Here is a 111,176-nt window from a genome sequence, read left to right as displayed (position 1 = left end):
CCCGTTCAAGCAGCGCATCCCGTTCCGGCATATGGTCCAGCACGCGCCAGGGGCCGGTGCCGAGCAGCGGACGGCCATCCGGCGTCAGGCGGCAGAGATAGAATTCCGTGAAGATGTCGAGGATATCGGCAAAGGGCGTCGGGTTCTCCACCGCCACCACGTCGCTGCCCTCGGCCGTGATTCTGGCCTGCGCGAGATAGCGCGAATAGGCCCATTTCATGCCGAACATGTCGAGCGAGTTGCAGATCTGGCCGATGAACTCGACAACATCCTCGGCAACGCAGGGCTTGCCATCATGGAAGCGCGCGCCGGGGCGGATGGTGAAGCGCCAGCGCCGCGCCGTGCCGTCATGCGCCCAGGTGCCGAACAGCCCCGGGCGCAGCACAACGTCATCCCAGCGGATCAGCGGCTCCAGCACCAAATTCTTCAGGGTGAGGACGCTGGTATCGTCCGTCACCTGGCGCGGCGGCGTGAAGCGGCACTTCTCCGCCGCGATGCGCAGCAAGGTCATTGCGGCTCGATCGTGCGCAGGATCGGGGCCCAGGTCGCTTCCTGCGCCCGCATGAAGGCCAGGTGGTCCGCCGCCGAACTCGGCGTGACATCGACGCCCAGGCGTTCGAAGGCCGCGCGGTTGGTGGCATCGGCGAAGACGGCGTCGAAGGCCTGGCGCAGCCGCGCCACGACGGGATCGGGCACGCCCTTCGGGGCGAAGAGACCCATCCAGCTCAGCACCAGGTAGTCGGGCAGGCCGGCTTCCGCGATGGTCGGCAATTCCGGCAGCGCCGCAGCCCGGGCACCCCCGGTGGTCGCGATGCCGCGCCAATGGCCGGCGCGGATGGGCTCGATGGAGGTGGCGATGGTGTTGAACATCAGCTGCACGGCGCCGTTCGTCAGGTCCGCCCGCGCCAGCGCGTCCCCACGGTAGGGGACGTGGACCATCTGCGTCCCCGTCATCTTCATGAACATCTCGCCGGACAGGTGGATGGAGCCGCCCGCGCCGGCGGAGGCGAAGTTGAGCCGGCCGGGATTGGCACGGGCATAGGCAATGAATTCCGGCACCGTGCGCACGGGCAGGGAGGGATGGACGACAAGGACATTGACGCTGGAGAACATCATGCCCAGCGGCTCAAGGTCGCGTTCCCACTGATAGGGCGTGTCGCGGATCAGGTAGCGCGTGTTGATGATGTTGGGGCCGCCGGTCAGCAGCGTGTAGCCATCCGCCGGCGCCTTGGCGACGGCATCGGTGCCGAGGTTGCCGCCCGCGCCGGGACGGTTGTCCACGATCACGCGCTGGCCGAGCTGCGCGGCCATCGCGTCGCCGAAGGCGCGGGTCTGGCTGTCCGATCCACCACCCGGCGGGAAGGGCACGACGATCCGCACGGGACGGTTCGGATAGGGCTGCGCCACGGCTGCCATGGGCAGCAGCAGCGCGGCCGCGAGGAGGGCACTGGTGAAGGCTCTGCGCATGGCGTTCTTGTCCCTGTTCTTGCCTGAGTGTTGTTACCAGAGTCCGGGCAGCCAGAGCGAGAGGGCCGGCAGCAGCGCCAGGACCGCGATCCGGATGCCATCGGAGATCACGAAGCCCATCACGCCGCGATAGGTCTCCCCCATCGGGACATCCTTCGCCATGGCGTTGATGACGAAGAGGTTCATGCCGAAGGGCGGCGATATCATGCCGACTTCCACGCTCATCAGCACCAGGATGCCGAACCAGACGAGGGTCTGCGTCCGGTCCAGGCCGAAATCGAGGCCGAGCATGAGGGGCACGAAGATGGGCAACGTCAGCAGCACCATCGCCATGCTTTCCATGAAGCAGCCGAGGATGAAGTAGACGATGAGGATCGCGAAGAGGATCACCGTCGGCGGGACCGGCAGGCCCGCGACGAAGGACGACAGCTCCGACGGCAGGTGCGACAGGGCGAGGCCCGCGCTGAACAGTTCCGCGCCGAGCAGCACGATGAAGATGAGGCCGGTGGTTTCCGCGGTGGATAGCAGGCTTTCCTTCAGCCCCTGCCAGCGCATGCCGCCGAGCAGGACGGCGAGGATGCAGGTAGCGGCGGCGCCGATGGCCGCCCCTTCCGTCGCGCTGAACCAGCCATCATAGATGCCGGTGACGACGATCAGGAAGACCAGCACCACCGGCCAGACCTCGCCGGTAGCGCGCAGGCGTTCGCCGAAGGGCAGGCGCGCCGCCGGGGGCGCTGCCTCCGGATGCATCCGCGTGTAGATGTTCACCACCAGCATGTAGCCCGCCGTGGCGATCAGCCCCGGGATGACCGCCGCGATGAAGAGCTGGCCGATGCTCATCTCCGTGTAGATCGCGTAGATCACGAGGATGACGCTGGGCGGGATGAGGATGCCGAGCGTGCCGCCCGCGGCCAGCGTGCCAGTGGCGAGCGCCGGCGAATAGCCATGGCGCCGCATCTCCGGCAGCGCGACCTGGGACATGGTGGCGGCGGTGGCGAGGGAGGAGCCGCAGATGGCGCCGAAAGCCGCGCAGCCTCCGATGCTGGCCACGGCGAGCCCGCCCCGCCAATGCCCCATCCAGGCGCGCGCGCAGCGGAACAGCGCGCGGTTCATGCCGCCCTTGGTGGCGAAATCCCCCATCAACAGGAACAGCGGGATAACGGAAAGCGTGTAGGAGGAGAAGCGGCTGAAGGTCATGGTGTTGAGCGTGGCGAACAGTCGATCCCAGCCGGATATGCCGGCATAGCCCAGACCGCCGACCAGCAGCATCGCGACGCCGACCGGCATGCGCAGGCCGATGAGGAGCAGCGCGCCGCCGAACATGAGCAGCCCGATGGTGAGGTTGCTCATGCCGGCCGCCGCATCCGCACGAAGCTCTCCAGCGCCACGAACGCGGCGCAGAGGCTCCATGCCGCCATGCCGATGGCCGCCGCGGCATAGCCCCACCAGAAGGGCAGCTGCAGAAACATGGATTCGCGTTCGCGGTCCCACTGGTTGTAGCCGCCGATCGCCAGCCTCCAGGCCAGGACGGCCACGACCAGCGCCGCCACCGCCCGCATCACGGCATCCAGCCCCGCGATGCCGCGCTTCGGCAGCCTCTGCGTGAAGAAATCCACCAGCACATGGGCGCCCTTCATCTCGCAGATCGGCATGCAGAAGACGACCGCGACGCCGAGGGCGAGTTCCACGATTTCACTGTCGCCGAGGATCGGGCGCCCGAAGGCACCGCGCAGGACGGACGCGCTGGTGACGCAGACCGCCAGCAGCAGAAGCCCACCGCCGGCGAGTGCGAGAAGGGTCGCGAGCCGCGTCAGCGCCTCGCGCGCCGAGGCCAGGGTCACGCGCGGCCGTGGCGCGCGGTGATGGCCAGGATGTCGTCGAACATGGCGCGGCCGTTGCGGCCACGCCGGTTCATCTCCGCGATCCAAGCGTCATAGGCGGGCGCGACGGCCGCCTGCCAGCGCGCCTTCTCCTGCGGCCCGATGGCGATGATCTCGTTCCCCGCCGCGATGGTGGCATCGACGGCGGGCTTGGTCTGGCTGTCCCAGATCGCGCCACGATCGGCGGCCAGCGCCGGGCCTGAATTGGCATCGATCACCGCCTTGAGGTCCGGCGGCAGCCGGTTGTAGCTGCGGCCGTTCATCAGCGTCAGGATCATGCCCTGGAACAGGCCGACGCCGGGCGGTTCGCTGTGGAACTTCGCGACCTCATAAAGGCGGAAGGGATGGGTGATCGCCCAGTTGATGAGGAAGCCATCCACCTGGCTGCGCGCCGTCGCCTCATAAACCCCGCCCAGCGGGATGCCGACCGGCGTGGCACCCAGGGCCGTGACGGCTTCCCCGATGAAGCGGCCGGCGACGCGGAGCTTGAGGCCGCGGAAATCCTCCAGCGTGCGGATCGGCTTGCGAGAAGTGTGGATCAGCGCACGGTCCGTGGAGTGGACGGCGATGATCTTGATGCCGCGGTATTCGGTATCCGCGAGGTGCTTGGCGATGAACTCCATCGCGGCCGGGCTTTCGGTGGCGCTGAGGCCCGTATTCAGGAAGGGCAGCTCAAGGCCCTCCGTCCCCATGAAGCGGCCCGGTGTGAATCCCGGCACGGTCCAGATGATATCGACGACGCCATCTTCCAGCTGCTGCACCAGGTCCCGCGGCTGACCGCCGAGTTGCATGGCCGGGAAGACATCGATCTTGATGCGGCCGTTGGATTCCCGCGCCACCTTCTCCGCCCAGGGGTCGAGATGCATGGTGTGGTCAAGCGCCGTCGGCGAGGAGAAGGAGTGCAGGCGGAAGGTGAACTGCGCCGCCTGCGCGCGCAGGGTTGCCGGAGCCGCCAGGCCGATCGCCAGGCCAGCGCCCATCAGATCACGTCGCTTCATCGGTGATGCTCCCAGCGGGCTGTCGATGTCGGTCCGACGCGGGCGAACCCTGCGCCCGGCCCCACGAGCGTGGCAAGAAGCAAGGGCGCATGGCAAGCGCCGATGCGACGCCCGCGCGATGCCGCGCAGCGCGATTGCGAGCTGCTTCGGCAGGCCCTGCGCGTATACGCCGCAATCGCGATCCGGCCGCGGCATATACGATTCCTCGCGCGACAAGGCGGCTGGCGCAGACTGGCGGTGGCGTGGAATCCTCCCACCTCTGGCCCGCCCGACATGGAGATACTGCCTTGCCCGCACCCCGCACGCTGGCCGAGTTGGAAGCGGATGTGCAGCGTGACCTCGACCTGATCGCGCATCCGCGCATGGCCTGGCTGCAGCCCAAGACCTGCAGCGGCGCGCCGGTGCTGGATGTGCTGGTGGTGGGCGGCGGACAATGCGGCGTGGTCACGGCCTTCGCATTGATGCGCGACAAGGTGCGCAACCTGCTGGTGATCGACCGCGCGGCGGAGGGGCGGGAGGGGCCGTGGCTTACCTATGGCCGCATGCACAACCTCCGTTCCTGGAAGGACCAGAGCGGCCCGGACCTCGGCGTACCCTCCCTCACCTACCAGGCCTGGCATGAGGCGCGGTATGGCCGGCGGTCCTGGGATGCGCTCCGCTATATCCCCAAGGAATACTGGAACGACTACCTGCTGTGGCTGCGGCGCGTGGTCGGCGTGCCGGTGCGCAACGGCGTGGAGGCCGGGCGCATCACGCCCGCGCGGACGGATGACGGCCTGCCCTGCCTGCGCGTCGAAACCACCGCAGGGCCGATGCTGGCGCGGAAGGTGGTGCTGGCCACGGGGCAGGAGGATGCGGGCTTCTGGTGGATGCCGGAATTCGTCGCCTCCCTGCCGAAGCGCCTCCGCGCCCATGCCGCGGACCCCATCGACTTCGCCGCGCTGCGCGGCAAGGTCGTCGCCGTGCTCGGCGCCGGCGCCTCCGCCTTCGACAATGCGGCGATGGCGCTGGAGGCCGGCGCGGCCGAAGTTCATCTGTTCTGCCGGCGGGCGGAGCCGATGGTGGTGCAGCCCTATCGCTGGCTCACCTTCGCCGGCTTCATGCGACACATGCACGAAATGCCGGATGAGTGGCGCTGGCGCTTCATGAGTCATGTGCTGGGACTGCGGGAGGGTTTCCCGCCCGATACCTACGACCGCGTGAACCGCTTCCCGCATTTCACGATGCATGTCGGCCGGCCCTGGACAGATGCGCGGGTGGGCCCCGATGGGCGCGCGGTGCTGGCGACGGCGCGCGGCGATGTCAGCGCGGATTTCCTCATCTGCGGGACGGGCGTGAAGATGGACCCGTCGCGCGTGCCCTGCCTCGCCGGCTTTGCCGATGCGATCGCGCGCTGGCAGGATCGCTACACGCCGCCGGCCGAGGAGGCGAATGCGCGGCTGGGTGAATTCCCCTACCTGGCGCCGGACTACAGCTTCATCGAGCGTGAACCTGGCCAGGCCCCGTGGATCCGCGACATCCACCTGTTCGGCATCGGCACGACCATGTCCTTCGGACCGGCCGGGGCCTCCATCAACGCGATGGGCATGGCGGTGCCGCGCCTGGCGGCCGGCGTGACGCGCGGGCTGTTCGAGGCGGACCTGCCCGCCTTCCACGCAGCCCTCCTCGCCTATGACGTGAAGCAGGTGGAGTTGGACCCCACGCGACTCGCGGCGGAATAGGGCTACGGGGTCAGGGCATCCACCAGCGATGCCGCGTCGCCGCCGGTGGGCAGGGCGTTGATCGCGGCCAGCGCGCGGGCGACGCCCGCTGCATCCAGCACATGGCCGGCGCAGTCACGGAACTTCGCGTCGTGGTCGGCCTCGCTCAACGGATTGCCGCGTGATCCGCGGCGCTCCGTGCGGGTTTCCGTCAGCGTGCGGCCATCGGCCAGGCGTATCGTCACGATGGTGGGGGGCGGTGGCGCGTCCACGGGTTCCGGCACGCCGCGCATGGTGATGCGGGGCATGAGCGCGCGGATCGCGTCGCGATGGATGGCATCGCCCTCGAAATCCGAAAGGGTCAGCGTTCCCTGGCTGGCGGCGGCGGCCAGGCAGTATTCCATGCTGAAGCGGGCCTCCATCCCCGTGGTCGGGCGCGGATGCATCAGGTTGCGGGACAGCACCATCGGCAGGTCCGTCTCGATCGCCGCGATGCGGTCGGGCGTGACGCCTTCCCGTTCCCGCAACGCGAGCAGCGCATCCAGCGAGAGATGCGTGGCTGCGCAGGTGGGATAGGCCTTGTAGGCGATGCCGATGCTCTCGATGGCGAGTGCCTCGTTCTCCCCGGGCGGCAGCATCGCGCCCTCCGGCGCCGGGCGGCCCGCATAGAGATCGACGAAGCGCCAGCGGCCTTCCAGCGCCTCCGCCGCGCCACCCGCACCGGCTTCGGCGAGGGTTGCGGCCAGGATGCCGTCCTTCGCGGCAAAGCCGGCATGGATGGATTTCGCCTCCGCGCCCAGTTGCATGCGCGTGCCTGCGGCCATGCTGACGCCGAGGCTGAGCGCATCGCGCGCCTGCGTCGCATCCAGGCGCATCAACCGCGCGCAGGCGGCCGCCGCACCGATGGCGCCGATGGTGGAGGTGGCGTGCCAGCCGAGCGCGTAATGCTGCGGGTTCACGCCGCGGCCGACGCAGGCCATGATCTCCAGCCCCACCACCAACGCGTCCAGCAATTCGGGGCCGTTGGCGCCGCGTTCTTCGCCCAGTGCGAGGATGGCGGGCACGAGCACCGCGGTGGCGTGGCCACTGAGAGGCGCGAAGGTGTCGTCGTAATCCAGCACATGCGCGGCCGCGCCATTCACCAGCGCGGCCCAGGGCGCGGCGAGTGCGCCATCGCGGCCGATGATGCGCGCGGGGCCGCTGCCCCAGCGGGAGACGGCGGCGAAGACCTTCCGCGGCACGGGTTCCGCCGCGCCGGCGAGGATCACGCCGATGGCGTCGCGCATGCCCTCGGTCGCCAATGGCGCCGCGCGGGCGATGCGCGCGCGCGGGACGGTCGCGATCCAGTCGGCGATGCGCTGGGTGGTACCGGGTTCGTCCATGGGTGCAGCCTCCGCAATGCGCCAGGGTGGCGCCTGCTTTGCGAAGACGGCAAGGGGTTGGTGGCTTCCCGCGGCGGGGCGATGCGTGCCAGCATCACGGCAGCAAGGAAGAGGACGACCTCCATGGCAGGGACGCGGGCGGGTGCGATCGCGCGGGCGGAACGCTGCTTTGATGAGGGGACATACCTGGAGCGGCTGCGCCGCCTGGTGGCGGTGCCGACGGAGAGCCAGCTGCCCGACAGCGAGCCGGCGCTGCGCCGCTATTGCGAGGAGACGCTGCCCGAGTTGATGCGGGAGATGGCGTTCGAGCAGGTGGTCCTCGACAATCCGAAGAAAGGTCGCGGGCCCGTCTTCATCGCCACGCGCATCGAGGACCCGTCGCTGCCGACCGTGCTCGTCTATGGCCATGGCGATGTGGTGCGCGGCCTGAAGGGCCAGTGGACGGACGGGCTCGATCCCTGGGACGTCACGGTGCGCGGCGACAAATGGTACGGGCGCGGCACGGTCGACAACAAGGGCCAGCACTTGATCGCGATTGAGGCGCTGCGCGCGGTGATGGCAGAGCGCGGCGGGAAGCTTGGCTTCAACGCCAAGGTGCTGGTGGAAACAGGCGAGGAACAAGGATCGCCGGGGCTGCGCGGGCTGTTGCAGGCCGAGAAGGATCGGCTGGCGGCGGATGTCTTCATCGGCCTGGACGGACCGCGGCAGACGACCTTCATGCCGGAGATGAAGCTCGGCGCACGCGGTGGCGTGGCCTTCGACCTGCTGGTGCGGCTGCGTGACCATGCCCACCATTCCGGCCATTGGGGCGGCGTGCTGACGGACCCCGGCTTCGTTCTGGCGCATGCGCTGGCCAGCATCACGGACCGGCACGGCCGCATCCAGGTGGAGGGCTGGACGCCGGCCGCGATCCCGCCCGCGGTGAAGCGCGCCATCGGCGAATTGGTGTTCGAGGACATCCCCGGCCTGCCGCAGGGCGATGCCAGCTGGGGCGAGCCCGGCCTGACAAAGGCGGAAAAGATCTTCGGCTGGACCAGTGTGATCGTCCTTGCCCAGGTCACGGGCCATCCCGATGCGCCGACCAATGCGGTCCAGGGCGAGGCACGGGCGCGGTTGCAGGTGCGGCATTGCGCGGATGTGCCGGGCGACAGCATCGTGCCCGCGCTGCGGCGACACCTGGATGCGAAGGGCTTCCCGGAAGTCGAGATCATCCCGGTGATGGAGCGCGACATGTTCGGCGCTTCCCGCACCGATCCGGATGATCCCTGGGTCGGCATGGTGGCGGGTTCCATGGCGCGCACGACGAACCGCGCGCCGAACATCGTGCCGAATTCCTCGGGCTCCAATCCCTCCGACATGTTCCTGGAGGAGCTGGGCACGCCGGTGATCTGGATCCCCAACAGCTATGCCGGCTGCAACCAGCATGGGCCCGACGAACACGCGCTGGCGCCGCTGCTGCGGGAAGGCCTCGGCCTGCTGGCGGGCGTGTGGTGGGACATCGGCGAGGGCCGGGTGCCGGGGAAGCGATGACCATGCAGCGTCGGGGATTGATGGCGGCCGGGCTGGCGATGCTCGCCGCGCCGGCGGTGGCCCAGGGCGGTTTCCCGGCGCGGCCCGTGCGCGTGATCATCCCCTTCGCGCCCGGCGGCGGCACGGATAATCTCGCGCGGCTGATCGAGCCGCATGTCAACCGCGCGCTCGGCCAGAACCTGGTGATCGAGACGCGGCCGGGCGCGGGCGGCGTCGTGGGGTCGGAGGCCGTGATGCGGGCCGAGCCCGATGGCCACACGGTGCTGATGACGGATGCGAGCTTCAGCATCATCCCGGGTCTCTATCCACGCCTGCCTTTCGACGTGCTGCGCGATTTCGCGCCGATCTCCCTGCTGGCGACTGGATCTTCCGTGCTGCTGGTGCATCCGTCGCTGCCCGTGCGCAGCGTGCAGGAGTTGATCGCGCTGGCGCGGGCGCGCCCCGGAGAGCTGAGCTACGCCTCCGGCGGCAATGGCACCGGACCGCATCTGGCGGCGGAACTCGTGAAGATACAGGCGGGGATCGACATGACGCATGTGCCCTATCGCGGCACGGGACCCGCGACGAATGACGTGGTGGCGGGGCATGTGAAGCTGATGTTCAACGGCATCAGCGCCGCCAAGCCGCATGTGGATGCAGGGCGGCTTGTCGCCATCGCGGTCACGGGTGATGTGCGCAACCGCGCGCTGCCTGATGTGCCGACCTTCGACGAGCAGGGCCTGCCGGGGATCGAGGCCGCGAGCAATTGGGGCGTGCTCGCCCCGGCCCGCACGCCGGATGCGGTGCTGCGGGTGCTGGAACGCGCCTTCGTCGCGGGGATCACGGAACCCTCCATCGCCGCGCGGCTGGAATATCTGGGGTTCACCCCTGCGGGCGCGGATGGCGCGGCCTATGGGCGGCGATTGGCGAGTGATGTCGAACGCTGGACGCGGGTGATCCGCGCCGCCGGCGTGAAAATGGATTGAGGGGGAGGCAAGCATGCCCGACGGAACGACGACGAGCCTGACCGACGCAGTCAGCGGCCCGGAGATGATGGCGAACCTCCGCGAGATCGCGCGCTGGGTCAAAAGCTCCGGCACCGCCGAGGAGCGGGAGGGACTGGCCTTCATCGACAAGCGGATGCGGGACTATGGCTTCCGGACCGAAGTGATCCTGCATGACGCCTTCATCAGCCTGCCGGGCAGGGCCTCTGTGCTGGTTGATGGCAGGGCGATCAAGGCCATCACGCAGAGCTTCTCCCAATCCTCCCCACCCGGCGGCGTCTCCGGCGTGCCCATCTATGTCGGGCATGGGACGGAGGCGGATTTCGCAGGCAAGGATCTGGCCGGGAAGATCCTGCTGATCGAGGGCATGGCCACGCCGGCGACGGCGCAGCGCGCCACCAATGCCGGCGCCATCGCGCATCTCCACATCAGCCATCACGAGCATATCCACGAGATGTGCATCTCCCCGGTCTGGGGCAGCCCAGGCAACAGCACGAAGGACGGCATGCCGCGCACCGTGGTGTGCAGCGTGGACAATGCCGACGGCGGCGCGATCCGCGACGCGCTGGCGGCAGGCAAGTCCCCGGTCGTGACGCTGCATGCGGAAGCCGATACCGGCTGGCGCAAGACGCCGATCCTGGTCGCCGAACTCGATGGTCCCGCGGGCGGCGGGGATGAGCCTTTCGTCCTGCTCTCCGGCCATCACGACACCTGGTATTACGGCGTGATGGATAATGGCTCCGCCAATGCGGGGATGATGGAGGTTGCGCGGCTGTGCGCCGAGCGGCGCGGGCAGTGGCAGCGGGGCCTGCGGGTCTGCTTCTGGTCCGGCCATTCGCATGGCCGCTATTCCAGCAGCGCCTGGTATGCCGATGCGCATTGGGATGAGCTGGATCGCCGCTGCGTCGCGCATGTGAATGTGGACAGCCTGGGCGGTGCGGGCGCGACCGTGCTGGCGAATACGGCGGCGATGTCGGAGCTGTGGCAGCTCGCGGCCTCCGCCGTGCAGGCGCATACCAACCAGACCTATGCGGGCAAGCGGAAGAACCGCAGCAGCGACGACAGCTTCGTCGGCGTCGGCATTCCCTCCATGTTCGGCACGCTCAGCGAACAGCCGGCGAAGCACGCCGCGGCGCGCAACGCGCTGGGCTGGTGGTGGCACACGCCGCACGACACGATCGACAAGGTGGATGAGGGCAATCTGGTGCGGGATACGCGGGTGCTCGGCCAGGTCGTTTGGAATCTGATGGCGACGCCGGTTGTGCCGCTGGACCATGCGGCGACCGCATCCTCCCTGCTGGCGGAACTGGCCCCGTTGCAGGCGAAGCTCGCGGGGCGCTTCCCGATCGAGGCGGTGGTGGAAAGCGCCACGGCATTGCGCGATGCGGCGGCGGCGCTGGCGGGTCGGCCCGCGCAGGACGCGACGCGGGCCAATGCGGCGCTGATGCGGGCATCCCGCGCGCTGGTGCCGGCCGACTACACGGCGGGCGACCGCTTCCTGCATCCGCATGCCCTGCCCATGCCGAACTGGCCGACCATCCAGCCGCTGCGCGACCTGGCAGCGACCACGCCGGGCACGGATGAGGAGAAGTATGCGGCGGTGGACGCGCTGCGTGCCCGCAACCGCATCGCCTTCGCGCTGCGCGAAGCCCGTGCGGCCATCGCGGATGCCGCGGCGGCGCTGGTCTGATGCAGATCCGGTTCGATGGCCAGGTGGTGGCCGTCAGCGGTGGCGCGATCGGCTTCGGCCGCGCCATCTGCCAGCGCTTCGCCGACCTCGGCGCGCGGGTGTTCACCTGTGACGTGGATGCGGCGGGGCTGGCGGAGACCGCCGCCGGCCGAAGCATCACGACGGCGGTGGTGGACCTGTCCGACCGCGCCGCGGCCGGCGCCTGGATCAAGGGCGTGGAGCAGGCGGCCGGCGAGGCGATCCGCGTGCTCGTCCACAATGCCGGCGGCACGCTGGGCGCGGCCTTCCACAAGGTGGAGGACGCGCCGGATGAGGATTGGGATTCGATCTTCGCCGTCAACGTCAACGCCGCCCTCGCCTTGGCGCGCGCGGCAGGCGCGGGGATGAAGGCAGCGGGGCGGGGGCGGATCGTCACCGTCTCCTCCACCGCGGGCCTCCAGGCATCCCGCACCGGGATCCAGGCCTATACGGCGGCGAAGCACGCGTTGGTCGGGCTGACGAAGCAGCTGGCGGTTGAATTCGGCCCCTATGGCATCACGGTCAACAGCGTGGCGCCGGGGCTGCAATACAGCACCCCTGACAAGATGAAGATCTGGGACGCGCGGCCGGAAGCCGAGAAACAGGCCGTGCTGCGGACCATCGCGCTGGGCCGCCTCGGTGAGCCCGATGACATCGCCGATGGCGTGCTGTTCTTCGCCTCGGAGCATGCGAAACTCATCACGGGACATGTCCTGCCGGTGAATGGCGGACGGATCTAGGGAATACGGCGATGCGCAACGACGAAGAGATCTGGCGCCTGGTGGATGGCCGCCGCCCGGAATACGCCGCGCTGAGCGACCGGGTCTGGGGCATGCCGGAGCTCTGCTACAACGAGCATCGCAGCGTCGCCGAGCACATCGCGATGCTGGAGGCCGAGGGCTTCGCCATCACCAAGGATGTCGCCGGCATCCCGACCGCCGTCATGGGTGAGTTCGGCGAGGGCGGGCCCGTCATCGCCATCCTCGGCGAATATGACGCACTCCCCGGCCTGTCCCAGGAAGCGGGCGTTGCGGAACACCGGCCGATCCCGGGCGATGGATACGGCCATGGCTGCGGGCACAATCTGCTGGGCTCGGCCAGCCTTCTCGCGGCCGCCGCGGTCAAGGACTATCTGAAGGCCAACAACCTGCCGGGGCGTGTGCGCTACTACGGCTGTCCCGCCGAGGAAGGCGGCGCGGCCAAGGGGTTCATGGTTCGGGCCGGCGCCTTCGATGATGTGGACATGGCGATCTCCTGGCACCCCGCCGCCTTCTCCGGCGTGAATGAACCGATCAGCCTGGCCAATACGCGCATCGATTTTTCGTTCGTTGGCCGCGCGGCGCATGCGGCGTCGTCGCCTCACCTTGGGCGCTCCGCGCTCGATGCGATCGAGCTGATGAATGTCGGCGTGAACTACATGCGCGAACACATGCCATCCGATGCGCGCATCCACTACGCCTATCTCGATGCCGGGGGCATCGCGCCGAATGTGGTGCAGAGCCGCACCAAGGTCCGCTACCTCATCCGTGCGCGGAACCTGGAGGAGCTGAACGCCCTGGTGAAGCGCGTGCGCAAGATCGCCGATGGCGCGGCGCTGATGACGGAAACGACTGTTTCCACCCAGGTCATCTCGGCAGTGTCGAACCTGCTCGGCAACTCGCCGCTCGAACAACTCATGCACGACAATTTCGAGCGCCTGGGCCCGCCCCCCTTCTCCGACGCCGACAAGGAATTCGCGGCCGAGATCCAGAAGACCCTGCGGGATGAGGACATCCTCTCCGCCTATCGCCGCCAGGGCGTGGTGCCGGAGACGGGCAAGCCGCTGTGTGACGCCATCGTGCCGTTGGGTGCGAAGGGCGCGGGCATGAACGGATCCACCGATGTCGGCGACGTGTCCTGGAAGGTGCCGACGGTCCAGGCCCGTGGCGCGACCTATGCCATCGGCACCCCCGGCCATTCCTGGCAGGTGGTGGCGCAGGGCAAGACCGATGCGGCGCATACGGGCATGGTGCATGTGGCCAAGGTGATGGCGGGCACCGCGGTGGATGCGCTGCGCAACCCCGACATCATCGCCAAGGCCAAGGCCGACCACCAGGCGCGCACCGGCGGCAAGCCCTATCAGAGCCCGCTGCCGGCCGATGCCAAGCCGGCGCTCGGCATGTCCCTGGCGGAGTAGACGCGGAACCGGCGGGCCAGGCCCGCCGTTCGCACCCCCGCGCCGATCACCGGCGCGGGGACCCGCTTGTGACGATCGATCAGGCCATCGCCTTCGCCATCCTCGGCTGCACCATCGCGGCCTTCATCCACGGGCGGCTGCCCTACGACCTGGTTGCGCTGCTGTCGCTGTTCGCCGCCGTCGTCAGCGGTGTGGTGCCGGCAGACAAGGCGTTCTCCGGCTTCAGCGACGATGTGGTGATCATCGTGGCCGGCGCGCTGCTGGTCAGCGGCGCCGTCGCCCGGTCCGGCGCGGTGGAGGCCGCGATGCGGCCGCTGCTGCCGCATCTCCGCCGCGGGCCGGCCGTGCAGGTGCCGATCCTGGCGGCGGTGGTGATGGTGCTGTCCGCGGTCACGAAGAATGTCGGCGCGCTCGCCATCCTGATGCCGGTCGCCTTCCAGCTGGCGCGGCGGACCGGGACCTCACCCTCCGCGCTGCTCATGCCCATGGCCTTCGCGGCGTTGCTGGGCGGGCTGGTCACGCTGGTCGGCACATCCCCCAACATCATCGTGTCCCGCCTGCGGGAGGAGATGCAGGGGGAGCCCTTCGGCCTGCTCGACTTCGCCCCGGTCGGCGGCTGCATCGCGCTGGCGGGCCTGGTGGTGCTGGCGCTGGGCTGGCGGCTGCTGCCAGGCGGCCAGCGCGGCGGCGGCGGCAAGGATGCCGCCTTCACCCTATCCCACTATACGACCGAGGCGCGCCTGCCGGCCGAGGGCAGCCCGGTCGGGCAGACCGTCGCCGAACTCGCTGCCCTGGGTGAGGGAGAGGTCCGCGTGACCGCGCTTATCCGGGATGGGGAGCGGACGACGCCGCGGGACGCCACCCTGCTCCAGGCCGCCGACCGGGTTCTGCTGGAAGGGGAAGCCGATGACCTGGACGCCTTCATCGCCCGCAGCGGGTTGACCCTGGTCGGGGAACGCCAGGCGCTCGCGGCGGATGAGGCGGAGGTGGTGGAAGGCGTCGTCACCGGCGAAAGCCCGCTGGTCGGCGCCACCGTCGCGGGATTCGACCTGCATGGACGGACGGGGCTCAACCTGATCGCCGTCAGCCGCCGCGGCCAGCGGATCAGCGAGAAGCTCAGCGAGCTTCGCTTCCGCTCCGGCGATGTCGTGATCCTGAAGGGGGAGGCCGAGGCCGTGCCGCGCGCCATGGGGTCGCTCCGCATCCTGCCGCTGTCGGAGCGCAACGTACCGCTGGGGCGCAACCGGCGCGGCTGGGTGCCGCCGCTGGTGCTGGCCCTCGCCATGGGCCTGGTGGCGCTGCATCTCGTGCCGATCTCGATCGCCTTCTTCGGCGCCGCCGTCGTGCTGCTGGCGCTGCGGGCGATGTCGATGCGGGAAGCCTATGAGACGGTGGAATGGCCCGTCATCGTGCTGCTCGCCGCCCTCATCCCGGTCAGCGAGGCGATCCGTACCACCGGAGGCACCGAACTCGTCGCGGGGTGGCTCGCCGTGGCGGCCGCCGCGGTGCCGCCGATCGCCGCCATGGCGCTGATGATGGTCATTGCCATGGCCGTCACCCCCTTCCTCAACAATGCCGCGACGGTGCTGGTGATGGCGCCGGTGGGGGCGAGCCTGGCGACGCAGCTCCAGCTCAGCCCCGATCCCTTCCTGATGGCGGTGGCGATCGGCGCGGCGAGCGACTTCCTCACCCCCATCGGGCACCAGTGCAACACGCTGGTGATGGGGCCGGGAGGCTATCGCTTCCAGGACTACTGGCGGCTCGGCCTGCCGCTATCCATCACCGTCATCCTCGTCGGCGTGCCGGCGGTGGCCTATTTCTGGCCGCTGGCGCCGGGCTGAATCACCGCCGCGCTTTCCGGCATAGCAGCCAGGGTTGTAGAAGGCGGCATGACCCGTCCCGCGCCCAAGGATTCGGACCGCGCCTTGGCGCTGCCGCTGGAACACAGCCTGGGTTTCCAGGTCCGGGACCTCAACCGCGCCATGCAGCGCGCGCTGCAGATCCGCATCCAGCCGAGCGGCGCCACGCTCGGCGCCTGGTACTTCCTCCGCGTGCTGTGGGAGGAGGACAGCCTGACCCAGCGCGAACTCGCCACCCGCATCGGCATGCAGGAACCGACGGCCGTGATCGCGCTGCGGGGCATGGAGGAAGCGGGCTGGATCACCCGCGACCGCAGCCAGGAGGACCGCCGCAAGGTCCATATCCGCCTGACAGAGGCCGGCCGCGCCCTGCGGGAGGAGTTGCTGCCCCGGGCGCGGGAGGTGATCGGCCTGGCGACGGACGGGATGACGGAAGCCGAGGTCGAGACGCTGATCGCCCTGCTGAAGCGGGCCAAGGCCAATCTGGAACCCGCGCCGCTCAGCCCGGCGCCACGCCGAGCCGCCGCGCCGCGGCCGCCACAGAGCGACTGAAGACCTCCAGCGAATCGAAGGGCAGGTCGGCGCCGCCCTCCGGCAGCAGGATCGGCAGCCCGCCGGTTTCGACCGCGCCGGGGATCATCAGATTGTCCGGCAGGCCGAAGCCGCCGACCGTGAGGCCCGGCATGGGGTCTGGCACCGCCGCCACCTGCGCCTGGCTGCGGGCGGCGAAGAGGGTCGCGCTGTTGGAATAGGCGAAGATCGGGCGGCCTCGGCCGAGGAACCAGCCGAGTTCCACAAGCGTGCCGGCATCGGCCGAGGCCCCTCGGAAGGGCGTCAGGTTGGCGATGACGATGTCCGCGCGTTCCATCATCGCGATGTCCTTGGCGAAGATGACGCGCCAGGCCTCCGCCTCCGGCATCGCGGCCAGGCTCGCCACATCCTCGTTCAGCGGCGGCAGGGCGGTGATGCCGTGGGCGGCGCAGATGGCCGATTTGCGCGCGGCATGGGCCGGCGCATCGGGCAGGAAGACATCGGGACCGGCGAGATAGGCGATGATCGGCATACCCCCACCTGACCATGCCGCGCGCAGCCTGGGCAAGAAGGCGGCACCCGGTGGCCTGCCGGGACAGGCGATGCGGAAAACGCCTCTGGCAGGGGCAGGGCCGCTTCTGGCAGGTTCGCGGCCATGAGGATGATCGCGTGAAGCCGGCGCCTTTCGAATGGTTGGGGCCGGAGACGGTTGAGGCCGCCCTGGCCCTGAAAGCCGAGCATGGGGAAGCCGCGCGCTTCCTGGCCGGGGGACAATCCCTGGTGCCGGCCATGAATTTCCGGGTGGCGCAACCCGGCATCCTGATCGACCTGAACCGTGTGGCGGGGCTCGATTCGCTGGCATGGCTGGCGGATGGGTCGCTGCGAATCGGCGCCACGGTGCGCTACCGCGTGATCGAGCGGGATGCGGAGGTCGCGCGGCGCCTGCCCTTGCTGGCGGAGGCGCTGGCGGAGGTCGCGCATCCGCAGATCCGCACGCGCGGCACGCTGGGGGGCAACCTCTCCCACGCCGATCCGGCCAGCGAGATGCCGGCGGTGATGCTGGCGCAGGGCGCGCGGATGGAACTGCGCCGCGCGGGCGGGATGCGGGAGGTCGCGGCGCGCGACTTCTTCCTGGGCCCGCTGACCACGGCGCTGGCGGAGGATGAGATGCTGGCCGCGATCGTGATCCCTCCCCTGCCCCCCGGTTCCGGCACGGCCTTCCTGGAGGTGGCGCGGCGGCGCGGCGACTACGCGATGATGGGCGTGGCCGCGGTGCTGCGACGGGATGGCGCGGGACGCTGCGCGGAAGCGCGGCTCGCCTTCTGCAGCGCGGGGCCGACGCCGATGGCCGCCCCCCTGGCCGCGGCGGGGCTGGTGGGCACGGCGCTGACGCCGGCGGATATCGCGGCGGCGGCGGAAGCGGCGAAGGCGGAGATCGAGCCGATGGGCAGCGTGCAGGCCTCCCCGGCCTATCAGCTTCACCTCGCGGGCGTGCTGGCCATGCGGGCGCTGGCACTGGCGGCGGAGCGCGCGGCATGAGGGTGCGCGTGACGGTGAATGGCGTGGCCCATGACCGCGATGTGGAGCCCCGCCTGCTGCTGAGCGACTTCATCCGCCATGAGATCGGCCTGACCGGCACGCATGTGGGCTGCGAGCACGGCGTCTGCGGCGCCTGCACGATCCTCTGGGATGGCGAGCCAGCGCGGTCATGCCTGGCCTTTGCCGTGCAGGCGGAGGGCCACGACATCCGGACCGTCGAAAACCTGGCGCCGGCGCCGGGCAAGCTGAACACGCTGCAACAGGCGTTCCAGGACAGCCACGCCTTGCAATGCGGCTACTGCACCCCCGGCATCCTGATGACGATGACGGCCTTCCTGGCGGAGAACCCGAAGCCGACGGAGGATGAGGTGCGCCATGCCCTGTCCGGCAACCTCTGCCGCTGCACGGGCTACCAGCACATCGTCGATGCTGTCCTTCTGGCCGCGGAGCGGGGCGCATGACCCATTCCTTCGGCAAGCCGCTGACACGGAATGAGGATCCCCGGCTGTTGCGGGGAGAGGCCCTGTTCGTCGATGACGTCGAACTGCCGGGGCTGCTGCATGTGGCCTTCCTTCGCAGCCCGCATGCGCATGCGCGACTGGTGTCGGTGGATCTGGGCGCGGCGCGCGCGCGGCCCGGCGTGATCGCTTGCTATGCGGCGGAAGACCTCGGCGACTACTGGAAGCCGGGGCCACTGCTGGTACCGCCGCCGCCGGTTCCGGGCATGGTCTTCAACCAGTGCTGCCAGGTGCCGCTGGTGAAGGACAAGGCACGGCATGTCGGCGAACCCGTCGCAATGGTGGTGGCGGAAAGCCGCTACATCGCGGAGGACGCGCTGGGCGATATCGTGGTCGAGTGGGACGTGCTCGATGCCGTCGGCGATCTGGAAGCCGCGCTGCAACCCGGCGCGCCGCTGGTGCATGACCATCTCGGCGTGAATGTCGCGGCCAAGGTGCATCAGCATCGCGGGGATTACGCGGCGGCGGCCAAGGCGGCGGCGCTCATCGTCAAGCGACGCTTCATCTATGACCGCGGCGCCTCCAACCCGATGGAAACGCGCGGCGTTGTCGCGCAATGGGACCCGCGCGCGGACCGGCTGACGGTGTGGGACACGACGCAGGCGCCCGTCGTCATCCGCAATGGGCTGGCGGCGTTGCTGGGCCTCAGCGAACGCCAGGTGCGCGTGGTGGCGCCGAATATCGGCGGCGGCTTCGGGCCGAAGATGATGATGTTCTATCCCGAGGAAGTGCTGGTGCCCTGGGCGGCCATGCGCCTCGGCCGGCCGGTGAAGTGGATCGAGGATCGGCTGGAGCATTTCTTCGCCACCACCCATGAACGCAGCCAGATCCATGATGCGGAGATCGCGCTGGATGCGTCGGGCCGCATCCTTGGCGTGAAGGATGTCTTCCTGCACGACAACGGCGCCTATGATCCCTATGGGCTGACCCTGCCGCTGAACAGCCAGTGCACGCTGCTCGGCTGTTATGTCGTGCCGGCCTATGACAGCGTCTTCACCGCGGTCTTCACCAACCGCACGCTGGTCACGCCCTATCGCGGCGCCGGGCGGCAGCACGGCGTCTTTGTCATGGAAAGGCTGCTGGACATCGCGGCGCGGAACCTTGGCATCGACCGCAACGAGATCAGGCGCCGCAACTTCATCCCCGCAGATGCATTCCCGTACGACCAGGGCGTGATCTACCAGGATTTTTCCCGTCTTTCCTATGACAGTGGCAACTACGCGCCGATCCTGGCCAAGGCGCTGGATGCGATCGGCTACGATCGGTTCCTGACGGAGACGCAGCCGAAGGCCCGCGCGGAGGGCCGCGCCATCGGCATCGGCGTCGTCTGCTATGTCGAGGGTACCGGCATCGGCCCTTATGAGGGCGCGAAGGTCCAGGTGCAGAGCAGCGGCAAGATCAGCCTCGCCACCGGTATCGGTTCCCAGGGCCAGGGCCATGCGACGGCCTTCGCGCAGGTGGTGGCCGAACAGCTCGGCGTCGATATCCGCGACATCGAGGTGACGACCGGCGACACCGACCAGTTTTACTGGGGTGTCGGCACCTTCGCGAGCCGCGGCGCCGTCGTCGCCGGCAGCGCCTCGCATGAAGCCGCCAAGGTCGTGCGGCAGAAGGTGCTGAAGACCGCCGCGCGCCACTTCGAATGCGCGGAGGAGGACCTGGTGCTGGCCGATGGCAAGGTGCATGTGGTGGGCGTGCCCGACCACGCCATCACCCTCGGCGCGCTGGCGGGCCTCGCGAACCCGATGCGCGGCGCGGTGACGCCCGGGACGGAGCCGGGGCTGGAGGCGACCTCCTATTTCGGCCCCGCCGGCGGCGCGACGGCGAGTGGCGCCCATGCCATGATCATCGAGGTCGATCCGCTGACCCTGCGGCCTACCATCCTCGACTACGTCGTGGTGCATGATTGCGGCACGGTGATCAATCCGCTGATCCTGGCGGGACAGATCCAGGGTGGCGTGGCGCAGGGCATCGGCAATGCCTTCTTCGAACAGCTGCATTGGGACGAACAGGGCCAGCTGATGAATGCCAGCCTGGCGGATTACCTGCTGCCGTCCGCGCTGGATGTGCCGCGCATCCGGATGGACCACACGGTGACGCCATCGCCGCTGAACCCGCTCGGCGTGAAGGGTGCCGGGGAGGCGGGCGCGATCCCCGTCGGCGCGCTGTTCGCGCAGGCACTGGAGGATGCGCTGGACCTGCCGGCGAAGGGGATCGAGATTCTCGAAATGCCACTCAGCCCCTCGCGCCTCTGGGAGATCAGCAACGGTGGCTGAACCGGCGATTGCCGCGCGCAACCTGTCGCTGGTGTTCCGCACCAATGACGGGCCGATCCATGCGCTGTCCGACGTGAACATCGACATCGCGCCGGGCGAATTCGTCTCGCTCATCGGCCCCTCGGGCTGCGGGAAGACCACGCTGCTGCGCGTGATCGCGGACCTTGAACGCCCGACCGGCGGCGAGATCCGCGTGAATGGCGTGACGCCGGAGGCCGCGCGGCTGGCGCGGGACTATGGCTATGTCTTCCAGGCGCCGGCGCTGTTTCCCTGGCGGACCATCGAGGGCAATGTGATGCTGCCCCTGCAGATCATGGGGCTTTCCAAAGCCGAGCGGCAGGAGCGCGTACGGAAGCAGATCGCCATGGTCAACCTGGCGGGGTTCGAGCGGAAGTTTCCATGGCAGCTTTCCGGTGGGATGCAGCAGCGCGCCTCCATCGCCCGCGCGCTGGCGTTCGAGCCGAAGCTGCTGCTGATGGACGAGCCCTTCGGCGCGCTCGATGAGATTGTGCGCGATCACCTCAACGAACAGCTGCTGAAGCTCTGGGCGGCGACGCGGAAGACGGTGGTCTTCGTGACGCATTCGATCCCGGAGGCCGTCTTCCTCTCCACCCGCATCGTGGTGATGTCGCCGCGGCCGGGGCGGATCACGGACATCGTGGATTGCGACCTTGGCCCCGACCGGCCGCTCGAAATCCGCGAGACTCCCGAATTCCTCCGCATCGCGCAACGCGTGCGGGAGGGTCTGCGCGCAGGCCATTCCTATGAGGGCTAGCATCCTCCCGGTGCTCACCGTCTCCGCGGGGATCGTGGTGCTGTGGTACCTCGGCGCCATCTGGCTGAACTGGCAGGTGGTGTGGGACATGCAGGCGCGGGCGGGCAACGCGCCGGACTTCGCGACGATGGTGTCGCTGACGCTGTCCCATGCCAGGCCCCTGCTGCCGGCACCGCACCAGGTGGTGGTGGAGACCTGGAACAGCCTCACAGGCCCGCCCATCACATCGCCCCGCAGCCTGGTGAACCACGCGATGGTCACGCTGTCCGCGGCGCTCGCGGGCTTCGGGCTGGGGTCGCTGGCCGGCGTGCTGCTGGCCGTCGCCATCATCCATGTGCGGGCGCTGGAACGCAGCCTGATGCCCTGGATCATCGCATCCCAGGCCGTGCCGGTTCTGGCGCTGGCGCCGATCGTTATCGTGGCGCTGGGCGCACTCGGCATGACGGGGCTGATGCCGAAGGCGATCATCAGCGCCTATCTCTGCTTCTTCCCCGTCGCCATCGGCATGGTGAAGGGGCTGGCGGCGCCGGACGCGCTGGCGCGGGACCTGCTGCGCACCTATTCCGCGACGCCGGCGCAGGTGTTCTGGACGCTGCGCGTGCCGACCTCACTCCCCTACCTCTTTGCCGGGTTGAAGGTGGCCGTGGCGGCCGCCGTCGTCGGCGCCATCGTCGCGGAACTGCCGACGGGCGCGCAGGCTGGCCTCGGCGCGCGGCTGCTGGCGGGGTCCTATTTCGGGCAGACCTTGCAGATCTGGTCGGCGCTGACGGTCGCGGCCATTGTCTCCGCCTCCCTGGTCGGGCTGCTCGGCCTGGCGGAGCGCCTGGTGGCGCGGCGCATGGGGGCACGGGCATGAAGACGGGGCTGCTGGCCACCGTGGTCCTGCTGGGCTTCGCGCTGGCCATCAAGGGCGTGCATGCCCCGGGCGCGCCAGGCGGCCTGGCGTGGTTCGGCATTACCGCCACGGCCATGCTGGCGGCCTGGCTGGTGAAGCGGCTCGGTGACCTGCCGGGTCAGGGCTGGCAGGCGATGGCGGCGCCGCTGGCCTTCGGGGCCACGATCCTCGCGCTGTGGGAAGTGCTGGTGGTGGGGTTCGAGGTGCCGATGGCGCTGATGCCCGCGCCCTCCGCCATCGCCGTGCGGATGGTGAGCGGTTCGCACCTGCTCTGGCAGGATTTCGTGCAGACCTTCCTCAAGGCCGTGCTGGCGGGCTACGCCATCGGCTGCGGGGCGGGCTTCCTGCTGGCGCTGCTGGCGGACCGCGTCCCCTTCCTGCGTCGCGGGCTGCTGCCCATCGGCAATCTGGTCGCGGCGCTGCCGGTGGTGGGGATCGCGCCCATCATGGTCATGTGGTTCGGCTTCGACTGGCAGTCCAAGGCCGCCGTCGTCGTCGCCATGACCTTCTTCCCCATGCTGGTGAACACGGTCGCCGGCCTGGCCGCCGCCGGCGCGCTGGAGCGCGACCTGATGCGCAGCTACGCCGCCGGCCATGGCCAGACGCTGCTGCTGCTGCGCCTCCCGGCCGCGCTGCCCTTCATCTTCACGGCGCTGAAGGTGAACGCGCCCCTGGCGCTGATCGGCGCCATCGTGGCGGAGTTCTTCGGATCCCCAACCACCGGCATGGGCTTCCGCATCACGACGGAAGCCGCGCGGCTCGCCCTCGACATGGTCTGGGCGGAAATCGTTGTCGCGGCGGTGGTGGGTTCGGCATTCTACGGCGCCATGGCGCTGATCGAACGGCGGGTGACCTTCTGGCACCCCTCCGTTCGCGGCTGACAATGAAGGAGAGACAGGGATGGTGATGGGATCGATGCGGCGCGCCGTGATCGGCGGGCTGATGGGCTTGGGGATGCTGGCGGGTGGTGCCGCGGCGCAGGCGCAGCCGGTCGAACGGGTGAACCTGCAGCTGAAATGGGTCACGCAGGCGCAGTTCGCGGGCTACTACGTCGCCCAGGCCCGCGGCTTCTACCGCGCCGCCAACCTCGATGTGCGGATCGCGCCGGGCGGGCCGGACATCGCGCCGCCGCAGGTCATCGCGGGCAACCGCGCCGACGTGATCGTGGAATGGATGCCGGCCGCGCTGGCCAGCCGCGAACGCGGCGTGCCGCTGGTGAACATCGCCCAGCCCTTCAAGCGATCCGGCATGATGCTGACCTGCCGGGCGGAGACGGGAATCCGCACCCCCGCGGACCTGCGCGGCAAGACGCTCGGCGTCTGGTTCTCTGGCAACGAATATCCCTTCCTCGCCTGGATGTCGCGCCTCGGCTACCCGACGAATGGCACGCCGCAGGGCGTGCGGGTGCTGCGCCAGGGCTTCAACGTGGACCCGCTGCTGCAGCGCCAGGCCGATTGCGTCTCCACCATGACCTACAATGAATACTGGCAGGTCATCGATGGCGGCTTCCGGCCGGAACAGCTTCAGGTCTTCCGGTATGAGGAACAGGGCGTGGCGACGCTGGAGGACGGTCTCTACGTCCTCGAAAGCCGCCTGACGGACGCAGCCTTCGTCGCGCGCATGGCCCGCTTCGTCCGCGCTTCCATGCAGGGCTGGGACTGGGCGCGGCAGAACCCCGATGCCGCGGCGCAGATCGTGCTGGATAACGATGCCTCCGGCGCGCAGACCATCGCGCACCAGCGCCGCATGATGGGCGAGATCGCCCGCCTGCTGGACGCCGAGGGCGGCGGCCGCTTGGCGCCGGCGGATTACGAGCGCACGGTGCAGACGCTGCTGTCTTCCGGCGGCGAATCACCGGTGATCAGCCGGGCACCCACCAATGCCTGGACGCATGCCGTGATGGACGCGATCCGCTGAAACCGATGGGGGCCGCCGCTCGCGGTGGCCCCTATTCCCTGGCGAAGACGCAGACGAGGCCACCACCCGGCGGCCCCTGATGCTCCGCCCCGCCACTGACGAAGACCTGGCCATCCCCTGTGACGGCGGCGACGATCGCGCCCAACGCGCCGCGCAGATGCCGCTGCGCATCGATATCCGTATCGCCCAGCATGGTGTGGCGCGCGCCGCGGATATGCCCGGCCTTGTCGGGCTCCCCCTTCGCGATCACGCCCAATACGCGCGCCGGGTCCGTGACGGAGGGCGCGGCATCCAGCCCCGCCGCACGGCAGGCAGCGATGACGCCGCCGAGGTCGAGCAGGTCCCGCATCGGCGCAACCCCCGCCCTGATGCCCGGCGTCCAGCCTGCGGCGCGGCCGAAGACCACCACCTCGTTGCACACCACCTCGATGCCGGAGGAGATGCTGACGCGGTTGGAATAATGCTGCACATCCCGCAGCAGCCCGGCTTCGGTGCCGGCCTCCGGCGCGATGTCGCCGATCGCGATGCCGGCGCCGAAAGCCGCAGCCGCGCGGGACAGCGCCATCAGCACGCGCGGATCGGTGCTGCGCGCCTCCGGCCCCGGTGCCAGCGCGCAGGGCGCCTTGACCTGGACGAGCGCGACATCCTCGGCCCGCGTGATGCCTGCATCGGCCATGGCGGCGCGGACGGCGGCGGCCACGGCCTCGATCTGCGCAACGCGGCCGATCTCGCCCGCCGGTGTCAGCGGGCTGAAGGCACTGCCCAGCGCCAGGCCCGATTCGCCGCCGCGGTCGCCCGCCACGGCGAAAACCATGTAGTGAGGGGAAAGCGCGCCCTCCGTCCCGCCGGACAGCACGCAGGGTATGCGCGAGGCCAACGCTTCCGGCGCCTCACCCGTCTGCCGCGCCAGCAGCAGCATCAGCGACTGCGTGAAGAAGCCTCTGGTAAAATCGTTGAGGCCGCCATTGCCCTCCGTCTTGCCGATCACGGCGCGGACATCGCCGGCGCGAATGGTGCCGGCGGCGATCAGCCCCGCCAGCGCGGAGAGGTCGCCCGGATGGGCCATGGGGAGACGGTGGATCGAGAGGCTCGGCATCGCTAAAGCATAGGTCATGTGGCGCGGGCTTTGCAGGGCCCACGCGGAACTGGCGGACACTTTCCATGCGCATCGGCATCATCGGCACTGGCGTCGCGGGCAGCCTGCTGGCGGAGGCGCTGCTCGACGCCCCGGGCATCGAGGTGGCGGCCTTCGAACGCGTGGCGCCCGGGGATCATGCGGAAGCGGGCACGGGCCTCAACATCGGCCCGAATGCGTTGAAGGCGCTGCGCCTGCACATGCCCGCGCGCCACGCCGCGCTGCGCGAAGCGTCCCTCCCCTGGCACCGCTGGTTCGTTGATCTGACGGACGGCACCCGCCTGTTCGACCTGGACATGCTGGATGTCGCGGAGGAGCCGGGCGTGCGCATCCGCTGGTCCGAACTCTACCGCCTGCTGCGCGTGCCCGCTTCAGGCTGCACACGGAACGCGCATGTGCTGGAAGCGCTGGAAGAAGACGCCGCCGGCCGCCTGGTGCCGGTCTTCCGCACGCCGGCTGGCCTGGTCCGCGACGGCGCTTTCGACCTGCTGGTGGGTGGCGATGGACGCTACAGCCGGCTGCGCGCGCTGACGGTAGGGGAGCCGGAGAGCACGCTGCTCGGCGTCTGCATCTGGCGCCTGCTGGTGACGGATGCCGCGGATTGCCCGTATGACGATTACGGGCAGTGGTTCAACGGCAATGCGCGGCTGCTGTCCTTCCGCGTGCCCGGCGGCGCCGTCTATATCGCTGGCACCTTCCCGCTGAACGGGTCGGAGACGATCCCCGAGGGCATGAAGACCGCGGAGGCACAGCGCGCGCTGTTCACGCCGGAGGGCGGCACGCCCTGCCCGGCCGTCGAGTGGATGCTGGGCAAGATCGAACGACATCTGCCGGAAATCCACTGGGCGCGCAGTGCAACCTCCCCCGTTAAGCGGTACGCCGCCGATGGCCGGGCGCTGTTCCTGGGCGATTCCGCACAAGCCATGGTGCCCACCCTTGGCCAGGGCGCGACGCAAGCGGTGGAATGCGGCGTCGTGGCCGGCGTGGTGCTGAAGCGTGGCGGGACGGTGGCGGAGATCGCGGCGCTCCGCGACCCCCGCGTGAAATTCGTCAGCGACTTCTCCTGGGAAGCCAGCGACACGCTGGTGCCGCCCTGCGACGTGGTGGCAGGCACCCGTGCCAAGATGCAGGCGCCCTTCATGGACAAGCTGCGGCAGCTCTATCGCGACGTCGCCTAGGCGCTACCTTCCGGCCCAGTGAACGAAGCGCTTCTCGATGACCAGGAACAGCAGGTTGAGCGCATAGCCCAGCGCGCCGGCCACGAAGATGGTGCCGTACATCAGCCCGCTCTCGAACAGCATCTGCGCGTTGATGACGCGGTGGCCGAGGCCGTCGGTGGAGCCGATGAACATCTCCGCCACCACCACGATCACCAGCGCGAGCGATACGCCGGCGCGCATGCCGACCAGGATCTGGGGCAGTGCCTCCCACACCAGCACATCCGCCATGATGCGCGGGCCGGAAGCGCCCATGATCCGCGCCGCCAGCACCCGGGTGCGCCGCGCATTCATGACGCCATAGGCCGCGTTGAACAGGATGACGAGCGCCGCGCCGAAGGCCGCGACCGCGATCTTGGTGGATTCGCCGGGCCCGAACAGCACGATGAACAGCGGAAACATGGCGGAGGCTGGCGTAGAGCGGAAGAAATCCACCACGAACTCGACGCTGCGATAGACACTCTCCTTCGCCCCCAGCGCCACGCCGAGCGGCACGCCGATGGCCGTCGCGATGAGGAAGGACAGCATGGTCCGCTGCACCGTGCGCCAGGTGTCCAGCGCCAGCGTGCCGCGCGCCAGCGCCGCCCAGGTGTCGCGGAAGGCCTCGGCCGGCGGCGGCAGCAGGATGGGGTCGGCGACGCGCAGCCAGACGGCGAGTTGCCAAAGCAGGATGAAGCCGATGGCGCCGGCGATCGGCGCGGTGAAGGTCTTCATGCCGCGACCGCTGCCTGGAAGACATCAAGGCATCGCGCCTTGATGGCGACGAAATCCGGCGAGGAAAGGGCCGCCGTGCCCCTTGGCCAGGGTAGCGTCACCGGCACGTCATCCGCCACCATCGTCGGCCGCCTGGTCAGCATCAGCAGGCGATCCGCCAGCACGATCGATTCCTCCAGGTCATGGGAGACGAGCAGCGTCGTGACGCCGATCTCCTTCAGCACTTCCTGCAACAGGTCGCGCAGCGACAGCGTCGTCTCGTAGTCGAGTGCGGAGAAGGGCTCATCGAGGAACAGCACCTCCGGCTCCACCGCCAGCGCACGCATGATGGAGACCAACTGCTGCTGCCCGCCGGACAATTCGTAGGGGTAGCGGTTCAGGTCGAAGCGGACGCGGAAACTGGCAGCCAGGCGATCCACGCGGCGATCGATTTCCGCCTTCGGCAGGCGCATAAGGCGCAGGGGATAGCGGATGTTGTCGGCGGCGCGGCGCCACGGAAACAATGCCTCCCGGTAGTTCTGGAAGACGTAGCCGACGCGCACATCGGCGACGTCGCGGCCGTCATACAGGATCGTGCCGCCATCCATCGGCAGCAGCCCCGCCGCCATGTTGATCAGTGTGGATTTCCCGCAGCCATTCGGCCCGAAGATCGCGAGGATGTCGCCGCGACGCACATCCAGGTCGAAGCCCGAATAGACGGGCTGCCCGCCGAAGGCCTTGCGGAGGCCGCGGACGGAGATCGCGGTCTCCCGCGGGGGGATGCTCACAGCGCGCGGAGGAAGGATCGCACCTCGATCCGGTCGCGTACCACGCCCTGCGCCACCGCCAGGTCCACGAATTTCTGGAAATCCGCGATCTCCTCCGCCGTCATATCCTTGACCATGCGGAAATTCACCAGCGGGATGGTCGGCGCCAGTTCGGCGGAGGTCTGCATGTGCTGCACCAGCAGCGGGCGCACGGCGGTGGGGTCGGCGGCGATCAGCGCGCAGGCGCGCGCCCAGGCGGCGGCGAAGCGCTGCGCGGCGGCGGGCTTTTCCGTGATGAACTTGCCAGTCAGCGCCGCGCCCGCCGCCCAGGCCTGCGCATCGCGCCGGCCGAGGAGATGCGTCGCGATCACACCCGTCTCCAGCCGCCTTGCGGCGCCGGCGCGTTCCGCGATGGTGGCGACGGGTTCCAGCGTGTAGGCGGCATCGAAGGTGCCGGCGGCGAGCGCGCCAACATGCACGCCCATCTGCTGTTCCTGGATCGTGTAGTCCCGCCCTTCCTGCAGCCCGTTGGCCGCCAGCACGGCACGGGCGGCGGAGATATTGGCCGGCCCAGGGGCGGAGAGGATGCGCGCACCCTTCAGGTCCCGGATCGACTGCGCGGTGCTCCCGCTGCGCACCACGAACTGCTCCATCTGGTACTGCGCGTTCTGGCCGTTCAGCGCGATGTAGATGGCGGTGTTGGCGCGTCGCGCATTGATGTTGGCGCCTTCCAGCGTCACCAGGTTGGATGCGGCCTCCACATCGCCCGAGATCATGGACTGCACGATCAGCGGCGCGGCCTGCAAGGGAACGGCGCTGGCCTCGATGCCGTTGGCCGCGAAGAACCCACGCTCCACCGCGACATAATAGGGCAGCGCGGAGGAGACGTTGAACACCGCGACGCGGACGCGATCCGGCGCCTGCGCATGGGCGATGGTCGGCGCGGCCAGTGCGGCCAGCAGGAGCGGACGGCGGCTGATCATGGGCGGATCCTCACGCGAGTTTCGGATAGGTGGCGGTGTCGTGGAAATTCGTGCCGGCGACGTAGCGGCGGTGGTCGGACATGTCCGGCATCGGCCCGGTTTCCGCCTTGCCCTCGAAGGTCAGTTCCAGTTGCACCCCGGAAGGATCATGCACGAACAACTGCCAGAGGCTCGTGCCCGGCACGAGGAACTCCCGCCAATCCAGCCCCGCCGCGCGGAAGCGCGCGATGAAGGCGTGGTAGCCGTGGCAGGTGAGGGAGACATGGTCGATGGCGCCGGTGCCGACGGGCGCGCGACCCTCCGCCCCCAGCGCGGGCCCGCCGGCGTACACATGCAGGATGGCCGCGCCGCCGGGCAGCGGCACGCCGAGCCAGGCGCCGGGATAGCCGAAATCCGGCCGCTTCACCTCGAGCAATCCGATGATGCGCGTGTAGAAGGCGACGGTCTGCGCCAGATCGTTCGTCTTCACCGCGATGTGGAACAGCCCCGCGGTGATGGCCGCGCCTTCAGGCCTCATGGTCATGCGTCCTCATGCCGGCAGGACGCAGCAACCCCCGTGCCACTGCCGCGGCGCAGTTAGCGCCAGGATCGGCACACCTGGCTGCGCGCTCTGGAGGCAAGGACGCCCATCAGGCAGGCAGATCGGTCCATCCTGCGCGGCGCATCGTGGCGACCAGCGCGGCCTCCTCCTCCCGCACCAGGCGTCCATCGCGAACCAGCACGGTGCCATCCACCATCACGTCGCGCACGCTGCGCGGCGAGGCCGAATAGAGAAGGTTCGCGCCGAGGTCATGCGCGGGCGCCATCTCCAGCCGGTTCAGGTTCCAGGTGACGAGGTCCGCGCGCTTGCCGACCTCCACGCTGCCGATGACGTGGTCCATGCCGAGCACGCGGGCACCTTCCACCGTCATCATCCGAAGCATGGTGGCCACGGGCAGCGAGGTGGGATCGCCCGCGGATTGCTTGCCGACCAGCGCGGCCAGGCGCGCTTCCCAGATCATGTCCATCGCATTGTCGCTGGCCGTCCAATCCGTGCCGAGTCCGACCGGCACGCGGCCGACATAGCGATGCAGGGGGATCGTCCGCGCCTCGATCTTCAGGTTGCTGGCGGGGCAATGCGCGATGGCGATGCCATCCTCGCACCAGCCATCGATCTCCGACTCATCCAGGTAGATCGCATGCGCGGCGACCGTGCGTGAGGTTGCCAGTCCCGCACGCCTGAGGCAGGCCAGCGCACCTGAATGCCCGCGCGCGTGCACGGCCGCCACTTCCGGCGCGGATTGCGCGACATGCAGCACCACGCGGGCGTCCTCACGCTCCGCACGCCGCGCCACCTGCGCCAGCAGCGCATCCGAACAACTGTCCAGCGCATGCGGCGCGATGGCGGTCGTGATGCGGGATCGGGCGGGATCGGCGCCGAAGCGCTCCATCAGTCGGTCGGTCTCCGCCCAGGCATCCGCTTCGCGCGCATCGGTAAGCGTGCTGCCGACCACGGCGCGCATTCCCGATGCCTCGATCACCGGCGCCAAGCGATCCATGCCGGCCAACCTGTCCGCGATGCAGGTGACGCCGTTCAGCAGGAACTCCGCACAGGCGGCGCGCAGCGACAAGGCGTAGTCGCCCTCCGTGAAGCGCTCCTGCCCGGGCACGCGGTAGGCGCCGGCCCAGAACTCCCGGGGCAGATCCTCCGCCAGGCCGCGGAACAGCGCCGTCGCGGCATGGGTGTGGACGTTGACCAGGCCGGGCGTGACCAGCGCGTGGCGGCACTCGATGACGGTGTCGCCCGCCACCACTGGCAATCCGGGCGCGATGGCGGCGATGCGCCCATCCTCGATCCTGATGTCCTGGCCATGCAGGACGCGGTGCTGCGCATCCATGGTGAGGATCGCGGCGTGGGTGAGGAGGAGGGCCATGCTGCATGCGGCCATGCGGGGACTGCCGGGGTCAAGCCCGAAGCCCCGTTCGAATAATTCGCACGGCTCGACCGAAAAAATCCTGCTTTGCGCACACCCGGCACCATGCTTGCATGACAATCCTGTGCACCGCGCAGCCGAGGGGGCCAGCAGCGGCATGCATCATGGAGATTGGGCATGACGTTGGATCGCAGGACGTTGCTCAAGGCCTCGGCCGCCGCCGCGGCGGGCACCGGGATGATGGTCGATGTGGCGGAAGCCCAAGGCCGCACGGTCATCAATCTCCAGCTTGGCTGGATCACCGGCGGCAACCAGATCGGCGAGGTCTGCGCCAAGCAGATGGGTTACTACGAGGCCGAGGGCCTCGACCTGCGCATCCAGCCAGGCGGGCCGAACATCGATGGCGTTGCGGTCGTCGCGGCCGGGCGGTTCGAGATCGGGCAGGTCTCCTCCTCCCCCTCGCTGATGCTCGCATCGTCGCAGGACATTCCCGTGCGCTGCTTCGCGGCCGGTGCGCAGGTGCATCCGTTCAGCTACATCTCCCGCGCCCGCAACCCTGTGCGCCAGCCGCGTGACCTCATCGGCAAGAAGATCGGCACGCAATCCACCGCCGTGATCCTGCTGCGTGCGCTGCTGGCCAAGAACAACATCGCGGAGCGCGACGTCACCATCATCCCGATCGGCTCCGACATGGGGCCGCTGATGACGGGCCAGGTCGATGTCATCACGGGCTGGCTGACGAACACCACCGCGCTGCGCGTGGTGCAGGATCCCGTGGTGATGCGACTGTGGGATACGGGCGTCAGGCTCTACGCCCTGCCCTACTATGCCACGGCGCAGACGCTGGAACGGCGTCCGGATATGCTGGCGCGGTTCCTGCGCGCCTCCGGCCGTGGCTGGGCCTATGCCCATGCCAACCGCGCGGCGGCGGTGGACCTGCTGCTCAAGGAATTCCCCAACCTCAACCGCGCCGATGAACTGGCGGCGCTTGAAGTGATGCTGGCCTATGCCTTCGGCCCCAAGACCGCGACCGAGGGCTGGGGCACCATGGACCCCGATGTGTGGCGTGAGCAGATCGACCTCTACGCGCAGCTCGGCCAGTTCTCCCGCCGCACGCCGCGGCTGGAGGAGGTGATGACCATGGAGATCCTGCGCCTTACCAACGGCAACCGACCGCTGATTGGCTGACCGGGTGTCCGCCGCCGTCGAATGCCGGGGCGTGACGGTGCGGTTCGTCACGGACCGCCGCACCGTCACCGCGCTGCGCGATGTGAGCATGGCGGTGGAGGCCGGCGGCTTCCTCTCCCTGCTCGGCCCATCCGGCTGCGGAAAATCCACGCTGCTGCGCGTGGTGGCGGACCTCGTGAAGCCGAGCGCGGGCGATGTCTCTGTCTTCGGCATGGCGCCGGCGGCGGCGCGGGCGGCGCGGACGCTGGGCTTCGTCTTCCAGGACGCCGCGCTGCTGCCCTGGCGGACGGCGCTGCAGAATGTGGAGTTACCACTGGAAGTCGGCGGCAGGCGGGACCTGCCGAAAGGCGCGCCGACGCCGCGGGAGTTGCTGAAGCTGGTCGGGCTGGAGGGGTGGGAGAACAGCTTCCCACACGAACTCTCCGGCGGCATGCGCCAGCGCGTCTCCATCGCGCGTGCGCTGCTGGGCGGGCCGCGGCTGCTGCTGATGGATGAGCCCTTCGGCGCCCTCGATGAGATCACGCGCGACCGGCTGAACGAGGAACTGCGCCGCGTGTGGCAGGAGACGGGGACGACAATCCTCTTTGTCACGCACTCCGTCTATGAGGCCGTCTATCTCGGCGAGCAGGTGCTGGTGCTGGCCGCCAATCCCGGCCGCAACGCCGCGTTGGTTTCCGTGGACCTGCCTCGGGATCGCGACCTGTCGATCCGCGAGACGCCGGCCTTCACCACGATCGTGTCCGGCCTGCGGGATTCACTGGGGAGGGGGCATTGAGCATCACCGCCGACACCCTGCTGGACGATCCCGGGCTGAAGGAAGCCGAGGCCGCGCATGAACGCGCGCGGCGCAAGCTGGCCTGGCGGCGCCGCCTTCTTCCTGTGGCGGGCATCGCCTTCATGCTGCTGCTGTGGTGGGGCCTGGTCTATATCCTGGAAGTGCCGCCCTTCGTGGCGCCTTCGCCCGTCGCGGTCGCGACCACGCTCGTCGCGAAATGGCCGATCCTGATGGCGAACCTGGTGCCGACGGCGATCGAGGCGCTGGTCGGCTTCATACTCGGCAATATCGTCGCCATCATCATCGCCACCGTCTTCGTGCATCGGAAGACGATGGAGGAAGCCTTCTTCCCGGTCGTCGTCCTCATCAACACCATTCCCGTCGTCGCCAAGGCGCCGATCCTTGTGCTACTGCTGGGCAACGGGATGGAACCGAAGATCGCCATCGCCGCGCTGATCTGCTTCTTCCCCACACTGGTGAACATGGTGCGCGGACTGGAATCGGTTAACCCGCAGGCGATGGAGCTGATGCGCGTGCTGTCGGCCAGCGAGCGCGAGATCTTCTTCAAGCTTCGGCTGCGCAATTCGCTGCCCTACCTGTTCTCCGCACTGAAGATCGCGGCCTCCACCGCCGTGATCGGCGCCATCGTCGGCGAATGGATCGGCTCCACTACCGGCATCGGCGCGCTGATCATCCAGTCCATGTACAATTTCGACAGCGCGATGCTCTACGCCACCGTCATCGTCGGCTCCGCCTTCTCCGTGGCCTTCTTCGGCGTGATCATCGCCGTGGAACGCCTGGTGGTGCGCTGGCAGCCGGCCAACCCCGTCTAGAGGAAACAGCCATGGACACGCAGCGCGTGCAGGAGACGCCGCGGGAGGCGACCATTGTCGCGCGGTCGGATGTCGTCGTCGTGGGCGGTGGGCCGGCCGGCTTCTCGGCCGCCGTCGCGGCGCGGCGGATGGGGTGCTCCGTCACCCTCCTGGAACGCTACCCTTACCTCGGCGGCCTGGCATCCGGCGGCATGGTCCTGGTGCTGGACGACATGCACAACGGCCAGGAAGTCACCACCACCGGCATCTGCATGGAGATGATCGACCGCATGGCGCGCGTCGGCGCCTGCGTCTATCCGCCGGAAGCGGAGCGTGTGACCGACTGGGCCATGTACCGGAAATGGGCTCGCTGGGGTGTCTTCGACTTCCGCTCTCATGTCCGCCCGCACCCCATCGTCATGGCCGCGACCTTCGACCCCGATGGCTGGAAGCGCATCTCGAACGAGATGGTGGCGGAGGCCGGCGTGCAGACGCGCACGCATTCCTGGTTCTCCTCCGCCATCGTGCGGGACGGCGCCATCAAGGGCGTAATCTGCGAAACCAAGGCCGGGCGCCAGGCCATCATGGGCGATGTCGTCATCGACGCCACCGGGGACCTGGATGTGGTGGCCGCCGCGGGCGGTGACTTCACCCATGGCGCCTACATGGTCACGACGGTGTTTCGCCTCGGCGGCGTCGATACGGACGAAGCCGAGCGTGTGCAGTTCGAGGAACCGGAACGCCATGCGGCCCTCGACAAGCAGGCCAAGAAGATCATGGGCGGGTCCTGGGACTTCTGGTGGCTGAAGACGCCGCTGCCCGGCGTCGTCTGGTGCAACTGCCCGCACCTCGTTGGCTATGACGGGCTGTCGGTGGAGGACATGTCCAAGGCGGATTTCGAGGGCCGCAAGCGCATCTACGCCCTGGTGCAATATGCGCGGGACCACATGCCCGGCTTCCAGAACTGCTTCGTCATCGATGTCGCGCCGCAGCTTGGCATCCGGCAGACGCGCCTGCTGCAAGGCGAATACGTTGTGACGAAGGAGGATGTGCAGGACCGCGTCCATTTCGCCGACACCGTCGCGCGCGGACGGGACTACTACACGCCCTATCGCGCGATGCTGCCGAAGGGGCTGGATGGCGCGATCGTTGCCGGCCGGCATTACTCCGCCACGGAATCCGCGCAAAAGCAGTCGCGGGAGATTCCGCCCTGCATGGCGATGGGGCAATCCGCCGGCGTGGCCGCGGCGCTGGCGGTGCAGGGCGGCATCGCGCCGCGCGCCGTCTCCCCGGCCGCCATCTGCGCCGCGGTGCGGGCGCAGGGCGGCGATCCCGGCGACCGTCCCTCCGCCAATGCGAAGATCATGGAGACGGCAGCATGAGCACGCCCCTGCCGCTGGACGGCATTCGCGTCATCGACTTCACGCAGGTGATGATGGGGCCGGTCGCGACGCAGACGCTGGCCGATTTCGGCGCCGACGTCATCAAGATCGAACGCCCGCAGGGTGACCTCTCCCGCACCTCCTTCCCCGATCCCGCGGGCCCGCTCGGCCCGGTCTTCTGTTCGCTGAACCGCAACAAGCGCAGTGCGGTGCTGGACCTTCGCAAGCCGGAGGAACGCCAGGTGGTGCTGGACCTGGTCCGCACCGCGGATGTGGTCGTGAACAACTTCCGCGCCGGCGTGATGGAACGGCTGGGCTTCGGGTGGGAGGATCTGTCGAAGGTCAATCCGCGCATCATCTACGCCGTCGGCACGGGATTCGGCCTGGAAGGCCCCTATGCCCACAAGGGCGGGCAGGATGTGCTCGCGCAGGCGATGTCGGGCGTGATGCATCGGCGGTCCAATGCGGACCAGCCGCTCTACGTCCACGCCACCACCTTCGCGGACTACTCCGCGGGGATGCATATGGTGCAGGGCATCCTGCTGGCCATCCTTCAGCGGCAGAAGACCGGCCGCGGCCAGCGCATTGCCGTCTCGCTGCTCGATTCGATGCTGGCGGCGCAGACGCAGGAAGGCGCTGCCCATCTGATGCGCGGCAAGGAGATCAACTGGGGCGCCATGCCGCTTTCCGGCGTCTTCGAGACGAGCGATGGCGCGCTGGTGATGGTGGGCGCCTTCAAGGCCGACCCGCTCGGCGACATCTCGACCGCGCTGGAGATCGAGCATCTCGGCCGCGATCCGCGCTTCGCGAGTTTCGATGACCAGGTCGCCAACAAGCCTGCGCTCCAGGCCATCTTCAGGGACCGCTTCAAGTCGAACACCACCGCCTATTGGCTCGCGCGCCTCGAAGCGCAGGACCTGCTCTGCGCGCCGGTGCGCAGCCTGGCGGAGGCGCTGGAGGATGAGCAGGCGCGGATCAACGACATGATCCTGGAAGGCCCGGGCGAGATCGAACCCATGCGCCTAGTCGGCTCCCCCATCCACATGTCGGACGCGAAGGTGACGCTGCGCATCCCGCCCGCCAGGCTCGGCAAGCATACGGATGAGGTGAAGGCCGAAGTAGCCCAGGGCGTCGCCGCGGAATGAGCGTGATCTTCGACGTCGCGGACCATATCGCCCGCGTCACGCTCAACCGACCGGAAGCGATGAACGCGGTGGATCGCGCGACGGAGGCCGAACTCCAGCGCATCTGGACCGAGATCGAGACCCGCCGCGACATCCGCGCCGTGGTGCTGACCGGTGCCGGCACGCGCGCCTTCTGCGCCGGAGCCGACGTGAAGGGCGGCGATGGTGTCACGGGCCTTGAATACTGGGCCGCGCCCAGGCCTGGCGGCTTCGGCGGCATCGCGCTGCGCACCACGCTCGATGTCCCCGTCATCGCCCGCGTCAACGGCCATGCGCTGGGCGGCGGGTTCGAGATGCTGCTGGGCTGCGACCTGATTGTCGCGGCCGAGAGTGCGACCATGGGCCTGCCGGAACCGCGCCTTGGCCGTCTGCCGCTGGATGGCGGCATGGCGCTGCTGCAACGCCAGATCCCGCACCGCATGGCGATGGGCATGATGCTGACGGGGCGCCGCATCACCGCCGCCGAAGCCCTCGCCTTCCACCTGGTGAATGAGGTCGTGCCCCAGGATGGGCTGGATGCCGCGGTGGATCGCTGGCTGGAAGGCATCCTGGCCTGCGCGCCGCTCTCAGTCCGTGCCATCAAGCAGAGCGTCCGCCGCACCGCGCATCTGACCGCGCAGGAAGCCCAGGCGGCACGCCTGCCTGCGCTGATCGAGGCGTTGCAATCGAAGGATCAGGATGAGGGCGTGAAGGCCTTCATGGAAAAGCGCAAGCCGGTCTGGTCAGGCGCCTGACCGCACCGTGCACGCCGCGGCACTCAACTACTTCCGGGAGACGGCGAAGCGCGGCTCGATACGTCGCGCCGCCGCCGCCCTCAACGTCTCCGCCAGCGCCCTCAACCGCCAGATCCTGAACCTGGAGGAGGAACTCGGCACCGCGCTGTTCGACCGCCTGCCCGGTGGCATGCGGCTGACGGCGGCGGGGGAATTGCTGCTGCAGCATGTCGTCGGCACGCTGGTGGAATTCGATCGCGTCCGATCGCGCATCGACGATCTGCGCGCCGCCCGCACCGGGCATGTCGGCATCACGGCGGTGGACAGCCTGCTGGTGGATTTCCTGCCCCGCGCGCTGGACCGCTTCCGCGCCGATTTCCCCGCCGTGACCTACGCGCTGGACGCCGCCAACCCCGCCGATGTCCCGCGCCTGGTGGCGGATGGCAGCTACGACCTCGGCTTCACCTTCGTCGGCCCCACGCCGCCGTCGCTGCGGTTCGAACATGAAGTGCCCGCCCCCATCGGCGTCGTCATGCCGTCCGACCACCCGCTGCGGCAGAAGCGGGAGGTGAGCTTCGAGGATGTGGCCCCCTATCCCTTCCTCGCCCAGGCCGGCCCCCTGCCCCGCTCCGCCGATGTCGATGCCGGCTTCGCGCGCTTCCGGTCCGGGCTGCGGCCGCGCCTGGTCTCCAATTCCATCCAGGCGCTCAAGACCGCCATCCGCCTCAACATGGGCATCGCCTTCTTCACGCGCCTCGGCTTCCTGGAGGAGATCGAGCGGGGCGAGGTCGCCTGGCGCCCCTTCGACAGCCCCGCCATCAACGCGCTGCGGATCGGCCTGCTGGCGCCCGCCAACCGCCCCGCCACCGCGCCCGCCCGGCAATTGGCGGCGCGGCTGGTGGAGGAGATGGGGCGTCTCGACTCGGCCTGAGCGACGACGCAGGCTGCGCCCCGCATGGCCGATCTCCGCAGCCTCGAGATCTTCTTCTGGGTTGCCCGCCTGCGTTCCTTCCGGGGCGCGGCGGATCGCCTGAACACGACCCAGCCCGCCGTGTCCCAGCGCATCGCGGCGCTCGAGGCCGAACTCGGCGTGCGGCTGCTGGAACGCGGCGGTCGCACCACACCTGCCGGCACGGGACGAGGCGTCGTGACCACCGCGCAGGGCCGCCGCCTGCTGGATTATGCGGAGCGCATGTTGCGCCTGCGGACGGAGATGCTGGAAGCGGTCGCCGGTCCCGGCGCGGTCGGCGGCGTGCTGCGACTCGGCGTGGCGGAGACCATCGTCCACACCTGGCTGGCCCGCTTCATCGAACGCGCGCACGCCCTCTATCCCGCCGTCACGCTCGACATCGAGGTGGATGTCACCCACGCCCTTCGCGGTGCCCTGGCCAGCCACGCCATCGACCTGGCCTTCCTGATGGGACCGCTGGTGGAAGCCGAGATGGCGAACCTGCCGTTGTGCCGCTATCCCCTCGCCTTCGCCGCCAGCCCGAAGCTGGGCCTGCCGGCGGAGCCGCTGGACCGGGATGCCGTGCTGGCGCTGCCGATCATCACCTATCCCCGCAGCACGGCGCCCACCATCGCGCTGTCCGCCGCGCTGCGCAGCGCGGATGGCCCGGCGCCGCGCGTCTTCGGCAATGCGTCGCTGGCCACCATCGTGCGGATGACGCTGGACGGCATCGGGCTCTCCGTCATTCCACCCGCGGTAGTGGCGCGGGAGTTGGCCGAGGGGACGCTTCGCCTGGTGGAGACGACCCTGGCGCCGCCTGAACTCGCCTTCACCGCCTCCTGGCCCTCTGGCCCCGATGACGCGCTGGCGCGCCGCCTGGCGGAACTGGCGGTGGAGGTCGCGACGGAGGCCGGGCACCGATAAGCGCAGGTGATCGGAAAACATTCGGATTCACGATTGGCGCCTATCGCAAGGACCGGCATGATTTGTCCGGACAGCTTCCCGAGGAGCCCCGATGCCGGACCAATCGCCGCCCATGATGCCGCTGGATGCCGTGGGCGTCCGACATGCGGCGCGCGCGGGGCGGCTGGCCGGGCATACCTCCTCCCTCGCGCCCGGCTTCGTGCAGGGGAACCTCGCCATCCTGCCGGCGGCGCTGGCCGGCGATTTCCTCCGATTCTGCCAGCGCAACCCGAAACCCTGCCCGGTGCTGGGCATGAGCGAACCGGGCAGCCCGCACATCCCGGAACTCGGGCGCGACCTCGACCTTCGGACCGACCTGCCGCGCTACCGCGTCTGGCGGCAGGGCGAATTGGTGGAGGAGCCCACTTCCATCGACCATGTCTGGCGGGACGATTTGGTCGCCTTCGTCCTCGGCTGCTCCTTCACCTTCGAACACGCGTTGATGGAGGACGGCATCCCGCTGCGGCATGTGGAGCAGGGCCGCAACGTCGCGATGTGGCGCACCAGCATCGCCTGCGCGCCGGCGGGCCCCTTCGCCGGGCCGATGGTCGTCTCCATGCGGCCCTTCGCGCCGGCCGATGCGATCCGCGCCATCCAGATCACCACCCGCTTCCCAGGCGTGCATGGCGCACCCGTGCATATCGGCCACCCCCGCCTCATCGGCATCAGGGATCTCTCGCGCCCCGACTATGGCGACGCCATCGAGGTCGATGACGACGAGATCCCGGTCTTCTGGGCCTGCGGCGTCACGCCCCAGGCCGTGATCGCCGCGGCGAGACCCGACTTCGCCATCACCCACGCGCCCGGCGCCATGCTGGTGACGGACCTCCGCAACAGCAGCCTCGCCGTGCTGTAGTGCCCACCATCGACAGGGAGAACAGGAATATCATGACCAGCATCGTCCAGATGGGCCGCGCCGCGCTTGGCGCCGCGCTCGCCATCGGCCTTTCGGCCGGCGCCGCGTTGGCGCAGGGGCCGCAAGTCAACATTCAGGCCGTGACTCAGCCCACGCCCGCCATCCCGCAATACACGCGCGTCGACATCCCGCTGCTGCGCGATGGCCTGGCCGCCGCCAGCAATGGCCGCATCCGCGTGAACCTGGCCGCCTGGCCGGAGCGCAACCTGAACGGGCCGGAGATCATCCGCCTCGTCCGTTCCGGCCAGGTCGAGATCGGCGCCGTGCCGCTCAACACCGTCGCCGGCGATGTGCCGCTGCTGGACATGGTCGACCTCGCCGGCCTCAACCCCACCATCGGCCAGGCACGCCAGGTGGCCGAAGCCCTGATGCCGGAGGTGAATCGCGGCCTGGAACGCTTCGGCGTCCGCATCATCGCCATGGCGCCCTATCCCGCGCAGGTGCTGTTCTGCCGTGAGCGTGCCAATTCGCTGGCCGATCTGCGCGGCCGCCGCATCCGCACCGGTGGCGGCAGCATCAACGACTTCGTCGCCGCCGTCGGTGGCCAGGCCGTCGGCATCGGCTTCCCGGAAGTCTATGCGGCGCTGGAACGCGGCGTGGCGGATTGCGCCATCACCGGCACCGGTTCGGGCAATGGTGCCCGCTGGTACGAAGTAACGACGCATATGTATGCGCTGCCCGTCGCCTGGTCGACCTATGGCTACTTCATCAACCTCGCCTGGTGGAACCGCCTGGACGCGCCGGCCCGCGACCTCATCACCAGCACCTTCGCGAAGATCCAGGACGAGCAGTGGAAGCTCGGCGACGCGGCATCCGAGGACGGCATCGCCTGCAATATCGGCGATCGCGCCAACTGCTCCATCGGCCGCCTGGTGGAGAATCGGCCGATGACCGTCTCCCGCCCCACGCCCGCGGATCTTGAGACGCTGCGCGGCATCCTGGCGAACAACGTGCTGCCCGCCTTCGTCCGCCGCTGCGGCGCCGGTTGCGGTGAGACCTACAACCGCATCGTCGCGCCGATTTCCGGCACGCGCTTCGAGGCGCGCTGAGCATGTCGCGGCCCGCACCTCTCATCCCGCGGGCCGCTGGCGGCCTGCTGCGGGCCGCGACCGGCCTGCGCCGCGCGGTCGGCTTCCTTGGCCATGGCATGGGGCTCGTCGCCGGCTGGGGCTTCGTGCTCTGCGCCTTCTTCATCACCTTCGATGTGCTGGCGCGGTCGATCTTCCGCGTCAGCACGCAATCCACGACCGAGATCACCGGCTACATGCTGGCCTTCGGTCTATCCTGGGGCCTGGCGCATACGCTGACGCAACGGTCCCATGTGCGGATCGACATGCTGGTGAACCGCCTGCCCCAGCGCATCCGCATCTGGCTGCACCTGCTGTCGCTGCTGCTGCTGGGCATCTTCATGGCCTTCATCGCCCAGGGCGCCTGGGATCTGGTGGATGAAAGCCTGCTGTTCAACGCCACCGACATCAGCCTGCTGCGGACGCCACTCGCCATCCCGCAGGGGCTGTGGGCGGCGGGCATGATCATGTTCCTGCTGCTGATCGTCTGCATGCTGGTGGAGAATCTCCTGCTGGCCATCCTGGGCGACGCGAAGCAGGTGGAGCGCAACCTCTCCTCCCGCGGCTATGACGAGGAGGCGCAGGAGGCGCTTGAGGCACTGGGCGTCACGACGCTGGGGACGAAGTCATGATCGCCATCGTCTTCATCCTGGTGATGCTCGCCGTTTTCCTCGGCCTGTCGCTGACCGGCAGCGGGGGCGGCGTCGATATCCCCATGGGCGCGGTGCTGCTGCTGCTCGGCGTCTTTGGCGGCTTCTTCGCGGCGGGCATCTATGTCGGCGCGGCGCTCGGCGTGCTCGGCCTGCTGGCGGGCTTCGCCTTCTCCGATCGTCCCTTCTGGAACTTCCTGGGCCAGACGGCCTGGGGCCCCTCCTCCTCCTTCGTCCTGGTGGCGGTGCCGCTGTTCCTGCTGATGGGGGAGATCCTGCTGCGGGCCGGCTTGTCCGAACGGCTGTACCGCGCGCTGAACCTCTGGCTGAACCGGATGCCGGGGGGCCTGCTCCATACCAACATCGTGGCGTCCGGCGTCTTCTCCGCCATCTCGGGCTCCTCGGTCGCCACGGCGGCGACGATGGGATCGGTCGCCATGCCCTTCTTCAGGGGTCGCGGCTACGACCCGAAGATGGTGATGGGCAGCCTGGCCGCCGGCGGCGCGCTCGGCAACCTGATCCCGCCCGGCATCACCTTCATCATCTACGCGCTGATCACGGAAACCTCCGTCGGCGCGCTGTACCTGGCGGCGGTCGGCCCCTCCATCCTGGTGATGGGGCTGTTCATCGCGGTGATCCTGCTGAAGAAGAACGCCGCGCCGCCGCCCGGCCCCGTGATCCCGTTGGGCGAGAAGATTCGCGGCCTGGTGGGCCTTATTCCCACCATCGCGCTCATCCTCATCGTCCTTGGCACCATCTATGCGGGGCTCGCCACGCCAACGGAATCCGCCGCGCTTGGCGTGGTGGCCGCCATCGGCATCGCGGTCGTCGAACGCCGCTTCTCCTTCCGCATGCTGCATGCCAGCGCGGAGGCGACGGCGCGCAACACGGCGATGATCGGCCTCATCCTGCTCGGCGCCTATGTGCTGAACTACGTCATCACCATGCTGGGCGTGCCGCAGATGATGGCGGGCCTCGTCTCCGCCCTGCCGCTGCCGCCCTGGGCGATCATGGCGCTCATCATCGGCTTCTACCTGGCGCTCGGGACCTTCATGGAGGGCTTCTCCATGATCATCACCACCATCCCCGTCATCTTCCCTGTGGTGACGGCGCTCGGCTACGATCCGATCTGGTTCGGCGTCGTCGTCACCATGCTGGTGGAAATCGCCCTTATCAGCCCGCCCGACGGCACGGTGCTCTACGTGCTGCAGGGCCTTCGCAAGGATGGCGGCGCCATCGGCGATGTCTTCGCCGGCGTGCTGCCCTTCGTCGCCGTCTACATCCTGGCCATCGTGCTGATGATGATCGTGCCCGACATCGCGCTGTGGCTGCCGCGCGCGGTCGGGCCTTGAGGAATGCGCATGCTCACCTTCGACTGCATCGCCACGGCCGGCATGGATCGTGTGGCGGTGGAGGTCACGAGCCTCGTCATCGCCGGCTGGGCCGGGCGTGATGAAGCCGCGGTGCGTCACCATATCGAGGAACTTGCCGCGATCGGTGTCCCGCCTCCCTCCTCCGTCCCCGTCTACTACCGCGCCGCCGCCGCCAACCTGACCCAGGCCCCGACGCTCGAGGTGCTGGGCCCGGACAGTTCCGGAGAGGTTGAGCCGATCCTGCTCTCCCTCGCGGATGGCCTCTGGCTCGGCATCGGGTCGGACCACACCGATCGCAAGGCGGAGGCCGCGGGGATCGCCCTGTCGAAGCAACTCTGCGGCAAGCCGGTCGGCACCACGCTCTGGCGGTTCGAGGAGGTGGAAGCCCATTGGGATGCGCTGGACATGCGCGCCACCGCCACCATCGATGGCGAGGAGACGCTCTACCAGCAGGGCCGCCTGGTCGCGCTCCGCCACCCGCGGGACCTGATGGCCCGCGGCCCGGCGCTGCCGCCTGGCAGCCTCATGTTCTGCGGGACGCTCGGTGCCATCGGCGGCATCCGCCCTTCCAGCCGCTTCGCGATGGAACTGCACGACCCCGTGCTCGGCCGCACGCTGCGCCACGAATACGGCATCCATGTCCTGCCCGTGGTGTCCTGATGACGCGGACGTTGTCCGGACAAAGCTGAAGGGCTAGCCTTCCGCTACAGGGGGAGGACACGGCAGCATGAGGGGCAGGCGCGCTGGCGAAGGCGTTTCGGGCATGGGGCCTTCGTTGCGTGGCTGACCGTGTCGCATTGCCGCTCTATGCCCGGATCGAAGCGCAACTGCGCGAAGCCATCGCCGGCGGCGAATACGCGGTCGGCACGCTGCTGCCGACCGAGGCCGAGCTCTGCGAAACGCTCCGTGTGTCGCGCCACACCATTCGCGAAGCGCTGCGCCGCCTGGTCGAATCCGGGCTGGTCGAGCGCCGTCAGGGCGCCGGCACCATGGTCGTGGCCCGCGAAGCGCCCAGCGGCACCGTGCAATCCATGCGCAGCATCGAGGCGCTGTTCCAATACGCAGCGGACACGCGCCTCGATATCCGCAGCCGCCGCATGGCGCCACTGACGCCGGAGGATGCCGCCGCCGTGCCGGCCCACGCCGGGGAGCAGTGGCTGACGCTGGAGGGGCTTCGCATCGGCCAGGACGGCGCGCCGATCGCGACCGCCGATGTGCTGATCCACCCCCGCTTCGCCACCATCGCGAACGCCCTGCCGGAACGCGGTGCCATCTACGCCATGATCGAAAGCCGCTTCGGGGTGGAGGTCGCGGAGGTGGTGCAGGAGATCACCGCCGCCCCCATGCCCGCCGCCGTCGCCGCCGCGCTCGGGCGCAAGCCGCGCGCCGTCGGCATGCGCTTCCTCCGCCGCTACCTCGGCACCGATGGCGCGACGCTCCTGCTCTCCCGCTCCTGGCATCCGGCGGAGCGCTTCACCTATGCGATGCGGCTGCGCCGGGGCGAAGGCTGAGGGGCTTTTGCCCGCCGCAAGCCGGGTCTAGGATTTGTCCGGACAACAGCAGGTAGCCCGGATGCCCACCTCTCCCTGGCCGCAGGATTCCCGCCTCGCCCTCTCGATCGTCGTGAATGTCGAGGAAGGCGCCGAGATGTCGGTGCGCGATGGCGACAAGGGGCCGGAACCCGTCGATGAACTGGGCGTGCATCTGAAGGTGCCGATCCGAAATTTTGCGAACGAATCCAACTACCTCTACGGCATCCGCGCGGGCTGGCCGCGCGTCGCGGCGCAGCTCGCAAAGCACAAGGTGAAAGCCACCTTCACCGCCGCCGCCATGGCGCTGGAACGGGCGCCGGAAATCGGCCGGGCCATCGCGGAAGGCGGGCATGAGGCCTGCAGCCATGGCTGGCGCTGGGTCCACCAATTCTCCTACGACGAGGCGCGGGAACGCGATTTCGTGCGCAAGGCCGTGAGTTCCATCCAGGCCACCGCAGGACACCGGCCGGTGGGCTGGCTGTCCCGATACCTGCATTCGCCTCGGCTGCGCACCACGCTGGCGGAGGAAGGCTTCCTCTACCACATGGACGATTTCTCCGACGACGAGCCGCGCTGGGATGTGGTGGAGACGAAGGACGGCCCGCGCGCCATCGTCATCATGCCCTACGCGCTCGACAGCAACGACATGAAGTTCTGGCTCGCGCCGGGCTACACGCCGCAGCAATGGCTGGACTACGCGGTGGAAACCTTCGACGTGCTCTACGACGAAGGCGCCAGCGCCACGCGGATGATGTCGCTCGGCGTGCATCTGCGCATCATCGGCCGCCCCGGGCGCATCGGCGCCTTCGGCAAGTTTCTCCAGCACGCCAACAGCAAGCCTGGCGTCTGGATGGCGACGCGCGCCGAGATCGCCCGCGCCTTCGCCACCACCACCCCCCCGCCCGCGGAGCCCGCTGCACGATGAGCACGCCATACGACATCGCCGCCGCCTTCGCCGCCCATGCGGTGCGGGTGCGGCACGCCGATCTCTCGCCGGGCGCGATCCGCGCGGGCAAGACCTTCCTGCTGGACACGCTCGGCGTCGGTATCGCCGGCAGCAGCGGCGCCAATGTGCACACGGTTCAGGAACTAGCGGAGCGCTGGGGCACGGGCGATGAGGCGACGGCCTGGCTGACGGGCCAGCGGATGTCGGCCGGCTCCGCAGCCATCGTCAATGCCTACCTCATCCACTGCCTCGAATTCGACTGCGTGCATGAAGGCGCCGTCGTGCACCCCATGGCGACGCTGCTCTCCGCCTTGTTCGCGTGGTGCGAACGGGAATCCGCGAAAGGCCGGCCGGTTTCCGGCGACCGTTTCCTGGCGGCCATGGCCGTCGGCGTGGATATCGCGGGGCTGCTCGGCGTCGCGACCGATTCCGCGCTGCGCTTCTTCCGCCCCGCCACCGCCGGCGGCTTCGGCGCCGTCGCCGCCATCGCCAACCTGGCTCGCTTCGACGAGGCGACGACGCGCAGCGCCTTCGGCCACATGTACGGCCAGACCAGCGGCACGCTGCAGCCGCATCTAGAAGGCTCGCCGCTGCTCGGCCTGCAGATTGGCTTCAACGCCCGCGGCGCGATCGAGGCCTGCGACCTGGCGGCCGCCGGCATGGGCGGGCCACTCGACGTCTTCACCGGCCGCTACGGCTACTTCACGCTGATCGAGGAGAACGTGCATCCCGATCGCGTGGAGAAGGCGCTGGGGCGCGAGTGGCAGATCGAGAAGCTGTCCCACAAGCCCTTCCCCTCCGGCCGCCTCACCCATGGTGTCGTGCACGCGCTGCGCGACCTGATGCGGGACGAAGGCTTCGCGCCGGATGATGTCGCGGAGATCACCTGTCGCGTACCGCCACTGGTGCGACGCCTCGTGGGACGACCCGACATCCCCGATCCAGCCTCGAACTATGCGAAGCTGTGCCTGCCCTTCGTCGCCGGCGTCTTCCTGGCCAAGGGGCGCTGCGACGTGCCGGATTTCCGCGGTGAGGCGCTGCGCGATCCGCGCGTCCACGCCTTCGCATCCCGCGTCCGGATCGAACCGGATGGCAACACGAACGAGAACGCGCTGGACCCGCAGGAGATCATCGTCACCCTCGCCTCCGGCACGCGCCATGTGAAGCGCCTGCCCCATACCTACGGCCATCCCGCCGTGCCGCTGAGCGCCGAGGAGAACGAAGAGAAATTCTTCCGCTGCTGCGGCCATGCCGTGCCGCCGGTACCGACGGCGCGCGCCACCAGCATCCGTGACCTGGTGGCGGGGATCGAGACACTGGCCGATGTCGCGGTGCTTTCCGCCACCACAGGCGGAAATGATTGACGCAGGAGCGCCGGGAGCGTATTTGTCCGGACAAATTTTACGGGAGCACCAGCCATGGACACGCATGTCGCCCGCTCGCAGGCCATCGAGGAAGAGGCCGCGCTGCTCGACGCCATCGACAAATGGCTGAACCGCGACGTGCGGCCGCATGTTCTGAGGCTGGAACATGCGGATGAATACCCGCATGAGATGGTCGAGCAGATGAAGGAGCTCGGCCTGTTCGGCGCGACCATCGCGCCGGAATATGGCGGGCTCGGCCTCTCCGCCACCACCTATGCGAAGATCGTCGAGCGTATCGCCGAAGTCTGGATGTCGCTGTCCGGCATCTTCAACAGCCACCTCATCATGGCGGCCTGCGTCAGCCGGATGGGGACGGAAGCGCAGAAGGCCGAATGGCTGCCGAAATTCGCCTCGGGCGAGATCCGCGGCGGGCTTGCGCTGACGGAGCCGGATTGCGGCACGGACCTGCAGGCCATCCGCACCCGCGCGCGCCGTGACGGCGACCACTACGTCATCAACGGCACCAAGACCTGGATCAGCAACGGCATCCAGGGCAGCTGCTTCGCGCTGCTGGTGAAGACCGATCCGGAGATGCAGCCCCGCCACAAGGGCATGTCGATGTTCCTCGCGCCGAAGGGCGCGGGCTTCACCGTCTCCAAGAAGCTGGAGAAGCTGGGCTACAAGGGCATCGACAGCGCGGAACTCGTCTTCGACGATTACCGCATCCCCGCCGACTACCTGATCGGTGGCGATGAAGGCCGCGGCTTGCAGACGGCGCTGGGCGGGCTGGAACTTGGCCGCATCAATGTCGCCGCGCGCGGCGTGGGCCTCGCTTCCGCCGCGCTGAAGGACAGCGTGAAATACAGCCAGATCCGCAAGACCATGGGCAAGCCGATCTGCCAGCACCAGGCGATCCAGCTGAAGCTCGGCGAGATGGCGACGCGCGTGCAGGCCGCCCGCCTCCTCACCTACGATGCCGCCCGCGCCTATGACGCCGGTGAGCGCTGCGACATGGAAGCCGGCATGGCGAAGTTCTACGCCAGCGAGGCCGCGGTGGAGAACAGCCTGGAGGCCATGCGCATCCATGGCGGCTACGGCTATTCCAAGGAATACCATGTGGAGCGCTACTACCGCGACGCGCCGCTGATGTGTATCGGCGAAGGCACGAACGAGATCCAGCGCATGATCATCGCCAAGCAGCTGATCGAGCGGTTCCCCGCGTGATGCTGCCCCTGAAGGGGCTGAGGATCATCAGCTTCGAGCAGTTCGGCGCCGGCCCCTTCGCGACCATGAACCTGGCCGACCTCGGCGCCGAGGTCATCAAGGTGGAGCCGCCGCCGGGCGATGGCGGTGATCCGCCGGGTGACATCGCGCGCCACACCGGCGGCTTCACGCTCGGCGAGAATGACAGCCAGTACTTCCAGTCGTTCAACCGCAACAAGCGAAGCCTGACTCTCGACGTCCGCAAGCCGGGTGCGCGCGATGCGCTGCATCGCCTGGTGCGGGATGCCGATGCGGTGCTGAACAACCTCCGCGGCGATCTGCCGGCGCGGCTCGGCCTCGACTACGCCGCGCTATCCGCCGTGAAGCCGTCCATCGTCTGCGTCCACCTCTCCGGCTACGGCCGCGATGGCGAACGCGCATCCTGGCCAGCCTATGACTACCTGGCGCAGGCGGAGGCCGGCTTCTGCGCCCTGACCGGGGAGCCCAATACCAACCCCGCCCGCGCCGGGCTTTCCGTCGTGGATTTCATGTCCGGCCTGACGGCCGCGATGGGCCTGCTGGCCGGCGTGACGGGTGCGCGCGCCACCGGCCGCGGCTGCGATCTTGACGTCTCTCTCTACGATGTCGCGATGCAGACGCTGACCTATGTCGCGACCTGGTACCTGAATGACGGCTTCGAAGTGCCGCGCCGTCCGCGCGGCGGCCACCCCTTCATCGTGCCGTGCGAGATGTTCCCGACCGCCGATGGCCATGTCTTCGCCATGTGCATCAAGCCCGGTTTCTGGAAGAAGTTCTGCGCGATCGCCGGCGTGCCGACCCTGCCCGCCGATCCGCGCTTCAAGGGATTCGACGAACGCCTGGCGAACCGGGACGCACTGATGGCAGCGCTCGATCCCGTGATGCGCGCGAAGACATCGGCCGAATGGGTCGCCGCGCTGGCGGGCCAGGTGCCGATCGCCCCCGTGCTCGGCCTCGGCCAGGCGCTGGACAATCCCTATTTCCGCGAACGCGGCGGCATCCTGGACCTGCCGCATCCCGCGCGGCCGGACCTCAAGGTGGTGGCGAATGCCATCCGCCTGGATGGAAAGCGCCTGCCCGGTCGCGCCGGCCCCGGCTATGGCGCGGATAGCGAAGCGGTGCTGGCGGAAGCCGGCTACACATCGGAAGAAGTCGCGCAATTGCGTGCCCTGGGGGCGGTCTGATGAAGCTCGACGGCATTCGCGTCCTCGACCTCTCCCTGTTCCTGCCGGGCCCCTACATGACGACGGTCATGGCGGACCATGGGGCGGAGGTCATCAAGCTCGAACCGCCCTCCGGCGAACCGGTGCGCAACATCGGCGAACGCGCCGGCGGGCAGAGCGTGTGGTTCCGCAACACGCATCGCGGCAAGAAATCCATCGTGCTGGACCTCAAGAAGCCGGACCAGCTGGCCGTACTGCATGACATCGTCCGCACCGTGGACGTCTTCGTGGAGGCCTTCCGCCCCGGTGTCGCGGATCGCCTCGGCTTCGGTCCCGCGGCGATGACGGCGCTGAACCCGCGCCTGGTCTATTGCTCCATCTCCGCCTTCGGGCAGGACGGCCCGCTGCGCGACAAGCCCGCGCATGATCTGGCGGTGGAGGCGCTGGCGGGCACGCTCTCCACCAATCTCGGCCAGGATGGGCAGCCGACGCACCCCAACGTGCCCGTCGCCGATGCCACCGCCTCCCTCCTTGCGCTCTCCGCCGTGCTGATGGCGCTGCTGCGGCGGGAGAGGACGGGCCGCGGCGATGTCATCGACATGGCGATGTATGACGCGACTCTGTCCTGGCTGCCCAACGCCACCGGCGCCGTGCTGGGCGCGGATCGCGCGCCGGATGTGAAGCAGGTGCGGCAATGGGGCGGTGGCGCCTTCTACAACATCTACGCGACGAAGGATGGCAAGCACGTCGTGCTCGGCGGCAGCGAGCACAAATTCGTCGAGAACCTGCTCCGCGCGCTCGACCGGGACGATCTGGTCGCCGGCGCCAGCGGCCCGCCCGGCCCGGCCCATGAACCCGCCAAGGCCTTCCTGCGGGAGACCTTCCGGACGCGCACGCGCGACGAATGGGAAGCATGGTTCGAGGGCCGCGACGTCTGCTTCGCCCCGCTGCTGGACCTGCATGAGGCCTTCCACCGCCCCCACGCCGCCGCTCGGCAGATGCTGGTGCGGGACGAGGACGGCAACCTCCATATCGGCCTGCCCATCAAGTTCCATGACGAACCCGGCACGCTCGATCCGACGCTGCCTGCACTCGGCGAACACACGGAAGCGGTGGTGAGCGAGGCACGCCAGCGCCTAGGCCGCTGATCAGAACGCCGCGCGCAGCCGCGCCCAGCCATCGGCCAGCGCGTCCCGGTGCCGGGGCGCGGCGATGGCGATCAGCCGTTCCGCCCGCTGGTCCAGGTCGGCATCCCGCAGATGCGCCACGCCATGTTCGGTGACGACGATGTCGGCATCCCCGCGGGTGATGGAAACCGGCGTGCCCGGCGCCAGGTGCGGGACGATGCGGCTGATGCTGCCGCCCTTGCCGCTCGATAGCAGGGCAATCACGGCGCGCCCGCCCGAAGCGCGACGCGCGCCGCGGACAAAATCGGCGACGCCACCCTGGGCGGAGACCTGGCGCCCCTCGATCATCTCCGAATTCACTTGGCCGAACAGGTCCACCTCCACCGCCGTGTTGATCGCGACCATGGGGGGCAGCGCGGCGATGCGCGCGGCATCATGCGTGATGCCGACGGAACGGAAGGCGATCCGTGTCTCGCGCGCCACCCGGTCATGCAGCGCCGCGCTGCCGATCGCGACGCCGGTTGTCACGGAGTCCAGCACGCCCGCATCAAGCAGGCCGAGTACCGGATCCCCGATCATGCCGCCATGGAAGCGCAGGCGCCGATGCCCATCCAGCGCCTGCACCACGGCCGCGACGGCCGTGCCGATGCCGGTCTGCACCGTATCGCCATCCCGGACCAGCCCGGCGACATGACGGCCCAGCGCGGTCATCGCCTGCCCGGGCTCATCCACCGGCAGCAGCGGCGTGGCGGAAGGTCCATCGACCAGCGCATACAGGCGGTCCAGCGGGATGCGCACGCCATCCGGCACGTCGGGCAGGGACGGGTCCACCACCGCGACCAGGGCCGCCCCCGCTTCGACCAGCGCGGGCACGAAGTCATGCGTCAGCGCCAGGGACACGCTGCCATCCCGCGGCGCCGCGCAGCGGAACAGCGCCATGTCGGCGCGCGCGGGGCCGCGCAGCCAGGCAAAGGCGTCGCTGTAGTGCAGCGGCCGGAAGCGCACGCGGCCCGACGCCAGGCCGGCGCGCAGTTCCGCCGTCATGAAGGCGGATTCCAGCGGCGCCAGCGCCGACCAGTCCCGGCGATTGATGCTGGCGATGGGCATGCCGAGCAGCGTGCTGCCGGCCAGCGCCTCCGGCCTCGCCGCCAGCGCATCCAGCACTGCGGTAGGTTCGCCGGCGCAACCCGCGACGAAGATGCGCAGCCCCGGCCGCAGCGAAGCCGCGAAGGCGGCGGGTGAGATCATGGGCATGGCGGCTTGCGTCCTCGGCATGCTTCCGTTGATATGTCCGGACAACTTCGCTGGCAAACGGGATCGTCGCCTTGGGCACCTTGACCGAGGGTATCGCCGCGCTGCTCCGCCGACCCATCAGCGATGCGGATCGCGACAGGGCCGCGCTGCATCTGCTGGACTGGATCGGCTGCGCCGTGGCGGGTGCCGCCAGCGAGACGGGCGCCGTCTTCCGCCGCCAGGCCGCGCGCCAGCCACAAGGCGCTGCGCGCGTTATCCTCGGCGCGTCCCATACCGCGCGCGACGCCGCCTTCGCCAATGGCGCCTTCGGCAATGTGCTGGAAATGGACGATGTGCACCGGGAGGCCATCCTGCATCCCGGCCCCGTGGTGATCCCCGCCGCCCTCGCGCTTGCGGTGGAACGCGACGCCGACGGCCCCACGCTGCTCGACGCCATCATCCGCGGCTATGAGGCCGAGATCCGTATCGGCCGCGCGATGGGCCACGCGCATTACCGCCAGTTCCACCCGACCGCGAGTTGCGGTCCCTTCGGCGCAGCGGCCGCCGCCGCCTCGCTGCTCGGCCTTGAGAACACACGCCTGGTCTGGGCGCTGGGCAATGCCGGCACGCAGACCGGTGGCGTCTGGCAATGCCGGGCGGAGCCGGTGATGACCAAGCAACTCCACACCGCCCGCGCCGCCGTGATGGGGCTGGAGGCCGCGCTGCTGGCAGAGGACGGCCTGACCGGCCCGCGGGAGATCCTGGAAGGCGCGCTCGGTGTCTTCGCGGGCATGGCGCCGGATGCGCAGCCTGATCGCGTGCTGGCCGGCCCCGACGCGCCCTGGCTGGTGCATGAGACCAGCTTCAAGCCCTGGCCCGCCTGCCGACACTGCCACGCCACCATCGATGCGGCGCTGGCGCTGCGCGACTGGGTGGCCGGACGCGACATCGCCGCCATCGAGGTCGCTTCCTATGCCGATGCTGTCGCCTTCTGCGATCGCGCCCATCCCGCCAGCGTGGTGCAGTCCAAATTCTCCCTCCAGCACGCTGTCGCCGTCACGCTGCGGGATGGCCCGCCACCGCTGGAAGCCTTCGCCCCCGCCTGCTTCAACGACCCCGGCCTGGCGGCGCTGCGCGACCGCGTGGCAGTGCTGCGCGACCCCGGCTTCACCGCCGCCTATCCCGCGCGCTACGGCAGCGCCGTCACCGTCACGCTGGCGGATGGCGAGGCGCGCCGCGCCGACATCCCGGACGCCCTCGGTGATCCCGAGAACCCGCTGCCCGTCGCCGACATCCTCGACAAGGCGCGCCGCCTGATGCGCAGCGCCGGCGTCGCCGACGAAGCGATCGAGCGCGTGATCGAAGCCACCCTCGCCTTGCCCCGCGGCGCTTCCGCCGCAACGCTCGACTCCATCCTGCCGTGAAGGAACCGCCCCGCATGACCGTCTTCGACTATGTCACGGCGATGGACCATCCGGCCCTGCTGCGCGATTTCCCGATCGGCCCGGACTACCCCGGCGCGCTGAAGACCCTGTCGCGGGATGCCCTGCGCGCGCGGCAGGACGCGGATTTCCGCAAGCTGCTCGCCTTCGCCTGGAAGGTGCCCTTCTACCAGCGCCTCTGGGGCGCCAAGGGGATCGAGCCCGGGGACATCAAGGGCCTCGATGACCTGCCGAAGCTGCCGGCCTATGACAAGTCGGACCTCATGGCCTCCGTCGCCGCCCATCCGCCCATCGGCGACTTCCACGGCCAGGACGCGCATCCGCCGGAACGCCGCCCGCAGATCATCATGCAGACCACCAGCGGCACCACCGGCACCCCACAGCCCCTGCTGTTCGGTCCGAAGAGCCGGGAGGTGCAGAACCGCCTGCTGGCGCGCATGTACCTGATGGCCGGCATGAACCGCGATGACGTCGTCCATTCCGTCTATGGCCACGGCATGATCAATGGCGGCCACTATGTGCGGGAGACGGTGACGCATTGGGTCGGTGCGCGATTCCTCAGCGCCGGCACGGGGGTGGAGACACGCTCCGCCCAGCAGGTCTTCGTCATGAAGCAGTTTGGCGCCACCGCCATCGTGGGCTTCGCCGACTACATCAAGCGCCTGGCGGAAGTGGCGCGAGAGGAAGGGCTGGAACCCGGCCGGGACCTGCCCATCCGCCTGATCTGCGCCCATCTCGGCAGCGAAAGCCAGGCGAGCCTATCGGCGGCGTGGGGCGGTGCGGCGGTCTATGACTGGTACGGCGTCGGCGATACCGGCCTCATCGCCGGCGAAGGCCCGGACCGCACCGGCATGCATGTGATGGAGGATGCCCACGCGCTGGAGATCGCGGACCCCGATACCGGCCTGCCCGTGCCGGAAGGCACGCTGGGCGACATGGTCTGCACCTGCCTGTTCAAGGACGACATCTTCCCCATCATCCGCTTCAACACGCATGACGTGACGGAGGAGGTGCTGGGCGCCAACCCGCTCGGTATCCCCTTCCGCCGCATCAAGGGTTTCCTCGGCCGCAGCGACAACATGGTGAAGCTGCGCGGCATCAACCTGTTCCCGACCGGCATCGGCGCGCTGCTGGTCGAACAATGCGAGGCCGCGACGGGCGACTTCATCTGCCGCGTCGGCCGCACCGATGGCCGCGATTCGATGGTGGTGCACCTTGAGGTCCGCGGCGACGCCGATGCGGCGTTGCAGGCGCGGCTGGAGGCGGCGCTGCGCACGCGCCTCGGCGTGGAGATCGCCGTCGCGCTCTCGGCTCCGGGGTCGCTGGCCGCGTTGACGCAGGTCGAAAGCCGCCAGAAGCCGATCCGCCTGATCGACGACCGGCGATGATGCCGAGCGACATTCCCGCGCTTCTGGCCCGCATCGCCGCCGAGGATGGCGCGATCGGCAGCTTCTGGCAGGTGGATCGCGACGGCGCGCTCGCCACGCGTCCCGCCAGCCCTGGTCCGCTCGCCGGAATCGCCATCGGCATCAAGGACAATGTGGATGTCGCCGGGCTGCAAACCACGGCGGGCATCGCCGCCTTCCGCGATCGCGTCGCGGACCGCGATGCGCCCGTCGTGCGGCGGTTGCGCGAAGCGGGCCTCGTCATCCTCGGCAAGCTGGCGATGCATGAAGGCGCGCTGGGCGCCACAACGGACACGCCCGGCTTCGGCCGCTGCATGAACCCGCTGCGGGCGGGCCACACGCCGGGCGGTTCATCCGGCGGGTCGGGTGCCGCCGTCGCGGCGGGCTTCGTGCCGCTCGCCATCGGCACGGATACGATGGGATCCGTCCGCCTGCCAGCCGCCTATTGCGGCGTCATCGGCCTGAAGCCAACCTCGGGCCTGGTCAGCCGCAGCGGCGTCGTGCCCCTCTCGCCGCGCCTCGACCATGTCGGCATCCTGGCCGCGACCGTCGAAGGCGCCGCCCTGGCGCTGGAAGCGATGGCCGGCGACGATCCTGATGATCCGGATGCGCGCCCCACGCCGCCGTGCTGGCGCGCCCTGCCCGCGCAGCCGTCCACCCCGCGCGGCCTGCGCGTCGGCCTGCCCCAAGCGGTCCTCACCGCGCCGATGGAACCCGCGATACGCACGGCGTGGGAGGAAGCGCAGGCCCGGCTGCGCGATGCCGGCGCGGTGCTGTCACCGGTCGCCGTGCCGGGCTGGGATTTGACCGCCACGCGCCGTGCCGGCCTGCTGCTGATCGAGGCCGAGGCCGCCGCGCTGCATCCCGCCCTGGTCGATGACCCGCAGGCCGCGACACCAGGCTTCCGCGCTGCCCTCGCCTACGGCCGCGATGCGAGTGGCGCGCGGATCGCGAAGGCGCTGTTCCGCCTGGCGGAGGCGCGGGCCGGCGCCTTGCGGGCGCTCGACCAATGCGACCTGCTGCTGATGCCCACCGCGCCGCAGCGCGCCTTCCCGCATGGCACGCCCGCGCCGGTGGACCAGGCGGATTTCACCGCCATCGCCAATATCGCGGGGCTGCCCGCCATCGCCCTGCCCTGGCCGGCGCCGGATGGCGACCTGCCCTGCTCCATCCAGATCGTCGGCCGCGCCTATGCGGAACAGGCGGTCTGCGCGCTGGCGGATTGGCTGCTCAGGGCGCGGTGAAGCGCGCGGGGCGCTTCTCCAGGAAGGCGCGGTAGCCTTCCTGGAAATCCTCGCCGGCGAAGGGTGCCTCGAACAGCGCGGCCAGCGCGGGCGTTTCCGCTGCGGCGCCGGAGGCGATAGCGTCCACCATCGCCTTCACGCCGCGCAGCGCGGGGCGGGACGTGGCGGCGATGGCATGGAGGTAGCGCGCGGCTTCATCCTCGAAGCCCGCCGCATCCCATAGCCGATCCACCAGCCCGATCCGCGTCGCTTCCGGCGCATCCACCGCGCGGGCGCTGAACAGCATCTCCTTCGCGCGGTTCGGCCCGATCGCCAGCACCAGGCGCCGCGTATCGGCGTGGCTGTAGGTCAGGCCGAGCCGCACCGGCGTGACGGCGAAGCGCGCATCATCGGCGGCCAGGCGCAGATCGCAGGCCAGCGCCATGGCGACGCCCCCGCCGACGCAGGCACCCCGGATCGTGGCGATGGTCGGCTTCGGGCAGGCGGCGATGGCCTCGATCGCGTCGCGGATCACGCGGTTGCTCTCCGCGATGGCGGCGGCATCCGCATAGGCATCGCGGAATTCGGAGATGTCGGCACCGCCGCAGAAATGTCCCCCGCTGCCCGCCAGGCGCAGCACCGCGATGGCGGGGTCCGCCACAGCCTGCTCAACCAGCGCGGGCACGGCCGCCCACATGGCGCGCGCCATGGCGTTGCGGCGCGCGGGATTGTCGATCAGCAGGGTGGCGATGGCGCCGTCGCGCATCAGCCGGATCGGGGCGTTCATGGCGAGTTTCTAACCCTGCCCGCGTCATTTGTCCGTACAAATTTCTTGTCGCAGGCGCGGACCCATGCTTGGCTTCCGCCCCAGCAACCAATGGCCAGGGAGATAGGGATGCTTCGACGCGATGTGATGAAGGCTGCGGCGGGCGCGGCACTGGCGACCGGCGCTGCCGGAAGCGCGCAGGCGCAGGCACCGACGCGCTGGGACATCTCCATCCCCTGGGGCCCTGCCGAGTTCCACACCGTCAACGCCCAGCGCTTCGCCACCGAAGTGCGCAACGCCACCAATGGTGCCGTGCAGATGACGGTCCATGCCGGCGGCTCGCTCGGCGTGCGGGCGAATGAGACGGTGCGCGCGGTCGGCGATGGCGTGGTGCCGATGGCGGAATTCGCAGCCTTCCAGAATGTCGGCGACCTGCCGATCCTGGGCATCGAGAGCATCCCCTTCCTCATCAGCAACTACGACGAGTTGCAGATCATGCACTCCCTCGTGCGTCCGATCTGGGAGAGGGAGCTGGAGCGGCGGAACCAGACCGTCCTCTACATGTGCCCCTGGCCCACGCAGCTCTTCTACTTCAAGCGCCCCATCGCGACGGCCGCCGACCTCCGCGGCATCCGCATGCGGACCTATGACCGCGTGACGGCGGAGATGTGCACGCGCCTCGGCATGGTGCCGCAGCAGCTGACGAATCCGGACGTGGTGCCGGCGCTGGCCTCCGGCCGCATCGACGCGGTGATGACCAGCGGCACCACCGCGGTGGCGCAGCGCTACTGGGAATTCCTGAAGCACGCCTACGTCACCAACCACCTCTGGGCCACGAACCTGATGGTGGTGAACAACGATGTCTGGCGCCGCCTGCCGGCCGCGACCCGCACCACCATCGCCGATCTCGGTAAGCGGCTGGAGCCGGAATTCTGGAACGTCTCCAAGGGCGAGCACACGCTGCGCATGGGCGAGTTGCAGCAGAACGGCATGACGGTGGAGGACCCGTCGGCCGCGCTGGTGCAGGCGGTGCGTCAGGCCACCGCGACGATGGGCGACGATTTCGTGCGCGCCAATCCCGCGGCAGGCCCCATCATGCAGCAGTTCCGCCAGCGCGTCGGCCGAGCCTGAACGCCGGCGTGTCAGCCCTGTTCGCTGGCCGTGATGTGCTCGACATGGCGCATCACGGCAGCGCCGGCGCGCGCCCAGCATTGATGGCCATGGACCAGGATGGCGATGCTCAGTGCCTCCATGATCTGACCCGGCGTAAGCCCGGCGCGCAGCCCGGCTTCCGCATGGGCCAGCGCGCCCTCGACATGGCCCGCGACCACGTCCAGCACGATGAAGACGAGTTCCTTGCTGGCCAGCGGCAGATGCCCCTCCGGCGGCGGGCGATACGCCGCCTCCCGCGCCATCAGATAGGCGGCGAAGGCTTCCGGCGCGTGTCGCCGCAGCAGCGCGACGCTGTCCGGCACGCTGCCGATGGTCTGCCCGAAATGATCCTCGGCTTCCGCCATGCCCAGACTTCCCGCTGCATCGGCGGCCAGCATAGGCCCGCGATGCCAGCACCGCACAGGAGAGAAGGCCGCGTGACCCATGACTGAAACCGCCCCGGCCCGCGGCCCGATCGGCCTGGTGCTGCGCGCCATCGATGGCGCCTGCACCATCGGCGCCTGGGTCGCCGCGATCGCCGCCGCGCTGCTCGCCATCATCCTGATCACGGAGGTCATCGCCACCTCCTTCTTCAGCTGGTCCCAGCCCTGGGCGGTGGAGTACGCGATCTACCTGCAATGCATGGTGTTGTTCTGCGGCGCGGGCTGGACCTTGCGGCAGGGCGGCCATATCCGCGTCGCCATCATGCTGCAGACGCTGCCGGCGCCGATGGCGCGGCTGCTGGACATGGCCGGCTGCACCTTCGCCATCGGCGTGCTGGGCTACGCCTGCTGGGCCTTATGGCAGCAATGGGTGCGCACCTTCGATTTCGCCTCCACCTCCTTCTACCCCATGGCCACGCCGCTCTGGATTCCGCAGGGCTTCCTGACGCTCGGCATCACGCTGCTCGTCCTCGCCTTCGTCGCGCGGCTGGCCCGCCTGCTGCTGGGCCAGGAACCGGAAGCCAAGGCAGCCCTTTCCGGCGGAGGCGTCGAATGACCGGTCCCCTCACCCTCGTCATCGGCATGCTCTTCGTCACCCTGGCGGGTGGCGTCTGGGTCGGCGTCGGGCTGATGTCCATCGGCATCGTGGCGCTGGAGGTCTTCCGCGACATGCGGGTGGACCGCTTCCTGGCCGGCGACATCTGGTCCAGCTCCACGGCGGTCGAGCTCATCACCCTGCCGCTCTTCATCCTGATGGGTGAGATCCTGTTCCATACGCGGCTGTCGGAGAATCTCTTCGCCGGCCTCTCCCCCTGGACGCGCCGTCTGCCGGGGCGGCTGCTGCATGTGAATGTGCTGGGCTGCACGCTCTTCGCCGCCGTCTCCGGCAGCAGTGCCGCCACCACGGCCACAGTCGGGCGCATCACGCTGCAGGAACTGCTCGGCCGCGGCTATGATAGGCGGCTCGCGGTGGGTTCGCTGGCGGGCGCCGGCACGCTCGGCTTCCTCATCCCGCCCTCCATCCCGATGATCGTCTATGGCGTCGTCGCCGATGTCTCGATCCTGGAGCTGTTCATGGCCGGCATCGTGCCCGGCCTGCTGCTCGCGCTGATGTTCATGGGCTGGATCGGTTTTCGTGCGTGGCAGGAGCCGAGCCTGGTGCCCGCGCAGGAACCCGCCATCCCGATGAAGGAGGCGATGCGCGCATTAGGCCAGTTGCTGCCCATCGCCTTCCTCATCCTTTTCGTCATGGGCAGCCTCTATTTCGGCTTCGCCAGCATCACGGAAGCCGCCGCCATCGGCGTGCTCGGATCGCTCATCGTCGCCCTCGCGCAGCGGACGCTGACGCTGGCGGGGATGTGGGGCGCGCTGCTCGGCACGGTGCGCACCTGTTCGATGATCGGCCTCATCATCGTGGGTGCGCTGTTCCTGTCGAAGGCGATGGCGCGGCTCGGCCTGCCGGCGGATGTCGCCAACGCCATCGAATCCTGGGGCCTGCATCCCTGGATGCTGATCTTCGTCCTGCTGCTGTTCTACCTGGCGCTGGGCTGCATCCTGGATGGCCTCTCCGCCATCGTCATGACCCTGCCCGTGACGCTGCCGCTGGCCGTCGCGGCGGGCTTCGACCCGATCTGGTTCGGCGTCTTCCTCATCATCACGATCGAGATGGCGCAGATCACGCCCCCTGTCGGCTTCAACCTCTTCGTCATCCAGGGCCTGACGAAGGAGGGCATCTTCAGGATCGCCGCCTATGCCTGGCCTTTCTGCGTCATCATGATGATCTTCACCGCCTTCATCACCCTGGTCCCGGATGTCGTGACGGCACTGCCGAGATCGCTGCGCGGATGATGGCCGGCCTCGGCGGCCTCATCCGCCGCCATGGCCTGAAGCTGATCGCGGTGGGGGCCTTCATTGGCATCGCGCTGCCGGGGCTGGCCAGCGCCATGCGGCCCTGGCTGGTGCTGCTGTCCATCGGCACGATGATGGTGGCGCTGCTGCGGATCGAGCCCGCGGATTTCGGCGCGGTGCTGCGGCGGCCGCTGCTCGCCATCATCATCCTGGCCTGGGTGACGGTGGTGGTGCCGCTGATGGTCTGGCTGGCGCTGCGCCCGGTGCTGCCGGCGGAGTCGCCCTTCCTCGCCGCCGCGGTGCTGATCGCGGGAACACCCTCGGTCATGTCGGCCTCCGCCTTCGCCATCCTGCTGGGGGCGGATGGCGCGTTGCTGACCGTGGTGGGCATTCCGTCCAACGCGCTGGCGCCGGCCTGGCTGCCCATGGTGGCCTCGATCATGGGCGTCGGCGCGCAGGTCGATCCGTTGGCCATGGCGCAGCGCCTGGCGGTGCTCGTCGGCGGCAGCTTCACCGCTGCGCTGCTGGCCGTGCGGGTGTTCGGCCGCCCCGCCATCCGCCGCGCGGGGCCGGCGCTCGATAGCTGGGTGGTCCTCCTCATCACCATCTCCGCCATCCCCTGCATGGATGGCGTGGGGCCGGCCCTGATGGCGCGGCCCGTCACCTTCGCGGGGATGCTGGCCTTCGCGCTCGGCCTCAACATGGTCCTGCAGGTGATCGGCTACCTGGTCTTCCAGCGGGCCCCCGTCGCCGCGGCGCTCTCCGCCGCCCTCGTCACGGGGTCGCGCAACAACGTGCTGCTGCTGGCCGCCATCGGCGCGCCGGGGGATGGCGACCTCAGCCTCATCATCTCCGCGGCACAGCTGACGCTGTTCATCATGCCGTCGCTGGTTGCGCCCACCTACCGCGCCATCGCCCGCCGCCGAGGTTGAACCGCCCCTTCCCCTGGGCTAGTAATTTGTCCGGACAAATCAGGAGACGCCGCATGGTCCAGACCCACACGGAAGTGGCGCCCCAGCGCTTCCGCGAAAGCTTCGGCCGCTACTTCGAGGATTTCCATCCCGGCGACATCTACGAACACCGTCCCAACCGCACCATCACGGAAACGGAGAACACCTGGTTCACCCTGCTCACGATGAACCAGCACCCCATGCATTTCGATGCCGAATACGCCAAGCATTCCGAGTTCGGGCGCTGCATCATCTGCTCCCCCTTCACCGTCGCGCTGCTGGTGGGCATGAGCGTGAGTGACGTCAGCCAGAAGGCGATCGCCAATCTCGGCTGGAAGGAAATCAAGCTGACCTTCCCCCTCTTCGCCGGCGATACCCTGTCCGGGGAGAGCGAGGTGCTGGAGAAGCGCGAATCCAAGTCCCGCCCCAATGCCGGCATCGTCGCGGTGCGCACCCGCGGCTTCAACCAGGACGGCAAGATGGTCTGCGAGTTCGACCGCATGATGCTGATCGCCAAGCGCGGCTTCGATGTGGAGAAGAAGGCGGGCTACTGAACCGCCCGGCGGGCCACCAGGCCCGCCACGCCTCGACTCGGGGGAGTTGGTTGTGCCGGGGCTGCCCGGTCGCTATCTTGGCCCCCGGATTGAGAACACAGCATGAACGACCTCTTCTCCCGCAACGGCTCCTCCAAGGGCACGACCAAGGCGGCCCCCAAGGCCGGGACGCCCGCCCCCGCCCATGTCACCGGCGCCTCCGACTACTCCGCCAAGGACATCGAGGTCCTGGAGGGGCTGGAGCCCGTGCGCCGTCGCCCTGGCATGTATATCGGCGGCACCGACGACAACGCGCTGCACCACCTGGCGGCCGAGATCATCGACAATGCGATGGATGAGGCCGTGGCCGGCCATGCCGACCGGATCGAGGTGACGCTGGAGGCCGACAATTGGCTGACCGTGCGGGACAATGGCCGTGGCATCCCGGTGGACCCGCATCCCAAGTTTCCGAAACTCTCGGCGCTGGAGGTCATCCTCACCACGCTGCATTCCGGCGGCAAGTTCTCCGGCAAGGCCTATGACACCTCCGGCGGCCTGCACGGCGTCGGCTCCTCCGTCGTCAATGCGCTGTCGCTGCGGATGGAGGTCGAGGTCGCGCGCGACCGCACGCTGTTCGGCCACGCCTTCGAACAGGGCAAGCCGGTCCAGACGCTGAAGAACCTCGGCAGTGTCCAGAACCGCCGCGGCACCCAGGTCCGCTTCAAGCCGGACCCCGAGATCTTCGGCAAGCAGGTCTTCCAGCCGGCCCGCGTTCACCGCTTCTGCCGGTCCAAAGCCTATCTGTACAAGGGCGTGGAGATCCGCTGGAACTGCGACCCGAAACTGGTGGAGGGCACGGACACGCCCGCCAGCGCCATCCTTCACTTCCCCGGCGGCCTGCGCGACTACCTCGCCACCTCCATCGAGGGCCGCGCCACCGTCGTGCCCCAGCCCTGGGCCGGGGAGGTCGGATTCGCGGAAGGCGCCGGCCGCGCCGAATGGGCCATCACCTGGGTCGAGCAGGGCGACGGCTTCCTCTCCACCTATGCCAACACCATCCCGACGCCGCAGGGCGGCACCCATGAAGCCGGCCTCCGCGCCGCGCTGGTGAAGGGGCTGCGCGCCTATGGTGAGTTGAAGAAGGAACGCCGCGCCGCCAATGTGACGGCGGAGGATCTGTTCGGCGGCCTGGCCGGCATGTGTTCCGTCTTCATCCGGGAACCCCAGTTCCAGGGCCAGACCAAGGACAAGCTGACGAGTCCCGAGGCCGCGCGCCTGGTCGAGAATGCGCTGCGCGACCATTTCGACCATTGGCTCGCCGGCGATCCCGGCAATGCGGACAACCTCCTCGCCTGGACGATCGAGCGCGCCGAGGACCGCATCCGCCGGCGGGAGCAGAAGGAGACGCCGCGCAAATCGGCCACCCGCAAGCTGCGACTGCCCGGCAAGCTCGCCGACTGTTCCCGCGAAGGCGTGGATGGCACGGAGCTGTTCCTGGTGGAGGGCGATTCGGCCGGCGGCTCCGCCAAGCAGGCGCGGGACCGGGAGACGCAGGCGGTGCTGCCGCTGCGCGGCAAGATCCTCAACGTCGCCAGCGCGTCGGCCGACAAGCTGCGGCAGAACCAGGAACTGCGCGACCTGATCGAGGCGCTGGGCTGCGGCGCGGGCGATCGCTTCGACCTGGCGCGCCTCCGCTACGGCCGCATCGTCATCATGACGGACGCCGATGTGGACGGCGCGCATATCGCGGCCCTGCTGATGACCTTCTTCTACAAGGAACTGCCCGAACTGGTGCGCCAGGGAAGGCTGTTCCTGGCGCAGCCGCCGCTGTTCCGCCTGCAGGCCCCCGGCAAGACCATCTATGCCAAGGATGATGCGGACCGGGAGCGCCTGCTGAAGAAGGAGTTCAAGCCGAACCAGAAGGTCGATGTCAGCCGCTTCAAGGGCCTGGGCGAGATGCCGCCCGCGTCGCTCAAGGAGACGACGATGGACCCGAAGCGCCGCACCCTGCTGCGCGTCGTCCTGCCGAACGAGGACCGAAAGCTCACTGCCGACCGGATCGAGGAGCTGATGGGCCGGCGCCCCGAACTCCGCTTCCGCTTCATCCAGGACAATGCGGCGAAGCTGGACGAGGGGCAGGTGGACGCCTGAAGCCGCCCGCCGGGGGTGTCAGCCCCTGGCGGCCCGCACCTGTTCAGCCACGCGCTGCCCGCGCCTGTTCAGCCACGCGCTGCCCGCGCCTGTTCAGCCACGCGCTGCCCGCGCGATATCCACCACGAAGGGCATCGGGCTCACCGGCCGCACCTGGCGGGCCGGGGAGGTGATCAGGATCTTGAGGTAGCGCCCCGCCGCGGGGCCGAGGCAGACCAGCGTCTGCACCTCCTGCCGCCCATAGGTGCCGTGCAGCGTCGCGCAGCGCATCGGAACCTGGCCGGGCACCTCCACATCGCTGCGGTCACGCTCCGCGATGCGCTGGCTGGTGCGCGTTCCGGCCATGGCCACCGCCTCGCTGACCGCGGCGGTGAATTCGGCCTGCAGCGCGGCCGAGTCGATGTCATTCGGCACATCCGCCTGGCCGCGGTCATAGACGCTGACGGTGGCGACGGCACTGCGGGCGGGCCCGTCGTAATCCATCGCCACGCCCAGCCCCGCGCGGGTCTGCTCATGCCAGGTCGTGTCCCGCCGCGTGAAGCCCGCAACCGTGGCGGGCAGGCGTTCCGCCATCGCGGCGAGTGTCGGCCGCCCGCCGGGCGGCGATGCCGTGGCGCCGGCCACCCCCTCCCCTTCCTGCTGCGCGCATCCGGCCAGGCCGAAGGTCAACGCGAGAAGAACGAGGGGGGGGGCGTGGCGCATGGTCAGCGGTTCCTGCGCAGCACCTGCTGCGTCAAATCCACCACGATGGCAGCCACCATGGCCACCACGACGACCTGGAACAGGGTGGCGAGGATCCAGAGGCCGATCGGGAAGACCCCCGGCAGCGCCATCCAGCCCAGCGGCAGGAAGAGATAGCCATACGCCTGCGGCACGTTGTCCGCCACCTGATGCGTGCCTTCGAAGATCATCTGGCCCGCGACATAGAGGATGACCAGCAGGCCGACCCAGGCGATCCAGCGGTTCTTGTCGAGCAGCCTGGCGATCAGCGTCGCCGCCACGCCCATCAGGACGACAGAGAAGGCAAGGCCGATGATCATGATGTAGGGATGGTCCTTCGCCGCGCCGGCCACCGCCAGCACGTTGTCCAGGCTCATCGACACATCCGCCACCAGGATCTGGGTGATGGCCTGCTTCAGCGTCTTGCGCGGATTGCCATTCTCGTCGAGCTCGACGCCCTCATCCGTCACCTCGCCATCGCCATGGCCGCCGTGCCGCAGTTCCCGGTACATCTTCCAGCAGACCCAGAGCAGCAGCACGCCGCCCGCCAGCGTGATGCCGACGATCGACAGGAGTTGCACGGTGATGGAGGCGAAGCCGATGCGCATCAGGGTCGCCGCGGCGATGCCCCAGAAGATCGCCTTCTTGCGCTGGTCGGCCGGCAGTCCGGCAGCGGCCATGCCGACGACAATCGCATTATCGCCCGCCAGGACGATGTCGATGAAGAGAACTTGTCCCAGCGCGACAAGTTCCGGGCCAAATGAAGAAAAATCCATGTTACGACGTATCCATTCCCGGTCTCGGCGCCGCTAATTCCATTGGTGGCGGGAGGCTTGTCAACCGCCTCTTTGCGGCGTCATGACCGCTTCACGACTCAATCAAACATGGAAACCACGACATGGTGCCCCGCTACAGCCGACCGGAGATGGTCGCCATCTGGTCGCCGGAGACCCGGTTCCGCATCTGGTTCGAGATCGAGGCGCTGGCGGCGGAAGCCATGGCCGCACTCGGCACCATCCCCGCCGAGGCCGCGGTCGCGATCCGTCGCGGCGGCAGCGCCAAGGTCGCCACCATCACCCAGGCGGACCTCGACCGCATCGACGCGATCGAGCGCGAGACTCGCCACGACGTGATCGCCTTCCTCACCTGGCTGGGCGAGGGCATCGGCCCGGAAGCGCGCTTCGTGCACCAGGGCATGACCAGCAGCGACGTGCTGGACACCTGCCTCGCCGTGCAGATGACTCGCGCCGCCGACCTGCTGATCGCCGATGTGGACGCGCTGCTGGTGGCGCTCCGCCGCCGCGCGGGGGAATACCGCCACACGCCGACCATCGGCCGCAGCCACGGCATCCATGCGGAGCCCACGACCTTCGGCCTCAAGCTGCTGGGCTATGTCGCTGAGTTCGAACGCAACCGCGCCCGCCTGGTCGCCGCGCGGGCGGAGGTCGCGACCTGCGCCATCAGCGGCCCCGTCGGCACCTTCGCCAGCGTCGATCCCCGCGTGGAGGCGCATGTCGCCAAGCATCTGGGCTTGGCCGTGGAGCCCGTCTCCACCCAGGTCATCCCCCGCGACCGCCACGCCGCCTTCTTCTGCGCGCTCGCCGTTGTCGCCAGCGGCGTGGAGCGCCTGGCCACCGAGGTCCGCCACCTGCAACGCAGCGAGGTGCGGGAGGCGGAGGAGTTCTTCCACGCCGGCCAGAAGGGCAGCAGCGCCATGCCGCACAAGCGGAACCCGGTGCTGAGCGAGAACCTGACCGGCCTGGCGCGCATCGTGCGCGGCTACGCCATGCCGGCGCTGGAGAATGTCGCGCTGTGGCATGAACGCGACATCAGCCACAGCAGCGTGGAACGCGTGATCGGCCCGGATGCCACCATCACGCTCGACTTCGCGCTGATGCGCCTGACGGGCATGATGGACAAGCTCACCGTCTATCCCGAGCGGATGGCGGAGAACCTGGAAAGCCTCGGCGGCGTCGTGCACAGCCAGAAGGTGCTGCTGGCCCTGACCCAGGCGGGGATGAGCCGCGAGGGCGCCTATTCCGCCGTGCAGCGTTCCGCGATGGCCACCTGGCAGAAGCTCGGCAAGCCGGATGCGAAGGATTTCCGCGCCAACCTGCTGGCGGACCCGGAAGTGGCGGCCTGCATGACGGCGGAGTCGCTGGACCGCGCGATGGATCCGGCGCGGGACTTCGTCCATGTGGACCAGACTTTTGCTCGTGTACTCGGCGGCACGAAGCAGGACTGATCGCGATTCCGTCACCGGGGCATGCCCCGGTTTCGCCATGGGCGGTGCCTATATTCGCCGCCCATGAGGAGGTTCTTGTGATGCGTTCGATGTCGGGGATGGTGATGGCCGCCGTGCTCGGCGCGGGAATGGCCCTCACTGCGCCAGCCATGGCGCATGACGGTGCCACGGCCGTGGATTGGAAGCCTTACGGCTACTACGCGCCGCCGCCGCGCTACTACGCGCCCCCGCCTCCGGCCTACTACGACGCGCCACCCCCGCCGCGGGCGCGCTACTACGCGCCACCGCCGGTCTACTACTACGCGCCGCCCCGGCCGCGGTATCACCGCCCGCCGCCGCCGCCCGGCGTCGGGCTGTATTTCCGCTTCTGAGGGTCGCGCCCCGGCCGTGTGTTCGCTGATCTGCCTGTGGCGCCCCGGCCATGCCTGGCCGGTCCTGGTCGCCGCCAACCGCGATGAGCGCCTGGACCGCCCCTGGGAAAGCCCGGCCCCGCATTGGCCGGCCCGTCCCGGCGTCGTCGGCGGGCGGGACCTGACGGCGGGCGGCACCTGGATGGCGCTGGGCGCCGGCGGCGTGCTGGCGGCGATCCTCAACCGCCCCGGCAGCCTCGGCCCCGCCGCGGGCAAGCGCAGCCGGGGCGACCTGCCCCTGCTGGCCGCCGACGCATCCTCGGCCGAGGCAGCCCTGGCGGCGCTTGGCGCCATCGATGCGGGCGAATGGCGCCCCTTCAACATGGTGGTGGCGGATCGCGCCGGCGCCTGGTTCCTCAAGGGCCTGGGCGAGGGCCGGCCGGTCGTCTCCCGCCTGCCGCCCGGCATCGCCATGGTCACGGCGCATGACCCGAACGACCTGGCCAGCCCCCGCACCGCCCGCCACCTGCCCCTGTTCGAGGCCAGCCCGCCGCCGGACCCGGACCGGGAGGATTGGGCCGCGTGGGAAGCCCGCCTGGCCGACGACACCGCCCGCCCGGGCAAGGGGGCGGAGGCGCTGCGCGTGCCCCCGGTGAACGGCTTCGGCACCGTCAGCGCCAGCCTGGTGGGGCTGGCGGCGGATGGGCGCCGGCGCTGGCGCTTCTGCGCGGCACCCCCCGGCACCGCCCCCTTCGCGCCGGTCGCGCTGGGCGCCTGACCCGCTGGCCCCCGAACCACCGCCAGGCTGCATCCCGCGGGTGGCGTGGCGGGCTCGTTCTTCCCCTGCTATAGCGCCCCAAGCACCGGGCCCGCGCCCGGCAGCGCCCGCGCGCCCCATTCCCTGGCGGCCGCGGCAGTCGAGGAGTTTCAGCACCATGGCGCGCCGCCGTCAGCTCTACGAGGGCAAGGCCAAGATCCTGTTCGAGGGCCCGGAAGCCGGCACCCTGGTGCAGTATTTCAAGGATGACGCGACCGCCGGCAACGGCGCGAAGAAGGGCACGATCACCGGCAAGGGCGTGCTCAACAACCGCATCAGCGAATACCTGATGATGAAGCTGGCGGAGATCGGCATCCCGACCCACTTCATCCGCCGGCTGAACATGCGCGAACAGCTGATCCGGGAAGTGGAGATAATTCCGCTCGAGATCGTCATCCGCAACGTCGCGGCCGGCAGCCTGGCCAAGCGCCTCGGCATCCAGGAAGGCACGCGCCTGCCGCGCTCCATCCTCGAATACTACTACAAGAACGATGCGCTGAACGACCCGATGGTGTCGGAGGAGCACATCACCTGCTTCGGCTGGGCCTCCACCCAGGACCTGGACGACATGGTCGCGCTGTCGCTGCGGGTGAACGACTTCCTGACCGGCCTCTTCCTCGGCGTCGGCATCACGCTGGTGGATTTCAAGCTGGAATTCGGCCGCCTCTACGAGAATGACGAGATGCGGATCGTCCTGGCCGATGAGATCAGCCCGGACAATTGCCGCCTCTGGGACGTCAAGACCGGGGAGAAGATGGACAAGGACCGCTTCCGCCGCGACCTCGGCAATGTCGAGGAAGGCTACCAGGAAGTGGCGCGGCGCCTCGGCATCCTGCCGGAAGCGGGCGTGAGGGACATGAAGGGGCCGGAGACGGTTCAATGAAGGCATTCGTCACCGTCATGCCGAAGGCCGGCGTGCTCGACCCCCAGGGCAAGGCGATCGGCCATGCCCTCTCCTCCCTCGGCTTCGAGGGCGTGGCCGATGTCCGCACGGGCAAGGTGATCGTGCTCGACCTGGCGGAGACCGACCCGGCGAAGGCGCGCGCGGCGGCGGAGGAGATGGCCCGCAAGCTGCTGGCCAATACCGTGATCGAATCCTTCAAGGTCGAGGTGGTCTGACCCTCGATGGTCAAGGTCTCCCTCCTCGTCATGCTGGTGCTGACGGTCCTGATCTCCATGCTTCTCCGCTGGCGCGAGCAGCGGATGCCGGCGGTGGCGCAGACCAGGCGGCTCGGCCTTGTGGCGCGGGGGAAGAAGGGGCTGGACCGCTGGGTGACCGCCGCGGCGCTGGCCGCCCTCGCCACGCTGATCGTGGTGGGCGGGCTGCACTGGCTGCGGGTCTGGATCGGTTGAGGGCGGCGCCGTGACGACGGCGGCCGCCATGTGCAGGCAAGCCCCGCCTTCGGCGGGCGAACGGCAAGCCCCGCCACCGGCGGGCGAACGGGTGGCACCATGAACGCCGTCATCATCGTCTTCCCCGGCACCAACCGGGAAAGGGACATGGCCATCGCGCTGCAAAGGGTCAGCGGCCGCAAGCCGACGATGCTGTTCCACCGCGCGGATGCGCTGCCCCCCGGCACCGACCTGGTCGTGCTGCCCGGCGGCTTCAGCCATGGCGACTACCTCCGCTGCGGCGCCATGGCGGCGCAATCGCCGATCATGCAGGCCGTGCGCGACTTCGCCGCGAAGGGCGGCCATGTGCTCGGCGTCTGCAACGGCTTCCAGATCCTGACGGAGGCCGGGCTGCTGCCTGGCGCGCTGCTGCGGAACGCCACGCTCCGCTTCCTGTCCATGGATTGCCACATGCGGGTGGAGCGGTCGGGCACGCCCTTCACCGCCAATTGGCAGCAGGGCGCCGTGTTCCGCGCGCCGATGGCGCATGGCGACGGCAACTACTTCTGCGACGACGAGACGCTGGCGCGACTGAACGGCGAGAATCTGGTCGCCTTCCGCTACGCCACCCCGCAGGGCGAGATCACGGCCGCCGCCAACCGCAACGGCGCGCGCGACAGCATCGCCGGCATCCTCTCCCCCAACCTCCGCATCTGCGGCCTGATGCCGCATCCCGAGGATCTGGTGGACCCGCTGATGGGCGGGGAAGACGGGCTGCCGATGTTCACCTCCCTGGTCGAGAGCCTCGCCGCTGCATGAGCACCGCACCGACCCCGCTGGACGCCGCGCGCGCCAAGCAGCTTTCCGCCGAATTCGGCCTGAAGGGCGATGAGTTCGACCGCGTGCTGGCGATTCTCGGCCGCACGCCGTCGCTGACGGAACTCGGCATCTTCTCCGTCATGTGGTCGGAGCATTGCTCCTACAAATCCAGCCGCGTCTGGCTGCGCACCCTGCCGACCAAGGCGCCCTGGGTGATCCATGGCCCCGGTGAGAACGCCGGCGTGATCGACATCGGTGACGGGCTGGCCGCGATATTCAAGATGGAAAGCCACAACCACCCGAGCTTCATCGAGCCCTACCAGGGCGCGGCGACGGGCGTCGGCGGCATCCTGCGCGACGTCTTCACCATGGGCGCGCGGCCGATCGCGAACCTCAACGCGCTGCGCTTCGGCGCGCCCGAGGCACCGCGGATGAAGCGCGTGATCGATGGCGTGGTGCGCGGCATCGGCGGCTACGGCAACAGCGTCGGCGTGCCGACCGTGGGCGGCGAGGTCAACTTCCACCCCGCCTACAACGGCAATCCACTGGTCAATGCGATGACCGTCGGCATCGCGCCGAAGGACCGTATTTTCCTGAGTGCCGCCGCCGGCATCGGCAACCCCGTGGTCTATGTCGGCTCCAAGACCGGCCGCGACGGCATCCATGGCGCGACCATGGCCAGCGCCGAATTCTCCGCGGATTCCGAGGAGAAGCGCCCGACCGTCCAGATCGGCGACCCCTTCACCGAGAAGCTGCTGATCGAGGCGTGCCTGGAGCTGATGGCGACCGACATGATCGTCGCCATCCAGGACATGGGCGCGGCGGGGCTGACCAGCTCCTCGGTCGAGATGGCCGGCAAGGGCAATGTCGGCATCGAGCTGGTGATGGACAATGTCCCCCAGCGCGAGGAGGGCATGACCGCCTATGAGATGATGCTCTCCGAGAGCCAGGAGCGCATGCTGATGATCCTGAAGCCCGGCCGCGAAGCCGAGGCCGAGGCGATTTTTCATAAGTGGGAACTGGACTTCGCCGTCATCGGCCACCTGACCGATACGGGCCGCATCGTCATCCGCCACAAGGGCGTGGTGGAGGCCGACATCCCGCTGGCGCCGCTGGAGTCCGAGGCGCCGCTGTATCGCCGCCCGACGGCGGAGACGCCGAAGCAGCCGGTGCTGGATGCCGCCAGCATCGCCGATCCGGTCGGCCCGCTGGAGGCGCTGACAACTCTGGTCGGCAGCCTCGACCTCTGCTCCCGCCGCTGGATCTGGGACCAGTATGACAGCACGGTCGGCGGCCAGACGGTGAAGCGCCCGGGCGGCGCGGATGCGGCCGTGGTTAAGCTGGAAGGCCTCAAGCGGGGCCTCGCCATCACCACGGATTGCACGCCCCGCTACTGCCAGGCGGACCCGGAGGCGGGTGGCGCGCAGGCGGTGGCAGAAGCCTGGCGCAACCTGACCGCCGTCGGCGCGCGCCCACTGGCCATCACGGACAACATGAATTTCGGCAACCCCGAGAAGCCGGAGATCATGGGCCAGTTCGCGGCCGCGGTGCGCGGCATGGCGGCGGCCTGCATCGCACTCGACTTCCCTGTCGTGAGCGGCAATGTCTCCCTCTACAACGAGACCGAGGGCCGCGCGATCCTGCCCACCCCCGCCATCGGCGGCGTCGGCGTGCTGGAGGATGCGGCCCAGTCCATCGGGCTGGCGCTGAAGCCGGGCCTCGACCTGGTGCTGATCGGCGATACGAAAGGCTGGCTCGGCCAGTCCCTCTGGCTGCGGGAGATCGCGGGGCGGGAGGAAGGGGCGCCGCCGCCGGTGGACCTCGCCGCCGAACGCCGCAACGGCGATTTCGTCCGCGCCCGCATCCTGGAAGGGACCGTCGCCGCCTGCCACGACCTGGCCGATGGCGGGCTGCTGGTGGCCGTGGCGGAAATGGCGATGGCGGATGGCACGGGCACCACGCTCACGGCCCCGCCCGCGGGCGTCGCGCCGCATGGCTGGTGGTTCGGTGAGGACCAGGCACGCTATGTGCTCGCCGTCACCGATGGCGCCGCGCTGGTCGCCGCAGCCTCCGCCGCCGGCGTGCCGGCCGCGGTGATCGGCCGCAGCGGCGGCGGGGACTTGGTTCTTGCCGGCGGGTCCTCCATATCGGTGGCCACGCTGCGGGCGGCCCATGAGGCCACCCTGCCGGCGCTGATGGAGGGGAGAGCGGCCTGATGGCGATGGATGCGGCGGAAATCGAGGCGCTGATCAAGGCCGCCCTGCCCGATGCGCAGGTGACGATCGAGGATCTCGCCGGCGATGGCGACCATTATGCCGCGAAGGTCGTCTCCTCGGCCTTCAAGGGCATTCCCCGAGTCAGGCAGCACCAGATCGTCTATGCCGCGCTGCAGGGGCGGATGGGGGGGGTGCTGCATGCCCTCGCCCTCCAGACCTCCGCGCCGGATCAGGCTTAAACCGCGTCAACAGGGACCCGACCCGATGAGCAACCCCACCTTCGACCGCATCCAGGCCGATATCGATGCGAACCCGGTCGTGCTCTACATGAAGGGCACGCCAGTGTTTCCGCAGTGCGGCTTCTCCGCCCGCGTGGTGCAGATCCTTTCCCACGTCGGCGTGCCCTTCAAGGGCGTCAATGTCCTGGAGGACATGGAGATCCGCGAGGGCATCAAGGCCTTCTCCAACTGGCCGACCATCCCCCAGCTTTACGTCAAGGGCGAGTTTGTCGGCGGCTGCGACATCATCACCGAGATGTTCCAGGCCGGTGAGCTGGAATCGCTGATGACCGAGAAGGGCGTGACGCCGAAGACCACGGCGTAATAGAGGCCCGGCAACCATGCTTGCGGGGTGTTGATTTCGGCACCCCGCCTGCCTGCCGCACTCTGGGGTGATGACCACCCCCCGTATCTCCATCGTCACCCCCGCCTTCGACGTCGCCCCCTTCATCGGAGATGCCGTCGCCTCCGCGCGTGCCCAATCGGATACGCGGTGGGAGATGGTGATCGTCGATGACGGGTCGCGCGACGGCACCGCCATGGCCGCCGAGCGCGCGGCCGAGGGCGATCCCCGCATCCGCATCCTCCGCCAAGCCAATGCTGGCGTCTCCGCGGCCCGCATGGCGGGGATCGCGGCGGCGTCCGGCGATATGCTGCTGTTCCTCGATGCCGATGACTGGCTGGCGCCGGATGCCCTGGCGCGGCTCGGCGCCGCGCTGGATGCGGCGCCCGATTCCGTCGCCGCCTATGGCCCCTGGGCGGCGGTGGCGGAGGCCGCGCGGCCGGGCGACCCACCGCTGCGGCTGAAGGCCGGCCCCTATCCCAGCGGCGACATCCTGCGGCGGCTGCTGGTGGAGAACCTGCTGGCCAATGGGGGCCACCTGCTGGCCCGTCGCGCCGCCTTCGACCGCGCCGGCGGCTTCCGCCCGACGCTGCGCTACGGCGAGGATTGGGAGTGCTGGATCCGTCTGGCGCTAGAAGGCCCCTTCGCGACCGTCGAGGGCCGCGACCCCCTGCTTTATGTGCGGGAGCGCGGCGGCAGTGCCTATCGCCGCATGGCGCGGGACCCCGCGGCCTTCGCCCCCGCCATGGCGGCGATCTGGTCGAACCAGGCGCTGGCCCAGCGCCTCGGCCCCCAGGCCGCCGCTTCCATCAGGCGCCGGGCGGAGGCCGAGAATGACTGGGTGGTGGGCAAGGAAATGCTGCGCCACGGCGCGCGGGCCGAGGGGCTGCGCGTGCTGCGCGGGGCCGCCCTGGCCGCGCCGAGCGTGAAGCGCCTGGCCCTGCTGGCCGCCGCCCACACCCTGCCCGCCCTGCCCCGCCGGCTGCACGGCCCCTTCGCGCGCTATCCCGAGACGCGGGAAGTGTGACATTTGAGACACTAAAGGCTTTTAGACCTTTTAGTTTTTGAGGCGAATGCCGTCCGCTTCGCCCAAACCATTGTTCCGGAATAATTTTCTGCCGGCCAATACTAAGCATTTAGTGGTTTTAGTGCATTTAGCACCGTTCTCGGCATGGCCGCCGGGCTGCGGGCGCAACCCGGGCGGTGACAGCATGAACATAGAGCGAACAACGGCCGGGATGCCAGCCATTTCGGGCAGCCCCGGAACGCAAAACGCCGGCCCCTTGCGGGACCGGCGCTTCGCTTGATCCCGAAGGATCGAACCCTCAGCGCGAGTAGAACTCGACGACCAGGTTCGGTTCCATCTGCACGGGGTAGGGCACGTCCGACAGCTTCGGCGCGCGCAGCAGGCGGCCGCGCATCGCGCGGTGGTCGATCTCGATGTATTCGGGGACGTCGCGCTCACCGGACTGGGCTGCGTCGAGCACCGCGGTCAGGGACTTCGACTTCTCCTTCACCTCGATCACGTCCGTGTCCTTGACCAGGTAGGACGGGATGTTGAGGCGCTTGCCGTTGATCAGCACGTGGCCGTGGTTGACGAACTGGCGCGCGGCGAAGGGCGTCACCGCCAGCTTCATGCGGTAGATGATGGTGTCGAGGCGGCGCTCCAGCAGCTCGATCAGGTTCTCCGAGGTGTCGCCCTTACGGCGCACGGCTTCCTCGTAGTACTTGCGGAACTGCTTCTCACCGATGTTGCCGTAGTAGCCCTTGAGCTTCTGCTTCGCCATCAGCTGGACGCCGAAGTCGGTCGGCTTCTGCTTGCGGCGCTGGCCGTGCTGGCCGGGGCCGTATTCGCGCTTGGCGATGGGGGACTTCGCACGGCCCCAGAGGTTCACGCCGAGGCGGCGGTTGATCTTGTACTTGCTTTCTGCGCGCTTGGTCATGCGCTGCTCCTGCCCCGTCCATGGCGTGCGCCACGGGTTCGGGTTCTTCTTGTGCCGGCACCCTTATGGGCATCGCGGCGGGTTGTCCCGGTAGGCCCCTGGCCCGAATGGCCAGCGACGGGCGCAGGCCCCGAAGGCCTGTCCACGTTCCCGGAAGTGGCGGGCCTATAGGTGGCGGGTCGGCATCTTGTCAAACCAGGGGTGGCGCCCCTACTCCCGCTTCATGGTCAAGCGCGAAGAGATTCTGGTCCTCGGCCTTACGGCCGGTGTCGTCGGCAGCCTGGTGGGCGGCATGATGCTCGGCATCGGCATGGGGCTGATCATCGGCGGGCAGCATCTGGGCTGGCTGCTTCTGCTGCCGGCGGCGCCGCTATCCGGACTGCTGGGGTATGTGCTGGCGCGGAAACTGGCGAAGCAGCTCTGACGACGGTCCAGGGGCGGTTCGCCCCCAAATCTCCGCCTTTGGGCGGTAGGGGTCCGGGGAAGGCAGCGCCTGCCCCGGTTCGTCCTCAATCCGGCTGGATCCCCGCCGCCCGGATCAGCCCCGCCTTGTAGGCCAGATCATCCCGCAGGAAGGCCGCCGTCGCTTCCGGCGTCGCCGCATGCACGGTGTAGCCCGCCGGCGCCAGGATGCGGTCGCGCACCGCCGGATCGGCCATCACCGCCGCGATGTCCCGGTGCAGGCGCGCGACCAGCGCCGGCGGCGTGGAGGCGGGGGCGAAGGCGCCGAACCAGGTGCGGGGGTCGATATCCCCGAAGCCGGCTTCCGCGAGTGTCGGCACCTCCGGCAGGGCCTCGAACCGCGTGGGGCGGCCGACGGCCAGCGCGCGCAGCGTGCCGGCGCGGATGTGCTCCGCCCCGCTGGCGATCCCGGCCAGGGTCATCTGCACCTCCCCTGCGACGGTCGCCAGCACGGCGGGCGTCAGGCCGCGATAGGGGACGTGCACCATCTCGATGCGCTCGCGCGCCATCAGCGCGCCGAAGCAGAGATGCGGCTGGCTGGCGGTGCCGTAGGAGCCGAAGTTGAAGCGCCCCGGCGCGGCGCGGGCGGCTGAAACCAGCTCCGCCATGGACCGCGCGCCGACGGAGGGATGCACCAGCACCATCTGGTGCACATCGACCAGCAGGCTGATGGGCGCCAGATCCCGCATCGGGTCATGCGGCAGCGCGCGGATGAGGTGCGGGTTGGAGGTGATGGAATTGTCCGCGGTGATCAGCAGCGTGTGCCCATCGCCCGGCGCCTTGGCGACGATGTCCGTGCCCGGCACGGTCGACCCGCCCGGGCGGTTGTCCACCACCACGGGCTGGCGCCACATCGCCTGCAGCCGGTCCGCCAGCGCGCGGGCCAGGGCATCCAGCCCGCCGCCCGGCGGGAAGGGCACTACCAGGCGGACCTGGCGCGTCGGGTAGTCGGTCTGGGCCTGCGCGATGGCGGGGACCGAGAGGGCGGCGAGCAGGGTTCGACGGGACAGGCGCATCAACGGTCTCCCAGGGCTTGGGCACGGAGCAGGGCGATGGTCTGGGCGGGGGCCTCGACTTCCGGCAAATGGCCGATGCCCTCGGGCGAGAGGAAGCGGGCGCCGGGGATGGCTTCCGCGATCAGCCGGCCGACATCGGGCGGATTCACGACATCGTCCTGGCCGGTGATGGCCAGCGTCGGCGCGGTGATGCGCGGCGCGAAATCCTCCACCACATCCACTTGGTCCGTCGCATGGGCGGCTTGCATCAGGCCGGCGGGGTTGGTGGCGGCGACCATGTTCCGCACCAGGTCCATCACCAGCGGGCCGGTGGTCGGGGAGACGAGCTTGTGGGAGCGAGTCCGCGCCAGCGCCACGCCGCCTTCCGCGACGCTGGCCTGGCGCATGGCGAGCATGGCGGCGCGGCCTTCCTCCCCCTTCCAGCGCTGGCCGCGCGACGTGCCCATCAGGGTCAGCGACGCGACGCAAGCGGGGTGCCGGGCGGCCAGGCAGGCGCCGAGCATGGAGCCGAAGGAGGAGCCCGCCACATGCACGGGGCCTTCGACGCCGAGCGCCTCCAGCAGCGCCACCGCCACATCGGCGTAGTCCTCCGCCCGGGGGCGTTCGGCCAGGAAGGGGTCGGACATCAGGTAGCCCGGGGCATTCCAGGCGATGACCCGCGCGCTGTCCGACAGCCCGGCCAGCACGAAGCGCCAGCCCGTGGAATTGGCGCCGATGCCGTGGAGACACAGGATGGTCGCGGGCCCCTGCCCTGCCTCCATGAAGGAAAGCCGCCGCCCCGACAGGCCGAGCGCCGCGCCATCGACCTCCGTGAAGCGGAGGTCCGGCAAGGGCGTGACCGGCGTGCCATCGGGGTGAAGCATCACGGCGTCTCGGGCTCCTGCCCCCGAGGGACGTCCCAGGGCGGGGGGTCGTTGTCGTGGAAGCGGCCGCGGCGCATGCGGCCCTTGGACAGTTCCGTCACCACCCCGTGCAGGGTGCGGAGTTCCTGGGCCGTGACCTCGCCCCGTTCGAACCAGTGGCGGAGGTTGCGGACCATCCCCGGGCGCTTCGGTGCGTTGTGCAGGAAGCCGGAGGCGTCGAGTTCATCGACCAGGCGCCCCAGGAAGTGCTCGAGCTCGCCCTTGGTGGCGGGGCGCGTCTCGTTCATCTGGAAGTCGCGCGGCGGCGTTTTCTCGGCCTGCATCCACCATTCATAGGCCAGGATCATCACGGCCTGGGCCAGGTTGAGCGAGGTGTGCTGGGGGTTCAGGGGGTAGCGGACCAGCGTGTCGCAATGGGCCAGGTCGTCGGCCTCCAGCCCCGCGCGTTCGGGGCCGAACAGCACGGCGACGCGGAGGTCGCGGCCGTTGATCTCGCGGAGGTCCTCCGCCGCCGCGCGGGCGTCCCGCATCGGGATGATGACGTGGCGCGGGCGGGGGCAGGTGCCGAAGACGCGGTGGCAATCGGCGACGGCGGAGGCGATGTCCGGGAAGACCTGCGCCGCGTCGATGATGGCATCGGCGCCGGAGGCCGCGGCATAGGCGTTGGGCTGCGGCCAGCCGTCGCGCGGGGCGACAATGCGCAGGTGGAAGAGGCCGCCATTGGCCATGGCGCGGGCGGCCGTGCCGATGTTCGCCGCCATCTGGGGGCGGACCAACACGACGATGGGGCTCTCGCCGGGGGCGGGCGTCAGCAACGCGCCGCCTTCGCCGCGGCCGCCGGTCATGCTGTGCGCAAGGGGAGCGCTGCTCCCCCTGCACCCCCTCGCCAGGGTCCAACCGGACCCTGGACCGGGAGGTTATGGCTGTCCCTCATCGCGCCAGAAACGCCCTGAGCCTGGCGATCTCCGCCTCCTGCGCCCCGATGATCTCCTCCGCCAGCTTGCGCATGTCGGGGTCCGTGCCGTGGCGAAGCTGGATGCGCGCCATCTCGATCGCGCCCTGGTGGTGCGGGATCATGCCGGCGGCGAAGTCTCGATCCGCATTGCCGGTGAAGCGGATGTCCATGCCCCGGTGCATGCGGGTGTTGGCCGCGCGGAATTCCCGCGTGCTGGCGGGTTCCGCCACGCCGGGCGCGGGGCGGGCATTGTGGCCCTGATGGCCCTGCTGGGCGAAGGCAGGGGTCGCAATCAGCAGCGCGGCGGCGACAGCAAGGCGAATCATGGCAGTTCCTCCGGTCAAATGGCCGGACCGGGACATGGGGCCTTACCCCCGTGGGAAGGCAAGCGGGTATTCACGCCCGCCGCCATGTCGTGCCGTTCGGCCCATCCTCCAGCAGGATGCCCTGGGCGACCAGTTCCTGGCGGATGCGGTCGGCCTCCGCCCAGTCCTTCGCCTTGCGCGCGGCCAGGCGCGCGGCGATGGCGGCCTCGATCGCCGCATCGTCGCCGGCATCCCCGCGGAACCAGGCGGCGGGGGATTGGCCGAGCAGGCCGAGCATCTGCCCGCAGGCCAGGATGCGGCCCTTCAGCGCGGGAAGATCCGCCGTGGCATCGCGCCCCAGCGCATCATTCGCGGCCGAGACCAGGTGATGCAGCGTGGCGAGGGCCAAGGGCGTGTTGAGGTCGTCGGCCAGCGCGGCCTCGAAGGCAGGCGCCTCCAGGGCCAGGGGCTCGGCACCCTCGGCGGCCTCGACATCCTCCATCTTGGCGAGCGCCCGGTAGAAGCGGTCGAGTTCCCGCCGCGCTTCCTCCAGCCCCGCCAGCGTGTAGTCGATGGCCATGCGGTAGTGGGTCTTCAGCAGCAACAGACGGAAAGCCTCGCCGGCCCAGGGGCCGTGCTTGAGGATGTCGCGCACGGTGAGGAAGTTGCCGAGGGATTTCGACATCTTCTCCCCGTCCACCAGAAGCATGCCGTTATGCATCCAGTAGCGGGCGAAATGGCTGCCGGGGAAGGCGCAGACGGATTGCGCGACCTCGTTCTCATGATGCGGGAACATGAGGTCCGCGCCGCCGCCATGGATGTCGAAATCCGGGCCCAGATGCTTCCAGGACATGGCGGAGCATTCGATGTGCCAGCCCGGGCGCCCGCGGCCCCAGGGGCTGTCCCAGCCCGGCTGCTCCGGCGTGGAGGGCTTCCACAGCACGAAATCGCCGGGGTCGCGCTTGTAGGGCGCGACCTCCACGCGGGCGCCGGCCAGCATTTCGTCGGTCGATCGGCCCGAGAGAGCGCCGTATTGCGCGAAGGACGATACGGCGAACAGCACATGGCCCTCCGCGGCATAGGCGTGGCCGTTGGCGATCAGGCGTTCGATCAGCGTGACCATTTCCGGGATCGTGCCCGTCGCGCGGGGCTCAACATCGGGGGGCAAATTGCCCAGCGCCGCCATGTCGCGGTGGAAATCGGCGGTGGTGCGGCCGGTGACGCTGTCGATCGGTTCCCCGCTTTCCAGCGCGCGGTCGATGATCTTGTCGTCCACATCGGTGATGTTGCGGGCGTAGGTCACGGCCGGGTAGGTGCGGCGCAGGAACCTTGCCAGCACGTCGAAGACGACGACGGGGCGCGCATTGCCCAGATGCGCCAGGTCATAGACCGTGGGGCCGCAGACATAGAGGCGGATGTGCTGGTCATCGAGCGGGATGAACCGCTCCTTGCGCCTGGTGGCGCTGTTGTGCAGTTGGATGTCCATGGTGCTCAGCCTGCGGCCAGCGTCAGGCGCTTGAGCGCCCTTTCGCGGCCGATCAACGGGAGGAAAACCTTGAGGTCGGGGCCGTGATCCTCGCCCGTCAGGGCGCGGCGCAGCGGCAGGTACAGCGTGCGGCCCTTGCGGCCGGTGCTGGCTGCCAATGCTCCGGTCCAGGCCGGCCAGGTCGCCTCATCCCAGGGTTCCTCTGGTAGCGTTGCGATGGCCGCGCGCAGCAGGTCGGCGTCGGCGGCGTCACCAAGCGGGACGATAGTGCCGGCAACGACATCCCACCAGTCCCGTGTTTCGCGGAACAGATCGACATTGCCGCGCACCGCCAGCCAGAAATCCTCCCTTGCGCCTTCCGGCAGCAGGGCCTGGACGGCGGCGAAGGGCAGGCTGTGCAGGTGCTTGCGATTCAGCGCCAGCATCTGCTTCAGGTCGAAGCGGGCGGAGGAGTGGGAGACGCGCGACAGCTCGTAATTCGGCGCCAGTTCCGCCGGCATGGCGGCGACCGGGTCGCCGGAGGTGCCGAGCGCGGCCAGGTAGCCGACCAGCGCCGCGGGCTCGATCCCGTCCCGGCGGAGTTGCCGCAGGCCGACGGCGCCGGTGCGCTTCGATAGCGGCCCGCCATCGCTATCCGTCAGCAGCGGCAGATGGGCGAAGCGCATGGCATCGCCCTTGCCGCCCAGCGCCGTGAAGATGTCCAGCTGGATGCCGGTGTTGGTGACGTGATCCTCGCCCCGGATCACGTCGGTGATGCCCATCTCCAGGTCATCGACGACGGAGGTGAAGGTGTAGAGGAAGCTGCCATCGGCGCGGATCAGCACGGGGTCCGACAGGCTCGGCAGCTTCACGGTGCGCCGGCCCAGCACGCCGTCCTGCCATTCGACGCTGGTGTGGGACAGCTTGAAGCGCCAATGCGGGGATTTCCCGTTGGCCAGCGCCCGGTCCAGCTGTTCCTTCGTCATCTTGAGGGCGGCGCGGTCATAGATCGGCGGGCGGCCCTGCTTCTGGCGCTGTTCGCGCTTGAAGGCGAGCTCCTCCTCCGTCTCCAGGCAGGGGTAGAGCCGGCCGGACTTCTTCAGGATTTCCGCGGCCGCGGCGTAGCGGGCCAGGCGGTCGGTCTGCCGGACCATGCCGTCCCAGTCGAGGCCGAGCCAGCGGAGGTCTTCCTCGATCGCCTGGGCGTATTCGGGCTTGGACCGTTCGGTATCCGTATCGTCGAGGCGCAGGAGGAAATGGCCGCCATGGCGCCGGGCGAGGCACCAATTGGCGATGGCGATCCGGGCATTGCCGACATGCAGCAGGCCGGTGGGAGAGGGGGCGAAACGGACTTTCATCGGGGGCACAGGAACGCCATGGCGGCGCGGAAGGCAAGGCATGGCGCGCAACTGTTCGGGATGAGGCGGGCTTCTCCATCATTTGGGCGCATTTGGCGCCAGAATAGGCGGTGCGATGGCGGGTGGAGAGCGGCGATGAAGCGGATGGTCGTGGCGGGCATGGTGGTGGTGGCGGCCCTCGCGGCGGCGCCGGCCCCGGCCCAGGCTGATTGGCGCGGCCGGTCCTACGGCCATCATCACGGCCATAACGGGGGTGGCGCGGCGCTGGGGGCGATCATCGGGCTGGGCGCCGGGGTGGCGCTGGGCGCGGCGCTGGCCCCGCCGCCGCGGGTCTATCATGCGCCGCCCCGGGTCTATTACGCGCCGCCGCCGGTGTACTACGCGCCGCCCCCGCCCGTTTATTACGCGCCGCCGCCGCGGGTCTACTACGCGCCGCCCCCGGCCTATTACGCGCCGCCGCCGGTCGCCTATGCGCCGCCAGAGCCGTTCTATGGCATCCCCTGGCAGGGCGGGTGGAAGTAGGAGGCTAGGCCTCCTCCTCCTCATCCTCGTCGTCGCCATCCCGCCTCGGGTCGAGGATCCGCCAGTTGCGGTCCTCGGCATCCGCGGCGCGGCGGGCGGCGAAATCATGGATTTCGGTGGCACTCTTCCAGGCATCGTCGCCGGCGCCCGCCACTTCCGCATCCTCGCCCCAGGCGAACCAGGCTTCCAGCACGGCGGCGACGTCCATGCCCCGGGTGCGGCAGCGATCGACCGAATCCCGGACATAGCGGCGCGCGAAGGCGTTGGCGTGGGCGATGGTGTCGAAGCCGCGAACCACCTCCACCGGGTCCGAGCCATTGGCGCCGGAAAGGTCCATGATCTTCACGGCCAGCCCCGAGACGGTGCCGAAGCCGGCTTCCCCGAAAATGGGGTCTTCCTGCTCGTCGCTCATGCGATCAGCGCCGAGAAGCCGTTGGTGAGCGGGTAGCGGCGGTCGCGGCCGAAGGCGCGGGGCGTGATCTTCACCCCGGGCGGCGCCTGGCGGCGCTTGTATTCGGCGCGGTCGAGCATCCGCCACACCCGCAGCACCGTCGCGCGGTCATGCCCGGCGGCGACCAGCGCATCGACGCTGAGTTCGCGCTCCACCAGCCCTTCCAGGATGGCGTCGAGGATTTCGTAGGGGGGCAGCGTGTCCTGGTCCTTCTGGTCGGGCTTGAGTTCGGCGGATGGCGGCTTGGTGATCACGCGCTCCGGCATCACCAGGCCGCGCGGGCCGAGGGCGCCTTCGGGGAAATTCTCGTTGCGCCAGCGGCAGAGTGCGAAAACCGTCATCTTCCAGACGTCCTTCAGCACGGAATAGCCGCCGCACATGTCGCCATAGAGGGTCGCGTAGCCCGTGCTCATCTCGCTCTTGTTGCCCGTGGTCAGCAGCATGTCCCCGAACTTGTTGGACATCGCCATCAGGGTCACGCCACGGATGCGCGATTGGAGGTTTTCTTCCGTGATGTCGGGCGGGCGGTTGCCGAAGGCGGGGGCGAGCATGGCGGCGAAGGCTTCCATCGCCGGGGCGATCGCCACCGATTCGTAGCGGATGCCGAGCAGCCGGGCGCAATCCGCCGCATCCTCCAGGCTTTCGGTGGAGGTGTAGGGGGATGGCATCATCACCGCCCTCACCCGGTCCGGGCCCAGCGCATCGGCGGCGACGGCGGCGGACAGCGCGGAATCGATGCCCCCCGACAGGCCGAGCACCACGCCGGGGAAGCGGTTCTTGTCCACATAGTCCCGCAGGCCGAGCATCATGGCGCGGTAGATCTGTTCCATCCGCGGCATGGCGGGCGCCACGGCGTGCGGCGCGCAGGACCAGCCCTGCGGGCCGCGGGTCCATTCCGTGACCAGCACCTGTTCGGCGAACATGGGCATCTGCACGGCCAGGCTGCGGTCCGCGTTCAGCACGAAGGACGCGCCCTCGAACACCAATTCGTCCTGGCCGCACACCTGGTTCAGGAAGACGAAGGGCAGGCCGGTCTCCACGACGCGGGAGACGGCGAGTTGCACGCGCGTATCCTGCTTCTCGGCCTCGAAGGGCGATCCGTTGATGCTGATCAGCATCTCCGCCCCGCTTTCCACCAGCGTCTCGCTCACGGCCGGGAACCACCAATCCTCGCAGATCATCAGGCCGAGGCGGACGCCGCGGAAGGCGACGGGGCCGGGCGCGGGGCCGGCGATGAAGACGCGCTTGTCGTCGAAGACGCCGTAATTCGGCAATTCGTGCTTGGCGCGGCGGGCCTGGATGCGGCCGCCCTCCAGCAGGAACAGCGCGTTGTGCAGGCGGTCGCCATCCCGCCAGGGGCCGCCGACCACGATCCCCGGGCCGCCATCCGCGGTCTCGGCGGCCAGGGCCTCGATCCGCTGCATGCAGGCTTCGACGAAGGCGGGCTTGAGGACCAGGTCCTCCGGCGGGTAGCCGGCGATGGAGAATTCCGGCGTCACCAGCAGATCCGCGCCCTGCGCCGCGGCCTCGGCCCGCGCCGCCCGGATGCGATCCGCGTTCCGGTCGAGCGCCCCCTCATGCGGGTTGATCTGGGCGAGGGCGATGCGGAGGCGGTCGGTCATTTTGGGAAGCTAGCCCGTCTTTCTCGCCGCGTCAGCCGCCCTCGCCTGGTCTTGGCGGCGCCCGGCCTTCCCCGGTGCTCGCCAGGACAACCAGTCCTGGCTGCGCGCCGTGAAAACCCGGGCACCACCGATCCCGGCGCGAACATCGGCCGCCGCGGCAAGAAATCCGGGCTTGCCCCCCACCGGGTCAACGCGCGCGGTTGGGTTGCAGCACCCCGATCACCATCCCCGCCGTCACCAGCGCCACGCCCGCCAGCGCCGCGACGCCGAGCGGTTCCCCCAGCAGCGGCCAGGCCGCGAGCGCGGCCATGCCCGGCACCAGCGACGTGATGGTGGTGGTGCGCGGTGCGCCGAGCGCCGTCACCGCGCGGGTGAACAGGAACCCCGCCACCAGCACCGCGAAGACGCCCTGGAACAGCAGTTGGAAGCCGATGACGCCCCAGGACGCCGCGTGCAGGTTGGAGGGCAGCGCCAGCCACCAGATGGGCAGGTAGATCGGCCCGGCCCAGAGGGCGACGGCCATCGTCCCCTCCACCGCGGAGATGCGCCAGCGGCGGATCGCGATGGTGTAGAGCGACCAGCAGAGGCTGCCGCAAAGGAACAGCAGATCCCCCCGCCAGGCGCCGGGATGGTCGCCGAAGGTGCCGATGGCCAGCAGCAGGATGCCCGTGGCGACGATGCCGAGCGAGGCCAGGCGGCGCCTGGTCCAGGCCTCCCCCAGCAGCCAGAAACCCAGCACCCCGGTCCAGAAGGGCAGCATCCCCGGCATCAGCACCCCCGCATGGGCGACCGGGGCGAAGCCGAAGGCGACATAGGCGGCCAGCGGAAAGCCGAAGGCCGCCGTCCCCACCACGACCAGCAGCCTGGCGGCGCGCAGCCGGGGCCAGCCCAGCACCGCCACCAGCGGCAGCGCGGCCATGAAGGCGCCGGCATGGCGCAGCGCGGCGGCATCCCAGGGCGTGAGGTCCTGCTTCGCCGAAAGCCGCGCCGTCAGCAGGAAGGCCACCCAGAGGAACAGCACGGCAAAGGCACAGGCGTAGCCGATCCGCTTTTCGCGGCGGGCCTCAGGGGAGGAAACATCCATGCGCGTTGTTGTAGGCGGGTGTTCACGCCCCGCCCATCGGGATGCGAGAATGGCAGCCATGAGCGCGCCATCCCCCTTCCGACCCACGCCTTTCCAAGCGGGTGACCTGCTGCCGGCCCTCGCCTTGCCGGATTCGGCGGGCCAGCCCTTCGACCTGGCCCAGCAGACCATCGCGGACCGCTACCGCATCCTGCTGCTGGGGGCCGAGGCCGCGACCCATGCCGGCGATACGGTGCTGATGACGGCTGGGGTCGTGCCGATCGTCGTGCTGCCGCAATCGCCGCCGGCGACGCCGCCGGATGCCGGGGCAACGCGGGTCTTCGATGCGGACCGGAAGCTGTTCCTGGGGCTCGGCCTGGCGGAGGGAGGCGTCGCACTGGTCACGCCGCGCGGGCGCCTGGCCTATGCGGGCAGCGGCGCAGACGCCTTCGCGACCGCGCTGGCGCTGGTGCCGCCCCCTGCCCCACCGGTGCCCGTGCGGCGCGGCGGCGCGCCGGCGCTCCTCATCCCGGATATCCTGGAGCCCGATTTCATCGCCGCCCTGCTGTCCCACTGGGAGAAGGGGGAGAAGGCGCAGGACCGAGTCGCGTCCTCCGCCGGGGGTGCCGGCGCGGGGAAGGTCGCGAACATCAAGCGGCGCGCGGATGTCTTCCTGGACGACAAGGCACTCTACGAAGGCTTCCAGCGCCGGATCGAACGCCGCGTAGTGCCGGAGATGTGGCGCGCCTACCGCTTCCGCGCCGCAAGCTTCGAAGTGCCGCGGATCGGCTGCTACGACAGCGCCAATGCCGGCGCCTTCGGCGCCCATCGCGACAACCGCACCCCCTTCACCGCCCATCGCCGCTTCGCGATGAGCCTGAACCTCAACACCGGCAGCTATGAGGGCGGCACGCTGCGCTTCGGGGAATTCGGGACGGAGGAATACGAGCCCGAAGCCGGGGGCGCGGTGATCTTCTGCTGCGACCTGCTGCATGAGGCGCTGCCTGTCACGAAGGGGCGCCGCTTCGCGATCTTCACCTTCTTCACGGATGCGGAAGGGTCGCAGCAGGAAAGGCGGTTGATGGAGGAGGCGAAGGCCAGGGGACAGGGGGGCGTTACGCTGAGGTAGTCGCTGGGGAAGGCGCTGCCTTCCCCAGACCCCAACCGCCAGGGCCGAACCGGCCCTGGACCGTCTTCGGTTCAGGCGGACTGCGTCCGCCTGCAAGCAACCTCAGCCATGCGCCTCGCCGTTGCGCTTGCGGGCGCCGTTGCGGCGCAGCAGGAACTCACGCCCCACCTTCACGCGCGGCGCGCCGTCATATTCCACGATGTCGGCGGTGGCGTAGGTCTCGCTCCAGGCCTCCGGAATGAAACTCCCGGTGCCGACCACATCGATCGGCGCCTTCGCCTCCGCCACCACCCGGCACTTGCCGACCCCGAAGCCGGAGGAGACGACGATCCGCACCTTGGGATAGCCGGCCTCGTCCAGCGCCTCCCTCATCCGCCACACGGCCGCGGCGGAAACGCCGGTGCCGACCAGGTGGCGCAACTCCGTCTCGCTGCGATAGCGCCGCACGGCCTGGGGGGCGTGGCGTTCGAGCACGGCATAGGATTCGCCGGGGTCCAGCCCCTCCAGGAACCGCCCGCCATGGGTGTCGAGGCGGACCGCCATGCGACCGGCGGCGGCGAGGTCCGGGAAGCGGGCGCAGACGGCCAGCGCGTCCGTGATCTCCCGCCCGAAATAATCGACCAGCACCGTCAGGTCGGACTCGGGAAAGGTCTCATGGAACATCTCGGCGGCGCGGACGGTGGTGCCGGCATAGCCGATCAGCGCATGGGGCATGGTGCCGAGGCCCGCCGGCGCGCCGAACCAATGGGCGGTCGCGTCATTGGCGTTGCCGATGAAGCCCTTGGCCCCTTCCCGCTTCGCGGCATTGCTGCCGATGGCGGCGGCATAGGCCATCATGTCCTGCATCTCCGCCCCCGCGCAGTGCCGCGCATCCATGGCGAGGAAGGGAACGGTCGGGAGTTCCAGGCACATCTGGTAGGCGTTGTGGGCGGCGACGCAGGCGGCGCCCAGCTTCTGCAGCAGCAGCGTCTCAAGGTCCGCCAACTGCACGAAGGAGCCCGAGAGGTAGAAGATCGGGTCGCCGGCGCCGACCCAATCGCCTTCCCGGTGCATCAGCTCGATGTCGAACTTCGTGCCGCGCTGCGCCGCCACCGATTCCAGCCAGGCCGTCGCCAGGCGCGGCGCGGAGATCACCGGCCGCCGCAGGAACACCGCATAGGTCACGCGGCAATCGCCGAAGCGGGAAACCACCGCCTTGGTGCGGTTGAAATAGGTGTCCGTCCAGGCGCGGACGGCATCCGCGCCCGGGGAAGGGACCGGTGACGGAACCGGCGCCTGCACGGTCACTGAGCGGCCTTGGCCGGCAGGGTGGCGGTGCCGGGGCGACGGGCCTTCAGCTCCTCGGAGATGAGGAAGGCCAGTTCCAGCGACTGTTCCGCGTTCAGGCGGGGGTCGCAGAAGGTGGCGTAGTTGGCGGCCAGATCGGCCTCCGTCAGGCGATGCGCGCCGCCGAGGCATTCCGTGACGTTCTGGCCCGTCATCTCCACATGCACGCCGCCGGGGACCGTGCCCTCCGCGCCGTGGCAGTCGAAGAAGCCGCGGACCTCGCCCAGGATGGCGTCGAAGCTGCGGGTCTTGTAGGCGCCGGCCTTCACGCCGTTGCCATGCATGGGGTCGCACAGCCACACTACGTTGCGGCCGGCCTTCTTCACCGCGCGCAGCAGGCCGGGCAGCTTCGCCTCCACCTTCTCCGCCCCCATGCGGGCGATCAGGGTCAGGCGGCCCTTCTCGTTCGCGGGGTTCAGGATTTCCGTCAGGCGGACGAGTTCATCGGCCTCCATCGTCGGGCCGACCTTCATGCCGATCGGGTTGGCGATGCCGCGCATGAATTCGACATGCGCGCCATCGGGCTGCCTGGTGCGGTCCCCGATCCAGAGGAAATGCGCGGAGCACGCGAAATGCCGGCCCGGATGGGTGCTGGGCTGGCGGGTCAGCGATTCCTCGAAGGGGAGGAGGAGGGCTTCGTGGGAGGTGTAGAACTCCGTCTCCCGCACCTGGGGCAGGTCCGACATCCCGCAGGCGCCCATGAAGCGCAGCGTCTCATCGATCCGGTGCGCGAGGCCCGCATAGCGATCGGCCAGCGGGCTGCGGGCGGCGAAATCGAGGTTCCAGCGATGGACCTGGTGGAGGTCCGCATAGCCGCCGGTCGCGAAGGCGCGCAGCAGGTTCAGCGTGGCCGCGGACTGGAGATAGGCGAATTCCATGCGGCCGGGATCGGGCACGCGGGCTTCGGCGGTGAAATCCGGGCCGTTGACGATGTCCCCGCGGTAGGAGGGCAGCGTGACGCCATCGATCGTCTCCGTGTCGCTGCTGCGCGGCTTGGCGAATTGCCCGGCCATGCGGCCGAGCTTCACCACCGGCAGGGCGGCGCCGAAAGTCAACACCACCGCCATCTGCAGCAGCACCCGGAAGGTGTCGCGGATGTTGTTGGCGTGGAATTCCGCGAAGCTTTCCGCGCAATCCCCGCCCTGGAGGATGAACGCATTGCCATCGCCCGCACGCGCCAACTGGGCCTTCAGCCGATCAGCCTCGCCTGCAAAAACCAGGGGCGGAAATCGGCGGACCTTGTCCTCCATGGCCTTCAGCCGGGCCTGGTCGGGATAATCCGGTACCTGCCGGATGGGCATCGCCCTCCAGCTATCCGGGGTCCACGCGCGCGCACTCATGATTCTGGGCTCCACTCCGAACCGAGGACTGTAGCGGCAGCCCCGGGTTTCGCAAAACGTCCCTACTCGGCTGCGGCCTTGACCCCGGCTTCGCGGGTGCGGGTGCGGAGCGTCACGAACTCCTCCGCCGCGGTCGGATGGATGCCGATGGTGCGGTCGAAATCGGCCTTGGTGGCGCCCATGACCACCGCGATTCCAATGCCTTGCATGATCTCGGCCGCGTCCTCCCCGATCATGTGGGCGCCCAGCACCTTGTCCGTCCGCTGGCAGACGATGAGTTTCATCAGCGTCCGGCGCCCCTGGCGGCGGCTGATCGTGTGCCGCATGGGGGTGAAGCGGGTGACATAGACATCGACCGGGCCCTGGGCGGCGGCCTCGGCTTCCGAGAGGCCGACGGTGCCGATGGGGGGGGAGGTGAAGACCGCCGTCGGCACGTTCTGGTAGGAGGCGCGGCGGGGCTTGTTGCCGAACAGCGTGTCGGCCAGGGCGTGGCCCACCGCGGTCGCCATGGGCGTCAGGTTCACGCGGTCGATCACATCGCCGACGGCGTGGATGTTCGGCTGGCTGCTGCGGTGGTCGTCATCGACGATGATGGCGCCGGCCTTGTCCGTGGCGACGCCGGCCGCTTCCAGGCCAAGCCCGGCGGTGTAGGGCTTGCGGCCGGTGCAGAAGAAGACCGCATCGACCTCCCGCATCATGTTGTCGGCGGCGGTGACGATGATCTGGTCGCCGACCTTGGCGAGCGAGGTCGGGGCGGCGTTGGCGTTCAGGCGGATGCCCTGGGCGGTCAGCGCCTCCACCATCGCCTGGCGGATATCGTCGTCGAAGCCACGCAGCGGCAGCGCCGCGCGGTACATCACATCGACCTCCGCGCCGAGGCCCCGCAGGATGCAGGCGAATTCGAGGGCGATGTAGCCCCCGCCCACCACAACCACGCGCTTCGGCAGCGACTTCAGGGTGAAGAGGTCGTCGGAGATCAGGCCGAGTTCGGCGCCATGGATGTCGGGCTTGAAGGCCTGGCCGCCCGTCGCGATGACGATCCGCTCCGCCGTCACGCGCTGGTCGCCGACCTGGATGGTGTGGGCATCGACCAGCGTGGCGCGGGCGTTGAAGATCGTGGCGCCGGCACCCTGCAGCAGCTTGTCGTAGATGCTGGACAGGCGCGCGACTTCGGCATCCCGCGCCTGCGCCAGCTTGGCCCAGTCATGGCCATGGGTGGTGACGGACCAGCCGAAGGCGGCGGCGTCCTCCGCCCACATGCCGTATTCCGCGGCGTTCACCATGATCTTCTTCGGCACGCAGCCGACATTGACGCAGGTGCCGCCCCAGAAGCGTTCCTCCGCGATCCCGACCCGCGCGCCATGGCCCGCCGAGATGCGCGCGCAGCGCACGCCGGCGGACCCGCCGCCGATGACGAAGAGGTCGAAATCATAGGCCATGGGCGTGCCCCTCAGATGCCGGCGGGTGGCCCCGCGCTCGGCCCAGACATGGCACTGCGGCCGGACTTGATCCAGACCACCATCATGGCCACGCCGCCCGCCAGGAACAGCCACGCCCCTTGCGCGAGGAACACCAGCATCAATCCGGGCCGCCCCGCCGTGGAGCGGACCTTGAGTCCTCCATCGGCCCGCAACCCGCCGGTATGGAGAGAGAGCCACCATAGCGTCGCTAGGCCAAACACGAGGCAGAGCAGCGCCATCGCCCAGGGCTTCACCCGCCGCGCCCATGCCTGGGGCGAGGTCGCGACGCTGTGACGGAAGTTCAGCGCCGCCTTTGCGGGGTTGGCCAGCACCCGGGCGATGAACAACAGGCCAAGCGCCAGGCCCGAGACATGCCCGACCGCCAGCAGATGGGCGTTCACCATGCCCGGGATCGGGTCGCCCTGCGCCGCATGCCCGGCCAGGATCACGGACGCCAGGGGCAGCAATTCCTGGATCACCGGCAGGCTCGGCGCCACCCAGGCGGCTGCCGCCCCCTGATGCACGAAGCGCAGGACCGTCAGCGCAAGGCCATAGGGATAGGCCAGCAGCCCCACCGCCAGAAGCCAGCGCTGCGGACCCGGCGGCAGCGCCGCGATCCAGTTCCGGATCACGGCGCGCCCTCGGTCAGGCGCCGATGCCGCCCAGCGCCAAGTACTTGATCTCGAGGTAGTCCTCGATCCCGTATTTGCTGCCCTCGCGCCCCAGGCCGCTCTGCTTCACGCCGCCGAAAGGGGCGACTTCCGTGGAGATGATGCCTTCATTCGCGCCGATGATCCCTGCCTCCAGCGCCTCCGCCACGCGGAAGATGCGGCCGATGTCGCGGGCGTAGAAATAGGCGGCCAGGCCGAACTCGCTGTCATTGGCGAGCGCGATCGCCTCCTCCTCCGTCTTGAAGCGGAACAGCGGCGCGACCGGGCCGAAGGTCTCCTCCCGGAAGACGATGGCGTCGGGCGGGACGTTGGCGAGGATGGTGGGTTCGAAGAAATTGCCGCCGCGGGCGTGGCGCTTGCCGCCGGTGACGATGGTCGCGCCCTTCGCCGTGGCGTCGGCGATGTGCTCCTCCACCTTCGCGACCGCATCGGCATTGATCAGCGGCCCCTGCGTCACGCCGGGCTCCATCCCGTTGCCGACCTTCAGCGCTTCCACCGCCGCCTTCAGCTTGGCCGCGAAGGCGTCATAGACGCCGTCCTGCACCAGGATGCGGTTGGCGCAGACGCAGGTCTGGCCGGTGTTGCGGTACTTCGACGCCATGGCGCCCTGCACCGCGGCATCGAGGTCCGCATCGTCGAAGACGATGAAGGGCGCGTTGCCGCCCAACTCCATCGAGGTCTTCTTGATGGTCGGCGCGCATTGCGCCAGCAGCTTGCGCCCGACTTCCGTCGACCCGGTAAAGGACAGCTTGCGGATGATCGGGTTGGAGGTCAGCTCGCCCCCCGTCTCCCCCGAAGGCCCGGTGATGACGTTGCACACACCCGCCGGCATGCCCGCGCGTTCCGCCAGCACGCCGAGTGCCAGCGCCGAGAACGGGGTCTGCGACGCCGGCCGGATCACGCCGGTGCAGCCCGCGGCCCAGCCGGGGCCGGCCTTGCGGGTGATCATCGCGGCCGGGAAGTTCCAGGGCGTGATGGCGGCGAAGACGCCGATCGGTTCCTTGAACACCAGCACGCGGCGACCCTTGGCGTTCTGCGGGATGGTGTCGCCATAGATCCGCTTCGCTTCCTCCGCGAACCATTCGATGAAGGACGCCGCATAGGCGACCTCCCCCTTCGCTTCCGCCAGCGGCTTGCCCTGCTCCGCCGTCATGATCGCGGCGAGGTCATCGGCGTTCGCGAGCATCAGGTCGTTCAGCCGGCGGAGGATCGCGGAACGCTCCTTCGCCAGCATGGCGCGCCAGGCGCCGAAGGCGGCGGCGGCGGCATCGATGGCGCGGCGGGTCTCGGCGGCGCCCATGGCGGGGACATGGCCCACCACCTCCCCGGTCGCGGGGTTGCGGACGGCGATGGTCTTGCCGCTATCCGCCTGCACCCATTGCCCGCCGATGAGATTGGCCTGGCGGAACAGGTCGGGGTCCTTCAGCGGCAGCCTGGCGATGGCGTCGAGCATGATGTGTTCCTTCGTCCCTTCCCCAAGCGCCCCAGATGGGGGCCGCGTGCCTGGATGTCAGCGTGCGGGCTTGCCCTTGAAACCGCGCCCCGGCTTGTTGACCTGGCGGCCCCGCGCGATCGCCATGGCGTCGGCGGGCACATCCTCGACCACCACGCTGCCGGCGGCAACCAGGGCGCGGTCGCCGATGGTGACGGGGGCGACGAGGGCGCTGTCCGACCCGATGAAGGCGCCCGCTCCGATGACGGTGCGGTGCTTGTTCACGCCATCGTAATTGCAGGTGATGGTGCCGGCGCCGATATTGGCGCCCGCGCCGATCGTCGCATCCCCGAGGTAGCTGAGGTGGTTCGCCTTGGCGCCGCGGCCCAGCACCGCCGCCTTCAGCTCCACGAAATTGCCGACATGCGCCGCTTCGCCGACCAGCGTGCCGGGGCGCAGCCGCGCGAAGGGGCCGATGACGGCGCCGGATTTCACCACGCAGCCCTCCAGATGGCTGAAGGCTCGGATCTCCACGCCATCCTCCACCGTCACGCCGGGGCCGAAGACGACATTGGGGCCGATGGTCACGTCCTGGCCGAGGGCGGTGTCCCAGGACAGGACGACGCTTTCCGGCTGGATCAGGGTGGCGCCGCCGGCCATGGCGGCGGCCCGCATGGCCTGCTGCGCCTCGGCCTCCGCCCCCGCCAGTTCGGCCCGGCTGTTGATGCCGCGGAGCTCGGCTTCCGGCGATTCCACGGCGACCACGCGCCTTCCCGCGGCGACGGCGAGCGCCACGATGTCGGTCAGGTAGTATTCGCCCTTGGCATTGTCGGCCCGCACCTGGCGCAGCAGCGCGAACAACTCCGACGCGGGGGCGCAGACGACGCCGGCATTGCAGAGGCCGACTTCGCGCTCCGCCTCCGTCGCATCCGCCCATTCGACGATGCGCTCCACATCGCCGGCGGCATTGGTGATGACGCGGCCATACTGGCCGGGATTGGCCGGGCGCATCGCCACCAGCGCCAGCCCCGCCTGCGCCCGCGCCGCCACCAGGCGCCGCAGCGTGTCCACCGTGATCAGCGGGTTGTCGGCGTAGAGGACCGCGACATCGCCATCCCCGCCATCCAGCAGCCCCGCCGCCTGCAGCGCCGCGTGTCCGGTGCCCAGGCGTTCGGCCTGCACCACCGTCGCATGGGGCGCGACCGCGGCCTCCAGCCCCGGCATGTCGGGCCCGACCACGACCACCGCGCGGTCGAAGACCTGGGTGGCGGCGCCGAGCAGGTGCTGGACCATGGGGCGCCCTGCGATGGGGTGCAGCGCCTTCGGAAGCCGGGACCGCATGCGCGTCCCGAGGCCGGCGGCGAGGATGAGGGCGGTGCTGGGCATCCCCCCGCGTAATCCCGCCGCGCCCCCTTCCGCAAGCCTCCGGCCGCGCATAGGACAAGGGGCATGACCCGCATCGCAGTCTTCGACCTCGATGGCACGCTGGTGGACAGCGCGCCGGACCTCCATGCCTCCCTGGACCGCCTGATGGCGACGCGGTCCCTGCCCGGCTTCGTGCGGGCGGAGGTCGTGGCCATGATCGGCGATGGCGCGAAGGTGCTGGTGGAGCGCGCGCTGGCCGCGCGCGGCCAGGGCTTCGACCAGGCGGCGCTCGACTGGTTCCTGGAGGATTACGGCGCCAATGCCGCGGTGGAGACCGCCGCCTTCGACGGCATCGCGGAGGTCCTGGCCACGCTGAAGGCGGAGGGCTGGCGCATGGCGGTCTGCACCAACAAGCCCGTGGCGCCCGCCCGCACCCTGCTGGCGGGCCTCGGCCTGGACCATTATTTCGACGCCATCGGCGGCGGCGATTCCTACCCCGTCCGCAAGCCGGACCCCGCCCATCTGCACGCCACCCTGCGGGATGCGGGCGGGCAGGCGCGGGACGCCATCATGATCGGCGACCACCACAATGACGTGGCGGCGGGCCGGGGCGCGGGGCTGCCGGTGATCTTCGCGGGCTGGGGCTATGGCCCGCTATCAATGGCGGCCGGCGCGCCGGTGGCGGCGACACCCGCCGACCTTCTGCCGCTATTGCGCGCGGGCCTGCTGCCCTAGCGGTTCCGCTTTCAGCAGGATCGCCGTCGCGGTGCCGAACCAGCGGGACGGCATCTCGACGCGGACCGGGATCGGCGGCGCGCCGGCGAAGGGGGCGGCGATCCAGGCGGTGCCGGGGGTCGGGCGGCCCTCATCCCCGCTGCCATCCCTGCGGAAGCCGGCGACGACGCGGGTTTCGAAGCCGCAGCGCAGCGCATCGCCATGCCAGGCATTCCGCGAGGGGAAGATCCGTTCCCAGCCGGCGCTGCGGCTGGTGTAGTCGCTGCGGCGGCGGCCATCGAAGACGGCGGCCTGGCCGTCGCAGCTGCCGGTGCTGGCGATGGCGCGGGACAGCTGCGCCAGCGCCGACAGCGCATCGACCGTGCCGCGCTGGAGGTCGGCGGGCACTTCTTCCCGCTCCTCCGCATTGGGGGGCACCAGGTCGCGGATCACGGGGTTGCCGCCGCGCCAATCCACGATCGTCCGCCGCGCCCGGCCCCGCCAGGTGCCTTCGGAGGTGTAGGAGGCCGGCGTGGCCAAGGCGCCCGTCCAGCCGCCGGCGACGCGGGTGGCATTCTCGCCAGGGGCGAAGACGGCGGCGATGCCGCGGGTACGCATGGTGGTGGCCAGGCGGTAGCCGCCGGGCGTCACCTCCATCTCCGCCTCCATGGTCAGCACCACCATCCCCGCGGCGTGGACCTCATAGGTCGCGCGGATCGGTTGCGCCGTGGCCGGCGGGGCCAGGAGGCAGGCGGAGAACAGGGCTGCGGCGGCCGGCGGGAGGTGGCGCATACCCCCCATATCGGCGGTGCGGGACGAATGCCAAGCGCGAAGTGCCGGACGCTTGACACATCCCCACCATCGCCATATTCAGCGCGCCCCGGAGATGGGCGCGTAGCTCAGCGGTAGAGCATCGCCTTCACACGGCGGGGGTCACAGGTTCAATCCCTGTCGCGCCCACCATCTCCGGGTTTCAAACCATCATCGGTATGCCAGGTGGAGAAGCCCCGAAGGGCCCCTCCACCCCCTGGTTCAGTTCGGCTGCGCGGGGGCCGGCGCGGGCGGGCCGCGGCGGTCGCCGTGGCCGGCGTGATGCTGGCCATGGCCGCGGCGTTCCGGCCGCACTTCCTCACGGCTCAGCGCGCCGTCGGCATTCGTGTCACGCGCCCGGAACATCGCCTCAGCGAAGGGCGTCACCTCCTGCAGGGTCACGCGGCCATCGCCATTCGCGTCCACGGCGCGGAACATCGCCTGGCCGTGCTGCTGGGCCCGCTGCGGCGGGGTGCGGCCGCCCATGCGGGCCTGGGCATAGGCCGTCATCTCCTCCATCGAGATGCCGCCATCGCGGTTGGTGTCCACTTCCTGGAAGCGGCCAGCCAGCCAGGCGCGGCCTTCTTCCAGCGTCACGCGGCCATCATTGTTGGCGTCGGCGCGGGCGAAGGCCTCCCCCACCGCGAAGCCGCGGCCACCGCCGGGCGGCGGCGGCGGCGGGCCGCCGGGCGCGGGCTGGGCCAGGACGGGCAGCGCGCCCGCCGCGAGGATGAGCGCCGCGCCGGCCAGCAGGCCGATCTTCTTCGAAGCCATGGTGTTCTCCGTTTCTTGCCGGCACCGCGCCGGTCTGGAGGGAACATGGCCATCGCTTGCAACAGGGGCGTGTCCGGCGCGGTGACGTCGGGTGAGGAACCGTAACACGGCTCCCACCGTGTCAGCCCCGTGGTGGCGTGCCGCCCTCCCCCAGATCCCACCACATGCCCGCGAAGCCCGCGATGCCTTCGCGGGCAGCCGCGATCAGCAGGTGTTCGTCCGGCCCGTGCTGCTTGCAGCCATTGTAGCTGTGCGGCACCCAGACCAGCGGCACGCCGAGGTGATCGACGAAGACATCGCCCGGCAGGCCGCCGGAGCTGTTCGGGATGATCTGCACGGGCTTGTCCAGCGTGCGCGTCAGCGATTCATGCGCCCAGCGCACCCAGGGATGGTCCGGCGCGGTGCGGCTGGCGGGCATGCGGAGGCCGGGGTTCTCGATCAGCACCTGGGACAGCCCATGCGCGTCGAGATGGGCACGTAGCGCGGGCAGGAAGTCCTTCGGATCGCTGTCCACGGTGTAGCGGATCTGGCAATGCGCGCGGGCATCGGGGGCGACCGCGTTCACGGGGTTGTCGGGGCGGCCGGAGGTCATGGCCAGGACGATGAAGCTGTTCCAGCCATAGATCTTCTCGGCCGGGGTCAGGTTCGGCTCCCCCCAGCCCGCATCGATCGTCGCCGCGCCATCGCCGCCGCCGACGGGGCAGCCATCCAGCACGCCCTTCACCGCGGCCGGCACGCCGTTCCGGGGCAGCCAGTCCCGCACCAGGATCTTGCCCTCCCGGTCCATGATGGTGGAGAGCGCATGGGCGAGGATGATGGCGGGGTCCATCGTCAGCCCGCCCCAATGGCCGGAATGCACGCCACCCGCGCGCAGCCGCACGGCCAGGTCGAAATGGAAGGTGCCGCGCGTGCCGGTCGCGATGGTCGGCACGCCAGGCTCCACGCGCGGGCCGTCGGAGGCGATGAGCGCATCGGCGGACAGCGCCTGCGCATGGGCGGCGACGAATTCGCGCAGGCCCTTGGAACCGCGTTCCTCCGCCGTCTCTATCACCAGCTTGATGTTGGCGCCGAGCCTGCCGCCACGTTCCTCCAGCACCGCTTCCAGCGCGGCGATGTTGAGCGCGTGCTGGCCCTTGTTGTCGGCGGTGCCGCGGCCGTACCAGCGGCCGTCCTCCTTCGTGACCGTCCAGGGGTCGAGGCCGTCCCGCCACTGTTCCTTCAGGCCGCGGACGGTGTCGCCATGGCCGTAGAGGAGGATGGTCGGCAGGGACGCATCCTCGATCCGGCTGCCCATGAGGATGGGGCCGAAGCCGTCCAGCGGGTTCGGGTGGATGGAGACCGCGAAGCCCAGGCGCTTCAGCCAGGGCTCCATCGTCTCCGCCAGGTAGGCATCGAGGGCGGGGGCGGACTCCGCCTCCTGCGAGGTGGAGGGGATGGCGACGAGGGTGCTGAGCAACTGCTCGAACCCCCCCTGGTCGAAGAAGCTCAAAGCGCGCCCGATGGCCCCGCCGCGTGTGCCCATAACGATGTTCGGTTCCGAGTGGTGAAGGACGCGGGAGGATGACCCAGCGCGGGCCGAGGGTCCAGCGAGCGGGCGGTCAGCGCGTGCTGGCAGGCGCGCCCGTGGCGTTGCCCGAACCCGGCGTGCCGGCGCCGAGCAGCACCGCCCCCGCGATCGGCAGCAGGGCGGGCAGGAAGGCGCCGAGGCCGGGGCCGGCGGGCAGGACCACGGCGGGCGGCGGGACCACGGCCGGCTGCGCGACCGATGAGGGGGACGTTGGGGGGGCCGATGCGGCAGTCGGGGCCGGCGCGGCGCGGACGGGCGTGGGCGCGCGGGGCACAACCTGGCCGCGCGGCGCCACGACCAGCGGTTCATCCGCCGGCACGACCATGGTCCGCAGCGGCTGCGCCAGGGCGGGCCCAGCCGGAGCCACAACCGGGGCCCCAAACAGGGCCACAACCAGGGCGACAATGATGAACCGGACAACCATCGTCCCAGGATAGAACAGGGCCCGCGGCCGGGCCAGCGCAAACCCGCGCGCTACTTCCCCAGCATCCCGCGGGCGATGATCAGGCGCATGACCTCGTTCGTGCCTTCCAGGATGCGGTGGACACGCAGGTCCCGAACGATCTTCTCGATGCCGTAGTCGGCGAGGTAGCCGTAGCCGCCGAGCAGTTGCAGCGCCTCATCCGCCACGCGGAAGCCGGTATCGGTGGCGAAGCGCTTGGCCATGGCGCAGAAGGCGGTGGCGTCGGGCGCGCCGGAATCGAGCTTGGCGCAGGCCCGCCACATCAGGGTCCGCGCCGCCTCCAGTTCCGTCACCATGTCGGCCAGGCGGAATTGCGTGGCCTGGAAGCGGGCGATTTCCTGGCCGAAGGCGCGGCGTTCGCGCACATAGGCCAGCGCCTTGTCGATCGCCGCCTGCGCGCCGCCGATGGAGCACGCCGCGATGTTGAGGCGGCCGCCATCGAGGCCGCTCATCGCATAGCGGAAGCCCTGCCCTTCCTCGCCCAGCAGCGCCTCGGCGGGCAGGCGCACATCCTCCAGGATCACCTGGCGGGTCGGCTGGGCGTTCCAGCCCATCTTCTTCTCATTGGCGCCGAATGAGAGGCCGGGCGCGTCCTTCGGGACCAGGAAGGCGGAGACACCGCCCGCCCCGGCGCCGCCGGTCCGCGCCATGACCAAATAGAGGTCCGACACGCCGGCGCCGCTGATGAACTGCTTCGTGCCGTTCAGCACATAGCCCTGGTTGTCCCACACCGCGCGCGTGGCGAGTGCCGCCGCATCGCTGCCGGCCGCCGGTTCCGTCAGGCAGTAGCTGGCGATGCGGTCCATGGGGATGAGGGAGGGCAGCCAATCCGCGCGCTGCGCGTCGCTGCCGTAGCGATCGATCATCCAGGCGACCATGTTGTGGATCGACAGGAAGGCGGAGATGGTGGGGCAGCCCGTGGCCAAAGCCTCGAACACCACAGCGGCATCGAGCCGCGTGAGGCCGGCACCGCCGGATTCCTCCCGCACATAAAGCGTCGCCATGCCGAGTGCGGCGGCTTCGCGCATCACGTCGACGGGGAAGTGGCGCTTTTCGTCCCATTCGAGGGCGTGGGGGGCCAGGCGTTCGGCGGCGAAGGCGAGGGCGGTGTCGCGCAATTCGCGCGTGGCCTCGGGCAGGTCGAAGAGGGTGTCGGACATGGTGTTTCTCCCCGGGCGAGTATGGGCGGGGGAGCGGTGCGTCGCCAGCGCGGTGATTCCGGGGAAGGCGCTGCCTTCCCCGGACCCCTACCGCCAGGGGGGAGACCCCCCTGGACCATCGTCAGGCGGCGTCGGCCTTCAGCGTGCCGCGGCGGATCTGGTCGAGCTCGATGCTCTCGAACAGCGCGCGGAAATTGCCCTCCCCGAAGCCCTGGTCACCCTCCCGCTTGATCAGCTCGAAGAAGATCGGGCCGATGACGTTGTTGGTGAAAATCTGCAGCAGGCGCCCACCCTCCGGCGTCGGCGCGCCATCGACCAGCACGCGGTTGCGGCGAAGCCGGTCGATATCGGCCTCCGTCCCCGGGATGCGCTTCGGCAGCAACTCGTAATAGGTCTCCGGCGTGTCGAGGAAGCCGATGCCGGCGCCGCGCATCGCCTCGACGCTCGCATGGATGTCGGTGGTGCCGAGTGCGACGTGCTGGATGCCCTCCCCGTTATAGGCGCGGAGGTATTCCTCGATCTGCGACTTGTCGTCGCTGCTTTCGTTGATCGGGATGCGGATCTGGCCGCAGGGGGAGGTCAGCGCGCGGGACTTCAGGCCCGTCAGCTTCCCCTCGATGTCGAAGTAGCGGATTTCCTGGAAGTTGAAGAGCTTCGCGTAGAACTGCCACCACACATCCATCCGGCCGCGGAGCACGTTATGGGTGAGGTGGTCAATGACCGTCAGGCCATGGCCCTTCGGCGTCGGGTTGGCCTCCCCGATCCAGCGGAAATCGACGTCGTAGATCGTCCCGCGCGGGCCGTAGCGATCGACGAAATACAGCAGCGACCCGCCGATACCCTCGATGGCCGGGATGTTGAGTTCCATCGGGCCGACGCGGTTGGTCACGGGCTTGGCGCCGAGCGCGATCGCACGCTCATAGGCCGCGGCGGCGTCGGCCACCCGGAAAGCCATGGCGCAGGCGCAGGGGCCGTGCACGCGGGCGAAGGATTGCGCGAAGCTCTCGGGCTCCGCGTTCAGGATGAAGTTGATGTCGCCCTGGCGCCACAGCGTGACGGCCTTGGAGCGATGCTTCGCGACGGCGGCGAAGCCCATGCGGGTGAAGAGCGCTTCGAGATAGGCGGTGTCCGGGCCGGTGAATTCCACGAATTCGAAGCCGTCCGTGCCCATCGGGTTGGCGTCGGAGATCTCGCCGGCATAGGCGGTGCGATCGGGGGGGATGTCCATGGCGCGGGCTCCTCGGCTGGGGGTGACACCATGGTAGGGCGGGGAAAGGGGTGATTCTCGCCGGATTTCGCGCCAGACTGCGGCCCAGCGCAGTCTTTCACTCATCAAGGGCCCCATCATGGCGAAATCCACCATCGAGCTGGATGCGACGGATCGCCGCATCCTGCGCGCTTTGCAGCGGGACGGCCGCATGGCCGTGACCGCCATAGCGGACCAGGTCGGCCTTTCCGCCACCCCCTGCCTGCGGCGCATCAAGCGGCTGGAGGAGACGGGCGTGATCGCCCGCTACGCCGCGGTGATCGACGCTGGCCGCGTCGGCCTGCCCATCCAGGCCTTCGTGCAGGTGGCGCTGTCCAGCCATGCGGAGGAAGTCGCCACCGCCTTCCACAAGGCGCTGGCGGCGCGGGAGGAGGTGATCGCGGCCTACGCGATGAGCGGCGGCATGGATTACATGCTGCATGTCATGGCGACGGATTTCGACGCCTATGCGGAATTCGCGCTGAAGGCGCTGCTGCGCATGCCGGGCGTGAAGGAGACGCGGAGTTCCTTCGTGCTGACCGCGCTGAAACCCCCCGGTGCGCTACCCCTGTGACTCTCTACCTTGCCCTCAAACGCCTGGCGCGGCCTCGGCCGGCTGCGGCGTCCGCATGTCATGCGACTCCACGGGACGATCAGAGCCGCGCCAGCACGCCCTTCGCCGCCGCGACGCCAGTGCTGAAGCAGCCCTGCAGCAGGTAGCCGCCGGTGGGCGCCTCCCAATCCAGCATCTCACCGCAGGCGAAGGTGCCGGGCAGGGCCTTCAGCATCAGGTGCTCATCCAGCGCATCCCACCCGATCCCGCCGGCGGAGGAGATGGCGCGGGCCAGGCCGGCGATGCCGGTGACGCGCAGCGGAAGGGCCTTCACCAGCGACGCCAGATCCGCCCGCCCTGCCCCGCCGGCATGAATGCCCTCCTGCACCAGGCCGATCGCGACGGGGGACAGCCCGACCGCCTTCCGCAGCACGGTGGAAACCGATTCCGCCCGCCCCCGCACGCCGAGTTTCTCCGCCACCGCCGCCGCGGCCAGGTCAGGGCGCAGGTCGATGGACAGCAGCGCCGAACCGTCGCGGGCCAAAGCCTCCCTCACCGGGCGGGACAGCGCATAGATGACGCCGCCTTCGAGGCCCGCCTTCGTCACAACCGCATCACCCCTTGCGGTGTGGCCCGCGAAAGTGATCGCCAGGCGCTTGGCCGCCGCACCCTCATGCCGCGCCAGGAAGGGGGCGGACCAGTCCAGCGTCACGCCCATGTTGGACGGCGCGAAGGGCGTGACGGGCACGCCCGGCAGCAGCGCAGGCCAGGCGCCATCCGACCCGAGCCTCGGCCAGGAGGCGCCGCCCATCGCCAGCACCACCGCGCGGGGATGGACGGGCGCGGCTTCGGTCGAGAACAGCCAGCCGCCATCGGCATCGCGCCCGAGGAAGCGGCTGCGGGGGCGGATTTCGACGCCTAGCCCCTCCAGCCGCCGCAGCCAGGCGCGCAGCAGGGGAGATGCCTTCATCGTCACGGGGAAGACGCGGCCGCTGCTGCCGACCATGGTCGGGACGCCAAGCCCCTCGCACCAGGCGATCAGGTCCGCCGGCGTGAAGCCGCGCAGGGCATCGACCAGCGCGGGCGGCGCCGGGGCGAATCGCGGCAGGAAGGCGTCGAGCGGTTCGCTATGCGTCAGGTTCAGCCCGCCGCGGCCGGCCATCAGGAATTTTCGGCCGACGGAGGGCATCTGGTCATGCACCACCACGCGCAGCCCTGCCTGGCCCAGCACCTCCGCGGCCATCAGGCCGGCGGGGCCGGCGCCGATGACGATGATGTCGGGGGTGGTCGCAGCGGGGGATGGGGTCATGGCGGCTTTCTGGCCCGGATGATGCGGGTTATCCAGGGCAGGTCCGGATTTCGGAGGGGTTTGATGGCGTCTGTCCTTGTCACCGGCGGTGCCGGCTTCGTCGGCCTGAACCTGCTGGAGGCGCTGCTGGGCCGGGGGGAGGACGTCGTGGCCTTCGGGCGGGAGGATGCGCTGCCCCCCGCCGCCAGCGCCCTGTTCGCCACGCTGCCGGGCCGCCTGACCCTGGTGCAGGGCGATGTGCTGGACGCCGGCGCCCTGCGCGCGCTGTTCAAGGCGCACGCGATCGACCGGATCTTCCCCTTCGCCGCCATCACCGCGGGGCCGGCGCGGGAGGCATCGAGCCCCGGCGCCATCATCGACGTGAACCTCAAGGGCCTGATCGCGACGCTGGAGGCGGCGCGGGATGCCGGCGGCGTGCGGCGCGTGATCCTGCCCTCCTCCGCCGCCGTCTATGGCGAATCCGCCTATGACCACGCGCTGCTGGACGAGGCGACGACACCCTGCGTGCCCATCAGCCTTTATGGCGTCACCAAATACGCGGTGGAGCGCGCGGGGCTGCGCCTGGCGCAGCAATGGGGGCTGGACGCCATCGCCGCGCGCATCGGCGCCACCTTCGGGCCATGGGAACGCGATACGGGGGTGCGGGACACGCTGAGCCCGCACCTCGCCATCGCGACGCTGGCGAAGAGCGGGGGGGAGGCGGTGCTGCCCGCCACGGTGCATGGCTATGACTGGGTCTATGTGCGGGACCTGGCGGCCGGGCTGCTGGCGCTGCTGGAGGCGAAGGCGCCGCCCGCCCGCGTCTTCAACCTGGCCTCCGGCCGCGACTGGTCGCCGCATCTGGATGCCTGTTGCGCGGCGATGGCGGGGGCCCTGCCCGGCTTCCGCTGGCGCCGTGCGGCGACCGGTGAGGCGCCTGGCGTCGCCTTCCCCGAAATCCGCCCGCGCGGCGTCATGAATATCGGGCGCGCGCGCGGCATCGGCTGGGCGCCGCGCTTCACGCCGGAAGCGGCCTATGCCGATTATGCGGCCTGGATGAAGACCACCTGACCCTTACACGGCCACCGATCACGCTTACCTCCCCTTCGACTTCCCCGAGGATGCCCCATGCCCGATACCCTGCCCTTCGATCCCTCCCGCCTGAAATTCGGCATCGGCCAGCCCGTCCCGCGCGCGGAAGATCCGACCCTGCTCACCGGCCGCGGCCGCTACACCGATGACATCTCCCTGCCCGGGCAGATGTGGGCGGTGATGGTGCGCAGCCCCTATGCCCATGGCGTGATCCGCGGCATCGACACCACGGCCGCGCGCGCCATGCCGGGTGTGGCGGGCGTCTGGACCGGGGCGGATCTGGTTTCGGCCGGCTACGGGCCGATGAAATGCACCATGCCGCTGAAGAACGCGGATGGATCGCCCATCCGCAGCACGCAGCGCCTGCCGCTGGCCACCGACCGCGTCCGCTATGTCGGCGATCCCGTCGCCTTCGTCGTCGCCGCCACGCGCGCCGAGGCGAAGGATGCGGCGGAAGCCGTGGAACTCGACATCGATGCCCTGCCCGCCGTGACGGTCGCCTCCGCCGCCGCCGCGCCGGATGCGCCCCAGCTCTATGACGACATCCCGGGCAATGAGGTGCTGGACTTCCACCACGGGGACCGCACGGCCGTCGCCAAGGCCTTCGCGGAGGCCGCCCATGTCACGAAGCTGTCCATCCGCAACAACCGCATCGTCGTCTGCGCGATGGAGCCGCGCAGCGCGATCGGGTCCTTCGAGGATGGGCGCTACGTGCTGCGCGTGGGCTGCCAGGGCGTCTTCGGCCTGCGCAACCAGCTGGCGAACGAGGTCCTGAAGGTGCCGCCCGCGCAGGTGCGGGTGCTGACCGGCAATGTCGGCGGCAGCTTCGGCATGAAGGCCAATGTCTATCCCGAATATGCCTGCCTGCTGCATGCGGCCCGCGAACTCGGCCATCCCGTCAAGTGGACGGATGAGCGCAGCGGCAGCTTCCTGTCCGACCAGCATGGCCGTGACCATGAGGTCGAGGCCGAGCTGGCGCTGGATGCGGAAGGCCATTTCCTCGCGGTGCGGCTGACCAGCTTCGCGAATATGGGCGCCTTCCTGTCCCCCGTCGCGCCGCTGATGGGCACGGCGAACTTCATGAAGAACGTGCAGTCCAACTACCGCACGCCGCTGATCGAGGTTTCCACCCGCAGCCTGGTCACGAACACCACCCCCGTCTCGGCCTATCGCGGCGCCGGACGGCCGGAGGGCAACTACTTCATGGAGCGGCTGATCGAATCCGCGGCCCTGGAGATGGGGATCGATGCGGTGGAGCTGCGCCGGCGCAACCACATCCGGCCTGACCAGTTCCCGTATTCGGCTGCGTCCGGCAGCATCTATGATGGCGGCGACTTCACCGCGCTGCTGGAACGCACGCTGCAGGAAGCGGACCTGCCCGGCTATGCCGCGCGCAAGGCGGCCAGCGCGGCGCGCGGGATGCTGCGCGGCCGGGGCCTGGGCAATTTTCTTGAGTGCACCGCGCCGCCGACCAAGGAACAGGGCGGCATAAGGTTCGAGGAGGATGGCAACGTCACCATCATCACCGGCACGCTGGACTACGGGCAGGGGCATTGGAGCGCCTTCGCGCAGGTGCTGCACCAGAGCCTCGGCGTGCCGTTCGAGAAGGTGCGGCTGCTGCAAGGTGACTCCGACCAGCTGATCGCCGGTGGCGGCACGGGCGGGTCGAAATCCATCATGGCGTCGGGTGCCGCGATCCTGGAGGCCTCGGCCCTGGTGATCGAGAAGGGGCGCGACGCCGCGGCCTGGGCGCTGGAAGCGGCGCCATCCGACATCGAATACGAGCCGCATGCGGAAGGCGGCCAGGGCCGGTTTACCATCGCGGGCACCGACCGCGGCATCGGGATCATGGACCTGGCCGTGAAGCTACGCGGCGCGCAGGGGCTGCCGGAGGGCGTGCCGAACACGCTCGACGTCACGCATGTCTTCGACCAGGCGCCACAGGCCTATCCGAATGGGTGCCATGTGGCGGAGGTGGAGATCGACCCGGATACGGGCATCGTCACCGTCGATCGCTACATCACGGTCAACGACTTCGGCGTGATGGTGAATCCGCTGCTTGTGGCGGGCCAGGCGCATGGCGGCATCGCACAGGGCATCGGCCAGGCGCTGATGGAAAGCGTGAGCTTCGGGGAGGATGGGCAGCTGCTGACCGGCAGCTACCTGGACTATGCGCTGCCGCGTGCCGGCGACCTGCCGGATATCGGCTTCGTCAGCCATGCCGTGCCGGCGACGACGAATCCGCTGGGCGCCAAGGGCTGCGGGGAGGCCGGCTGCGCCGGGTCCCTGCCCGCGGTGATGAACGCGATCGTGGATGCGCTGTCGACGCATGGGGTGCGGCACATCGACATGCCGGCGACGCCGGAGCGGGTTTGGCGGGCGATCCACGCGGGGTGACCCCCTGACGACGGTCCAGGGGCGGTTCGCCCCTGGCATGGGGGGTACGGGGGGAACAGCGTTCCCCCCGGGCCTACCGCGCGCTGCGCAGCACGTCGCGCCACACGCGCAGGAAATTCCCCGACCACAGCAGCCCGATCTCCCGCGCCCCATAGCCGCGCCGGTGCAGTTCCTCCGTGACGGCGCCGGTCGTGCTGGCATCCATCCAGCCAGGAAACCCACCTCCGCCATCGAAGTCGGAGGACAGGCCGACATGGTCCAGCCCGATGCGCTGCACCGCGTAGTCCACGTGGTCCACGTAATCGCCGATGGTGGCCCGTGCGTGCCCATCCGCGCCGGGTGCCACCAGGAAGCTCGGCACCGCCGTGACCTGGATCAGCCCACCGCAATCCCGCAGCGCGCGCAGTTGCTCGGCATCCAGGTTGCGGGGATGCGGGCGAAGCTCGTGGCAGCAGGCATGGGTCGCGACCACGGGGGTGGTGGACAGTGCCGCCGCTTCCAGCATGGCGGGCTTGGCGACGTGGGAGACATCGACCAGCAGGCCCACGCGATTCATCTCCCGCACCGCGGCGCGGCCCAGGGCGGAGAGGCCGCCATGCAGGGTGGGTCCATCGCCCAATGCCGGCTTCGGCCGCGCCGAATCGGACAGCGCGTTGTGCCCGTCATGCGTGAGGGTGAGGTAGATGGCGCCGAGTTCGCGCCAGCGCGCCAGGCGGGACAGATCCTCCCCCATCGCATAGCCGTTCTCGACCGCGAGCAGCACGGCGAGTTCGCCGGCGGCGGCGCAGGCCTCCAGCTCATCCGGCGTGGTGCAGAGGCGGCGCGGCATGGGCTGCGTGCCCGCGGTGCCGCGCAGCGCCAGCAGCATCGCCTCCGCGCGCGCGGATGCGGCGGCGTGGCCTTCGGGGGTCAGGGGGCCCTGGGGGACATAGGCGATGAAGACCACGGCCTTCAGGCCGCCTGCCTGCATCTTGCCGAAATCGACGCAGCGCGTGGTTGCCGTCGCCGGGTCCGACATGGCGGGCCAGGGGATATCGACATGGGTGTCGAGCGTCAGCGTGCCGGCATGGATGCGCGCTGCATGCTCACTGCTGGATGTCGCCATGGTGTCGGTGTTTTCCCTTATGTTAAGCGGAGTTGACGCAAAGAATCGTCAACCTTTGCGATACATCTGGCGCGTCATTATGCATGCCGTCGACCGACGCCGCGAATTTCGTCACGGGATCATCATCCTTCCTCCGCGCGGCCTTGTATCGACCCGGCGCGCTCCCCATCCCTGGGTGGTCGCGGGGGGAGCCGCGGCAGCCGACGCGTCGCTTTTGGCGCTGTTGATAGCAGGAGAAGTCGAGACATGGCGGATACGGGTAGGGTTCGTGAGCCTGAGGCGGCGAAAATCCGCGCGCTCCGATCCATCGCCGACCTGGCCGGAGAGGGTCTGGCGGAGCGCATGCGCGTCGATGCCGCAGCCCGAATCCTGACCATCGCGCGCCGCGCGCTGCAATTGCAGCTGCACGCGGCGCCCGCCCAGCCGAGTGCGGGGATGGAGGCGCTCGTCGCCGACCTCGCCCGGGGCTGGGATCCCTCCGCCACGACCGCCACCGAGTATCTGGAGGCGCTGTCCGTCCAGCAGCTCGATGCCTTCCTGGCCGCGGCGCCGGGCTGGGCGGCTTCCGTCCGCGCGGCCAATTCGGACGTGAAGCCGGACCAGCGCCGGGTCGCCTGAACTACACGCCGCGTGCGTCGTCCATCAGGCGGCGCATGCGGCGCACCGCGTTCTCGATCCCCTCAAAGACGCTCTGGCTGATGAGGAAGTGGCCGATGGAAACCTCGGTCACTTCCGGAATCGCCGCGATGCCGGCGATGCTGCCGTAATCCAGCCCGTGGCCGGCATGGCATTCCAGGCCCGCACCCACCGCGATGCCGGCGCCGGCGCGTAGCCGCGCCAGGATCGGGCCGCGATCGGCGGGCGCGGCATCGGCATAGAGGCCGGTGTGGAGTTCGACGCAGGCCGCGCCCAGCGCCGCCGCACGCTCGATCGGCGCGGCATCGGCTTCCACGAACAGCGATGTGCGGATGCCGGCGCCGGCCAGGCGCTTCACCGCCTCCCCCAGCTCAGGCCCGGCGCGCAGGACGTCGAGGCCCCCTTCGGTGGTCAGTTCCTGCCGCTTCTCCGGCACCAGGCAAACGGCGTGCGGCATCACGCGCAGCGCGATCGCCACCATCTCCTCCGTCGCCGCCATCTCCAGGTTCAGCGGCGCGGCGACTTCCGCCTTCATGCGCTCCACGTCGCGGTCGCGGATGTGGCGCCGGTCCTCCCGCAGATGGATGGTGATGCCTTCCGCGCCGGCCGCGATGCAGCGCTGCGCGGCATCGACGGGGTCCGGGAAATGGCCGCCGCGGGCGTTCCGCAAGGTGGCCACGTGATCGACATTGATGGACAGAACCAGGTGCTTCACGGGCGGGGGGCCTTTCCTCTGGTCTCGGCGATTTCGGCGGCCAGGCGCAGCGCGGCGACAAGGCTGCCGGCATCCGCCTGGCCCTGCCCGGCGATGTCGAGCGCGGTGCCGTGGTCCGGGCTGGTGCGGACGATGCGCAGGCCGAGGGTGATGTTCACACCCCCATCCATGTCCAGCGTCTTGATCGGGATCAGCACCTGGTCGTGGTACATGCCGAGCACGCAATCATAGGTGGCGCGCGCGCGCGGCGTGAACATCGTGTCCGGCGGGAAGGGCCCGCGCGCCGCGATGCCGGCCGCGCGCAATGCCTCGATCGCCGGGGCGACGATGCGGAAATCCTCCTCGCCCATCGTCCCGGCCTCCCCCGCATGGGGGTTGAGGCCGGCGACGGCGATGCGCGGCTCCGCGATGCCGAAATCCCGGCGCAGCGCCTCCGCCACGATGCGGCCATGCTCCACGATCAGCCCCGTGGTCAGGCGGTCCAGCGCGGCGCGGAGGGAAAGGTGGACCGTGACGGGCACGACGCGCAGCCCCGGGCAGGCCAGCATCATCACCGGCGGCTGGCCGGTGCCGGCGAGTTCGCCCAGGAACTCCGTATGGCCGGGATGGGCGAAGCCGGCGGCGGTCAGCACCGATTTCTGGATGGGGTTCGTCACCACCCCACCCGCGCGGCCATCGAGGGCAAAGCGCACGGCCTGTTCGATGGAGGCGATGACCGCGGGCGCATTGGCGGCGTCCAGCATCCCGGGCGAGGCCGGCGCGGCCAGCCGCAGGGGCAGCACCGGCAGGGCGTGCGGGAAGGCGCCGGCGGCCTGTTCGGGCGCCTCGATCAGCGCCACGGGGGCGTCCTTCACCAGGGAAGGGTCGCCGATCAGGAAGAAGGCCGGCCCGGCGGCGCGCACCGCCCGCCACGCCTTGGCCGCGATCTCCCCCCCGATGCCGGCGGGTTCGCCCATGGTGAGGGCCAAGGGGGCGCCCAACGGGGGGGCCGGCACGGTCCCGTGCTGCACGATCATCCTCCGTCGGCGCCTGCGGGGCGGTAAAAGCACCCGCCGGGCCGCGCGTCACCCCCGCGGCGGCATCGCGGCTTGATCTGGCGCAAGCCGGTTGGCGCGCAACCATGCCATCGTGGGACATGATCGCGAATTGCCTGCACGATTTGGCAGCCATCGGACCCGGCGGGGTGCCGATGGTGGCGCTGGCGCTGTTCCTGGCGGGGCTGGCGGGCGGGCTGACGCATTGCGCCGCCATGTGCGCCCCCTTCGTCATTGCGCAAGCCAGCGCCGCCGTAGGGTCGGGGGGCACGCTGTCGCGCCTCTCGGGGGCGGCGCTGCTGCCCTACCATGCCGGGCGGATCGTGGGGTACTCGACGCTGGGGGGCCTCAGCGGGCTGGCGGCGGGGGCGCTGAACCAGGTGACGGGACTGCGGCATGTGCTGGCGGCGCTGCTGCTGGCGGCCGCCTTGCTGATGGCGCTGCAGGCCCTGCAGCGCCTGCCCGGGCGCTGGCGCGTGGCGCCGGGGCGGCTGGTGCCTGCCTGGCTGCTGCGACCGGCGGAGGGTCTGGCAGGCCGCCTGACGGCACGCATGGCGCCGCTGCTGGCCGCACCCGGGGGCACGCGGGGCTTCGGGCTGGGGCTGCTGCTGTCTGGCCTGCCCTGCGGGTTGCTCTATGCCGCGCTGGCGGCGGCGGCGGCCACGGGCAGCGCGCTGGCGGGGGCGGTGGCCATGGCGGCCTTCTGCCTGGGCACCGTGCCGTCGCTGGTGGGCGTCGCCTTTCTCGGCCGGTTCTTCCTGCGGGCCCTCGGGCCGCGCCTGCAGCTCCTGGGCGCCGCGCTCTTCGCCCTCAACGCCGTGGTCCTGGCTGGCGCGGCGCTGCGCCTGGCGGCCTGATGCCAGGGGGCCGTTGACGGCGCGTCAACCCAATCCCGTTGACGGCGCGTCAACCCAATCCCGGCTTGATGGCGCCGCCACCAGGATGGGGCCCCGTTGATGTCAGTGGTGGTGACCGGCACCGTGCCGGCCACGATCTTCGAGAATGCGCAGCCCGCCGACTGGTCCGCCACCCTGGCCCTGTCCGGCGCGGTGCTGGAGGTTGCCCTGACGGGCGAGGGCGCGGGCGCCTTCTCCGCCACGCTGGAGGGGGCGGGAAGCCGCGTCCGCATCGCGCCCGCCGCCATCTTCGATGCGGAGACGCTGGGCGACGGCTTCGTCTTCCGCTTCGGCCTGACCGTCCGCACCGCATCCGGCTGGGTGGCGCTGCCGACGAGCTACGCGGTGCAGCTGGTCGGCACCGACGACACGCCGCCGCAGAACCTGCGCTTCTTCACCGGCGGCGTCGTGCTGGCCACCGATGTGGGCGCCGATATCGGCATGCTGCTGGCAGAGGACCCGGATAGCGCCGGCACGCTGGAATACAGCGTCGCCTGGCCCGATTCCGCCTGGTTCGAGATGGTGGGCACCACGCTGCGCCTGCGGCAGGGCGTCGACCTGATCGGCCAGGGCGGCACGACGCGGGAGGTGATGATCGAGGTGTCGGACGGCCGCAACCTGGCGGCCTTCGTCGTCGGCGTCACCATCCTGCAGCCCGGCCCCCTGCCCGCCTTCAGCATCACGGACGGAACGGATGCCGCGGAATCGCTGGCCGGCGGCGCCGCGGCGGATGCGATGTTCGGCCATGGCGGCAACGACACCATCGCCACGCTCGATGGCCAGGACAGCCTGGGCGGCGGCGCGGGGAATGACAGCCTGGATGGCGGTGGCGGCAACGACACGGTGGCGGGCGGGGACGGCAATGATTCGCTGCTCGGCGGCATCGGCAATGATTCCATCGACGGCGGTGCGGGAAACGACCTGGTGACCGCGGGCGGCGGCAACGACACGGCCCTGGGCGCCGCCGGCAACGATACGCTGCGCGGCGGGTCAGGCCATGACCGCCTGGCCGGCGATGATGGCGCGGACATGCTGGATGGCTCCACCGGCGCGGATACGCTGGACGGCGGCGACGGCGGCGATTCCCTCCTCGGTGGGTCGGAGAACGACCTGCTGTCGGGCGGTACCGGCGCCGACACGCTGGATGGCGGCACGGAAGCCGATTCGATGGATGGCGGCGCCGACAACGACGTGTTGCTGGGTGGCGACGCCGCCGACACGCTGGTGGGCGGCGATGGCGATGACCTGCTGGATGGCAGCCTGGGCAATGACAGTCTGATCGGCGGCGCGGGCAACGACACCTACGTGCTGGCCGCCGGCGATGTCTGGGTCGAGCAACCCGATGGCGGGGTGGATGAGATCGTGACGGCGGGCGCCATGACCATGCCGGCGGAGATCGAGCGCCTGCGCCTGGCCACGGGCGCCGGCAACCTAGCCCTGTTCGGCGCCGCCGGACCCGACAGCCTGTTCGGCAATGAAGGCGCCAACCTGCTGTCCGGCGGCGATGGCAACGACCTGGCGGA

At 69.7% G+C, this 111,176-nt stretch carries 108 protein-coding genes, 1 tRNA gene and 1 pseudogene (2 of these 110 cut by a window edge); 66 read left to right on the top strand and 44 right to left on the bottom strand.

The genetic code is table 11. From position 1 onward, the window contains the following. The 5 genes in view from ACTIE5_RS13495 to ACTIE5_RS13475 are tightly spaced (at most 33 nt apart) and all read right to left on the bottom strand, a layout consistent with a single transcriptional unit that may run on beyond the window. A protein-coding gene (locus ACTIE5_RS13495) for an ABC transporter substrate-binding protein (RefSeq protein WP_439550222.1) crosses the window boundary here: on the bottom strand, positions 1 to 511 show its beginning. The gene continues 869 nt to the left of window position 1, outside the view; the window shows 511 of its 1,380 coding nt (coding positions 1-511); it begins with the start codon at positions 509 to 511; its stop codon lies beyond the left edge, outside the window. Continuing rightward, positions 508 to 1,467, bottom strand: a complete 960-nt coding sequence (locus ACTIE5_RS13490) for a Bug family tripartite tricarboxylate transporter substrate binding protein (protein ID WP_439550221.1) — start codon at positions 1,465 to 1,467, stop codon at positions 508 to 510. Before ACTIE5_RS13490 ends, ACTIE5_RS13495 begins: the two co-directional genes overlap by 4 nt. 33 nt (positions 1,468 to 1,500) lie before the next feature. Beyond that, positions 1,501 to 2,817, bottom strand: coding sequence for a TRAP transporter large permease (locus ACTIE5_RS13485; protein WP_439550220.1), 1,317 nt, complete (start codon positions 2,815 to 2,817; stop codon positions 1,501 to 1,503). After that, positions 2,814 to 3,308 (bottom strand): TRAP transporter small permease, encoded by a 495-nt coding sequence (locus ACTIE5_RS13480; RefSeq protein ID WP_439550219.1) that lies wholly within the window; start codon positions 3,306 to 3,308, stop codon positions 2,814 to 2,816. The genes ACTIE5_RS13485 and ACTIE5_RS13480 overlap by 4 nt, the downstream gene beginning before the upstream one ends. After that, positions 3,305 to 4,345, bottom strand: coding sequence for a TRAP transporter substrate-binding protein (locus tag ACTIE5_RS13475; protein ID WP_439550218.1), 1,041 nt, complete (start codon positions 4,343 to 4,345; stop codon positions 3,305 to 3,307). Before ACTIE5_RS13475 ends, ACTIE5_RS13480 begins: the two co-directional genes overlap by 4 nt. A 287-nt stretch (positions 4,346 to 4,632) precedes the next feature. Between ACTIE5_RS13475 and ACTIE5_RS13470 the strand changes: the two genes are divergently transcribed. Then, positions 4,633 to 6,066 (top strand): FAD/NAD(P)-binding protein, encoded by a 1,434-nt coding sequence (locus ACTIE5_RS13470; protein WP_439550217.1) that lies wholly within the window; start codon positions 4,633 to 4,635, stop codon positions 6,064 to 6,066. Positions 6,067 to 6,068: 2 nt separating this feature from the next. Here the strand turns inward: ACTIE5_RS13470 and ACTIE5_RS13465 are convergent, their stop codons facing one another. Beyond that, complete coding sequence (locus tag ACTIE5_RS13465; RefSeq protein ID WP_439550216.1) at positions 6,069 to 7,427, bottom strand: MmgE/PrpD family protein; 1,359 nt, start codon at positions 7,425 to 7,427, stop codon at positions 6,069 to 6,071. Positions 7,428 to 7,550: 123 nt separating this feature from the next. Between ACTIE5_RS13465 and ACTIE5_RS13460 the strand changes: the two genes are divergently transcribed. From ACTIE5_RS13460 to ACTIE5_RS13430, 7 genes are all read left to right on the top strand, one after another. Next, complete coding sequence (locus tag ACTIE5_RS13460; RefSeq protein ID WP_439550215.1) at positions 7,551 to 8,957, top strand: M20/M25/M40 family metallo-hydrolase; 1,407 nt, start codon at positions 7,551 to 7,553, stop codon at positions 8,955 to 8,957. A 2-nt stretch (positions 8,958 to 8,959) separates the two neighbouring features. Further along, positions 8,960 to 9,922, top strand: coding sequence for a Bug family tripartite tricarboxylate transporter substrate binding protein (locus tag ACTIE5_RS13455; RefSeq protein WP_439550214.1), 963 nt, complete (start codon positions 8,960 to 8,962; stop codon positions 9,920 to 9,922). A 13-nt stretch (positions 9,923 to 9,935) separates the two neighbouring features. After that, a complete protein-coding gene (locus ACTIE5_RS13450) occupies positions 9,936 to 11,630 on the top strand; it encodes a M28 family peptidase (RefSeq protein ID WP_439550213.1) in 1,695 nt (564 codons plus the stop codon). Beyond that, the gene (locus ACTIE5_RS13445) at positions 11,630 to 12,388 is read left to right on the top strand and encodes an SDR family NAD(P)-dependent oxidoreductase (protein WP_439550212.1); all 759 of its coding nucleotides are present in this window, start codon (positions 11,630 to 11,632) and stop codon (positions 12,386 to 12,388) included. The genes ACTIE5_RS13450 and ACTIE5_RS13445 overlap by 1 nt, the downstream gene beginning before the upstream one ends. Before the next feature lie 11 nt (positions 12,389 to 12,399). Beyond that, positions 12,400 to 13,824, top strand: coding sequence for a M20 family metallopeptidase (locus ACTIE5_RS13440; RefSeq protein WP_439550211.1), 1,425 nt, complete (start codon positions 12,400 to 12,402; stop codon positions 13,822 to 13,824). A 68-nt stretch (positions 13,825 to 13,892) separates the two neighbouring features. Then, a complete protein-coding gene (locus tag ACTIE5_RS13435) occupies positions 13,893 to 15,665 on the top strand; it encodes an SLC13 family permease (RefSeq protein WP_439550210.1) in 1,773 nt (590 codons plus the stop codon). Positions 15,666 to 15,713: 48 nt separating this feature from the next. Beyond that, the gene (locus ACTIE5_RS13430) at positions 15,714 to 16,235 is read left to right on the top strand and encodes a MarR family winged helix-turn-helix transcriptional regulator (protein ID WP_439550209.1); all 522 of its coding nucleotides are present in this window, start codon (positions 15,714 to 15,716) and stop codon (positions 16,233 to 16,235) included. On the opposite strand, the gene ACTIE5_RS13425 is transcribed toward ACTIE5_RS13430, so the two are convergent. Then, complete coding sequence (locus ACTIE5_RS13425; protein ID WP_439550208.1) at positions 16,183 to 16,746, bottom strand: nucleoside 2-deoxyribosyltransferase; 564 nt, start codon at positions 16,744 to 16,746, stop codon at positions 16,183 to 16,185. The two genes, ACTIE5_RS13430 and ACTIE5_RS13425, sit on opposite strands and share 53 nt — an antisense overlap. Before the next feature lie 137 nt (positions 16,747 to 16,883). Between ACTIE5_RS13425 and ACTIE5_RS13420 the strand changes: the two genes are divergently transcribed. Genes ACTIE5_RS13420 through ACTIE5_RS13390 form a run of 7 tightly spaced genes read left to right on the top strand, consistent with a single transcriptional unit; the run spans position 16,884 to position 24,134 of the window. Continuing rightward, positions 16,884 to 17,753 (top strand): FAD binding domain-containing protein, encoded by an 870-nt coding sequence (locus ACTIE5_RS13420; RefSeq protein WP_439550207.1) that lies wholly within the window; start codon positions 16,884 to 16,886, stop codon positions 17,751 to 17,753. Beyond that, positions 17,750 to 18,214: a (2Fe-2S)-binding protein gene (locus ACTIE5_RS13415; RefSeq protein WP_439550206.1), complete on the top strand. Its 465-nt coding sequence runs from the start codon at positions 17,750 to 17,752 to the stop codon at positions 18,212 to 18,214. The genes ACTIE5_RS13420 and ACTIE5_RS13415 overlap by 4 nt, the downstream gene beginning before the upstream one ends. Further along, positions 18,211 to 20,547 (top strand): molybdopterin cofactor-binding domain-containing protein, encoded by a 2,337-nt coding sequence (locus ACTIE5_RS13410; protein ID WP_439550205.1) that lies wholly within the window; start codon positions 18,211 to 18,213, stop codon positions 20,545 to 20,547. The genes ACTIE5_RS13415 and ACTIE5_RS13410 overlap by 4 nt, the downstream gene beginning before the upstream one ends. Beyond that, the gene (locus tag ACTIE5_RS13405) at positions 20,540 to 21,322 is read left to right on the top strand and encodes an ABC transporter ATP-binding protein (RefSeq protein ID WP_439550204.1); all 783 of its coding nucleotides are present in this window, start codon (positions 20,540 to 20,542) and stop codon (positions 21,320 to 21,322) included. The genes ACTIE5_RS13410 and ACTIE5_RS13405 overlap by 8 nt, the downstream gene beginning before the upstream one ends. A 10-nt stretch (positions 21,323 to 21,332) precedes the next feature. Further along, positions 21,333 to 22,178: an ABC transporter permease gene (locus ACTIE5_RS13400; protein ID WP_439550203.1), complete on the top strand. Its 846-nt coding sequence runs from the start codon at positions 21,333 to 21,335 to the stop codon at positions 22,176 to 22,178. Continuing rightward, entirely contained in the window at positions 22,175 to 23,098 is a 924-nt protein-coding gene (locus tag ACTIE5_RS13395; RefSeq protein ID WP_439550202.1) for an ABC transporter permease, read from the top strand. The genes ACTIE5_RS13400 and ACTIE5_RS13395 overlap by 4 nt, the downstream gene beginning before the upstream one ends. A gap of 19 nt (positions 23,099 to 23,117) precedes the next feature. Then, a complete protein-coding gene (locus ACTIE5_RS13390) occupies positions 23,118 to 24,134 on the top strand; it encodes an ABC transporter substrate-binding protein (RefSeq protein ID WP_439550201.1) in 1,017 nt (338 codons plus the stop codon). A 31-nt stretch (positions 24,135 to 24,165) separates the two neighbouring features. Here the strand turns inward: ACTIE5_RS13390 and ACTIE5_RS13385 are convergent, their stop codons facing one another. Continuing rightward, entirely contained in the window at positions 24,166 to 25,248 is a 1,083-nt protein-coding gene (locus tag ACTIE5_RS13385) for a ring-opening amidohydrolase (RefSeq protein ID WP_439550200.1), read from the bottom strand. Positions 25,249 to 25,295: 47 nt separating this feature from the next. On the opposite strand from ACTIE5_RS13385, the gene ACTIE5_RS13380 reads away from it, so the two are divergent. Further along, positions 25,296 to 26,447, top strand: a complete 1,152-nt coding sequence (locus ACTIE5_RS13380; protein ID WP_439550199.1) for an FAD-dependent oxidoreductase — start codon at positions 25,296 to 25,298, stop codon at positions 26,445 to 26,447. Between the two features lie 3 nt (positions 26,448 to 26,450). On the opposite strand, the gene ACTIE5_RS13375 is transcribed toward ACTIE5_RS13380, so the two are convergent. From ACTIE5_RS13375 to ACTIE5_RS13355, 5 genes are all read right to left on the bottom strand, one after another. Next, positions 26,451 to 27,200, bottom strand: coding sequence for an ABC transporter permease (locus tag ACTIE5_RS13375; protein WP_439550198.1), 750 nt, complete (start codon positions 27,198 to 27,200; stop codon positions 26,451 to 26,453). Next, positions 27,197 to 27,967: an ABC transporter ATP-binding protein gene (locus ACTIE5_RS13370; protein WP_439550197.1), complete on the bottom strand. Its 771-nt coding sequence runs from the start codon at positions 27,965 to 27,967 to the stop codon at positions 27,197 to 27,199. Before ACTIE5_RS13370 ends, ACTIE5_RS13375 begins: the two co-directional genes overlap by 4 nt. Beyond that, positions 27,964 to 28,929: an ABC transporter substrate-binding protein gene (locus tag ACTIE5_RS13365; RefSeq protein WP_439550196.1), complete on the bottom strand. Its 966-nt coding sequence runs from the start codon at positions 28,927 to 28,929 to the stop codon at positions 27,964 to 27,966. Before ACTIE5_RS13365 ends, ACTIE5_RS13370 begins: the two co-directional genes overlap by 4 nt. Positions 28,930 to 28,939: 10 nt before the next feature. Further along, positions 28,940 to 29,452, bottom strand: a complete 513-nt coding sequence (locus tag ACTIE5_RS13360) for a VOC family protein (RefSeq protein ID WP_439550195.1) — start codon at positions 29,450 to 29,452, stop codon at positions 28,940 to 28,942. Positions 29,453 to 29,558: 106 nt separating this feature from the next. Continuing rightward, positions 29,559 to 30,842, bottom strand: a complete 1,284-nt coding sequence (locus ACTIE5_RS13355) for an amidohydrolase family protein (RefSeq protein WP_439550194.1) — start codon at positions 30,840 to 30,842, stop codon at positions 29,559 to 29,561. Between the two features lie 177 nt (positions 30,843 to 31,019). Between ACTIE5_RS13355 and ACTIE5_RS13350 the strand changes: the two genes are divergently transcribed. The 19 genes from ACTIE5_RS13350 (at position 31,020) to ACTIE5_RS13260 (ending at position 50,209) form a co-directional block, all read left to right on the top strand. Continuing rightward, on the top strand, positions 31,020 to 32,030 hold the full coding sequence (locus ACTIE5_RS13350) for an ABC transporter substrate-binding protein (protein ID WP_439550193.1): 1,011 nt from the start codon (positions 31,020 to 31,022) through the stop codon (positions 32,028 to 32,030). Continuing rightward, a complete protein-coding gene (locus tag ACTIE5_RS13345; protein WP_439550192.1) occupies positions 32,023 to 32,805 on the top strand; it encodes an ABC transporter ATP-binding protein in 783 nt (260 codons plus the stop codon). The genes ACTIE5_RS13350 and ACTIE5_RS13345 overlap by 8 nt, the downstream gene beginning before the upstream one ends. Then, complete coding sequence (locus ACTIE5_RS13340) at positions 32,802 to 33,638, top strand: ABC transporter permease (RefSeq protein WP_439550191.1); 837 nt, start codon at positions 32,802 to 32,804, stop codon at positions 33,636 to 33,638. The genes ACTIE5_RS13345 and ACTIE5_RS13340 overlap by 4 nt, the downstream gene beginning before the upstream one ends. A gap of 11 nt (positions 33,639 to 33,649) precedes the next feature. After that, positions 33,650 to 34,999 carry an FAD-dependent oxidoreductase gene (locus ACTIE5_RS13335; RefSeq protein ID WP_439550190.1) on the top strand — a complete coding sequence of 450 codons (1,350 nt, stop codon included), beginning with the start codon at positions 33,650 to 33,652 and terminating at the stop codon, positions 34,997 to 34,999. Beyond that, the gene (locus ACTIE5_RS13330; protein ID WP_439550189.1) at positions 34,996 to 36,144 is read left to right on the top strand and encodes a CaiB/BaiF CoA transferase family protein; all 1,149 of its coding nucleotides are present in this window, start codon (positions 34,996 to 34,998) and stop codon (positions 36,142 to 36,144) included. Before ACTIE5_RS13335 ends, ACTIE5_RS13330 begins: the two co-directional genes overlap by 4 nt. Before the next feature lie 2 nt (positions 36,145 to 36,146). Then, positions 36,147 to 36,917, top strand: coding sequence for an enoyl-CoA hydratase-related protein (locus tag ACTIE5_RS13325; protein ID WP_439550188.1), 771 nt, complete (start codon positions 36,147 to 36,149; stop codon positions 36,915 to 36,917). 7 nt (positions 36,918 to 36,924) lie between these two features. Further along, positions 36,925 to 37,827, top strand: coding sequence for a LysR family transcriptional regulator (locus tag ACTIE5_RS13320; RefSeq protein ID WP_439550187.1), 903 nt, complete (start codon positions 36,925 to 36,927; stop codon positions 37,825 to 37,827). Between the two features lie 24 nt (positions 37,828 to 37,851). Continuing rightward, the gene (locus ACTIE5_RS13315; protein ID WP_439550186.1) at positions 37,852 to 38,769 is read left to right on the top strand and encodes a LysR family transcriptional regulator; all 918 of its coding nucleotides are present in this window, start codon (positions 37,852 to 37,854) and stop codon (positions 38,767 to 38,769) included. A 91-nt stretch (positions 38,770 to 38,860) separates the two neighbouring features. Next, positions 38,861 to 39,664, top strand: coding sequence for a putative hydro-lyase (locus ACTIE5_RS13310; RefSeq protein ID WP_439550185.1), 804 nt, complete (start codon positions 38,861 to 38,863; stop codon positions 39,662 to 39,664). Positions 39,665 to 39,696: 32 nt separating this feature from the next. Continuing rightward, the gene (locus ACTIE5_RS13305) at positions 39,697 to 40,773 is read left to right on the top strand and encodes a TRAP transporter substrate-binding protein (RefSeq protein WP_439550184.1); all 1,077 of its coding nucleotides are present in this window, start codon (positions 39,697 to 39,699) and stop codon (positions 40,771 to 40,773) included. 2 nt (positions 40,774 to 40,775) lie between these two features. Continuing rightward, positions 40,776 to 41,423: a TRAP transporter small permease subunit gene (locus tag ACTIE5_RS13300; RefSeq protein ID WP_439550183.1), complete on the top strand. Its 648-nt coding sequence runs from the start codon at positions 40,776 to 40,778 to the stop codon at positions 41,421 to 41,423. Next, positions 41,420 to 42,793: a TRAP transporter large permease gene (locus tag ACTIE5_RS13295; protein WP_439550182.1), complete on the top strand. Its 1,374-nt coding sequence runs from the start codon at positions 41,420 to 41,422 to the stop codon at positions 42,791 to 42,793. Before ACTIE5_RS13300 ends, ACTIE5_RS13295 begins: the two co-directional genes overlap by 4 nt. Positions 42,794 to 42,802: 9 nt before the next feature. Then, positions 42,803 to 43,474: a DUF2848 domain-containing protein gene (locus ACTIE5_RS13290; protein WP_439550181.1), complete on the top strand. Its 672-nt coding sequence runs from the start codon at positions 42,803 to 42,805 to the stop codon at positions 43,472 to 43,474. A gap of 119 nt (positions 43,475 to 43,593) precedes the next feature. Beyond that, on the top strand, positions 43,594 to 44,325 hold the full coding sequence (locus tag ACTIE5_RS13285) for a GntR family transcriptional regulator (RefSeq protein WP_439550180.1): 732 nt from the start codon (positions 43,594 to 43,596) through the stop codon (positions 44,323 to 44,325). A 61-nt stretch (positions 44,326 to 44,386) separates the two neighbouring features. Then, positions 44,387 to 45,271, top strand: coding sequence for a polysaccharide deacetylase family protein (locus ACTIE5_RS13280; RefSeq protein WP_439550179.1), 885 nt, complete (start codon positions 44,387 to 44,389; stop codon positions 45,269 to 45,271). After that, complete coding sequence (locus ACTIE5_RS13275; RefSeq protein WP_439550178.1) at positions 45,268 to 46,656, top strand: MmgE/PrpD family protein; 1,389 nt, start codon at positions 45,268 to 45,270, stop codon at positions 46,654 to 46,656. The genes ACTIE5_RS13280 and ACTIE5_RS13275 overlap by 4 nt, the downstream gene beginning before the upstream one ends. 54 nt (positions 46,657 to 46,710) lie before the next feature. After that, the gene (locus tag ACTIE5_RS13270) at positions 46,711 to 47,880 is read left to right on the top strand and encodes an acyl-CoA dehydrogenase family protein (RefSeq protein WP_439550177.1); all 1,170 of its coding nucleotides are present in this window, start codon (positions 46,711 to 46,713) and stop codon (positions 47,878 to 47,880) included. Then, entirely contained in the window at positions 47,880 to 49,082 is a 1,203-nt protein-coding gene (locus ACTIE5_RS13265; RefSeq protein WP_439550176.1) for a CaiB/BaiF CoA transferase family protein, read from the top strand. Before ACTIE5_RS13270 ends, ACTIE5_RS13265 begins: the two co-directional genes overlap by 1 nt. Further along, a complete protein-coding gene (locus tag ACTIE5_RS13260) occupies positions 49,082 to 50,209 on the top strand; it encodes a CaiB/BaiF CoA transferase family protein (RefSeq protein ID WP_439550175.1) in 1,128 nt (375 codons plus the stop codon). The genes ACTIE5_RS13265 and ACTIE5_RS13260 overlap by 1 nt, the downstream gene beginning before the upstream one ends. On the opposite strand, the gene ACTIE5_RS13255 is transcribed toward ACTIE5_RS13260, so the two are convergent. Next, complete coding sequence (locus ACTIE5_RS13255; RefSeq protein WP_439550174.1) at positions 50,210 to 51,442, bottom strand: acetyl-CoA hydrolase/transferase family protein; 1,233 nt, start codon at positions 51,440 to 51,442, stop codon at positions 50,210 to 50,212. 71 nt (positions 51,443 to 51,513) lie between these two features. Here ACTIE5_RS13255 and ACTIE5_RS13250 point away from each other — a divergent pair, with 71 nt between their 5' ends. From ACTIE5_RS13250 to ACTIE5_RS13240, 3 genes are read left to right on the top strand one after another with little or no spacing between them, the layout of a single operon-like run. Continuing rightward, positions 51,514 to 52,845, top strand: a complete 1,332-nt coding sequence (locus ACTIE5_RS13250) for an MmgE/PrpD family protein (protein ID WP_439550173.1) — start codon at positions 51,514 to 51,516, stop codon at positions 52,843 to 52,845. A gap of 14 nt (positions 52,846 to 52,859) precedes the next feature. Further along, complete coding sequence (locus ACTIE5_RS13245; RefSeq protein ID WP_439550172.1) at positions 52,860 to 54,251, top strand: phenylacetate--CoA ligase family protein; 1,392 nt, start codon at positions 52,860 to 52,862, stop codon at positions 54,249 to 54,251. Continuing rightward, positions 54,248 to 55,513, top strand: coding sequence for an amidase (locus ACTIE5_RS13240; protein ID WP_439550171.1), 1,266 nt, complete (start codon positions 54,248 to 54,250; stop codon positions 55,511 to 55,513). Before ACTIE5_RS13245 ends, ACTIE5_RS13240 begins: the two co-directional genes overlap by 4 nt. Here the strand turns inward: ACTIE5_RS13240 and ACTIE5_RS13235 are convergent. Then, on the bottom strand, positions 55,500 to 56,279 hold the full coding sequence (locus ACTIE5_RS13235) for an enoyl-CoA hydratase/isomerase family protein (RefSeq protein WP_439550170.1): 780 nt from the start codon (positions 56,277 to 56,279) through the stop codon (positions 55,500 to 55,502). The genes ACTIE5_RS13240 and ACTIE5_RS13235 overlap by 14 nt on opposite strands. Positions 56,280 to 56,387: 108 nt before the next feature. Here ACTIE5_RS13235 and ACTIE5_RS13230 point away from each other — a divergent pair, with 108 nt between their 5' ends. Then, complete coding sequence (locus ACTIE5_RS13230) at positions 56,388 to 57,389, top strand: TRAP transporter substrate-binding protein (RefSeq protein WP_439550169.1); 1,002 nt, start codon at positions 56,388 to 56,390, stop codon at positions 57,387 to 57,389. Between the two features lie 11 nt (positions 57,390 to 57,400). On the opposite strand, the gene ACTIE5_RS13225 is transcribed toward ACTIE5_RS13230, so the two are convergent. After that, positions 57,401 to 57,775 carry a carboxymuconolactone decarboxylase family protein gene (locus tag ACTIE5_RS13225; RefSeq protein WP_439550168.1) on the bottom strand — a complete coding sequence of 125 codons (375 nt, stop codon included), beginning with the start codon at positions 57,773 to 57,775 and terminating at the stop codon, positions 57,401 to 57,403. Between the two features lie 79 nt (positions 57,776 to 57,854). On the opposite strand from ACTIE5_RS13225, the gene ACTIE5_RS13220 reads away from it, so the two are divergent. The 5 genes from ACTIE5_RS13220 (at position 57,855) to parE (ending at position 63,335) form a co-directional block, all read left to right on the top strand. Then, a complete protein-coding gene (locus ACTIE5_RS13220; RefSeq protein ID WP_439550167.1) occupies positions 57,855 to 58,409 on the top strand; it encodes a TRAP transporter small permease subunit in 555 nt (184 codons plus the stop codon). Continuing rightward, a complete protein-coding gene (locus tag ACTIE5_RS13215; RefSeq protein WP_439550166.1) occupies positions 58,406 to 59,701 on the top strand; it encodes a TRAP transporter large permease in 1,296 nt (431 codons plus the stop codon). The genes ACTIE5_RS13220 and ACTIE5_RS13215 overlap by 4 nt, the downstream gene beginning before the upstream one ends. Then, positions 59,698 to 60,633 carry a hypothetical protein gene (locus ACTIE5_RS13210; RefSeq protein WP_439550165.1) on the top strand — a complete coding sequence of 312 codons (936 nt, stop codon included), beginning with the start codon at positions 59,698 to 59,700 and terminating at the stop codon, positions 60,631 to 60,633. Before ACTIE5_RS13215 ends, ACTIE5_RS13210 begins: the two co-directional genes overlap by 4 nt. 53 nt (positions 60,634 to 60,686) lie before the next feature. Beyond that, on the top strand, positions 60,687 to 61,205 hold the full coding sequence (locus tag ACTIE5_RS13205) for a MaoC family dehydratase (RefSeq protein ID WP_439550164.1): 519 nt from the start codon (positions 60,687 to 60,689) through the stop codon (positions 61,203 to 61,205). A gap of 102 nt (positions 61,206 to 61,307) precedes the next feature. After that, positions 61,308 to 63,335 carry a DNA topoisomerase IV subunit B gene (gene parE / locus ACTIE5_RS13200; protein WP_439550163.1) on the top strand — a complete coding sequence of 676 codons (2,028 nt, stop codon included), beginning with the start codon at positions 61,308 to 61,310 and terminating at the stop codon, positions 63,333 to 63,335. 93 nt (positions 63,336 to 63,428) lie between these two features. Here parE and ACTIE5_RS13195 read toward each other — a convergent pair whose 3' ends face one another. Together ACTIE5_RS13195 and ACTIE5_RS13190 are read right to left on the bottom strand one after the other, a co-directional pair. Next, positions 63,429 to 64,037: a hypothetical protein gene (locus tag ACTIE5_RS13195; RefSeq protein ID WP_439550162.1), complete on the bottom strand. Its 609-nt coding sequence runs from the start codon at positions 64,035 to 64,037 to the stop codon at positions 63,429 to 63,431. A gap of 167 nt (positions 64,038 to 64,204) precedes the next feature. Continuing rightward, positions 64,205 to 64,831 (bottom strand): annotated as a pseudogene (locus tag ACTIE5_RS13190) (TerC family protein); the annotation flags it as partial. 122 nt (positions 64,832 to 64,953) lie between these two features. Between ACTIE5_RS13190 and purB the strand changes: the two are divergent. The 11 genes from purB to ACTIE5_RS13135 all read left to right on the top strand — a co-directional run bounded on the left by purB (position 64,954) and on the right by ACTIE5_RS13135 (position 73,482). Further along, complete coding sequence (gene purB, locus ACTIE5_RS13185) at positions 64,954 to 66,300, top strand: adenylosuccinate lyase (protein ID WP_439550161.1); 1,347 nt, start codon at positions 64,954 to 64,956, stop codon at positions 66,298 to 66,300. An 80-nt stretch (positions 66,301 to 66,380) separates the two neighbouring features. Continuing rightward, positions 66,381 to 66,671 (top strand): hypothetical protein, encoded by a 291-nt coding sequence (locus tag ACTIE5_RS13180; protein WP_439550160.1) that lies wholly within the window; start codon positions 66,381 to 66,383, stop codon positions 66,669 to 66,671. Positions 66,672 to 66,687: 16 nt separating this feature from the next. Further along, positions 66,688 to 67,428 carry an NRDE family protein gene (locus tag ACTIE5_RS13175; protein WP_439550159.1) on the top strand — a complete coding sequence of 247 codons (741 nt, stop codon included), beginning with the start codon at positions 66,688 to 66,690 and terminating at the stop codon, positions 67,426 to 67,428. A gap of 157 nt (positions 67,429 to 67,585) precedes the next feature. Further along, positions 67,586 to 68,350 carry a phosphoribosylaminoimidazolesuccinocarboxamide synthase gene (gene purC, locus ACTIE5_RS13170; protein WP_439550158.1) on the top strand — a complete coding sequence of 255 codons (765 nt, stop codon included), beginning with the start codon at positions 67,586 to 67,588 and terminating at the stop codon, positions 68,348 to 68,350. Continuing rightward, a complete protein-coding gene (gene purS, locus ACTIE5_RS13165; protein WP_439550157.1) occupies positions 68,347 to 68,586 on the top strand; it encodes a phosphoribosylformylglycinamidine synthase subunit PurS in 240 nt (79 codons plus the stop codon). Before purC ends, purS begins: the two co-directional genes overlap by 4 nt. Positions 68,587 to 68,592: 6 nt before the next feature. Next, a complete protein-coding gene (locus ACTIE5_RS13160; RefSeq protein WP_439550156.1) occupies positions 68,593 to 68,820 on the top strand; it encodes a hypothetical protein in 228 nt (75 codons plus the stop codon). A gap of 99 nt (positions 68,821 to 68,919) precedes the next feature. After that, positions 68,920 to 69,618, top strand: a complete 699-nt coding sequence (purQ, locus tag ACTIE5_RS13155) for a phosphoribosylformylglycinamidine synthase subunit PurQ (protein ID WP_439550155.1) — start codon at positions 68,920 to 68,922, stop codon at positions 69,616 to 69,618. Next, positions 69,615 to 71,834, top strand: coding sequence for a phosphoribosylformylglycinamidine synthase subunit PurL (gene purL / locus ACTIE5_RS13150; protein ID WP_439550154.1), 2,220 nt, complete (start codon positions 69,615 to 69,617; stop codon positions 71,832 to 71,834). Before purQ ends, purL begins: the two co-directional genes overlap by 4 nt. Then, positions 71,834 to 72,073 (top strand): BolA family protein, encoded by a 240-nt coding sequence (locus ACTIE5_RS13145; RefSeq protein WP_092957013.1) that lies wholly within the window; start codon positions 71,834 to 71,836, stop codon positions 72,071 to 72,073. The genes purL and ACTIE5_RS13145 overlap by 1 nt, the downstream gene beginning before the upstream one ends. Positions 72,074 to 72,098: 25 nt before the next feature. After that, entirely contained in the window at positions 72,099 to 72,437 is a 339-nt protein-coding gene (grxD, locus tag ACTIE5_RS13140; RefSeq protein ID WP_439550153.1) for a Grx4 family monothiol glutaredoxin, read from the top strand. A gap of 70 nt (positions 72,438 to 72,507) precedes the next feature. Further along, positions 72,508 to 73,482, top strand: coding sequence for a glycosyltransferase family 2 protein (locus tag ACTIE5_RS13135; RefSeq protein WP_439550152.1), 975 nt, complete (start codon positions 72,508 to 72,510; stop codon positions 73,480 to 73,482). A 298-nt stretch (positions 73,483 to 73,780) separates the two neighbouring features. Here ACTIE5_RS13135 and rpsD read toward each other — a convergent pair whose 3' ends face one another. Further along, on the bottom strand, positions 73,781 to 74,398 hold the full coding sequence (rpsD, locus tag ACTIE5_RS13130) for a 30S ribosomal protein S4 (RefSeq protein ID WP_092957005.1): 618 nt from the start codon (positions 74,396 to 74,398) through the stop codon (positions 73,781 to 73,783). 187 nt (positions 74,399 to 74,585) lie between these two features. Between rpsD and ACTIE5_RS13125 the strand changes: the two genes are divergently transcribed. Further along, complete coding sequence (locus ACTIE5_RS13125; RefSeq protein ID WP_439550151.1) at positions 74,586 to 74,822, top strand: hypothetical protein; 237 nt, start codon at positions 74,586 to 74,588, stop codon at positions 74,820 to 74,822. An 85-nt stretch (positions 74,823 to 74,907) separates the two neighbouring features. On the opposite strand, the gene ACTIE5_RS13120 is transcribed toward ACTIE5_RS13125, so the two are convergent. From ACTIE5_RS13120 to gltX, 6 genes are all read right to left on the bottom strand, one after another. Then, positions 74,908 to 75,876, bottom strand: a complete 969-nt coding sequence (locus tag ACTIE5_RS13120) for a Bug family tripartite tricarboxylate transporter substrate binding protein (RefSeq protein ID WP_439550150.1) — start codon at positions 75,874 to 75,876, stop codon at positions 74,908 to 74,910. Continuing rightward, positions 75,876 to 76,739: an alpha/beta fold hydrolase gene (locus ACTIE5_RS13115; protein WP_439550390.1), complete on the bottom strand. Its 864-nt coding sequence runs from the start codon at positions 76,737 to 76,739 to the stop codon at positions 75,876 to 75,878. Before ACTIE5_RS13115 ends, ACTIE5_RS13120 begins: the two co-directional genes overlap by 1 nt. Beyond that, positions 76,739 to 77,584 (bottom strand): RNA methyltransferase, encoded by an 846-nt coding sequence (locus ACTIE5_RS13110; protein WP_439550149.1) that lies wholly within the window; start codon positions 77,582 to 77,584, stop codon positions 76,739 to 76,741. Before ACTIE5_RS13110 ends, ACTIE5_RS13115 begins: the two co-directional genes overlap by 1 nt. An 85-nt stretch (positions 77,585 to 77,669) precedes the next feature. Further along, complete coding sequence (gene copM, locus ACTIE5_RS13105) at positions 77,670 to 78,020, bottom strand: CopM family metallochaperone (protein WP_439550148.1); 351 nt, start codon at positions 78,018 to 78,020, stop codon at positions 77,670 to 77,672. 70 nt (positions 78,021 to 78,090) lie between these two features. Next, complete coding sequence (gene cysS / locus ACTIE5_RS13100) at positions 78,091 to 79,485, bottom strand: cysteine--tRNA ligase (RefSeq protein WP_439550147.1); 1,395 nt, start codon at positions 79,483 to 79,485, stop codon at positions 78,091 to 78,093. A gap of 5 nt (positions 79,486 to 79,490) precedes the next feature. Beyond that, positions 79,491 to 80,822: a glutamate--tRNA ligase gene (gltX, locus tag ACTIE5_RS13095; protein ID WP_439550146.1), complete on the bottom strand. Its 1,332-nt coding sequence runs from the start codon at positions 80,820 to 80,822 to the stop codon at positions 79,491 to 79,493. 135 nt (positions 80,823 to 80,957) lie between these two features. On the opposite strand from gltX, the gene ACTIE5_RS13090 reads away from it, so the two are divergent. After that, a complete protein-coding gene (locus ACTIE5_RS13090) occupies positions 80,958 to 81,344 on the top strand; it encodes a hypothetical protein (protein ID WP_439550145.1) in 387 nt (128 codons plus the stop codon). Between the two features lie 4 nt (positions 81,345 to 81,348). Here ACTIE5_RS13090 and ACTIE5_RS13085 read toward each other — a convergent pair whose 3' ends face one another. The 3 genes from ACTIE5_RS13085 to ACTIE5_RS13075 form a co-directional block, all read right to left on the bottom strand. Then, complete coding sequence (locus ACTIE5_RS13085) at positions 81,349 to 81,756, bottom strand: hypothetical protein (RefSeq protein WP_439550144.1); 408 nt, start codon at positions 81,754 to 81,756, stop codon at positions 81,349 to 81,351. Then, complete coding sequence (locus ACTIE5_RS13080) at positions 81,753 to 83,417, bottom strand: NAD+ synthase (protein WP_439550143.1); 1,665 nt, start codon at positions 83,415 to 83,417, stop codon at positions 81,753 to 81,755. Before ACTIE5_RS13080 ends, ACTIE5_RS13085 begins: the two co-directional genes overlap by 4 nt. Positions 83,418 to 83,604: 187 nt before the next feature. Then, positions 83,605 to 84,501, bottom strand: a complete 897-nt coding sequence (locus ACTIE5_RS13075) for a DMT family transporter (protein WP_439550142.1) — start codon at positions 84,499 to 84,501, stop codon at positions 83,605 to 83,607. A gap of 58 nt (positions 84,502 to 84,559) precedes the next feature. Here ACTIE5_RS13075 and ACTIE5_RS13070 point away from each other — a divergent pair, with 58 nt between their 5' ends. Further along, positions 84,560 to 85,609 carry a 2OG-Fe(II) oxygenase gene (locus ACTIE5_RS13070; RefSeq protein WP_439550141.1) on the top strand — a complete coding sequence of 350 codons (1,050 nt, stop codon included), beginning with the start codon at positions 84,560 to 84,562 and terminating at the stop codon, positions 85,607 to 85,609. Between the two features lie 102 nt (positions 85,610 to 85,711). Here the strand turns inward: ACTIE5_RS13070 and ACTIE5_RS13065 are convergent, their stop codons facing one another. The 6 genes from ACTIE5_RS13065 to glmU all read right to left on the bottom strand — a co-directional run bounded on the left by ACTIE5_RS13065 (position 85,712) and on the right by glmU (position 93,224). Next, positions 85,712 to 86,890, bottom strand: coding sequence for a nicotinate phosphoribosyltransferase (locus ACTIE5_RS13065; protein WP_439550140.1), 1,179 nt, complete (start codon positions 86,888 to 86,890; stop codon positions 85,712 to 85,714). 2 nt (positions 86,891 to 86,892) lie between these two features. Then, positions 86,893 to 88,275: a class II 3-deoxy-7-phosphoheptulonate synthase gene (locus tag ACTIE5_RS13060; protein ID WP_439550139.1), complete on the bottom strand. Its 1,383-nt coding sequence runs from the start codon at positions 88,273 to 88,275 to the stop codon at positions 86,893 to 86,895. A 62-nt stretch (positions 88,276 to 88,337) separates the two neighbouring features. Then, entirely contained in the window at positions 88,338 to 89,714 is a 1,377-nt protein-coding gene (gorA, locus tag ACTIE5_RS13055) for a glutathione-disulfide reductase (protein ID WP_439550138.1), read from the bottom strand. Between the two features lie 11 nt (positions 89,715 to 89,725). After that, positions 89,726 to 90,367 (bottom strand): hypothetical protein, encoded by a 642-nt coding sequence (locus tag ACTIE5_RS13050; protein WP_439550137.1) that lies wholly within the window; start codon positions 90,365 to 90,367, stop codon positions 89,726 to 89,728. Between the two features lie 13 nt (positions 90,368 to 90,380). Beyond that, complete coding sequence (gene gabD, locus ACTIE5_RS13045) at positions 90,381 to 91,859, bottom strand: NADP-dependent succinate-semialdehyde dehydrogenase (RefSeq protein ID WP_439550136.1); 1,479 nt, start codon at positions 91,857 to 91,859, stop codon at positions 90,381 to 90,383. Between the two features lie 57 nt (positions 91,860 to 91,916). Continuing rightward, a complete protein-coding gene (gene glmU / locus ACTIE5_RS13040) occupies positions 91,917 to 93,224 on the bottom strand; it encodes a bifunctional UDP-N-acetylglucosamine diphosphorylase/glucosamine-1-phosphate N-acetyltransferase GlmU (protein ID WP_439550135.1) in 1,308 nt (435 codons plus the stop codon). A gap of 63 nt (positions 93,225 to 93,287) precedes the next feature. Between glmU and ACTIE5_RS13035 the strand changes: the two genes are divergently transcribed. Next, on the top strand, positions 93,288 to 93,938 hold the full coding sequence (locus tag ACTIE5_RS13035) for an HAD-IA family hydrolase (protein ID WP_439550134.1): 651 nt from the start codon (positions 93,288 to 93,290) through the stop codon (positions 93,936 to 93,938). Here the strand turns inward: ACTIE5_RS13035 and ACTIE5_RS13030 are convergent. Next, complete coding sequence (locus ACTIE5_RS13030) at positions 93,912 to 94,709, bottom strand: DUF3108 domain-containing protein (protein ID WP_439550133.1); 798 nt, start codon at positions 94,707 to 94,709, stop codon at positions 93,912 to 93,914. The genes ACTIE5_RS13035 and ACTIE5_RS13030 overlap by 27 nt on opposite strands. 96 nt (positions 94,710 to 94,805) lie before the next feature. On the opposite strand from ACTIE5_RS13030, the gene ACTIE5_RS13025 reads away from it, so the two are divergent. Next, positions 94,806 to 94,880, top strand: a tRNA-Val gene (locus ACTIE5_RS13025). Positions 94,881 to 94,949: 69 nt separating this feature from the next. On the opposite strand, the gene ACTIE5_RS13020 is transcribed toward ACTIE5_RS13025, so the two are convergent. The 5 genes from ACTIE5_RS13020 to hppD form a co-directional block, all read right to left on the bottom strand. Further along, positions 94,950 to 95,501, bottom strand: coding sequence for an EF-hand domain-containing protein (locus tag ACTIE5_RS13020; RefSeq protein ID WP_439550132.1), 552 nt, complete (start codon positions 95,499 to 95,501; stop codon positions 94,950 to 94,952). Positions 95,502 to 95,622: 121 nt separating this feature from the next. Next, complete coding sequence (locus ACTIE5_RS13015) at positions 95,623 to 97,023, bottom strand: M20/M25/M40 family metallo-hydrolase (protein ID WP_439550131.1); 1,401 nt, start codon at positions 97,021 to 97,023, stop codon at positions 95,623 to 95,625. A gap of 76 nt (positions 97,024 to 97,099) precedes the next feature. Then, positions 97,100 to 97,249: a hypothetical protein gene (locus ACTIE5_RS13010; RefSeq protein ID WP_439550130.1), complete on the bottom strand. Its 150-nt coding sequence runs from the start codon at positions 97,247 to 97,249 to the stop codon at positions 97,100 to 97,102. Between the two features lie 293 nt (positions 97,250 to 97,542). Then, positions 97,543 to 98,691 (bottom strand): acyl-CoA dehydrogenase family protein, encoded by a 1,149-nt coding sequence (locus ACTIE5_RS13005; RefSeq protein ID WP_439550129.1) that lies wholly within the window; start codon positions 98,689 to 98,691, stop codon positions 97,543 to 97,545. 121 nt (positions 98,692 to 98,812) lie between these two features. After that, positions 98,813 to 99,919 carry a 4-hydroxyphenylpyruvate dioxygenase gene (hppD, locus tag ACTIE5_RS13000; protein ID WP_439550128.1) on the bottom strand — a complete coding sequence of 369 codons (1,107 nt, stop codon included), beginning with the start codon at positions 99,917 to 99,919 and terminating at the stop codon, positions 98,813 to 98,815. A 118-nt stretch (positions 99,920 to 100,037) separates the two neighbouring features. Between hppD and ACTIE5_RS12995 the strand changes: the two genes are divergently transcribed. After that, positions 100,038 to 100,511: an Lrp/AsnC family transcriptional regulator gene (locus ACTIE5_RS12995; protein WP_439550127.1), complete on the top strand. Its 474-nt coding sequence runs from the start codon at positions 100,038 to 100,040 to the stop codon at positions 100,509 to 100,511. A gap of 79 nt (positions 100,512 to 100,590) precedes the next feature. Here the strand turns inward: ACTIE5_RS12995 and ACTIE5_RS12990 are convergent, their stop codons facing one another. Beyond that, a complete protein-coding gene (locus ACTIE5_RS12990; protein WP_439550126.1) occupies positions 100,591 to 101,799 on the bottom strand; it encodes an NAD(P)/FAD-dependent oxidoreductase in 1,209 nt (402 codons plus the stop codon). Positions 101,800 to 101,862: 63 nt separating this feature from the next. Between ACTIE5_RS12990 and ACTIE5_RS12985 the strand changes: the two genes are divergently transcribed. Together ACTIE5_RS12985 and ACTIE5_RS12980 are read left to right on the top strand one after the other, a co-directional pair. After that, positions 101,863 to 102,849, top strand: coding sequence for an NAD-dependent epimerase/dehydratase family protein (locus ACTIE5_RS12985; protein WP_439550125.1), 987 nt, complete (start codon positions 101,863 to 101,865; stop codon positions 102,847 to 102,849). 57 nt (positions 102,850 to 102,906) lie between these two features. After that, a complete protein-coding gene (locus tag ACTIE5_RS12980; protein WP_439550124.1) occupies positions 102,907 to 105,267 on the top strand; it encodes a xanthine dehydrogenase family protein molybdopterin-binding subunit in 2,361 nt (786 codons plus the stop codon). 73 nt (positions 105,268 to 105,340) lie between these two features. On the opposite strand, the gene ACTIE5_RS12975 is transcribed toward ACTIE5_RS12980, so the two are convergent. Then, entirely contained in the window at positions 105,341 to 106,372 is a 1,032-nt protein-coding gene (locus ACTIE5_RS12975) for a dipeptidase (protein ID WP_439550123.1), read from the bottom strand. Between the two features lie 246 nt (positions 106,373 to 106,618). On the opposite strand from ACTIE5_RS12975, the gene ACTIE5_RS12970 reads away from it, so the two are divergent. Further along, positions 106,619 to 106,990, top strand: a complete 372-nt coding sequence (locus ACTIE5_RS12970) for a hypothetical protein (RefSeq protein WP_439550122.1) — start codon at positions 106,619 to 106,621, stop codon at positions 106,988 to 106,990. 1 nt (position 106,991) lies between these two features. Here ACTIE5_RS12970 and ACTIE5_RS12965 read toward each other — a convergent pair whose 3' ends face one another. Beyond that, a complete protein-coding gene (locus ACTIE5_RS12965) occupies positions 106,992 to 107,714 on the bottom strand; it encodes a pyridoxine 5'-phosphate synthase (protein WP_439550389.1) in 723 nt (240 codons plus the stop codon). A 5-nt stretch (positions 107,715 to 107,719) separates the two neighbouring features. Beyond that, positions 107,720 to 108,733 (bottom strand): 4-hydroxythreonine-4-phosphate dehydrogenase PdxA, encoded by a 1,014-nt coding sequence (pdxA, locus tag ACTIE5_RS12960; protein ID WP_439550121.1) that lies wholly within the window; start codon positions 108,731 to 108,733, stop codon positions 107,720 to 107,722. Positions 108,734 to 108,843: 110 nt separating this feature from the next. Here pdxA and ACTIE5_RS12955 point away from each other — a divergent pair, with 110 nt between their 5' ends. Further along, positions 108,844 to 109,614, top strand: coding sequence for an urease accessory protein UreH domain-containing protein (locus tag ACTIE5_RS12955; protein WP_439550120.1), 771 nt, complete (start codon positions 108,844 to 108,846; stop codon positions 109,612 to 109,614). 99 nt (positions 109,615 to 109,713) lie between these two features. Then, positions 109,714 to 111,176, top strand: the 5' portion of a protein-coding gene (locus tag ACTIE5_RS12950; protein ID WP_439550119.1) for a calcium-binding protein. It continues 967 nt past the right edge of the window; the window shows 1,463 of its 2,430 coding nt (coding positions 1-1,463); the start codon lies at positions 109,714 to 109,716; the stop codon falls past the right edge of the window.

Source organism: Falsiroseomonas sp. (genome assembly GCF_051859025.1).
Classification (GTDB): Bacteria; Pseudomonadota; Alphaproteobacteria; order Acetobacterales; family Acetobacteraceae; genus Falsiroseomonas.
This window is presented reverse-complemented; position numbering and strand designations above follow the sequence as displayed.

What these genes read in the sequence shown, in the direction of transcription:
- ACTIE5_RS13490 (WP_439550221.1), bottom strand. Translation starts at nt 1,467, where the DNA reads ATGCGCAGAGCCTTCACCAGTGCCCTCCTCGCGGCCGCGCTGCTGCTG.
- ACTIE5_RS13485 (WP_439550220.1), bottom strand. Translation starts at nt 2,817, where the DNA reads ATGAGCAACCTCACCATCGGGCTGCTCATGTTCGGCGGCGCGCTGCTC.
- ACTIE5_RS13475 (WP_439550218.1), bottom strand. Translation starts at nt 4,345, where the DNA reads ATGAAGCGACGTGATCTGATGGGCGCTGGCCTGGCGATCGGCCTGGCG.
- ACTIE5_RS13465 (WP_439550216.1), bottom strand. Translation starts at nt 7,427, where the DNA reads ATGGACGAACCCGGTACCACCCAGCGCATCGCCGACTGGATCGCGACC.
- ACTIE5_RS13460 (WP_439550215.1), top strand. Translation starts at nt 7,551, where the DNA reads ATGGCAGGGACGCGGGCGGGTGCGATCGCGCGGGCGGAACGCTGCTTT.
- ACTIE5_RS13455 (WP_439550214.1), top strand. Translation starts at nt 8,960, where the DNA reads ATGCAGCGTCGGGGATTGATGGCGGCCGGGCTGGCGATGCTCGCCGCG.
- ACTIE5_RS13450 (WP_439550213.1), top strand. Translation starts at nt 9,936, where the DNA reads ATGCCCGACGGAACGACGACGAGCCTGACCGACGCAGTCAGCGGCCCG.
- ACTIE5_RS13445 (WP_439550212.1), top strand. Translation starts at nt 11,630, where the DNA reads ATGCAGATCCGGTTCGATGGCCAGGTGGTGGCCGTCAGCGGTGGCGCG.
- ACTIE5_RS13440 (WP_439550211.1), top strand. Translation starts at nt 12,400, where the DNA reads ATGCGCAACGACGAAGAGATCTGGCGCCTGGTGGATGGCCGCCGCCCG.
- ACTIE5_RS13430 (WP_439550209.1), top strand. Translation starts at nt 15,714, where the DNA reads ATGACCCGTCCCGCGCCCAAGGATTCGGACCGCGCCTTGGCGCTGCCG.
- ACTIE5_RS13425 (WP_439550208.1), bottom strand. Translation starts at nt 16,746, where the DNA reads ATGCCGATCATCGCCTATCTCGCCGGTCCCGATGTCTTCCTGCCCGAT.
- ACTIE5_RS13415 (WP_439550206.1), top strand. Translation starts at nt 17,750, where the DNA reads ATGAGGGTGCGCGTGACGGTGAATGGCGTGGCCCATGACCGCGATGTG.
- ACTIE5_RS13410 (WP_439550205.1), top strand. Translation starts at nt 18,211, where the DNA reads ATGACCCATTCCTTCGGCAAGCCGCTGACACGGAATGAGGATCCCCGG.
- ACTIE5_RS13395 (WP_439550202.1), top strand. Translation starts at nt 22,175, where the DNA reads ATGAAGACGGGGCTGCTGGCCACCGTGGTCCTGCTGGGCTTCGCGCTG.
- ACTIE5_RS13390 (WP_439550201.1), top strand. Translation starts at nt 23,118, where the DNA reads ATGGTGATGGGATCGATGCGGCGCGCCGTGATCGGCGGGCTGATGGGC.
- ACTIE5_RS13385 (WP_439550200.1), bottom strand. Translation starts at nt 25,248, where the DNA reads ATGACCTATGCTTTAGCGATGCCGAGCCTCTCGATCCACCGTCTCCCC.
- ACTIE5_RS13380 (WP_439550199.1), top strand. Translation starts at nt 25,296, where the DNA reads ATGCGCATCGGCATCATCGGCACTGGCGTCGCGGGCAGCCTGCTGGCG.
- ACTIE5_RS13375 (WP_439550198.1), bottom strand. Translation starts at nt 27,200, where the DNA reads ATGAAGACCTTCACCGCGCCGATCGCCGGCGCCATCGGCTTCATCCTG.
- ACTIE5_RS13365 (WP_439550196.1), bottom strand. Translation starts at nt 28,929, where the DNA reads ATGATCAGCCGCCGTCCGCTCCTGCTGGCCGCACTGGCCGCGCCGACC.
- ACTIE5_RS13360 (WP_439550195.1), bottom strand. Translation starts at nt 29,452, where the DNA reads ATGACCATGAGGCCTGAAGGCGCGGCCATCACCGCGGGGCTGTTCCAC.
- ACTIE5_RS13355 (WP_439550194.1), bottom strand. Translation starts at nt 30,842, where the DNA reads ATGGCCCTCCTCCTCACCCACGCCGCGATCCTCACCATGGATGCGCAG.
- ACTIE5_RS13350 (WP_439550193.1), top strand. Translation starts at nt 31,020, where the DNA reads ATGACGTTGGATCGCAGGACGTTGCTCAAGGCCTCGGCCGCCGCCGCG.
- ACTIE5_RS13335 (WP_439550190.1), top strand. Translation starts at nt 33,650, where the DNA reads ATGGACACGCAGCGCGTGCAGGAGACGCCGCGGGAGGCGACCATTGTC.
- ACTIE5_RS13330 (WP_439550189.1), top strand. Translation starts at nt 34,996, where the DNA reads ATGAGCACGCCCCTGCCGCTGGACGGCATTCGCGTCATCGACTTCACG.
- ACTIE5_RS13315 (WP_439550186.1), top strand. Translation starts at nt 37,852, where the DNA reads ATGGCCGATCTCCGCAGCCTCGAGATCTTCTTCTGGGTTGCCCGCCTG.
- ACTIE5_RS13310 (WP_439550185.1), top strand. Translation starts at nt 38,861, where the DNA reads ATGCCGGACCAATCGCCGCCCATGATGCCGCTGGATGCCGTGGGCGTC.
- ACTIE5_RS13305 (WP_439550184.1), top strand. Translation starts at nt 39,697, where the DNA reads ATGACCAGCATCGTCCAGATGGGCCGCGCCGCGCTTGGCGCCGCGCTC.
- ACTIE5_RS13300 (WP_439550183.1), top strand. Translation starts at nt 40,776, where the DNA reads ATGTCGCGGCCCGCACCTCTCATCCCGCGGGCCGCTGGCGGCCTGCTG.
- ACTIE5_RS13295 (WP_439550182.1), top strand. Translation starts at nt 41,420, where the DNA reads ATGATCGCCATCGTCTTCATCCTGGTGATGCTCGCCGTTTTCCTCGGC.
- ACTIE5_RS13290 (WP_439550181.1), top strand. Translation starts at nt 42,803, where the DNA reads ATGCTCACCTTCGACTGCATCGCCACGGCCGGCATGGATCGTGTGGCG.
- ACTIE5_RS13280 (WP_439550179.1), top strand. Translation starts at nt 44,387, where the DNA reads ATGCCCACCTCTCCCTGGCCGCAGGATTCCCGCCTCGCCCTCTCGATC.
- ACTIE5_RS13275 (WP_439550178.1), top strand. Translation starts at nt 45,268, where the DNA reads ATGAGCACGCCATACGACATCGCCGCCGCCTTCGCCGCCCATGCGGTG.
- ACTIE5_RS13270 (WP_439550177.1), top strand. Translation starts at nt 46,711, where the DNA reads ATGGACACGCATGTCGCCCGCTCGCAGGCCATCGAGGAAGAGGCCGCG.
- ACTIE5_RS13265 (WP_439550176.1), top strand. Translation starts at nt 47,880, where the DNA reads ATGCTGCCCCTGAAGGGGCTGAGGATCATCAGCTTCGAGCAGTTCGGC.
- ACTIE5_RS13260 (WP_439550175.1), top strand. Translation starts at nt 49,082, where the DNA reads ATGAAGCTCGACGGCATTCGCGTCCTCGACCTCTCCCTGTTCCTGCCG.
- ACTIE5_RS13255 (WP_439550174.1), bottom strand. Translation starts at nt 51,442, where the DNA reads ATGCCCATGATCTCACCCGCCGCCTTCGCGGCTTCGCTGCGGCCGGGG.
- ACTIE5_RS13245 (WP_439550172.1), top strand. Translation starts at nt 52,860, where the DNA reads ATGACCGTCTTCGACTATGTCACGGCGATGGACCATCCGGCCCTGCTG.
- ACTIE5_RS13240 (WP_439550171.1), top strand. Translation starts at nt 54,248, where the DNA reads ATGATGCCGAGCGACATTCCCGCGCTTCTGGCCCGCATCGCCGCCGAG.
- ACTIE5_RS13235 (WP_439550170.1), bottom strand. Translation starts at nt 56,279, where the DNA reads ATGAACGCCCCGATCCGGCTGATGCGCGACGGCGCCATCGCCACCCTG.
- ACTIE5_RS13230 (WP_439550169.1), top strand. Translation starts at nt 56,388, where the DNA reads ATGCTTCGACGCGATGTGATGAAGGCTGCGGCGGGCGCGGCACTGGCG.
- ACTIE5_RS13225 (WP_439550168.1), bottom strand. Translation starts at nt 57,775, where the DNA reads ATGGCGGAAGCCGAGGATCATTTCGGGCAGACCATCGGCAGCGTGCCG.
- ACTIE5_RS13220 (WP_439550167.1), top strand. Translation starts at nt 57,855, where the DNA reads ATGACTGAAACCGCCCCGGCCCGCGGCCCGATCGGCCTGGTGCTGCGC.
- ACTIE5_RS13215 (WP_439550166.1), top strand. Translation starts at nt 58,406, where the DNA reads ATGACCGGTCCCCTCACCCTCGTCATCGGCATGCTCTTCGTCACCCTG.
- ACTIE5_RS13210 (WP_439550165.1), top strand. Translation starts at nt 59,698, where the DNA reads ATGATGGCCGGCCTCGGCGGCCTCATCCGCCGCCATGGCCTGAAGCTG.
- ACTIE5_RS13205 (WP_439550164.1), top strand. Translation starts at nt 60,687, where the DNA reads ATGGTCCAGACCCACACGGAAGTGGCGCCCCAGCGCTTCCGCGAAAGC.
- parE (WP_439550163.1), top strand. Translation starts at nt 61,308, where the DNA reads ATGAACGACCTCTTCTCCCGCAACGGCTCCTCCAAGGGCACGACCAAG.
- ACTIE5_RS13195 (WP_439550162.1), bottom strand. Translation starts at nt 64,037, where the DNA reads ATGCGCCACGCCCCCCCCCTCGTTCTTCTCGCGTTGACCTTCGGCCTG.
- purB (WP_439550161.1), top strand. Translation starts at nt 64,954, where the DNA reads ATGGTGCCCCGCTACAGCCGACCGGAGATGGTCGCCATCTGGTCGCCG.
- ACTIE5_RS13180 (WP_439550160.1), top strand. Translation starts at nt 66,381, where the DNA reads ATGCGTTCGATGTCGGGGATGGTGATGGCCGCCGTGCTCGGCGCGGGA.
- purC (WP_439550158.1), top strand. Translation starts at nt 67,586, where the DNA reads ATGGCGCGCCGCCGTCAGCTCTACGAGGGCAAGGCCAAGATCCTGTTC.
- purS (WP_439550157.1), top strand. Translation starts at nt 68,347, where the DNA reads ATGAAGGCATTCGTCACCGTCATGCCGAAGGCCGGCGTGCTCGACCCC.
- ACTIE5_RS13160 (WP_439550156.1), top strand. Translation starts at nt 68,593, where the DNA reads ATGGTCAAGGTCTCCCTCCTCGTCATGCTGGTGCTGACGGTCCTGATC.
- purQ (WP_439550155.1), top strand. Translation starts at nt 68,920, where the DNA reads ATGAACGCCGTCATCATCGTCTTCCCCGGCACCAACCGGGAAAGGGAC.
- purL (WP_439550154.1), top strand. Translation starts at nt 69,615, where the DNA reads ATGAGCACCGCACCGACCCCGCTGGACGCCGCGCGCGCCAAGCAGCTT.
- ACTIE5_RS13145 (WP_092957013.1), top strand. Translation starts at nt 71,834, where the DNA reads ATGGCGATGGATGCGGCGGAAATCGAGGCGCTGATCAAGGCCGCCCTG.
- grxD (WP_439550153.1), top strand. Translation starts at nt 72,099, where the DNA reads ATGAGCAACCCCACCTTCGACCGCATCCAGGCCGATATCGATGCGAAC.
- ACTIE5_RS13135 (WP_439550152.1), top strand. Translation starts at nt 72,508, where the DNA reads ATGACCACCCCCCGTATCTCCATCGTCACCCCCGCCTTCGACGTCGCC.
- rpsD (WP_092957005.1), bottom strand. Translation starts at nt 74,398, where the DNA reads ATGACCAAGCGCGCAGAAAGCAAGTACAAGATCAACCGCCGCCTCGGC.
- ACTIE5_RS13120 (WP_439550150.1), bottom strand. Translation starts at nt 75,876, where the DNA reads ATGCGCCTGTCCCGTCGAACCCTGCTCGCCGCCCTCTCGGTCCCCGCC.
- ACTIE5_RS13115 (WP_439550390.1), bottom strand. Translation starts at nt 76,739, where the DNA reads ATGCTTCACCCCGATGGCACGCCGGTCACGCCCTTGCCGGACCTCCGC.
- ACTIE5_RS13110 (WP_439550149.1), bottom strand. Translation starts at nt 77,584, where the DNA reads ATGACCGGCGGCCGCGGCGAAGGCGGCGCGTTGCTGACGCCCGCCCCC.
- copM (WP_439550148.1), bottom strand. Translation starts at nt 78,020, where the DNA reads ATGATTCGCCTTGCTGTCGCCGCCGCGCTGCTGATTGCGACCCCTGCC.
- cysS (WP_439550147.1), bottom strand. Translation starts at nt 79,485, where the DNA reads ATGGACATCCAACTGCACAACAGCGCCACCAGGCGCAAGGAGCGGTTC.
- gltX (WP_439550146.1), bottom strand. Translation starts at nt 80,822, where the DNA reads ATGAAAGTCCGTTTCGCCCCCTCTCCCACCGGCCTGCTGCATGTCGGC.
- ACTIE5_RS13090 (WP_439550145.1), top strand. Translation starts at nt 80,958, where the DNA reads ATGAAGCGGATGGTCGTGGCGGGCATGGTGGTGGTGGCGGCCCTCGCG.
- ACTIE5_RS13085 (WP_439550144.1), bottom strand. Translation starts at nt 81,756, where the DNA reads ATGAGCGACGAGCAGGAAGACCCCATTTTCGGGGAAGCCGGCTTCGGC.
- ACTIE5_RS13080 (WP_439550143.1), bottom strand. Translation starts at nt 83,417, where the DNA reads ATGACCGACCGCCTCCGCATCGCCCTCGCCCAGATCAACCCGCATGAG.
- ACTIE5_RS13075 (WP_439550142.1), bottom strand. Translation starts at nt 84,501, where the DNA reads ATGGATGTTTCCTCCCCTGAGGCCCGCCGCGAAAAGCGGATCGGCTAC.
- ACTIE5_RS13070 (WP_439550141.1), top strand. Translation starts at nt 84,560, where the DNA reads ATGAGCGCGCCATCCCCCTTCCGACCCACGCCTTTCCAAGCGGGTGAC.
- ACTIE5_RS13060 (WP_439550139.1), bottom strand. Translation starts at nt 88,275, where the DNA reads ATGAGTGCGCGCGCGTGGACCCCGGATAGCTGGAGGGCGATGCCCATC.
- gorA (WP_439550138.1), bottom strand. Translation starts at nt 89,714, where the DNA reads ATGGCCTATGATTTCGACCTCTTCGTCATCGGCGGCGGGTCCGCCGGC.
- gabD (WP_439550136.1), bottom strand. Translation starts at nt 91,859, where the DNA reads ATGCTCGACGCCATCGCCAGGCTGCCGCTGAAGGACCCCGACCTGTTC.
- glmU (WP_439550135.1), bottom strand. Translation starts at nt 93,224, where the DNA reads ATGCCCAGCACCGCCCTCATCCTCGCCGCCGGCCTCGGGACGCGCATG.
- ACTIE5_RS13035 (WP_439550134.1), top strand. Translation starts at nt 93,288, where the DNA reads ATGACCCGCATCGCAGTCTTCGACCTCGATGGCACGCTGGTGGACAGC.
- ACTIE5_RS13030 (WP_439550133.1), bottom strand. Translation starts at nt 94,709, where the DNA reads ATGCGCCACCTCCCGCCGGCCGCCGCAGCCCTGTTCTCCGCCTGCCTC.
- ACTIE5_RS13020 (WP_439550132.1), bottom strand. Translation starts at nt 95,501, where the DNA reads ATGGCTTCGAAGAAGATCGGCCTGCTGGCCGGCGCGGCGCTCATCCTC.
- ACTIE5_RS13015 (WP_439550131.1), bottom strand. Translation starts at nt 97,023, where the DNA reads ATGGGCACACGCGGCGGGGCCATCGGGCGCGCTTTGAGCTTCTTCGAC.
- ACTIE5_RS13005 (WP_439550129.1), bottom strand. Translation starts at nt 98,691, where the DNA reads ATGTCCGACACCCTCTTCGACCTGCCCGAGGCCACGCGCGAATTGCGC.
- hppD (WP_439550128.1), bottom strand. Translation starts at nt 99,919, where the DNA reads ATGGACATCCCCCCCGATCGCACCGCCTATGCCGGCGAGATCTCCGAC.
- ACTIE5_RS12995 (WP_439550127.1), top strand. Translation starts at nt 100,038, where the DNA reads ATGGCGAAATCCACCATCGAGCTGGATGCGACGGATCGCCGCATCCTG.
- ACTIE5_RS12990 (WP_439550126.1), bottom strand. Translation starts at nt 101,799, where the DNA reads ATGACCCCATCCCCCGCTGCGACCACCCCCGACATCATCGTCATCGGC.
- ACTIE5_RS12985 (WP_439550125.1), top strand. Translation starts at nt 101,863, where the DNA reads ATGGCGTCTGTCCTTGTCACCGGCGGTGCCGGCTTCGTCGGCCTGAAC.
- ACTIE5_RS12980 (WP_439550124.1), top strand. Translation starts at nt 102,907, where the DNA reads ATGCCCGATACCCTGCCCTTCGATCCCTCCCGCCTGAAATTCGGCATC.
- ACTIE5_RS12975 (WP_439550123.1), bottom strand. Translation starts at nt 106,372, where the DNA reads ATGGCGACATCCAGCAGTGAGCATGCAGCGCGCATCCATGCCGGCACG.
- ACTIE5_RS12970 (WP_439550122.1), top strand. Translation starts at nt 106,619, where the DNA reads ATGGCGGATACGGGTAGGGTTCGTGAGCCTGAGGCGGCGAAAATCCGC.
- ACTIE5_RS12955 (WP_439550120.1), top strand. Translation starts at nt 108,844, where the DNA reads ATGCCATCGTGGGACATGATCGCGAATTGCCTGCACGATTTGGCAGCC.